The sequence below is a fragment of the Pseudomonas lundensis genome, assembly GCF_001042985.1.
Taxonomy (GTDB): Bacteria; Pseudomonadota; Gammaproteobacteria; order Pseudomonadales; family Pseudomonadaceae; genus Aquipseudomonas; species Aquipseudomonas lundensis.
Genome location: NZ_JYKY01000011.1, coordinates 1 through 115343 on the forward strand (window position 1 = coordinate 1; position 115343 = coordinate 115343).

The following is a 115343-nucleotide window of genomic DNA, read 5'->3' on the forward strand; positions in this document are numbered from 1 at the left end:
TGGCCACGGCCAGCGAGGTCAGGTCTTCGGCGGATTCGACGAGGATGGCGCGATCTGCACCCAGTGCCAGCGCGGTACGCAGCTGTTCCTGAGCCGTGGTCGGGCCGATGGAGACGACGACGATCTCCGTTGCCACGCCTTTCTCTTTCAGGCGTACGGCTTCTTCCACAGCGATCTCGCAGAAGGGGTTCATCGACATCTTGACGTTGGCGAGGTCAACGCCGGAGTTGTCCGCCTTGACGCGAACTTTAACGTTGTAATCGACCACTCGTTTGACAGCTACAAGAACCTTCATGGATTCCTCGTTACTCTCCGGTGAAAAGAAAGTCGCCTAGGCGAACCTGGCGGTTGATGCTCATCAGCACAAGGGCACCTCCAAAGATCGTTGCCCTGCTTATATAAAGAAAGACGAGTGCCCAAAACTTCCCTTGCGACCGCTTATCGGATGTGACTGGTAAGTCATTCACCGCAATGACGTGTAAACTTCGCTCAAAAAATGGCAGGCCCCATCAGGCTCATGCCTGTGCCCTGTCTTTAGAGGTGCTCTTGAAACCGACAATCAGCCTACGGCGAGCGCAAAACCGCCCGTATCTTGACCGGAACGCCTTTTGCGGTCAATACAGCAAATCGGCCACTTTAGAGCCGCGCGTCATTGATTTGTCTGGGTTACAGCGATTTCAAACAAACGTTTGTATTGGACCCCGCGGGTGGTGTAGATATAATGCCGCCCCTTAGAGAGAGCGGTGCGTCATCCATTGCGTCTTCAGCCTGCGCCGAGGAAATAATGGATGAAACGCCAAACCTCCAATTAGAAAAATACCGTTGAGCCTTGAGTAGGAGATAGCCTGTGGAACGCGAATACATGGAATTCGACGTGGTCATCGTCGGCGCCGGCCCTGCCGGTTTGTCCGCCGCCTGCCGTTTGAAGCAGAAGGCCGCCGAAGCCGGTAACGAAATCAGCGTCTGCGTGGTGGAAAAAGGCTCTGAAGTCGGTGCACACATCCTGTCTGGCGCCGTGTTTGAACCCCGCGCCCTGAATGAATTGTTCCCGGACTGGAAAGAACTGGGCGCTCCGCTCAATACCCCGGTCACCCGTGACGACATCTATGTACTGCGCAGTGAGACCACCTCGACCAAGGTGCCGGATCTGTTTGTGCCCAAGACCATGCACAACGAAGGCAACTACATCATCTCGCTGGGCAATTTGTGCCGCTGGCTGGCGCAACAGGCCGAGAATCTGGGCGTCGAAATCTATCCGGGCTTTGCCGCTCAGGAAGTCCTGTTCGATGAAAACAACGTGGTGCGCGGGATCATTACCGGCGACCTCGGTGTTGACCGCGAAGGCAATCCGAAAGAAGGCCTGTACACCCCCGGCATGGAACTGCGCGGCAAATACACTCTGTTCGCTGAAGGCTGCCGCGGCCACCTCGGCAAACAACTGATCGAACGCTTCAAACTGGACGCCGACGCGGACAGCCAGCATTACGGCATCGGCCTGAAAGAAATCTGGGAAATCGACCCGTCCAAGCATAAGCCCGGTCTTGTGGTTCACACCGCAGGCTGGCCACTGGACGTCATGAGCAGCGAAAACACCGGCGGCTCGTTCCTGTATCACCTGGAAAATAACCAGGTGGTGGTCGGCCTGATTGTTGACCTGTCCTACAGCAACACCTTCCTCTCGCCGTTCGATGAGTTCCAGCGCCTCAAGCATCACCCGGTGCTCAAGCAGTACCTCGAAGGCGGCAAGCGCATCAGTTACGGTGCCCGCGCCATTTGCAAAGGCGGCCTGAACTCGCTGCCGAAAATGGTGTTCAACGGCGGCGCACTGATCGGTTGCGATCTGGGCACGCTGAACTTCTCCAAAATCAAGGGCAGCCACACGGCCATGAAGTCCGGCATGCTCGCCGCGGATGCCGTGGCGGATTCGCTGCTCGCCGGTTCTGAAGGCGGTGATGCGCTCAATACCTACGTTGAAGCGTTCAAAAGCAGCTGGTTGTTCGACGAACTGTTCGCTAGCCGTAACTTCGGCCCGGCGCTGCACAAGTTCGGGCCTATCCTGGGCGGCGGTTTCAACTGGATGGATCAGAACATCTTCGGCGGCAAACTGCCGTTCACGCTGCACGACAACAAACCAGACTACGCGTGCCTGAAGCTGGCCAAAGACTGCAAGCAGATCGACTACCCGAAACCTGACGGCAAGCTCAGCTTCGACAAGCTCAGTTCCGTATTCCTCTCCAGCACCAACCATGAAGAAGAGCAGCCTTGCCACCTCAAGCTGCGCGACCCGAACATCCCGATCAGCGTCAACCTGCCGTTGTACGACGAACCGGCGCAGCGCTACTGCCCGGCGGGCGTGTATGAAGTCATCACTCAGGAAAGTGGCGAGAAGCGTTTCCAGATCAACGCGCAAAACTGCGTTCACTGCAAAACGTGCGACATCAAAGACCCGTCGCAGAACATCACTTGGGTGACCCCGGAAGGCGCAGGCGGTCCGACCTACCCGAACATGTAAGCCTGAAGCGGCCTGTCAGCCGCTGACGAGACGATGACAAGGAACGAGCGGCCCCGGCATCCGGGGCCACTCGTACCCTCGGCCAAAGCCTTGCGCTGCTCGTCAACGGCTACAGGCACACTCAAGCACTGCTGATTACGCCCCTCCTGCCCCTTCATGTCCGGGGCTGCGCTCGAAGTAGCGTTTGTACTCGCGACTGAACTGCGAAGTACTTTGATAGCCCACCCGCTCTGCCACCTGCGCAACACCCAACCCCTCATTCAACAGCAACTGCTGAGCCCGCAATAAACGCAAGCGCTTGAGGTACTGCACGGGCGACAACAGCGTGCTGCGTTTGAAGTGCTCATGAAAGGTCGACGCACTCATGTTCGCGCAACGCGCCAGCGTTTCGACATTCAATGGCTCGGCAAAGTGCGCGTGCAAATGGCTCAAAGACGCAGCCACCCGCGCAAACTGGCCTTGTTGCTCGACCAGCGCCCGCAACACCCCCGCCTGCGGACCTCGCAAGGCCGCAAACAGCACTTCGCGCAGCCGCGCCTTGCCCATGATCCGGCACTCCAAAGGGTCATGCAGACAGCGCAACAACCGCTCAACCGCCTGGCGCATTTCGTCATCCAGCACGGCAGAAGTCATGGACTCGGGGGTTTGAGCCACAGCGCTGCGATCAGGATCAAGCCCCATGGCCAGTACCAGCTCACCGAGTACGGCGCGGTCGATGCTGATGGCCACGCCCAGCAGAGGGACTTGCTCCGAAGCAAAGGTCTCGCACTCGAACGGGACGGACAGCGCCTGCACCAGATAATGGCCCGCGCCATACTCCAGAGTCCGCTGCCCGAGGTAGGCCAACTTACTGCCCTGCGCGATGACCATTAGGCTAGGCTCATAAATCTGCGGCATGCGCGCCACCGCCCGACAGGCCGAAACCACGCGCACTTCGGGCAACAAGGTCGATACAAAACCGATTGACGAGGCCAGCGGCTGGATCAATGAAACCAGCGTGGCATTCTCGTCGCGATGGCGAGTCAAAAACATGCAGACAACTTCACAGGAGGAATAGACAGGCGCATCTTCGCAGAATTAACCGTTAAAACCAGATCCACCCCGACACGCCGGAGGAATAGGCATAACAGGCGGAGGAATCGTCATAGTCCTCAAAGACAGGCGAGCGCAAAATCACCTCTTTGTTTACAGTCAACGTTTCGCGAGGTTCTCCATGTCCAACGTCACCTACAACGCCATCGGCTACGCCGCTCAAACCGCTTCTGCGCCCCTGGCGCCGATGCAGTTCAACCGCCGCGCTCCGCGCCCGGACGATGTCGCCATCGAGGTCATGTACTGCGGCGTGTGCCACTCCGATATTCACCAGGTGCACAACGATTGGGGCTTTGCCGTTTACCCGGTCATGCCGGGCCACGAAATCGTCGGCAAAGTGACCGCTGTTGGCAACGATGTGACCAAGTACAAGGTCGGCGATCTGGTCGGAGTGGGCTGCATGGTCGACTCCTGCCGCGAATGCTCCGCCTGCAAGGAAGACCTGGAGCAATACTGCCTTGAAGGTTTTACTCAAACATACGGCTCGCCGGACCGCATTGATGGCACCACCACCATGGGCGGCTACTCGGACAGCATCGTCGTACGCGAAGACTTCGTGGTGCGCATCCCGGAAAACTTAGACCCGGCCAGCGCTGCGCCACTGTTGTGCGCTGGCATCACCACCTACTCGCCGCTGCAACACTACGGGGTTGAACCGGGCGACAAGGTAGGCGTGCTGGGCATGGGCGGCCTGGGGCACATGGGCATCAAGTTCGCCAAGGCCATGGGCGCTGAAGTGACGCTGTTCACCCGTTCTGCCGCCAAGGCCGAAGAAGCCCGTCGTCAGGGCGCCGATCACGTGATCGTTTCCACCGATGCCGAGCAAATGAAAGCCGCTGCCGGGAGCTTCGATTTCTTGCTGGACACCATTCCGGTGCAACACGACCTCAACCCCTACCTCGAAACCCTGCGCTTTGACGGCGTGCACATTCTGGTGGGTCTGATCGAGCCTGTCGAACCTGCTGTGGATGCCTTCAATTTGGTGTTCAAGCGCCGCGTACTGGCCGGCTCGCTGATTGGCGGGATCGCTGAAACGCAAGAGATGCTGGACTTCAGCGCCGCCAACGGCATCACCTGCGACATCGAAATGCTCGACATCAAAAACATCAATCAGGCATTTGAACGCGTGCAGAAAGGCGACGTGAAATACCGCTTCGTGATTGATATGAAAACACTGAAAGCCTAAGGGTTTACGCACCCGGGTCCGGGGCGATGGGGAAAAACTCCCCGTCGCTCCAGACGCCGAGCCACAACTGGCCGTCAATCGGTCGCGACTGCTCCAGCTCAACCAACTGGTAGAACACATTGCGGTGGATCAGCGCGTCCAGGTTACGGCGCACCCGCAGATAGGGCGAAGGCTCCTGGGTCACCGGGTCGATCTCCACCCGCAACGGGTGTTCACGCCCCGCCTCAATCAGCTCGTCCACATTAGTGGTGAACCGCAACACCTGCTGCTCACCTTGCCCCTGCACATCCAGCGCCACCGCCACAAAGGGCGCGTCATCGACCTGTATGCCGACTTTTTCCACGGGCGTGATCAAAAAATAATCATCGCCATCACGACGAATGATGGTCGAGAACAATTTGACCATGGGTTTGCGGCCAATGGGCGTTCCCATGTAATACCAGCTGCCATCACGGGCAATGCGCATGTCGATGTCACCGCAAAAGGCGGTGTCCCACAAGTGAACCGGCGGCAGCCCCTTGTCGGCTTTAGGGATTTGCGCCAACAGATTACTGACGTCTACCGGCTCGCTCATGGTCATTGCCTCGCTTTATTGGTCGCTCAAGCCTATCAAGCTGCGCGCGTACTTAGCCAGCGGCGGGCCAATCAGGTCGGCCGGTTTGTTGTCATGGAAGGTCAGTAAGCCGCCACGGCTACGGATGGTTGCCGTGTCGATCAGGTATTGGGTGCTGGTTTCGATCAACATCACTTGAATCACACCGCTGTCGATGCCCAAACGACTGATTTCTTCCTGATCCAGCCACTCATCACTGTTGCCAATGCGGTCGTCGGCTCGGGCAAAACGCGTGTACAGCAAGTAATGAGCGCCGTAACCCCGCGCCTCGGTCATTGCATCATCCAGCCCGACAGGCGCTTTGGCGCGACGAACCATCGGAAAGTATTCGACAAAGCCGTTGAACGCTTCTTCTGCGACCACATTGGGCCGCACATAAGGATCGCCAATCGGCTTGAAGGGGCCCTGGGCAATGTAAATAAAGGAGTCAGGCTGAATGCGCAGTGAATTGCTGCGACGCGTGTTGCTGTGGTCCAGCAGACCGGCATCACTCATTTGATCACGCGCGCCTTCGCCCAGGTCGCTGACCTTCATGCACCCACCCAGCGCCAACAAAGCCAGCAAAACAAACAGACTACGCATCCTGATCTCCCGATGACCGGCGACAAAAAACCGGCGAATAGCCGCGTGATGCAGTTTGCGCGCCAGTTTAAGCCGCTGTTCGGATTTTGGGATCTCGCACGCTATCCGCCGATGATTTTCATCACGGTGGCGCCGCCCGAGAAGGCGACGTCCTGTTTGTCGCCCAAGGCTTTCATTAGCAGCCCCTGCAACGCCGGAAGGGCTTCATGACGGGGCTTGTTGAGCAAGTCGCCGACATAATGGCGATTGCTTGACGATAAACAGCCGTGCAGCCAACCGGTAGAGGAGAGTCGCAAACGCGAACAGGTTCGACAAAACGGTACGCTTTCGTTGGCAATAACCCCGAAATACCCACGCCCGGGGATCTGGTAGCGCACAGCAGTGGCATCCACCGGCGCATCGGCCTGCAAATACTCGTGACGCTCACCGATCAACGCGAGCAGTTGTTGCAGGCTGACGAATTGTTGCAGAAACCCGTTCCCGTCACTGGCCAGATGCCCCATGCGCATGAGTTCGATAAAGCGCAGCTCGTACCCTCGCGCCAGACAGTATTCGAGCAGTGGTATGACCTGATCGAGGTTCTGACCACGCAACGGCACCATATTGACCTTGATTTTCATGCCGGCATCGCTGGCTTGACGCAACCCGTCGAGCACCGTCGCCAGGTCGCCGCCGCGAGCAATCGTGCGAAAGGCGTCGGGGTTCAGCGTATCCAGGGAGACATTCAGGCGGCGGATACCCGCCTCTCTCAACAACGGCAATTTGCGCGCGAGCAGTTGGCCATTGGTGGTCAGACTGATCTCACTCAGGCCCAACTGCCCGACTTCGCGCATAAAGGTCTCAAGCTTGGGGCTTACCAGCGGCTCGCCCCCGGTAATGCGCAAACGCTCAATCCCCGCGGCTTCTATCAAGTAGGCCACTCCACGCGCCATGGCTTGGGCCGACAACTCGTCCTGCGCCGCCACCAGCCGCTTGCCGTTGGGCACGCAATAGGTGCAGGCATAGTTGCAAGCTGACGTCAGACTGATGCGCAAGTTGCGAAATTGTCTGCCTTGGCGGTCAACGATCATGGATGACTCCGGCACGCGAAAAAGGGGGTGCGCCAAAACCTGACTCAAGTATCAGATTTTGGCAAGACCCACGCCTGAGTATAGGCCGCAGGCCAAGGTGCCATGCAGGCTCAGGCAGCGGGATTATTCCACCGCCGGGCTGTCTGAATCGCGCTTGCGCTTGTTGCCCATGCGCACACCAATGTCCATCAGGAACTGGAAAAAACCTTCCTGGTCTTCCAGCACATTGCTCCAGAACGGCGAGTGATACAGCGCCACGGCGCCGTGCACCAACGCCCAGGCGGCGCAATAGTGGAAGTAAGGCGGCACATCTTCCAGCTTGCCTTCGCTGATACGGCCTTTGATCAGCAGGGTCAGGCGCTCAAAATTCGACGCACGAATCTTGTGTAACTCCTCCACCAGCTCAGGCACCTGATTGCCTTTGACGACCTTTTCTTCAAGGCGGTCAAACAGCCGATAACGCTGAGGATCGCGCATGCGGAATTCAAAGTAGGCACGCGACAGCGCTTCCTTATCCTTGTCCACATCAGCGGAATGCAGCAGCTCGTTCAAATCGCGCTCGTAATCGAGCATCAGGCGCAGGTAGATCTCGGCCTTGGATTTGAAGTGCTTGTAAATGGTGCCTTTGCCGATACCGACGGCATCCGCAATCATCTCGACGGTGACGCTGTCTTCACCCTGTTCGAGGAACAGCTTGAGCGCGGTATCGAGAATTTCTTGCTCACGGCGACGAAACTCACGGACCTTACGGGGTTCTTTGTGCATAAGAAAAGGTCTGTAGGGGTCAAAATCGAAGCCCGGTATTATGCCTAAGTCACGCTAAATTGCACGGATCATCCTGCAAATCGATGGGTGCAGGTAAATTGTGCGGCAGCTAATGCGTACTCAACCGAATCACGGGTATTCCAAATCTGTTTAAAAAATGTACAGCCAGGACTGGACGCCCGTTAAAGCTGACCAATACTAAAGGAGTCGGCGGTACATCCCCCCAAGTGCTTCGCCGATAAAGGCCGCCAGGGACTGTGTGCCTTTGTTTTACTCCTAATGGTCTTAACCCGGATTCCCCCAGAGCCCGGGTTTTTTTTGCCTGTGTGCCGCACGCTCCGATCAGCATTGGACCCGCGCTAACGGGAACAGGCGCTGGAAGTTTTCGGTGGTCTGCTCTGCAAAGCGTTCGTAGGACTCACCACGCAGCATGGCCAGGAACTCTGCCACTTCGCGCACGTATTGCGGAAGATTCGGCTTGCCACGGTAAGGAATGGGCGCGAGGTAAGGGGAATCGGTCTCCACCAGCAAGCGGTCGGCAGGCACCTGTCGCGCCACATCGCGCAGCGCATCGGCATTGCGGAAGGTCACGATGCCCGACAATGAAATATAAAACCCCAGATCCAGCGCAGCCTTGGCCATCTCCCAATCTTCGGTAAAGCAATGCAGCACGCCCGCCTGGGGCAAAGCCGCCTCACGCAGCAGCGTCAATGTATCGGCCCGGGCACCACGGGTATGAACGACCACAGGTTTGCCGGTCTTCTGCGCAGCCTCAAGGTGAACGCGAAATGACATTTGCTGCAATTGGGCCGCTTCAGGTTCGTAGTGATAATCCAGACCGGTTTCACCGATAGCCACGACGCGCGGATGGTTCAACTCGCTGAGCAACCAGTCCAGCGCCGGAGCCGCACCGGGCTGTACGTCCAGAGGATGGACGCCCACCGAGCAATCGACATCGTCGTAACGATCAGTCAGGGCTTTGACATCGGCCGCATTGTCGGCACTGACACCAATGCACAGAAAGTGCCCCACACCCCGTGCCCGCGCCGCTTGCAGCGCGGCATCCAGCGAGCCGTCGTGGGCGCTTAAATCGAGACGGTCGAGATGGCAATGGGAGTCGACGAGCATAGTAATCACCTGCGTGGAATTTGAATCAGATCAGCGCTGGCCGGGCAGGCTTGCCCATTGCACCAGTAACGCTTCGAGCAACAGCACACGATTGAGGTTGGCTTTGCCCAGCACTTTCTGACGCTGGGCAAGAATCCAGTCCTGAATGTTCAATACTTTTTCCTGCGGGGTTTTCTGTGCCAGGTATTGCAGCACTTTGCGCATGTCTTCCAGACCGAGGCCTGACTCATCCTGCGTCAATTGATAGCGCAGAATCAGGCTCGACCAGTCGCAGAACCAGTCAAACAGCAGCAACAAGGGAATCGCATTCCAGCTTTCCGCCAACTGTGTGGCCGACTGCTGATGCTTGAGCAGTTTTTTCACCCCCTCCACCACCGCTGCCCGCTGCTCGCGCACGCCTTGGGCCTGCAACTTGACCGCTGCCAAAGGCGAACCGGCCGCCAGGGTCAGCAACTCCACACGCTCCTGGGCACTGCAATCGGGCAAGGCCGTGGCCAACCAGTGCAGGCTCAGCGCCTCGCCCGGCAGTGGGCAGGCCTGCTGAACACAGCGGCTGCGGATGGTGGGCAGCAAACGGCTGGACTGGTGGCTGACCAACAGCAACACCGTATCGCCCGAGGGTTCTTCCAGACTTTTCAGCAAGGCATTGGCAGCATTGATGTTCATGGCCTCAACAGGCTCGACCAGCACCACCTTGCGCCCGCCCAACTGGGCCGTCTGCACGACAAAACTCACCAGCTCGCGCACCTGATCGACCTTGATCGCCTTGTCGGCCTCTTCGGGCTCAAGAATGTAGTTGTCGGGATGGCTACCCGCGGCCAGTAATAAACAGGATTTGCACGTGCCGCACGCTTCAAGTCCTGCGGGCTGCTTGCACAACAGACTGGCCATCAGACGCTCGGCAAGGGCCCGCTTGCCGATCCCCGCTGGCCCGTGTAGCAAGTAAGCATGCGCATGCTGAGCACGCCCGGCCATTTGCTGCCATAAATCGTCTTGCCACGGATACACCTCAGCCACGGTACATACCCAGTAGTTGTGGCAGCAGGGTATCCAGTTGACGCTGGACCTGCTCCAGGGTTTGAGCAGCGTCGATCAGCCGATAACGCTGTGGCGCGGCCTCGGCGCGTTGCAAATACGTGCTGCGAACGGCATCGAAGAAAGTACGGCCTTCCTGCTCAAAACGATCCAGACGCCCGCGCGCACTGGCACGAGCCATGCCGACTTCGATCGGCAAGTCGAATACCAGCGTCAAATCCGGACGCAGATCGCCTTGCACAAACGCTTCAAGCGCTGCGATACGGGCGTGCGACAAACCGCGACCGCCGCCCTGATACGCATAGGTGGCGTCGGTAAACCGGTCGCACAACACCACCGCACCGCGGGCCAGCGCCGGGCGGATGACCTCGGCCAAATGCTGGGCGCGTGCCGCGAACACCAGCAGCAGCTCGGTATCAGCGCACATGGCGTCTTCGCTCGGTGTGAGTAACAGCTCACGGATGCGCTCGGCCAAGGGAGTTCCACCCGGTTCGCGGGTCAACACCACGTCAATGCCCGCCTCGCGCAAGCGTGCAGCCAGGTACTCGCGGTTGGTGCTCTTGCCCGCACCTTCGGGGCCTTCCAGGGTAATAAACAAGCCAGTCACAGGCTGCGGTCCTTCATCAGTGTCATTGCTCGCCTTTCGGCTCGGTTTCAGCGGGTGACGGTTCAACCGCAGGCTCGGCCGGCGGCGTCGCGTCAGACGCGGGCGCGGGGCTTGAACGGTAGTCGGCACGGCGCTTGATCTGAAACTCGCGAACGGCGTTGTTGTGCGCGTCCAGATCGTCTGAGAACGTATGGCTGCCATCGCCCTTGGCCACAAAATACAGGCTGCTGCCGCTGACCGGGTGCAAGGCTGCGTGAATCGCCTCGCGCCCCACCATGGCAATCGGTGTCGGCGGCAGTCCGGGGATGGTGTAAGTGTTGTAGGGCGTCGGCTCGCGCAGGTGGGCGCGGGTCAACTTACCGTTGTACCGCTCCCCCAGACCATAAATGACGGTCGGATCGGTCTGCAAAGGCATGCCGATTTTCATGCGACGCACAAACACCCCTGCTATTTGCCCACGCTCGTGAGGCACACCGGTTTCTTTCTCGACCAGAGACGCCATGGTCAACGCCTGATAGGGATCGGTATAAGGCACCGCCGGGTCGCGCTGCTCCCACTCTTCGGCCAGCACTTTGTGCAGGCGGTCGTAGGCTTTTTCAAGGAGCTGCGCGTCACTCATGCCGCGTACAAAACGGTAGGTGTCGGGGAAAAAACGCCCTTCAGGGAATTCACCCGGATGACCGAGTTTCGCCATCACTTCGCTGTCGCTCAGGCCGTCGAGTGTCTGTTCGATTTTTTCATGACGGGCCAGCGCACTGCGCACCTGGCGGAAATTCCAGCCTTCGACCAGCGTCAGGCTGTATTGCACCACTTCGCCACGCTGCCACAGGCCAATAAGGTCACTCGCCGTCATGCCGGGCGTCATGCGGTACTCGCCGCTGTGCAGCGGCTGCCCCGCCAGGTTGAAGCGCCAATACAGACGCAGCCAAAATGCGTCGCTGAGTGTGTCGTCGGCTTCAAGGCGATTGAACGTCCCGGTCGGGGTTGCGCCAGCGGGCACATCAAGCAGTTGCTCTTGGGTCAGGTTCAGCGGTTGCTCAAGCGCAGCGTTGAGCTTCCAGGCACCAGCGCCCAGCATCAAGCCCGCCAGCACCAGACCTGTCTCCAGCAGCAGCAAGAATTTACGTTTCACGAATCAAACATCCAATAGGGTGCGGGCAATGCCTTGCAGTTTACGGGTGAGCGGCCCCACCGGCCAGCTCAGGTCGGCAAATGCGCGTACGGGCCAAACGCCATACACGCTGTTACAGACAAAGAGTTCATCGGCCTGTTGCAACTGCTCAAGGCTGATGTCGGTGATATGGCACGGGATCGCCAGGCGCGCGGCCTCGACGAGTAACGCTGCGCGCATGACGCCGGCCACGCCGCTGCGTTGCAAATCGGGCGTCAGCAACCTCCCGTCCTGCACCAGAAAAAGGTTACTGAAGACCCCTTCAACGACCCGCCCGGAGGTATCGCGCATCAACCCTTCGGCGTAGGCCGGGTCGTGCCATTCGGAACGGGCCAGCACTTGCTCCAGTCGATTGAGGTGCTTGAGCCCCGCCAGCAACGGCTGTTCGGACAAGCGTGTGGCACAGTCAAACAGAGCAACCCCGTCACGGGCATTGGCCTGTGGATAGGAAGCAGAGGGACTGGCTTGCAGAATTCTTCGAGGCTGGGCCCCGGGTGACGCGCCATACCCGCGCTGGCTGTCGCCGCGGGTCAGGATGAGCTTGAGAATGCCGTCGCCCATTTGCTGCGCGTAAGTCAGCAACTCACTGCGGATCAACACATGATCCGCAGCGATCGCCAACCGGGAACACCCCAGGGCCAGGCGCTGCAGGTGCAGCTCCAGCAACAAAGGGTGCCCTGCCTTGACGGCAATGGTTTCAAACAACCCATCACCGTAGGCGAGCCCACGGTCCTTGAGCGACGACAAACCGTCAACTGGCAGACCGTCGACCCAACTGTGCATCACTCGGCGTACCGGCGGAAAACCAGTGAGCCGTTGGTGCCACCAAACCCGAAGGAGTTGGACAGCACGACATCAATCGGCATTTCGCGCGGCGTATGCGGCACGAAATCCAGATCGCAGCCTTCATCGGGCTCGTCGAGGTTGATGGTCGGCGGCGCGATCTGGCTGTTGATGGCCAGTACGCTGAAAATTGCCTCCACTGCGCCTGCTGCGCCGAGCAAGTGACCGGTCATTGACTTGGTCGAGCTGACCGCCAACTGGTAGGCGTGGTCACCGAACACCGACTTGATCGCCGAGACTTCTGCCAGGTCACCGGCAGGCGTCGACGTGCCGTGTGCATTGATGTATTGCACTTGCTCAACGTTCACCTTCGCATCACGCAAGGCATTGGTGATGCAACGTGCCGCGCCTGCACCATCTGCCGGTGGCGAGGTCATGTGATAAGCGTCGCCGCTCATCCCGAAACCGATCAGCTCGGCATAGATGGTCGCGCCGCGGGCCTTGGCGTGCTCAAGTTCCTCAAGCACCAATGCACCGGCACCGTCCGACAGCACAAAGCCGTCACGGCCTTTGTCCCACGGGCGACTGGCGCGTGTCGGGTCATCGTTGCGCGTCGACAGCGCACGGGACGCGCCAAAGCCGCCCATACCCAGACCGCACGCCGCCATTTCGGCACCGCCGGCAATCATGACATCGGCTTCGCCGTAGGCAATATTGCGCGCCGCCATGCCGATGCAGTGCGTACCTGTGGTACACGCGGTCGAGATGGCATAGTTAGGCCCCTGTGTCCCCAAATGGATAGACAGGAACCCGGAAATCATATTGATGATCGAACCCGGCACAAAAAACGGAGAAATCCGTCGCGGGCCTTGTTCGTGCAAGGTACGGCTGGTTTCTTCGATATTGGTCAAACCGCCAATACCCGACCCCATCGCCACACCGATGCGCTCACGATTGGCGTCAGTGACTTCAAGGCCGGCATTACGCACTGCCTGAAAACCAGCTGCCAAACCGTATTGAATAAACAGGTCAAGTTTTCGGGCTTCTTTGACGGAGAGGTAATCCTCGACGTTAAAGCCCTGTACCGAGCCGCCAAAACGGGTGGAATAGGCAGAAAGATCCGTGTGTTCGATCAGACCAATGCCACTGCGGCCTGCCAGAATGCCTTGCCAGGTGCTCGGAACATCCGCACCCAGTGGCGACAACATCCCCATACCGGTGACTACGACGCGTCTACGCGACACAGCACTCTCCTTTATTCTATTGACGACACTTTGCATCACGCCTAAAGAAAAAACCGCACGCCTGAGCGGCAGTGCGGTTTTTCCATGACAGCGTGCAACGATTACAAACTATTACGCCTGGTGGGCAGTAACGTAATCGATAGCAGCTTGTACAGTAGTGATCTTCTCAGCTTCTTCGTCAGGAATTTCGGTCTCGAATTCCTCTTCCAGAGCCATCACAAGCTCAACGGTGTCAAGGGAGTCGGCACCCAGGTCTTCAACGAAGGAAGCGCTGTTGGTCACTTCTTCTTCTTTAACGCCCAGTTGCTCGGCAACGATTTTCTTGACGCGTTCTTCGATGGTGCTCATACCTTGTTTTCACTCCTAATGGACAAATTCAGGCAGCTGGCCAGTGGGCAAGTGTATCTAAAGGCTTTTCAATTTTTCAACTGAAAGCTTTGCACGTGCCCCGCAATGACCGGCTACCTATAAAAAGATGCAGCTTTATAACGGATTTTAGACAGCTCGTATGACATTTTTTTGAAGCAATCCGTCACATTTAACTCATGTACATCCCGCCGTTGACCGGGATTGTAGCCCCAGTCACGTAAGCTGCGCCGTCCGAAGCCAGGAAAGACACCACATTCGCGATCTCTTGAGCCTGACCCAGACGACCCAGTGGAATCTGTGTCAGCAACGCTTCACGCTGTGCTTCAGGCAATTCGCGCGTCATGTCGGTGTCGATAAAGCCGGGCGCTACCGAGTTGACCGTGATGGAGCGCGAGCCCACTTCACGCGCCAGAGCACGACTGAAACCTTCAAGGCCGGCTTTGGCCGCGGCATAGTTTACTTGGCCTGCGTTGCCCATGGCACCCACAACCGAGCCAATGTTGATAATTCGACCCCAACGAGCCTTGGTCATGCCACGCAAAACACCCTTGGACAGGCGGAACAGACTGTTCAGGTTGGTATCGACAACGTCATGCCACTCGTCGTCTTTCATGCGCATCATCAGGTTATCGCGGGTGATACCGGCATTATTGACCAGAATTGCCGGCGCACCGAATTGCTCCTGAATGCTGGCCAACACCGCGGCAACCGATTCGTCATTGGTGACGTTGAGTTCCATACCGGTGCCTTGAACACCGTTTTCTTTCAGCGTCGCGGCAATGCGCTCAGCGCCAGAGGCCGAGGTCGCAGTGCCGATGACGATGGCGCCCTGACGCCCCAACTCCAGTGCGATCGCCTGGCCAATGCCACGGCTAGCGCCTGTTACCAGTGCAACTTTACCTTGCAAGCTCATGCAGAATTCTCCTGATTCAGTCCAGTGCCGCACGCGCAGCGGCGAAGGCATCCGGGGTATTCAAATTGTGGGTGGTGACGCCTTCAGCACAACGCTTGCTGATGCCGACCAAAACCTTGCCCGGGCCGCATTCAACCAGATCAACCGGGCCATTGGCCGCCAGGCATTGAACCGACTCAACCCAACGCACAGGCTTGTACAGCTGCTCAAGCAAATCGCGCTTGAGGGTGTCCAGGTCACCGGCCACAGCGGCACTGACGTTTTGCACCAGCGAGATCTTCGGCATTTGCCAGTCAATGGCTTCAATCGACTCGGCAAAACGTTCTGCCGCCGGGCGCATCAGTTCGCAGTGCGACGGTACGCTCACTGGTAGCGGCAAGGCGCGTTTGGCGCCCGCCGCCTTGCACAGCTCCATGGCACGCTCAACCGCCGCCTTGGCACCGGCGATCACCACTTGGCCCGGCGAGTTGAAGTTCACTGCACTGACGACTTCGCCTTGCGCAGCCTCTGCACATGCCTGAATAACAACGGCATCATCAAGGCCCAGAATCGCCGCCATGGCGCCCTGACCGGCCGGTACGGCCTCCTGCATCAGACGCCCACGACGCTCTACCAGCTTGACCGCTTCAGCCAGGGTCAGGCATTCAGCAGCAACCAGTGCGCTGTATTCGCCCAAGCTATGGCCCGCGACATAATCAGGACGCTTGCCACCTTCGGCCAACCACAAGCGCCACAAGGCAATCGAGGCCGTCAGAATCGCAGGCTGGGTAATATCAGTTTGATTGAGCTTCTCGCCAGGGCCTTCCTGGGTCAACGCCCACAGGTCGTAACCCAGAGCGTCAGACGCTTCTTTAAATGTTTCCAGGACCAGCGGATGTGCCGCGCCCAGCTCGGCCAACATGCCGAGGGACTGCGAACCCTGCCCTGGAAAGACGAATGCGAGGGATGTAGACATGTAACAAGCCCCTAATAATCTGGTCGTCGGTGAATTGACGTTCCGCCATTGCGGACGCAAGAAACTGACAGTTGGATGGCTGTTTGGACCGAGCGGTCACATTTAAGCACTCGGCCGGCAAAACGCCTACGGTAACAACCCTTCAAGACGCCCATGTAAACGCTTTGGCAGGTCTTCATGGATTTCAATCAATGCGCGCTCTATCGCACTTTGAAAGCCCTGATCACCTGCCGAACCGTGACTCTTGATCACAATGCCCTGCAACCCTAGAAAACTCGCCCCGTTGTGCCGGGCAGGCGCCAGATCAGCCTGCAGGCGGCGCAACAAAGGCAAGGCCAGCACACCGACAAAACGACCCAAAAGCGTGCGCTTGAACAAGGCTTCAATGCGGCCACCAATCATGGTGGCCAGACCTTCGCTGGACTTGAGCAGGATATTGCCGACAAATCCGTCGCACACGACGACGTCCGCTTCACCCCGATACAGCCCATCACCCTCGACAAAACCGATGTAATTCAAACCCGGCGCAGCCTGAAGCAGACTGGCGGCCTCCTTGACCTGCTGATTGCCCTTGATGTCTTCCGTGCCAATATTGAGCAGCGCCACGCGCGGGCGTTGTGTACCCAGCGCCTGCGCAGCCACCGACCCCATCACGGCAAACTGAAACAACTGCTGCGCAGTGCAGTCAACATTGGCCCCGAGATCCAGCAACTGACAATAGCCTGCCTGCGTGGGCACTGCCGCAACCATTGCCGGACGATCAATACCCGGCAGGGTTTTAAGGACAAACCGCGACAGGGCCATTAATGCACCCGTATTGCCGGAACTCACACACGCTTGCACTTTGCCATCACGCAACAATTCCAGCGCCACACGCATGGAAGAATCCGGCTTACCACGCAAGGCATGGGACGGCCGTTCACTCATGGCAATGACTTCGGAGGCAGGAGTAATGGTCAGGCGCGAGCGATCCACAGCCGAGTGACTGGCGATCAAATCTTCAAGTACGGAGGGTTGACCTACGAGGGTCAGGTGAAGCGAGGGCGTAGCAGATAGGCAAGCGATACATGCCTGAACAATGCTGCGGGGACCGAAGTCCCCGCCCATTGCGTCGATCGCGATGACCTGAACGGACAAGTGATTACTCGTCAGCGCCCTTGTCGATCACTTTACGACCACGGTATACGCCTTCTGGCGATACGTGGTGACGCAGGTGAATTTCACCGGTGGTTTTTTCTACAGACAGCGTGCTAGCCGAAAGAGCATCGTGCGAACGACGCATGTCACGGGCAGAGCGGGATTTTTTGTTCTGCTGAACAGCCATAATTGATTAACTCCTAAACGTTTGGGTCACGCTTTAACTGCGCCAATACACTGAACGGGTTGGACCGCGTTACCTCGTCCTCGCCTGGATCGGGCTCATCGAGACCCGCCGGCTGCTGGCATTCTTCCGGATGATGAGCAGGCACAATGGGCAAGGCGAGCAAAAGCTCCTCCTCGATCAGTGCATGCAGATCCAATGGATCTTCGCCCAGTTCCAGCACGTCATAACCTTTCGGTAACGACTGGGTATTCGCACCCTCTTTCACCACGGCATAACTGCATTCGCTGTGGATCGGCAGGGTGACCAGCTCAAGACAACGCTGGCAAACCATCTTGACCTCGACGTCGATGGAGCTGTGTATTACCACAGATCTTCGCTCGTCGCGCTCAAAAACAAATTTAGCCTGCACCGTACCGACATCGTCGGAAAGCGGGTCGCAGAGTCTCTCCAAATCGGCCAGCAGCACTTCACCTTGAAGGGTAGTGCCACGATCAGCCAATTTGCGCGGGTCAACGTGAGGTGGAATCGGGTCATTCAACATAGGCGCAGCATTCTAGGGACGACCCCCTCACCTGTCAAAGGAAATTGTGCCTGTGCGACATCCCGTACGCCCGCTAGAATCGCCGCTCATCTTCAGGAGACGCGCATGCTGCCTTTATTACTCGCCTCAAGCTCGGTTTATCGCCGCCAATTGCTCGACCGCCTGCGCCTTCCTTTCACGTGCAGCTCACCCGATATTGACGAAGCCCACTCCCCTGACGAGAGCGCAACGGAACTGGTCCGGCGCCTATCCCTGCAAAAGGCGCAAGCCCTGGCTGGCAGCCACCCACAGCACCTGATCATCGGCTCCGACCAAGTAGCCGTCCTTGACGCAAAGATCCTTGGCAAGCCTCACACCTTTGACAATGCGCGCCAGCAACTGCTGGACGCCAGCGGCGCCAGCGTCAGCTTCCTGACCGGCCTGACGCTGCTCAACAGCCAGACCGGCAAGTACCAGACCGACTGCGTACCTTTTACCGTGCACATGCGACCGCTCACCACGCAGCAGATCGAACGCTACCTGCATGCCGAGCAACCCTACGACTGCGCTGGCAGCTTCAAAGCAGAAGGCCTCGGGGTCAGCCTGTTTGAGCGCACCGAGGGCGATGACGCCACCAGCCTGGTCGGGCTGCCGCTTATCAGCCTTGTGACCATGCTTATTAATGAAGGTATCAGCATCCCCTGACGCCTGGACCGGACACAAAAAAGCCGACCTTCTCAGGTCGGCTCTTCAAGCGACATTCCCTTAGCGAAGGGTCGGGCCCTGAAAGCCCATCCACAGGGCGATATGCTCCGCCACGCTGGCACCCAGCTTTTTAGAGAAACGATCGAACGCCGATTCTTGCACCGTAAAGTCGACCAGTTCTTTCTCACCGATCACATCACGTGCAACAGAACTGGCATTACCCAGCCCATCGATCAACCCCAAAGGCAGTGCCTGCTGCCCCGTCCAGACCAGCCCCGAAAACAGCTCGGAATGCTCCTTATCCTTCAGACGATCGCCGCGCCCTTGTTTGACGCTGGCAATGAACTGCTCATGGGTAATATTGAGTACGCCCTGCCAGAACTTGGTTTCATCCGGCTTTTCGGGCTCAAACGGATCCAGAAACGCCTTGTGCTCGCCCGAGGTGTAAGCGCGACGCTGCACGCCGAGCTTCTCCATGGCACCAACAAATCCAAAACCGGCCGCCGTGACACCAATCGAACCCACCAGACTGGCCTTGTCGGCATAAATCTCATCGGCCGCGCTGGCAATGTAATAAGCACCTGAAGCACCCAGATCGGAGATCACCGCATACACCTTGGTCTCGGGGTGCAACCCGCGCAGACGGCGTATTTCGTCGTACACGTAACCCGATTGCACAGGACTGCCGCCCGGACTATTGATGCGCAGCACCACGCCCTTAACCTTCGGATCGTCAAACGCCGCTTGCAGGCTGGTCACCAGATTGTCGGCGCTGGCCTGCTCTTTATCGGCGATCACACCCCGCACATCGATCAATGCACTGTAGTGCGTACCCGAAGCGACATTGCGCTCCATCTCCATCACCGGCGTGAAGGTCAACAGCACAGCCACCAGCAACAAGAATGAGAGCAGTTTGAAGAAAATCCCCCAGCGCCGCGCTCGGCGCTGCTCCTGAATACCGGCCAGCAAGGTTTTTTCCAGCAGCTTCCAGCTCTTGTCATCGCCCGCGGCGGGCTCAGCCTCGACAGGCGCCTTCCATTGATCAACCATGCGTTACCTCAGCAAAGACGTGAATGAGCGCGCGCCTCCAACCAGCCACGCAACTCGGGAAAATGATCAACCTCCAGCACCGGGTCAAAGTCGCGCAAACGCTCAATCGACTGAGCCCCGTAACTCACAGCAACCGAATCAATACCGGCATTGCGCGCCATTAGCAGATCGAAGGAGGCATCACCCACCATCAGCGCCTGCTCCGGCCGCATGTCGCAGTGCGCGAGAATCTGATTGAGCATCAAGGGATCTGGCTTACTGGCGGTTTCATCGGCGGCGCGGGTCACGTCGAAAAAACGCTCCCAGCCGTGAGCCTTGAGCACGCGATCCAGCCCCCGCCGAGCCTTACCTGTTGCAACAGCCAGACGATAGCCCTGCGCACGAAAAGCCTCAAGCGACTCGGCCACACCGGCAAACAAAGGGGAAGGCTCGGCATCCAGGGCAATATAGGTATTGGCATAGTGCTGACGGAAGGCAATCACCTGCTCTGCCGCCATATCGGGATAAAGCGTCAGAATTGCCTCAGGCAACCCCAGCCCGATAATGCCCTTGATCGCCTCATCATCACGCTCGGCACGCCCTGCGCGCCGCGCAGCTTCTTGCATCGAGGTCACGATACGGCCGATGGAATCCGCCAGCGTGCCATCCCAATCAAAAATCAGCAGCTTGTACTCAGACGACACTCAGTCGCTCCACGGTCTTGGCCCACATGTCGTCGACCGGCGCCTGAAATTTCATTTCGCCCCCATCCGGCATCGGCACCGTCAGCATGTAGGCGTGCAAGAACAAACGCTTGCCACCCAGATCGCGAATTTCTTTCGAGAAACCTTCTTCGCCGTACTTGGTATCGCCCGCAATGCAGTGCCCGGCATGCAACGTGTGCACGCGGATCTGGTGGGTACGACCGGTAATGGGCTTGGCCTCAATCAGGGTGGCAAAGTCGCCGAAGCGACGCAGCACCTTAAACACCGTGACTGATTCCTTGCCCTCTTCATTCACTTCCACCATGCGCTCGCCGGAACGCAAGTTGCTTTTCATCAGCGGCGCACGCACCTGCTTGATGGAAGACGCCCAATGACCACGCACCAGTGCCATGTAGCGCTTGTCGATACCGTCGCCACGCAACGCTTCATGCAAGTGACGCAACATGCTGCGTTTTTTGGCGATCATCAGCAGACCCGAGGTATCACGGTCGAGACGATGCACCAGCTCCAACTCTTTGACATCGGGACGCAACTGACGAAAGGCTTCAATAACGCCGAAATTAAGACCGCTGCCCCCATGCACCGCAATGCCCGCGGGCTTGTTCAGCACAATCAAGGCCTTGTCTTCGTAGACAATCGCCGCTTCAAGCCGCTGCAACAGCCCTTGCGCCAACGGCACAGGCTCATCGCGCTCAGGGACTCGCACAGGGGGCACGCGCACGATATCGCCCGCCTGAAGCTTGTACTCAGGCTTGATCCGGCCCTTGTTCACGCGCACTTCGCCTTTACGCAAAATGCGGTAAATCAAGGTCTTGGGAACACCTTTGAGGCGAGCAAGAAGAAAGTTATCAATGCGTTGGCCGGCATATTCCGGCGAGACCTCAAGCAGCTGGACGCTGGGGGTCGGGGGGGTAGTCGTCGTCATGGCGCGGATGATAACAATTTTTTATGGAATTGAAGCACTTAATCATTGCTGCTATAGTCGCGAACGCCGCCAAAAGCGGCCCGGACAGCGGATTAACGGTGTATCGCCGGCCCTGACCAACGCTCTTCACGAGGACGCGAGGCCGTCCTACGGGACTTTTGCTGCAACGGAATGCCTGGAGTTGTAACAAGCGCAGGTGACATGAGGCCTGAAGCGAGCCTGGAAAGCAGAGTGCAAACTCGCCTTTTACGCCGATATTCACGGCCAGTTCACAAAGTGCAGTCAGCCCCGGGGATGCCGAGCGAACGTTTCGGAAACTTCGCCTTTATTAGCCATGATGCGTGGCCTCCCCTTTTGGAGTTCACGGTAAATGCCAACCCGCTGCGGATTCTGCGCGCGGCAGCACCCGAATTATCAGGGATACGTGTAGGGTGGAGATGCACAACCGCCGGACTGTGTAGCAATAGGCTTTATCAAGACGCTTCATCTCGTCCACAGCCGCCGGTTGATTCCTCCTCCTGACCAGACTTTTGCTTAAGGCGGTGCATTAGCACCACAGCAAGCAGGACGCGTTAGTCGCGACTTCGGCCTCCGGGTTGAACCTCGCTGGACACTGGAGTGGCCAACTACTCCTGACGCACCTGACACCGACCATGAGAAGTCGTGTGTGCCGAACGCCGTTTCCGGCAGCCCGGAAACCGACGGTACAACATGAAAAGAATGCTGATTAACGCAACTCAACCTGAAGAGTTGCGCGTAGCACTGGTAGATGGCCAACGCCTCTATGACCTGGACATCGAGTCAGGTGCGCGCGAGCAAAAGAAAGCCAACATCTACAAAGGCCGTATTACTCGCATCGAACCCAGCCTTGAGGCTGCCTTTGTCGATTTCGGCTCTGAGCGCCACGGCTTCCTGCCCCTCAAAGAAATCTCCCGCGAATACTTCAAGAAAGCCCCTGAAGGCCGCGTCAATATCAAGGACGTCCTGAGCGAAGGCCAGGAAGTCATCGTTCAGGTCGAGAAAGAAGAGCGTGGCAACAAGGGCGCAGCCCTGACCACGTTCATCAGCCTGGCCGGTCGTTACCTGGTTCTGATGCCGAACAACCCGCGCGCTGGCGGCATCTCGCGCCGCATTGAAGGCGAAGAGCGCAACGAACTGCGTGAAGCGCTGAACGGCCTGATCGCCCCTGCCGACATGGGCCTGATCGTGCGCACTGCCGGCCTGGGCCGCAGCAGCGAAGAAATGCAGTGGGACCTCGACTACCTGCTGCAACTGTGGACCGCCATCAAAGAAGCCTCGCTGGACCGCGCTGCCCCGTTCCTGATCTACCAGGAAAGCAACGTCATCATCCGTGCCATCCGCGATTACCTGCGCCAGGACATCGGCGAAGTTCTGATCGACAGCGTTGAAGCCCAGGACGAAGCCCTGACATTCATTCGCCAGGTGATGCCGCAGTACGCCAGCAAAATCAAACTCTACGAAGACAGCGTTCCGCTGTTCAATCGTTTCCAGATCGAAAGCCAGATCGAGACCGCTTTCCAGCGCGTCGTTGAACTGCCTTCCGGCGGCTCCATCGTTATCGACCCGACCGAAGCCCTGGTGTCCATCGACATCAACTCGGCGCGCGCCACCAAAGGCAGCGATATCGAAGAAACTGCCCTGCAAACCAACCTTGAAGCGGCTGAAGAAATCGCTCGCCAGTTGCGCCTGCGCGACATCGGCGGCCTGATCGTCATCGACTTCATCGACATGACCCCTGCCAAAAACCAGCGCGCCGTGGAAGAGAAAGTCCGCGAATGCCTGGAAGCAGACCGTGCCCGCGTACAGGTCGGCCGCATCTCGCGCTTCGGCTTGCTGGAAATGTCCCGTCAGCGTCTGCGTCCTTCTCTGGGCGAAAGCAGCGGCATCGTATGCCCGCGCTGCAACGGCACCGGCATCATCCGCGACGTCGAGTCCCTGTCGCTGGCCATCCTGCGCCTGATCGAAGAAGAAGCCCTGAAAGACCGTACTGCCGAAGTTCGTGCCCAGGTGCCAATCCCGGTTGCTGCGTTCCTGCTTAACGAAAAACGCAACTCGATCACCAAGATCGAACTGCGGACTCGCGCACGCATCGTCATTCTGCCGAACGACCACCTCGAAACGCCTCACTTCGAAGTGCAGCGCCTGCGTGATGACAGCCCGGAAGCCCACACCAATCAGTCCAGCTATGAAATCGCCGCGGCTGCCGCTGAAGTGGAAGAAGTTCAGCCGGCTGCTGCCACCCGCACCCTGGTTCGTCAGGAAGCTGCCGTCAAGACAGCCCCGGCCCGCACCTCGGCGCCGGTCCCGACCGAAGCTGCTGCTGCCGCTGCACCGGCTCCCGCGCCAACCATCGCCGAGCCAAGCCTGTTCAAAGGCCTGGTGAAGTCACTGGTCAGCCTGTTTGCCTCCAAGGAAGAACCAGCACCGGCGCCGACCGTGGTTGAAAAACCGGCCACTGAACGTCCGCAGCGTAACGAAGAGCGTCGCAACGGCCGTCAGCAAAGCCGCAATCGCAACGGTCGCCGCGACGAAGAGCGCAAACCTCGCGAAGAGCGTGCACCGCGTGAAGAGCGTGCACCGCGTGAAGAGCGCGCCCCACGTGAGCCGCGTGAAGCCCGTGAACCTCGTGAAGAGACACCGGTTGTAGCCCGTGAAGAGCGTCAACCTCGTCCGCCTCGTGAAGAGCGCGCTCCACGCGCACCGCGTGAAGACCGCAAGCCGCGTGGCGAACGTGAAGAGCGCGTACGTGAATTGCGCGAACCTCTGGATGCCGCGCCGGCCATCACCCCTGAGCAAGAACGCCCGGCCCGCCCACCCCGTGAAGAGCGTCAACCTCGCCCGCCACGTGAAGAACGCGCCCCTCGCACAGAGCAAGCCGCGCCTGCTGTCGAAGACGAAGCCGCTCTGAGCAACGCTGAACAAATCCAGGATGATTCCCAGGACAACGCCGAGGGCGATCGCCCACGTCGCCGCTCACGCGGTCAGCGTCGTCGCAGCAATCGTCGCGAGCGCCAACGTGATGCCAACGGCAATGTGATCGAAGGCTCGGAAGAAGGCAGTGAAGAAGCCAAAGCTGAAAACGCGCCAGCCACCACAGCTGAACTGGCGGCCGGTCTGGCCGTGACAGAAGCCGTTGCCAGCACTGTAATCAGCGCCCCGGCTGAAGCCCAGGCCAATCAGCAAGCCGAACGGGCGACCGCGGCAACCCAGGAATCGGCTCCGGCTGAAACCGTAGTTGCAGAGCAAACCAAGGCCGTGGCGATTGTTGAGACGCCCGCTGCTTCGGCACCGGTTGTTGAAACGCCTGTTGTTGAAACACCGGTAGCGCAAGCGCCAGTCGTTGAAACTCCCGTGATTGAAGCCACAACACCGGTCGAAGCGGTTAAAGCGCCTGAAGTTGAAGTGGCTCCGGCCCAAGAGACTCAGCCTCAGATCAAGGCCGCTTCCGAGCCTGCGCCTGTGATTGAAGCACCCGTCGAACTGACAGCAGAGCCTGTTGCAGAGGCCCCAGCGGCAGAGACGCCGGTTGTACAAGCGCCAGTCGTTGAAAAGCCTGCTTTTGAAAAGCGTCCTGAGCCCGTCAAGGAAGCGCGTACCCTGCGCGAACCCGTTGCCGAGCCTGTGATGATTGAGGAAGCACCCGCTGCGCCGCAGCCTGCTGAACCTGAAGTAATCGCCCAACCAGAACCGGTTGAAGTGATTGTGAAGGCTGAGGTGGTTGAAGTGGCTGTCGTTGCAGCGCCTGTGGCAAGCGCCCTGACCAGCAACGGTCGCGCCCCTAACGACCCACGTGAAGTGCGTCGCCGCAAGCGTGAAGCCGCTGCTGCCGCAGCCGCTGCTCAAGCGCAAGCTACCGAGGCCGTTGCAGAGCACACGACGCCAACCGTCGACGAAAACCTGCGTTCCGTCGAAGACCTGGTCGAGCAAAACCCTAAAGCCCTGGAAGAAGAACACGAGCCTAAGCCCCTCGCCTGATTCCAGCCGCTGTTAAAAAGCCCCGCCTGAGCAATCAGGCGGGGCTTTTTAATGTCCGTCAAATCTTAGAAGAACCAGAATGAACGACGCTTGCTCTCTAACTCGCCGCGGCACTGGTTAAGCTGCGCACCGTAGGTTCTGGACTGCTGCTCAACTTTGCGCGCGACCTGCATCAGCCAGGGCTTGGCGCGGTAAGTCCCGCGACTGTAGCCCCCTCGACCTTCGTGATAGGCCAAATACTGGTTATAAGCATCCCACTTGGAAATCCCCAACTGCTGTTGCGTGCCCGCCGTATACCAGCCGATAAAGCGGATGGCGTCCGCAAAGTTGTCCCGCGACCCACTTTTGCCGGTGCTTCTTTCAAAGTCACTCCAGGCGGGAGGCTGAGCCTGAGCATATCCGTAGGAAGGACTCACACGCCCCCAGGGGATGACCCACAACAGATAAGCACGCGGTGGCAGCGCGTCGGCCACGAAACTGCTCTCCTGCTTCATGATTGCCATCGCCACCTGGGGCGGTGTGCCCCATTGACTCTGCATAGCAAGGGAATCTTCATACCAGCGCGGGTATTGCCGGTAGATGTTGCACAGGTTGTCCTGATCCCGCGGAGGTGCAGTGGTGCACCCCGACAGCGCCACCAGAGTCAACGCCAGGGCCCATGCAGGCTTATGTTTCATTGAATGTCCTCAGGGCACTGCCAATGACGCCGCGAAGGCGCTCATCAATACAGATTGGGTTCCATCTCAAGCTGCACATTGAACCGCCGGGCGATGTCTTCCTGAATGCGCTGCGCCAGCGATAACAATTGCAAACCAGTTGCCGCGCCATAGTTGACCAACACCAGCGACTGCAAGCGATGGACGCCTGCATCTTCTTCCCGGAAGCCTTTCCAGCCAGCCGTCTCGATCAACCACCCGGCCGCCAGCTTGACCTGGCCATCGGCTTGCGGATAGCCGACGAGGTTGGGGTGGGTCAATTTCAGCTCAGCCGCCAGTGCTGAGGACACCACAGGGTTTTTGAAGAAACTCCCGGCATTGCCAAGCACCGCTGGATCAGGCAGTTTTTCGCTGCGGATGCTGCTGATGGCGCGACTGACATCCGTGGCCGTCGGCTGATGGATACCTTGTTCGCTCAGTCTCTGGCGTACCGGGCCGTACTCCAGGTGCAAACGGGCAGCGCGGCTCAGGGCAAAACGGACTCGTAAAATCAACCAGCGCCCCGGATGCTGCTTGAACACGCTGTCGCGGTAACCAAAGTTGCATTCCTCGAGCGTGAAATCACGCAGCTGGCCCGTTTGACGATCCAGCGCCGTCAGCCCGGCAAACACATCCTTGATCTCCACCCCGTAGGCGCCAATGTTCTGCATCGGTGCAGCGCCGACCGTACCGGGGATCAGGCTCAGATTCTCAAGCCCGGCGAACCCCTGGGCCAGGGTCCACAAGACAAAGGCATGCCATACCTCGCCCGCCTCGGCCTCGACCACCACACGCTGCCCGCCATCCTCGATCACCCGAATGCCGCGGGTGGCCATGCGCAAGACCAGCGCCTGAACATCCTGAGTCAGCAGCACGTTGCTGCCACCGCCAATGACCAGCAAGGGTAATTCGCGCTCGGCGCAATATTGCAACGCTTCACGCACCTCGTCGTCGTTGTGCGCCTCGGCAAACAGCCGCGCACGCACATCGACACCGAAGCTGTTGAACGGTTTGAGCGACGCATCAACCTGCAACTGCAAACTCATACACGTCCCTTCAATTCGATCACCAGCCCATCACAGGCCGCTTCTATCAAGTCCAGCACTTCTTCGAACCCTTGTTCACCGTCGTAATAAGGGTCGGGAACTTCATGTTTCACGCCCTTATACCGACGCAGGAACAGATCCAGCTCAGCCTTGCCCTTGGCAGGCTGTAGGGCCTTGAGGTCCCGCAGGTTGCTGTTATCCATCGCCAGAATCAGGTCATAGCGCTCGAAATCCTGCGCACGAACCTGTTGCGCTCGTTGCTGCGACAGGTCATAGCCCCGCCGCAGAGCGGCCCGTTGCGTGCGCTTGTCCGGCGGCTCGCCAGCATGCCAGCCGCCAGTCCCGGCCGACGCCACTTCAATCTGCCCCTCCAGACCCGCCTGCTGAAGTCTGTGGCGCAGCACACCTTCGGCCGTTGGCGAACGGCAAATATTGCCCAGGCATACAAACAGGATGCGCATCACGCCTCCAACAAACGCCGAACGCGCTCAAGGTCTTCGGGGGTGTCGACTCCCGCAGGGGGGGCTTGCAGCACATCGGCCACATGAATCCGCACGCCATGCCACAACGCCCGCAGTTGCTCCAGGCGCTCGGTGTTTTCAAGCCAGCACGGCCCCCAGCTGACGAAGTCATGCAGGAAGCCCGCCCGATAGGCGTAGATCCCGATGTGTCGGCGGTAAGGCACGCCCTCAGGCAAACGCTCGGTGCTCAGGGCAAAATCGTCACGCGCCCACGGCAATGTGGCACGGCTAAACGTCAGGGCCAGCCCATTGACATCGCTGACCACTTTGACCACGTTCGGGTTGAACAGGGTCGCGACGTCTTCAATCGGCTCGGCCAGGGTGGCCATGCTGGCTTCACCATGGGCCGCGAGGTTGACAGCCACCTGGTCAATCACTTGCGGCGGGATCAGCGGCTCATCACCCTGAACGTTGACCACGATCGCATCACTGGCCAGGCCCAATTGCGTGGCCACTTCGGCCAGACGATCGGTGCCTGACTCATGGTCGGCCCGGGTCAACAGCACCTCGGCGCCAAACGCCTTGCAGGCTTCGACGATGCGCGCGTCATCGGTGGCGACCACCACACGCTGCGCACTGCTTTTGCACGCCTGCTCCCAAACATGCTGGACCATGGGTTTGCCCGCAATCATTTGCAACGGCTTGCCGGGCAAACGCGTCGAGGCAAAACGCGAGGGGATGACAACCGTAAAAACCGGAATCATTTATCCAGACGCTCATCATCGGTGAGGGTGCGGGCTTCGGTTTCCAGCATGACCGGAATGCCATCACGGATCGGGTACGCAAGACCGGCGCCCTTGCTGATCAGCTCCGTTTTGTCGGCGCTGAGCTTGAGCGGGCCTTTGCAAACCGGGCAGGCAAGGATGTCGAGCAATTTGGTGTCCATAAGGTTTCCCTGAATAAAGATGAGTTAGGGCAAAAAACGATCAGGCAAAAGACGCAATAACTGTTGATCCAACCAGAGCGCGAAGGCCTCTGAAGGTACAGCGTCTACCGCCAGATACCACCAGTTCGGCGCGGCAAAGTCGCGGCATTTCACCGCATCCTTCTCCGTCATGACCAGCGGCAAGTCCGGCTTGAAATTCAGAACTTCAGCACTGTAGGGCGCATGGTCGGCAAACGCGTGGGCAATTGGCCGCCAGTGTAGCGTTTCAAGGGTTTTGAAAAAACGCTGCGGGTTACCGATACCGGCCACCGCGTGCAGTGCTTGCTCAGGAGGAAAATAATCCAGTGCCTGACGCTCACCCGTGCGCACGTTGATGAGCGCTGTCGGCTGCAACTGAAAGGCAAAACCTAGGGCAGGGTCTGTTTGGGCGCCGTTGTACAGCACCGCATCGACACTGCTGAGGCGTTCGGCCGGTTCACGCAGTGGGCCGGCTGGCAGGCAGCGGCCGTTACCCAGGCCGCGCGCGTTATCGATCAGTACCAGTTCCAGATCGCGGGCCAGCCGGTAATGTTGCAGACCGTCATCAGACAGGATCACGTCCAGCGGCTCGGTGGCCAACAGCGTTTTCACCGCACGGCTGCGATCCGGATCGATCATTAACGGCACACCCGTGCGCTGCACAATCAACAACGGCTCATCCCCCGCCTCTGCGGCCGGTTGATCCGCCGTGACCCGCCAAGGGAACTGCCCCGGTCTGGCGCCGTATCCCCGGCTGACCACCCCGACCCGCAGCCCTTTACGTTGGCAATGCGCGATCAGCCACAGGATCAAAGGCGTTTTGCCTGTGCCTCCCACGGTGATATTGCCCACGACTACGACAGGCACCGGGGCTCGATAAATGTCGCCCTGCCCGGCCATAAAGCGCGCACGCTTGCCGTTCACCACACGCCGGTAGAGGCATTCGAGCGGTCTTAATAGTGTCAGCAAGGGGTGCCCGGTGTACCAGGCCCGCAACAAACGATCGGACATGGCCATCAGGGATTCGCCTGCGCCTCGACCGTGGTCATGCGCAACTGGCTGAACCCCAGCTTACCCGCTGCATCCATGGCGGTTACCACGGCCTGGTGCTGGGTTTTGCCATCCGCACTGATCGACAACGGCAATGACGTGTCCCCGCCGGATTCTTTCTGCAGGGCTTGCATCAGGCTGGCCAGATCATTTTTCGGCAATAACTGGTTATTCACCGAAAACACGCCGTCCGCGCTGATGGCGATATCCAGCTGTTTAACGGTTTGATCTTCGCTCGGGGAGCCACTCACCGCTTCAGGCAGGTCAACCCGCAGTTGGGTTTCACGGGTGAAGGTGGTGGTCACGACGAAAAACAGCAGCAGGATAAACACCACGTCGATCAGCGAAGCGAGGTTGATATCCACCGTTTCTCGTGGCTTGCGGCGAAATTTCACGCTGTGCTCCCGGCCATGTCGACTTCGCGGTCGCCTTGAACGACTTCAACCAGTTTGATGGCTTCCTGCTCCATGCCGACCACCAGCTCGTCGACGCGACGCTGCAGGAAACGATGGAAGAACACCGCCGGGATACCCACCATCAGGCCCGCTGCCGTGGTGATCAACGCTTTGGAGATACCGCCTGCCAGGATTGCAGCATTGGTGGTCATGCCCGAGCCCATGAACGAGCTGAAAATATCGATCATGCCCAGTACTGTGCCCAGCAGGCCCAGCAACGGGGCCATCGCGGCGATCGTGCCCAGCGCGTTGAGGTAGCGCTCCAGCTCGTGAATCACACGGGCAGCCGCCTCCTCAATGCACTCTTTCATGATCTCGCGGCCGTGACGGGAATTGGCCAGACCCGCCGCAAGGATTTCACCCAGCGGGGAATCAGCACGCAGTTGTTTGAGTTTCTCTTTGTCCAGCTGCTTGTCTTTGATCCACACCCAAACTTGCCCCAAGAGATGAGGCGGCGTCACGCGGCTGGCGCGTAATGTCCAAAGACGCTCGACAATAATGCCCAGCGCGGCAACAGAGCTCAGAATGATCGGCAGCATCATCCAGCCACCGGATTTGACCAGTTCCCACACAGTGACAATCCCCTCGAAAAAGTGCGCCACTCTACCATAGGATTGGCTCGCCGCTCAGGCACGCACAAAACCCCTGTCACCCGTCAAGGCGCCAGAACCTGCGTTGTTGACGCTCGCCCAGAGCCACCCCCTTCGCCCCCAGGCTCAAACGCACGGCGCCTTGTTCTGCACTGTCGAGCACCGTCATGCCCAACGCCCGGTAGCGAGCCAATACCTGAGGGTGCGGGTGACCAAAACTGTTGCCAGCCCCGCGTGAAATCAAGACATGCTGCGCAGACAGCGCGTTCAGAAACACCCGGGACGACGAGGTGCGGCTGCCGTGATGCGGAGCTTGCAACCACTGCACCGGGACCGCCAAAGGGCTGCGCAAAAAAGCACGCTCAGCCTGCGCGTCGATGTCTCCGGTCAGCAATAGCCGCTCATCGCCAGCCTGTACCAAGAGCACACAGGACTTTTGGTTGCCGTTGCTGGCGTCCGGCCATTGCCAAAGCGAGAAGCGCACACCGTCCCACTCCCAGCCGTCTTGCGCGGCGCAAGGTTGAGCCTGTAACTGAGCGGGCAAACCCGGTACGTCGCCGCTGATCACCTGCTTGACGTTCAGCGCTCGCCGGACCGCCAACGCACCCCCTGCGTGGTCTGAGTCGGCATGGCTGATCAGCATCAAATCCAGCTCATGGATGCCTTGCGAGCGCAGAAAAGGCACGACCACCCGCTCCCCCTGATCCAGATCCCGGAGCGTGGGGCCCGCGTCATAAAGCAGGGTGTGGTGGCGCGTGCGCAACAGCATGGCCAACCCTTGCCCGACGTCCAGTTGCCAGACCTCAACCTGACCGTGCGGGACCTGCTCGCGCGGCGCAAGAAACGCCAATGCCAGCAGCGGCCAACCCAATGGCCTCAGCGCAACGCCCGCCGGCAACAGCAGCATCACAACCCCTGCCGCCGTCAGCGCCCAAATGCCGATCGGTACGGCTGGCGGCAACCAGGCCGGGAACGTCCCCGCCAACCAGGTCAAACCGCGTATCAACACGTCCAGCAGCCCCCCGGACACCCAAAGCAACCCCTCTCCCAGCCAGGGCACGGGCAGCAAGAAGGTGCCCAGCAACGCTGAGGGCAACACCAGCAGGCTGATCCACGGCACCGCCACCAGGTTCGCCAGCGGGCCGGTCGCACTCACGGGTAACGCCAAGGCCCACATCACGGGAAACAGCCCCAGGGCAATCAGGCCGTGGGGCCTTGTCCAGGCAGACCACTGACTCCACGCCCCCAAACGCCCGCTGAACGTAAAAATCAGCACGGCAACCGCTGCAAATGAAAGCCAAAAACCAGGCATCAGGCTGGCTAACGGCTCCACCAGCAAGACCGCATTCAACGCCAGCAAAAATGGCAACCACACCCCTAAATGCCGAAAGCGCAGACGCCATAACAGCACCAGGCCCAGCATCACGCAGGCGCGCTGCACTGGCACTTCAAATCCGGCCAACAGGCCATAACTGACCGCCCCCACAAACGCCAGGCCACACGCCCAAGGCAGCCACGGCCAGCCTCGGGGCCATATGCCATAACGCGCGAACAGTGCGATCAGCCCGTAGAGCAAACCGGCAAACAAACCGATGTGCTGCCCCGAGATCACCAATAAATGTACGGTGCCTGTGGTTTGCAACAGCTTCCAGTCTTCGCGGTCCAGACCGGAGCCGTCCCCCATCACCAGCGCCGCCAGCCAGGGCGCCCGGCCATGGGCCTCGACACTCAACAAACGTTGACGCAACCCGTCACGCCACGCAGAAGAGGCTGTCGCCAGCCGCTGCCCATCCTTGACCGTTCCGGTTGCGCCTATCCGCTTGCTGAGCAACCACGCCTCGTAATCAAACCCCTGAGGATTAAGCAGACCCCGCGGCTTTTTCAGCTTCACGGCCAGGCGCCAGCGTTCGCCACTGTTAACCGGCGGACCACCTTGCCAGCTCAAGCGAAGCGTGCGCGGCAACTCAGCCCGACGAGAGACGGGCGTATCGATGTCAAACCCCACGTAGGACGCCGTGCGTTGCGGCAACCCAGTCACCCGCCCTTCAATCCAGAGGGTGCGACCGTCGAGGGCATCCGACAGGCGGTCATCCAGTGCCGACTGCCCCTGCACGCATGCCCACACCAACCCCAGCAGCCACAACCCGACCGGGTACGTTCGAAAAAACATCAGCCCTACTGCAAGGCCGCACAACCCCCCTAACCACCCTGCCGGGGGCAGTACCGGCAAATACCTTAACGCCATCAACCCCAGCGCCAGCCCTGTCATCCCTGTGTACATAGCCCGCCCCAAAAATCCCTTTCACACGGATTAGTCCATCAGGGCAAACGACGCTTTAATAATTGTCACAAAGTCTGAATAGGCATAAGGCCGAATTTGGGCATACTGGCCCATTCATCCCAGGGAGAGGCCCATGCCACGGCGTTTATTCAAACGTTACATGCCAGACCCGGCAAGCATCAGGGAACACAAATCCTTACGATTTATGGGCACCCTGCTGCATGACCCAAACCTGTGGCACCTGAATCGGCACTCCGTATCCCGCGCCATGGCCGTGGGCATATTCGCCGCGTTCATCCCCATGCCGTTTCAAATGCTGCTGGCCGCGTTCCTCGCAATCACCGTGCGCAGCAACATGCCCATTTCGGTCGGACTGGTGTGGCTGACCAACCCGATCACCATGCCACCGGTGTTTTATTGCACCTACAAACTCGGCGCGTGGCTAATGGACGTACCGGTACGTAAATTACCGGACGACCTGACCTGGGAGTGGATCAGCGGGCAGCTGTCTATGCTCTGGCAACCCTTCTTGCTCGGTTCGGTGGTGTGCGGCGTGGTGTTGGGTGCGCTGGCCTATTGCCTGACACAGCTGTATTGGCGCTGGTGGGTGAGCCGCCAATGGAAGCGCCGGCAAAACAATCGCCCATAAAAAAGACCCCGTTCGGGGTCTTATTGCAAAGCGCGGAACGTATTACTGACGCATGCCGCGACCGCTGACCAGCAAGCGGGCGCACAAGAAGTACAACACCACGGTCGCCACCACCATAAAGGTCAAGGCCACGCTGATTTTGATGTCAGACACCCCCAGAATGCCGTAGCGGAAGGCGTTCACCATGTGCAACACCGGGTTGGCCATCGACACCGTCTGCCAGAACGGCGGCAGCAACGAGATCGAATAGAACACCCCACCCAGATAAGTCAACGGCGTGAGCACAAACGTCGGAATGATCGAAATATCATCGAAATTGCGTGCAAACACGGCGTTAACGAAGCCCAACAGCGAAAATATGGTCGCCGTCAGCAATACCACGGCCACCGTCAACCCCAGGTGATGCACCTGCAAGTCGGTGAAAAAGAGCGACAGCAACGTCACGATCACGCCCACCATCAAGCCTCGCAGAATCCCGCCCACGGTGTAGCCGATCAAAATGGTGTGCGGCGATACCGGCGACACCATCAGCTCCTCGATGGAGCGCTGGAACTTGCTGCCAAAAAAGCTCGATACCACGTTGCCGTAGGCGTTGGTGATCACAGACATCATGATCAGGCCGGGCACGATGTACTCCATATAGGTGAAACCACCCATATCGCCGATTTGTCGGCCAATCAGGTTACCGAAGATCACAAAGTACAGAACCATGGTGATCGCTGGCGGCAGCAGGGTTTGCGGCCAGATGCGCATGAAACGGCGCACTTCGCGGTAAACAATGGTGTTCAACGCAATCAGATTGGGGCGCAGCTCCGAGCTCATATCGCCACCTTCGCCAGATTTTTCTCGACCAACGACACAAACAACTCCTCAAGGCGATTGGTTTTATTGCGCAAGCTCACCACTTCAATCTGCTGGGCAGCCAGTTGGGTGAACAAACCGGTAATGCCGACCTGTTTGTCCACCTGAACTTCCAGCGTCACGCTGTCGAGCAATTGGCTCGGGTAACCGATCAGCTGCGGCGCTGCCTGCAATGGGGTTTTCAGGTCCAGCAGGAAGGTTTCGACATGCAGCTGGCCCAACAACTGGCGCATGCTGGTGTTTTCAACGATGGTGCCGTGATCGATGATGCCGATGTTGCGGCACAGTTGCTCAGCCTCTTCCAGGTAGTGGGTGGTGAGGATGATGGTGGTGCCCTGCTCGTTCAGCTCGGTAAGGAACGTCCACATGGAGCGACGCAGCTCAATGTCCACCCCCGCCGTCGGCTCGTCGAGAATCAACAGGCGCGGCTCGTGCACCAGGGCGCGAGCAATCATCAGGCGGCGTTTCATGCCCCCTGACAATGAGCGCGAGGGCGTGTCGCGCTTGTCCCACAACCCGAGCTGGGTCAGGTATTTCTCAGCGCGTTCCTTGGCGACTTTGGGCGCAATGCCGTAATAACCCGCCTGGGTCACGACGATATCGAAGGTTTTTTCAAACTGGTTGAAGTTGAACTCCTGGGGCACCACACCGATGCAACGCTTCAAGGCGGCGGGTTCGCGGTCCAGGTCATGGCCGAACACATTCACCGTGCCGCTGGTTTTGTTCACCAGCGTCGAGAGAATGCCAATGGTTGTGGATTTGCCGGCGCCGTTGGGGCCAAGCAATGCGAAAAAATCACCTTCAGAAACATCCAGATCGATACCACTCAGGGCCTGGAAACCGTTGCCGTAGGTTTTGGTTAGCTGCCGTATGGACAGAGCGGAACTCATATCTGATTACGCACCAAGATGGGGGAATAGGAGGTGTAAGTAAGGGCGAGCCGTCTGTCATACAAGTCCGTCACGCAGGCAGCATGGTGCTTGGCCTCGACGCACAAGTACAGTCGCCCGTATTAATAGTGAGTATTAAGTCAACGCGGTCATGACCGCACCGCGGTAGCACGGGCGCAGTTTCAGGCGCTCATACCACGCTTCCAGGTTCGGCATTGAAGGGCGCTCAAGGGGCATTTCAAACCAGGCATAAATGAATGACCCCAGCGGAATGTCGCCCATGCCAATTTCATCACCCGACAAATAAGGTTTTTCCGACAAGGCCTGATCCACAATCGACAGCAACTCTGCGCACGTTTTACTCGCACCGTTGATCAACACCCAGTCTTGCTGCTCGGCTGGCGTACGCAACATGCCCCAGAACAGATCGCGGAAAGGCCCTGCAAATGTCGACGTAGTCCAGTCCATCCACTTGTCTGCCTGTGCGCGCACGCACACATCGCGCTGATACCAGGAGGTGTCTGAGCCATAACGGGCAGCCAGATACCGCACGATGGCGTTGGATTCCCACAGCACGAAATCGCCGTCTTCAATCATCGGCACCCGACCGTTGGGGTTTAACGCCCGGTACTGTGGGGTATCGACCACACCAAACGCACCACCGGCCTCTTCTCGCTCGTAAGGCAAGGCCAACTCTTCGGCACACCACAGGACTTTTCTGACATTGGATGAATTCTTGCGACCCCACACTTTCAGCATGACTCAACTCCTGATTGATAGACGCCGCAGGAGTCTAACCCCACAGGACGAACTCCGCCTCCCGGGTGAGGTCACTATCCATAGCACCCCGAACAAGACTTGCGACTAAGCTCTAGAAGGTTCCCGCCACTGGTTTCACGGAGGATTGAATATGCTGTTGTTGTGGATTGTGGTTTTAATCGTTGGCGTCGCCTGGCTGGCGCATCGCCGCGTTGCACCGCTGCCCGCCATGGGCGTGGTGGCTGTCTATCTCGTGGCCATGGCCATTTTCAGCCATGCACCGGGCTGGCTGCTGGGGATCTTCTGGATTCTGCTGGCGATACCGGCCGCGCTGTTGTTGCTGCCTGATCTGCGGCGCAAGGTGTTCACCGCCCCGCTGTTCAACTGGTTTCAAAAAACCCTGCCACCCATGTCGCAAACCGAGCGCGACGCCATCGACGCTGGCACGGTGTGGTGGGATGGCGAATTGTTCAGCGGTCGTCCCGACTGGAATCAGTTGCTGGCTTACCCCAAAGTCCAGTTGACCGATGAAGAACAGGCCTTTATTGACGGCCCCACCGAAGAACTGTGCGCCATGGTCTCGGACTGGGACATCGGCCAGCGCATGGACTTGCCCCCTGAAGCCTGGGCACACATCAAGCAACACGGTTTCTTTGCACTGATCATTCCCAAGGAGTTCGGCGGCAAGGGCTTTTCGGCGTATGCGCATTCACAGGTGGCCATGAAACTCGCCACCCGCAGTGGCGACCTGGCGTCCACGGTGATGGTGCCCAACTCCCTCGGCCCGGCTGAATTGCTGCTGCACTACGGCACGGATGAACAGCGCAACCACTACCTGCCCCGCTTGGCCCGGGGCGACGACATCCCGTGCTTCGCCCTCACCGGCCCGCTTGCCGGTTCTGACGCGGGCGCCATGCCCGACACCGGCATCATTTGCAAAGGCCAGTGGCAAGGCGAGGAAGTCATCGGTCTGCGTCTGAATTGGGAAAAGCGCTACATCACGCTCGGCCCGGTCGCCACCCTGCTGGGCCTGGCCTTCAAGGCCCATGACCCCGACCACTTGTTGGGTGAGGAAGAAGATCTGGGCATCAGTCTCGCGCTGATTCCGACCGACACTCCGGGGGTCGAGATTGGCCGACGCCATCTGCCACTGGGTGCAGCCTTCATGAATGGCCCCAACTCGGGCAAAGACGTGTTTATTCCGCTGGACTACCTGATTGGCGGGCAGGAGATGCTCGGCAAGGGCTGGATGATGCTGATGAACTGCCTGTCCGTGGGCCGTTCGATTTCACTCCCGGCCGTTGGCACCGGCGCGGCCAAGTTCACCAGCCTGGTCACCGGGCAATACGCTCAGGTGCGCGAACAGTTCAACGTGCCCCTCGCAGCGTTCGAAGGCATTCAGGAAGCGCTGGCCCGTATCGGCGGCAATGCCTGGTTGATGGACAGCGCCCGCATGCTGACGGCCAACGCCGTCGATCTGGGGGAAAAACCGTCCGTGTTGTCGGCCATCCTCAAATACCACCTCACCGAGCGTGGCCGCGAATGCATCAGCCACGCCATGGACGTGCACGGCGGCAAAGGCATCATCATGGGGCCCAACAACTATTTGGGTCGCAGCTGGCAAGGGGCGCCGATCTTCATCACCGTGGAAGGCGCGAACATTCTGTCGCGCAACCTGATGATCTTCGGCCAGGGTGCCATTCGCTGCCACCCGTTTGTACTCAAGGAAATGGCACTGGCCGGGCGTGAGGACCGCGAACAGGCCCTGCACGAGTTTGATGACCTGCTGCTCAAGCACATCGGTTTTGCTGTCAGCAACGCCGCCAGTACGCTGGTCTTGAACCTGGGGCTGGGTCGCTTCGAACACGCACCGGGCAACGCGTTGAGCCAAGGCTATTTCCGCGCCTTGAACCGTCAGGCTGCAGCGTTCGCGATGCTGGCAGACCTGAGCATGATGCTGCTGGGTGGCGAACTTAAACGTCGCGAACGCCTGTCGGCGCGTCTGGGCGATGTGCTCAGCCATATGTACCTGGCCAGCGCAGCCCTCAAGCGCTATCACGATCTGGATTCACCCGAGCATCTGAACCCGCTGTTCACCTGGGCCATGGAAGAAAGCCTGGGACAGGCTGAGCGGGCACTGGATCAATTGCTGAAAAACTTCCCGAGCCGCACCTTGGGCTGGCTGCTGCGCGGGGTTGTCTTCCCGTTTGGCCGACGTCACACCGGGCCGGACGATGCACTGGACGCCGAGGTGGCCGCCGTGTTGGGACGCGCCCAAGGCGATCCGACACTGGAGGCCGTACTAGCCGGGTGCTATCGCCCGCAATCGGCTGACGATCCGGTCGGCGCCCTGCAACATGCCAGTCAACTGCTTAGCGCCGCCCAACCGCTGTTCAAAAAACTGCATCAGGGGCTCAAAAGCGGTCAGGTTAAACCGGCCGCAGGGGAACATGCGATTGATGCGGCGCTCACTGCTGGCGTGCTGCAACCGGCCGAGGCGCAGACCCTGCGCGAGGCCGAGGCGGCACGTCGCAAGGTGATCGACGTCGACGATTTCTCGAAGGAAGCACTCACCCACAGCGAAGGAAAAGTTCGATAGCACGACAGCAGGCGCGCGGAGCTTTATACTCCCGCGCCCGTTTTGCTTTAGAGGACACCGCAATGGCCACCAACGATCTCAACCACAACCTCGTGTTGCTCGACATTCTGCGCAGCATTCTGGTTGCTGTCGGTGATGCCGAGCAGATCCCCGAAGAAAGCCACGCATTGTTTATGGAACGGTTCGACGAAATGCGCAGCGCATTGCCGGTCGATCCGATCGAGAGTCAGTACCTGGGCCAGGACATCATGTGCCAGGTGATCGAACGCTACCCGCAAATCGCTCACCTGGTGCCCCGCGACCTGCTGTGGTACTTCGGCGGTGCATGCTTCAACTTCCTGTCCGATGAAGAACTGGACATGTATGAGGCGCTTGAAGAGCGCCGTCATGAAGCCGAGGAAAACGGCGAACCGTTCGACTGGAATCAGGAAAAGCAGTTCATGGCGTTGCCGACAGGCGAAGACAGCCCGCAACACTGATCAGCGCCCAGCACCACATCAGGCCCGCCCGGTTACCCGGACGGGCCTTTTTTTTTCGCCCGGCTGTTTTAAGGTCCACTGTCACGGCGGGTGTGGCGCTTAGGCAGTGCTCGCGTCCGGACTAGAGGCTGACTGCGGCCGACTCGCTTCTTGCGCCAGCCGTTCAACCAGAAAGTCGATAAACACCCGCAATTTCGGCGGCAGATAACGGGTCGGCTCGTACAGCAGCCACACGCCACCGTGGTAAGACGCAATAAAGTCCCACTCGGGCAACACCTGAACGATGCGCCCTTGCTCCAGTGCCTGACGCGCCGTGAAGTACGGCAGGCTGCCAATTCCGATGTGCTGCAACACCGCATCCAGCCGAACGCCCGTGTGATTGGCGGCATACCGCCCCTTCACCCCCACCACAGCGGATACGCTGCCCTGCTTGAACTTCCACCGTGCATCGGCCGGAGTCTCGCCCAGGCAAATACAGCTGTGATGGCGCAGATCTTCGGGCTGTTGCGGGACGCCGTTCGAGGCCAGGTACTGAGGGGTTGCGCACAGCAGTTGCTCGATCACACACAATTGCCGCCCCGCCAAGCCCGGCGCGGGCTGGTCAGTGACGCGAATGCTCAAGTCGACGTTGCCATCAATCAAATCCACATAGCGGTCTTCAAGCACCAACTGCACATCCACGTGCGGGAAGCGGCGCAGGAACTCGGGCATATGCGGGTGGATGACGTAGCGGCCGATGGCCTTGGGGACGCTCACGCGCACCAGACCTTCAGCCTCTTGGGTAAACCGTCCACTGACTTCCATGACCGATTGCGCCGCGCCCACCACATCCCGGCAGCGCTTATACACCTCCTCCCCGCCATCGCTCAGACGCAGTTTGCGGGTGGTGCGCTGCAACAAACGGATGGCCAATGCCTTTTCCAGCCGGGCAATGCTGCGGCTCACCGCAGAGGGCGAGGTGCCCAGTTGCCGCGCCGCTTCAGAAAAATTCCCGGCCTCGACCACCTTCACGAAAATCGCCATTTCGGCCAATAAGGACAACGGTAGATTTATGCTCACAGCGCACAGGTCCATTGAAAGTTGAAGGGATTATCACGCCAAGGTGACGTCCTTATACTTTAAAAACTTGTTTCTCAGGAACCTCCCCATGACCCCACGCCTGTTTTTTACCGAAGATGGACTCACCGCTCAGGTCGATGTGCTCAGTTGTGCGCCGTGTGACGATGGATTTGCGGTGGTGTTGAGTCGCACCCCTTTTCACCCCCAGGGTGGCGGGCAGCCCAGCGACACGGGCTGGATTGGGGACAGCGAAGTGATCAAGGTCTTCCATGATGTCGAGCACTTGGTGCATGTGGTCAACGCCGCAGTGCAAACAGGTAAAAACCAGGCCCGAGTCGATGCGACGCGGCGCCTTTTGAATACCCGCCTGCATTCGGCCGGTCATTTGATCGGCGTCTGTGGCGAACGCGCAGGCTGGATCCCCAGCAAAGCGCATCATTGGCCCGGTGAATGCCGGGTCAGCTTCGTCCCGGGCAACGCCCCTCAGCCGCTGCAGGCGCAACAGGTCGAGGAGCAACTGCAGCGATGGATCGACGCAGACTTGCCGCGGATGACGCACATGGAAGGCGACCAGCGTTTCATCGGCTTCGGTGAACTGCCCACCCACCCATGCGCTGGCACCCATGTCAGCTCGTTGAAGCAATTGAAGACAGTGCCCATCCTGTCGATCAAAGAAAAGAAAGGCGTGCTCACCGTTCGCTACGACGTGCAATAAGAGCCCGCCATTAAGGGATCAACAGGAACAGCCGCTGGGCCAATGCCGTATCCAGTTTGGCGCGGTACACCTCAATCACTTCTTGCGAGGTCCCGGCCTTTGAATACAGCGCCTGTTCACTCAACCGCCGCTGGGCTGCCGTTTTGAGATGCGCCACATCGAACGCAGCCGTCGGGGTATCGAGCGCTTTGTAATGAAAGTGCGCGTACCACAGCGCTGCCCCCTGTTTGTCGTCGATGGCGTATTCCTGCAGGTAATCCTTGCGCTGGCCGCGGGACAAGAACTTGCGCTCACCCAGGCGCCGAATCCTGATTTCTCCCTGCGTATTCAAATACTCCACATTGGGGCCCGTCGGCGGGAGGCGCTTGATCATGCTGATTCGCAAACTTTTACCCAACGCGCGCAACTTGATGGCCTCTGCCTTCAATTGTTCGCTCAGTGCCCGGGCTGCCTGTTTGCGCGTTTCGCTCAGGGTTTCCGGTTCAGTGCTGACGCCCGTCACAATCCGGTCGATCTGCACCGCCACCTCATCAAGGCTCTTGCCTTTGAATTCCAGAATTTCTTCGATTTCGACGGGGATTTTTGAAGTCATGGCGCTGGAACGGCTGGTTTCAATCGCACTGTCGACCTTGGCCAGCAAGCGTCGACCGTCGGCTTCGAGCCGCGAGAGGTTTCTGGCCTGAGTGGCCAGTTGCACAGCCGGCCGCAGTTGAGTGATTTCCTCCCAGACACCACTCTCGACCTGCTTATAGGTGTGAACGGACAGCCTGCCAAAGCCTTCGGTCACATCCACCACGCCGCCAGATTGACCCGCGGATGATTCGCGCGGGGCGCCGACCAATACCTGATGGGTGGTGGTCTTAATCACCCGTTGTGGCGCTCCGGATGTCGCCTGCTTTTTACTGAGTGCCGCATACGCCAATCGGCTAGGCCCCGGTCGCGGCTCTTCGTATTCTGAAGATGAGCTCTCGGAGTCGCGAATAACTTTTTCTAGCTGGGATTCTGCAAACACTCTCAAGTGCCGGACTACCTGCATGATCGGCGCCAGGTACTCATTCCGAAAATGCTCGGACTCCAGATTGATCAAGTTCCCGCACACACTTTCTGCTGCATAGTACTGCTCGATAGCGCGGTCCAGCAGCGCAATGTGATCTTCGCTGTACAGTTGATTATCCATCCGCAAACTCAGTTGCGACCACGCCGTATCAATCAGCGCCGCACTGCCAAAGAAGTTGAACGCATGCTGTTCTTCCGGGGACAAGTTGACACCGCCCCGGCGGATCACCAGCTCACACAAGGTTTCCAGATACACAGCCGACCAATGACGATCAAAGTATTCCTGATCCTCCATATGCTTAAGCTCGCGCAGCGCACTGTCTTTGGGCAAAGGGCGTCCATGTACGTGTCTGAGGGCTTCAACTTCCAGCGCCGAGTTGTAAAACAGTTTGGCTTCGATATCGCGGGCTTTTTCCAGGTTCTCAATCCACGTTTCATACGTACTAACAGAGCCGGCTGTCAGCTGTTTGGCCACATCAAGCAACTTTTCCAGAAAGTCCTCTTGAGAGTTGAAGACCGGGAGGGCCTGGCGCTCCAGCTCATAGTAGTTCTGCAATTTGAAGTGCTGCAGGGTCAGCTTTACCCAGCATTCATGGAGTAGCTTTGCACGCGACTCCAACGGCGAGATCGCTTCGGCTTTGTCCAAGAGATTGATCAGGTCGTGCATCTTTAGCCGCCAGCTTTCAAACTCAACGCTGAAACGCTCAAGAAACGCTGCCCGACGGTCCACCGCAGTGTCCATGAGCCCCTGTGTGACGTGCAGGACGCGCTCACTGTCATTAATTTGGCCTTTGAGGACTTCAGCCTGCTGTAGCAGTTCGTTAACTTTCTTTTGTTTCTCATCACGCAGTTTCTTGATCCGCGCTTTAGGCCCGCCACCTTTCAAACCTAGCCGCAAATCCAGTTGCCAACGACCGGAAGGCTCTTTCATCAAGCGAGGCCCCCGACGGTTGGCGTGCTGTACATCTTGAATGTGCAAGCCTTCAGCATCACGCGCCACGCAATACGTTTTGTTAGCGATGCGCACGTAGGACACGCCTTGGTACGTCAGGATGCCGGCCAATTCGCCTACTTCAATCGGCGTGGCATCGGTCAGATCAACTGGCACTTCATAGGTTTCGAGTTCCAGACGTTGCGCGCCGGTCAAGCGCTGCGATGGACTGAACCAGGACACCGCCAGTGCCGAATAGTCCTGAACAGCCGAAGGGGTCAGATCCGGCCGTTTTTCAGGGGTTATCAGCGGCAACTTGTCCGGTTTTACACTGGGCGCATTGGGTTCTTCATAGCGGGAGAACAACGGCTCATCGACTGGCACTTTCAAACGCCGACGGTCATTGGCGAGCGTCCTGAAATTCAGACCTTCCTGCAATAACGCCAGGCTGATGTTGAGCAACAGGTCGATCACTGACTCCAACGCGGCCTCTTTGTCCCCCCTCAAACGCGCATGCAGCGTGCTATCAATGCTCAGCAAGGTCTGGAGCAACCAGGCAGCCTTCTGCAATGGCCCATTGACGAAAAACGTGAGGCCATTAAACAAGGCCCAACCGGCTTTTTTAACCAACAGCCAACGCCGCTCTGCAACGGTAACGGTCTGTTTGTCTGCCAATAAAAGCAATGCCTGGGCATTGGCCTCAAACAGCGCGTCAAAGTAATTACCCACTACAGCCTGTGTGCTCAACATCGCTGGACTGCGTGGTAACAGCGCCAGGAAGCCTTCCAGCAACACCCCTTCCAGATGCGGTCTGGCAAACCCGGCGTCAGCGTACACGTCGCGCGCATCATCGTTGAGCCATTGCAGCACGCTGTAATTCAGGTCTTCAGAGTCGCTGATCGCCGCAAATAGCGCCGCCCATGTTGCACACTCCTGCAACGGTTCGGGCGCGAAGGGTTGATAGAGGACAAACGGGCCTGTGTCGACCTGACGCGGGCCCAGTACAAACATGTTGGCGACATAATCCGTTGACGCCCCCTCATAGGCGATGAACCCCAACGGCCGCACACAGAGGTCACTTTTCTCCAGCGTGTCGTGTGCGTCGGGGCGCATCAGGCCGTTCACGATGTTCCAGCCCTGTTGCGTAAACCCGGCTTCACCCTTGATCAGTTTTTCCAGGGCGAATAGCGGCAGTTGCACGCTCAGCTGGGATTTGAACAACGTTTTACGACGTGCGACTTCATCTGGTTCATCAATCAGCAACCGTTTGATCAGCGCAATGTACTGCGAGCCGACATCCAGCTCGTCCACTAACTGTCGCGCATAATCTGCGGTGAACCAGTCTGGCAAAACGGTGGCGTCGCGCCCCTGAACCCCAATAAGCCCGACGGGCCAGCCGCCGCGATAGCTCAGGACAAACTCGGTCAGGGGCAGCGTGTCGTCGGTAAAAATCGGCAAGGTCAGCACTTCGACACCCAGGTCATGAATCTCGACCCTGGCGATGTCGATGTCTGCGCCGGGGTGATCCCTGTCCAGCCGTTGCCTGATTTGCTGCTCAGCAAATGTCGGCAAGGCATCGATCCCGTCCAGGAATGTTTTCCCCTGCGCTTGCTGCTGAAACAAGGCCTGGGCAATCATCAGCTTGCTGTAGGCCAACAGGTGCTGCGCTGATGCTTGCTTGAGCCATGCTGGCAATTTCGTCATGACATGGTCCAGCCACGGACGGTCTTGCTCATTGAACAAAGGGAACATGCCCACGGCAGCATCCAGTTTTTGTTCCAGACGCAATGCACTCCAGTGTTCGCGCCGGGCTGTTTGGCCAAGCGCCTGCACAACGCGCAGCTGCTGATCCAGCAGGGTGCAGGAAAGTGCGGTGAAAAAGTCACCTGACGGTTCGTGCAACGCCCATGCAAATACGGGTTGTTCGAGGGTGTCCTGAAGGCGGCTGGCCATTCGTGTGGCGTAATCATTCAGCGACTCAAATACTTCAATGCCTGATTCCAGCGAGTAACTGAGCACCAGCAGGCGCTGCTTCATCTGCCGCGTAACAAGCATCACACCGGGTAATTGGAAGCGCTCAACACCTTGCGCCTGCAAGGCCTGAATATTGACCAGACAGGCGTGTAAAGGCGTCTCTTGTGTCCCTTTTACGCGTGTGTCCTTGTCGGGAAAATTGGCCACCACCGCCATTGAAGCCGCCTGATCATTGCTCAGGGCAGGTACGTAAAGGTTGTCGGCCAACGTCGATTGCAGCCCCCATTGCTGCACATGGCTCAGCCATTGAAATGGCGATCTGCCCTCACCGTTGCCAACACTCCAAAACAGCGTCAGCGCGTGTTGCCAAATGTCGATCAGCAACGCAGCGCATTCATTGATGGCCGTTTGCACGTCATCCATGTGCACAGGCAATGGGTGGGGATCGCGCTCGCGGGTGTCGCCGGTCAAACGATGGAACCCCTGAATCAGGGTCACTGGCCGCGCATCAAGGTAACTCTGGATCAGCATGTCCACCGGGGAGATCAGCCGATAGTGCCGGGGCATGCCGTTCTCGGGGGTGATTAAGGCGGCCGCCACTGGCCAAGGCTCAGCGATATGCAAACCGGTCACATCAAGATCGAGGCTTGGGTACTTCTCGGCCAGCGCCTCATTGAGTTGGCGGGCCAGCACACTGAACAGCGTGGGACGCGGCGGAAAATGTTGGGCATTGAAGCTGCCCAGAACCTTGAAACGTGACAATAACCCGGGGGTCGTGGAGAGGGTTTTCATAGAGCATCCATTGCGGTGGCGTGAAAAGGCCAGTCCGCCCGGCGCTGTGCCCGGGGCCGGACTGTCTTTTCATTAAACGCAATGCACACCAGCCTACTGCGGTAGCGGGTTACTTGTCGTTTACACCTCTGTGCGCCGACGTTGCACAAAACGATCGACGTACTCATCCGCTGGCGCGTTGAGTATTTGCTGCGGCGTCCCGACCTGTATCAATTGCCCGTCCTTGAGAATCGCAATGCGGTTGCCAATACGCAGCGCCTCATCCAGATCGTGGGTAATGAAGACAATGGTTTTTTGCAGCGTGCGCTGAAGCTCGAGCAACTGGTCCTGCATTTCGGCGCGGATCAACGGATCGAGCGCGCTGAAGGCTTCGTCCATCAGGATGATGTCGGTATCGGTGGCCAAGGCCCTTGCCAGCCCCACGCGCTGACGCATGCCCCCCGACAATTGATGAATCATCGCCTGTTCATAACCCTGCAAGCCCACCACGCCAATCCAGTGCCGGGCGCGCTCATTGCACTGCGCTTTGTTTTCGCCACGCACCTTGAGCCCGTAAGCCACGTTTTCCAACACAGTGCGATGGGGCAACAGGCCAAAATTCTGAAACACCATGCTGATTTTATGGCGGCGCAGGTGACGCAAGGCTGACATGTCGTACTGAAGAATATCTTCACCATCGACCAGGATCTGACCGCTTGTAGGGTCGACCAAACGGTTCAGGTGGCGAACCAGCGTCGACTTGCCCGACCCGGACAGGCCCATGATGACGAAGACCTCCCCCGCCTGGATCGACAACGACAAATCATTGATACCCACGACGCAGCCGGTTTCGGCCAGGACTTGATCCTTGCTTTTGCCCGCCCGAATCAGCGCCAGCACCTCTTTTTCGCGGTTGCCAAAGACCTTGAACACATGACGGACTTCGATTTTGCTCTCGGTCACTGCGCTCATTTACGCTCTCCGTGCCGCGGCCGACCATAAGCCTGAGTAATGCGATCAATCACCACGGCGAGAATCACAATGGCCAATCCTGCTTCCAGTCCTTTGCCGACGTTGAGGGTTTGAATGCCCACCAGCACATCCTCGCCCAATCCCCTGGCCCCGATCATGGAAGCGATCACCACCATCGACAACGCCATCATGGTGGTCTGATTGATCCCGGCCATGATGCTCGGTAAGGCCAGTGGCAATTGCACGCCGAACAGTTGCTGCCACGGGGTGGCACCAAATGCGTTGATGGCCTCCATCACTTCGCGATCCACCTGGCGCAGGCCCAGATCGGTGAGGCGGATCAACGGAGGTACGGCATAAATGACCGTGGCGAAAATGGCCGGAACTTTGCCCAGACCGAACAGCATCAGCACCGGGATCAGGTAAACGAAACTGGGCATGGTTTGCATGATGTCGAGCAACGGCATCATCACCGCCCGCAGACGATTGCTGCGCGCCGCCAGAATGCCCAAGGGAATGCCGACGAGCACCGAAATCACGGTGGCCACCATCATCAGCGCCAGGGTCTGCATCAGCTTGTCCCAAAGCCCGACCGCACCGACCAGGAACAGCAAGCCAACGATTAACAGCGTACTGATGATCTTGCGGGTGGCATGCCAGGCAATGGCGCCGACGATGGCCAGCATCAGCCACCACGGCGTCAGACGCAGCAGGTTTTCAAGGTGGATAATGGCCCACAGCAACGTGTCCGAGATGTTGCGCAACACATCCCCATAATTGCTTACCAGCGCATCGACCCCATCGTTGACCCAACCGGCGATGGAGAACGTCAGATTTTCAGGAAACATGCACGGCTCTTGTTCTGAGAAATAAGCGGCTTATAACGCCGATTTAACTTTTTGGGCGGCCTCAGGGGTTACCCATTTCTCCCAAATCTGCGGCTGTTCACGCAGGAAGGCTTGCGCGGCCTTACGCGGTTCGGTTCGTTTTTCACTCATTTGCGCCAGCGTCTGATTCAGCAGGTCGATCGGGAAGTCGACCTTCTCATAAAACTGCACCAACTGCGGGTACTCGGATTTGAAGGGGGCAGAAACGCCAATCGCCAATTTCGCAGGCAACGAACGCGTGCCCTTGGGGTTCGGATCGTTCGCGTCGGTCAGGGTTTTCCAGGCCTGGGCATCAAATGGAGGCTCTTCCAGCTTGATCAACGGGTAGCGCCCGATCAGAGGTGTCGGGGACCAGTAATAGAACAGCACCGGCTTGCCGCGTTTGATCGAAGAACTGATCTCGGCATCCAGCGCAGCCCCGGAACCTGTCCGGAAATTCACAAAATCTTTATCCAGCCCGTAGGCTTTGAGCTTTTGACTGTTAACGGTTTCAGACGTCCAGCCGCTGGGACTGTTGAGAAAGCGCCCGCGGCTCGGGTCTTCCTGATCGCGGAATACATCCTTGTAACGGGCCAGATCGCTGACGGACTTCAGCTCGGGCGCCAAGGGCTCGATCCCTTTTTTCGGATCGCCTTTAATAACGTACTCCGGTACCCACCACCCTTCGCTGGCGTTTTTCACGATATCGCCCAGGCCGAAGACCTTGCCTTCTGCTTCAGCCTTGACCCACACCGGACTGCGCCCGGCCCACTCTTCGCCGATCACCTGAATATCGTTTTTAGCCAACGCCGCTTCAAGGCTGACAGTGCTGCCTGGCAATGTGTCGGTGCTGACGCCGTAGCCCTTTTCAGTGAGCTGGCGCAGCACCTCAGTGATAAAACTGCCGCTTTCCCACGTGAGATCTGCGAAATGAACCGGTGTTGCCTGGCTTTGTGCCCACACCGGTTGCGTAACGATCCCAAAGGCCAGAAGCGAGCCACTGAGCCACTTTTTAAGATTGTTCATACGGATTCTCTTGTTGTGTTGTGTCGGCGTGATTGGAGCATTAATGGTTTTGAACAACGAAGGTGACGCAAGGTTCAGGTCAGTACTGACTGAACAAGGGGATATGTCCAACCTTAGCAGTCATACCGTCCAGCGGGCGGTGACGCTTAATGGTAAGAACACGTATTTGGCTGTTGTTGAGGCGCAGGGAGTGATTGTGCAAAGCCGCACGGATTGAGCACGGCCTAAAAATCGCAGGCACAAAAAAAGCAGCCCGTAGGCTGCTTTTATGTGTTTTTTGAAACTGCGTTGCTCCAAAAAACAAAATTTGGAGCGGGAAACGAGACTCGAACTCGCGACCCCGACCTTGGCAAGGTCGTGCTCTACCAACTGAGCTATTCCCGCAAAATGGCGTCCCCTAGGGGACTCGAACCCCTGTTACCGCCGTGAAAGGGCGGTGTCCTAGGCCACTAGACGAAGGGGACGTTGCCCAAAACATACGTTGTATGTCTCAGTGCCAGCCGCATCAAACTCAATTGCTGCGCTGGCGTTTCACTCAACCTCACCCGAAGGCAAGGCTGCTGGTGACACAAAAAAAATCAGCCTCAGCTGATCTTTTTATGCTTCCTGAATGTTGCTTGACTTCAGAAAACAAAATTTGGAGCGGGAAACGAGACTCGAACTCGCGACCCCGACCTTGGCAAGGTCGTGCTCTACCAACTGAGCTATTCCCGCAATAATGGCGTCCCCTAGGGGACTCGAACCCCTGTTACCGCCGTGAAAGGGCGGTGTCCTAGGCCACTAGACGAAGGGGACGTTGCCCGAAACATACGCTGCATGTTTCAGTGCCAATCACATTGACCGAAGCTAATGTTTTGGCTTTCACTCAACCCCGCCCGAGAGCGAAGCTGCTTAAAAATGGAGCGGGAAACGAGACTCGAACTCGCGACCCCGACCTTGGCAAGGTCGTGCTCTACCAACTGAGCTATTCCCGCATTGGCGTCCCCTAGGGGACTCGAACCCCTGTTACCGCCGTGAAAGGGCGGTGTCCTAGGCCACTAGACGAAGGGGACACGCTACAACTTCACTGGTTACTGCGTTTCGCTGTGTGCTTTACGCTGCAATTGGCGCGCATTCTAGGGATGGTTTTAGAAGTCGTCAACCCCAATATGAAAATATATTGAAATCAATGACTTCCCCAATCTTAAGGCCATTTCCTACGCCGTCTAGCGCCCAAGTCCTGACGCCTATATTCCGACATCCTACAAGGAGTTATAGTTGGCAGCGCACAATAGTGGCACTCTGTACCACATCCAACACATCTGCCTCTTTATAGACGAGAGCTCTGACCTTCAAGATTGTTTGCGACACCAAAATAAAGCCCATTGACTATCCAAAGAGGTTTTCACGTTGACACCATCCATGATCACCCTGCTTGTAGTAGCCGGGATCGTCCTATTGATCGCCATCGGTTACATGAACCATGTGGTGGAAAACAACAAACTCGAAAAGGCGCGCCTGAAGGTCGAACTGACTGACCGCGTTCGTCGTTGCAGCGAAGTCAGCGAAACCTTCCCCGGCCAATTGATGTCGCCCGGCTTAAAGCACTTGCTGACACGCCTGGAGCTCAATGCCTGCCAGCGCCTGCTGCATCTGGATAAGAACAGTGCGCCAGTCAAGGCGCGTATTGCCGAGCTGAACGCACTGGTGGGCCAAGGCGAGTCGATCCCCGTCAATAACCCGCCCGGCCCGATCCTGACTGAAGCCAAGGCCAAGGATGTGCGTTTCTTGCTGGAAACATTGCACGGGCAAATCACCCGCGCGGTGCAAGATGGCTTTCTGCCTACTAACGAAGCCAAACGCTGGATCAAAGAGATCCGCCATTTGCTGGTCGTGCTGCACATCGAATTCTTCAACAACCTTGGGCAGTTGGCCTTCCAGCAAAATCAGCCGGGGCAGGCACGCCTTGCCTATGAGCGCGGCGCCCAGTACCTGCGCAAACAACCTGAACCCGCCATGTACAGCAGCGCGTTGAAGGAAATGGAAGAACAACTGGCGCGTGCAAATTCGCTGGTGCTTACCAAGCTTGAGCCGACAAAGGATGAGGTCAACGAACTGACCGAGGGCTTGAAAACTGACGAAGCTGACGCGGACTGGAAGAAAAAGGTCATCTACGACTGATGCCCTGATTGCCAATCGATAAAAGGACAAGCTCATCCCTTGTCCTTTTTTTTTGCATTCCCGAAAGCGTGATGGGTGAGACGGACACACCCATGCACGCAGACAGCCACGCGCTAAGCAGTCTCGCCCTCGACTACACGGCTAAAAAACGCACGCACGGGGGGGCAAGGAGCGCAGGCAAAAAATAATCAAGGAATGTGTATCGGTCGCCCGGACGGGCCAGAAGATCTTGCAGAACAGCCGCATGGAAGCAGCCAGACAGGCTGCCTCCATGCATCACATCAGGCTACCGGATTGATAGGCTTTTCCGGGTACCACACGTCGAGCAGCGGGCTCACTTCAACGCTGGTCAGCTCTGGACGAGCTTTCAGCCAGGCTTCAACAGCTGCGCGCTGCTCTTCGCTGACCGAACCGCGCTTCTGCAGGCACACCAGACCGTAGTCGTCGCCGCCAACATAACCAAGGCCGTTGGCTTCCATGGCTTCTTTCAAGAACGTTTCGAGGAAAGCGTCGATAGCTTCTTCCGACAGGTCTTCTTTGAAATCCAGGTTCAGCTCAAAACCCAACTCCTGAAATTCATCAACGCACAGCTTTTTGCGCAGACGCTGGGAACGATTAGTAGCCATTGAACAATCCTCTTAAGTAATAACGGCGGCACTTTACCAGTTTCGAGCTGTACGTGCCCGGTTCAGTGTGGACGGCTCATCGTTTTGTGCATTTAATCAATGCACGTGTGTATCACGGCAATGCACAAGACTGACCACCTTGGGGCATAATGCCGTCACTTTCATGACCATTGAGGGAATTTTTCATCATGCCCTCGTATTTTTTCCCCCTCGCCTGCAGGGTATTACTTTTTATGATCAAGTCTTTACGTCCACTGCTACTCGCCGGGTTGATGCTGCCATTCGCCTTTGGGGCCAACGCTGCCCCGGTCAACACCACTCTTTCGCCCAAGGTTCAGCAGGCGCTCAAAACCAACAAATTGCAAAACAACGCACTATCACTGGTGATGCTGCCGCTCAACGGCCCCGGCGTACCGACTGTGTTCAATGCTGATGTCTCAATGAACCCGGCCTCCACCATGAAGCTGGTCACCACCTACGCAGCCCTGGAAATGCTCGGCCCTACCCATCAGTGGAAAACCGAGTTTTACACTGATGGCACGCTGAGCAACGGCATCCTGCAAGGCAACCTCTATCTCAAAGGCGGCGGCGACCCCAAGCTGAACATGGAAAAGCTGTGGCTATTGATGCGCGACCTGCGTGCCAATGGCGTGCAACAAGTCACCGGGGATCTGGTGCTGGACCGCAGCTTCTTCGAGCAACCGCAATTGCCAGTATTTGATGACGACGGCAATGACAAGAACAAGCCTTTCCTGGTCAAGCCCGACGCGCTGATGGTCAACCTCAAGGCGCTGCGCTTTGTTGCACGCAACGACTCAGGCAAGGTCCTGATATCAGTTGAGCCGCCGATTGCCAGCATCCGCGTGGACAATCAGGTAAAAGCCGTCAACGCCAAGCAATGCACGGGCGACGTGCGTTACAACCCGGTGCCGCAGCCGGACGGCTCAGTCCTCGTTACCGTCACGGGTCAATTGGGCGATGGCTGCAACTCGCAGACCTACCTGTCGCTGCTTGACCACGCCACGTATACCGCAGGCGCCGTTCGCGCGATCTGGAAAGAGCTGGGCGGCAGTATTCTGGGGCAAGATCGCCAGGGTTCCGTCCCCAAAAGCGCCAAAGTCCTGGCCCGCGCCTTCTCGCCAGACCTCGCTGAAATCATTCGTGACATCAACAAGTACAGCAACAACACCATGGCTCAGCAGTTGTTTCTGAGCCTGGGTGCGCAGTTCCGCACGGATGCCGACGGCGATGACGCCAAAGCAGCCCAGCGTGTGGTTCGTCAGTGGCTGGCCAAGAAAGGCATCACGGCGCCGCACCTGGTGATGGAGAACGGCTCAGGCCTGTCTCGTGCCGAGCGGGTCAGCGCCCGTGAAATGGCTCAAATGCTCCAGGCCGCCTGGAAAAGCCCCTACGCCGCCGAGTTCATCAGCTCCATGCCCATTGCTGGCAAGGACGGCACGATGCGCAAGCGTCTGAAAACCACCGCCATGAACGGTCAGGCTCACATCAAGACCGGCACTCTCAACACTGTGCGTGCGATCTCGGGCTTTAGCCGTGATAGCAATGGCAACACCTGGGCCGTGGTGGCCATTCTCAATGACCCACGCCCATGGGGCGCCTCGGCCGTCCTCGACCAGGTCCTGCTGGATCTTTATCGTCAACCGCAACTGCCGAACAGTGCGATTTCAATCGCCCAATAAGGCTTTTACGAAGCCATAAAAAACGCCCCGACTCACTCGAGCCGGGGCGTTTTTGTGTATGGCCTCTGTCATCCCTGCCTGCAGCCCGGGATGACAGGAGCGCGATCAACGCGCCGTGATTTTCCAGGCGCGGTGAATCTTGCTGTTGCGGGCAAAATCCGGATCAATCGTACTGGCAGTGATTTCTTCGACGGCGTAACGCGCTTCCAGGTGCTCATCGAGGATGAACTTGCGGAAGTTGTTGGAGAAGTACAACACACCGCCGGGCGCCAGACGCGCCATCGCCAGGTCCAGCAATTGCACGTGGTCACGCTGGACATCGAAGATGCCTTCCATGCGCTTGGAATTGGAAAAGGTCGGCGGATCGATAAAGATCAGGTCGTACTCTTCCCGGCATGCATCGAGCCATACCATCACATCGCCCTGCTCCAGACGGTTCTTGTCTGAAAAACCGTTGAGCGACAAATTACGACGCGCCCAGTCCAGGTAAGTTTTGGACAAATCCACGCTCGTGGTGCTGCGCGCGCCCCCTTTAGCGGCGTGAACACTCGCGGTTGCGGTGTAGCAATACAGGTTCAGGAAACGCTTGCCGGCCGCCTCGCGCTGAATCCGCATGCGCATCGGGCGGTGGTCGAGGAACAGACCGGTATCCAGGTAGTCCGTCAGGTTGACCAGCAGCTTCACGCCGCCTTCATTGACCTCGGTGAACTTGCCTTGCGCGCTTTGGCGCTCGTATTGCTTGGTCCCGCTCTGGCGCTCGCGCCGCTTGACGATCACACGGCTTTTATCGACGTTCAATGCCTGAGGAATGGCCGCCAGCGCATCGAACATGCGCGCCGAGGCTTTTTCCGGGTCAATGGATTTGGGCGCTGCATACTCCTGAACGTGCACCCAGTCATGGTACAGATCAATCGCCATCGAGTATTCAGGCATGTCTGCATCGTAGACACGGTAGCAATCGATGCCTTCGCGCTTGACCCATTTGCCCAAGGCTTTGAGGTTCTTTTGCAGACGATTGGCGAACATTTGCCCGCCTTCGCTCAGACGCGGCTGCTCAACCACAACGGGAACCGGCTTGATCGGGTTACCGTTCTTGTTGAATTTTTCGTACTTACCCGGTGCTTCAATGTTGGACGGCAGATCGGACTCAGCCTGCTCGCGCTCAGCCTGACGCTGCTCAGGGGTACGACGCTCACCAGTCACGAATTGGTCCGGCACGACCTTGATCAGCAGCAACTTGCACGGCAAGGCGCCGTTCCAGAATGAATACTGTTTGTGGCTGCGAATACCCATGCGCTTGCCCAGGTCAGGCGCGCCCGTGAACACCGCCGCCTCCCAATTCAAACAGGCCTGACGCAGGCGCTCGCCCAGGTTCTGGTAGAGATAGAGCAGGCTCGCCTCATCGCCCAGGCGCTCGCCATATGGCGGGTTACAAATGACCAGGCCTTTCTGGTTCTGATCCGGGCGAGGTTCGAACGTCGCAACTTCACCCTGGTAAATTTTGATCCAGTGACTCAGACCGGCACGCTCGATGTTGTTGCGCGCAGGCTGGATCAGGCGCGGATCGGCTTCATAACCCCGAATCCACAATGGCGGTTTTGACATGCCCGCCTCAGCCCGCTCAGTGGCTTGCTGGTGAAGTTTTTTCCAGATCGCCGGTACGTGGCCGAGCCAGGCGTCAAACCCCCAATGAATGCGGTTGAGGTTAGGCGCCATGTCGGCGGCAATCATCGCGCCCTCGACCAAAAATGTGCCCACACCGCACATCGGGTCAGCCAGCGCAGCGCCTTCAGCTGCCATGCGCGGCCAGCCCGCACGAATCAGGATAGCTGCTGCAAGGTTTTCCTTGAGCGGCGCAGCGCCTTGCTGCAAGCGATAGCCGCGCTGGTGCAGGCTGCTGCCTGACAGATCCAGCGACAGAATGGCTTCACCCCGATCCAGGCGCAGGTGGATACGCAAATCAGGGCTGATTTTGTCGATCGACGGACGCTCGCCGGACGGCGTGCGCAATTTGTCGACAATGGCGTCTTTGACTTTCAACGCACCAAAATGGGTGTTGTCGATGCCGGAGCCGTGGCCGCTGAACTCCACCGCCAAGGTGCCGTCGGGCACCATGTGATCCTGCCAGTCAACCTCCAGCACGCCGTGATAGAGGTCCTCGGCGTCTTTCATCGGAAAGCGCTTAAGTACCAGTAATACGCGGTTAGCAAGACGCGACCAGAGACACAGACGGTAGGCAGTTTCCATATCTGCAGTACCACGAATGGCCGAGGTATGCTCGCGAGCGTCCTCAAGGCCAAGGCCTGTGGCCTCCTCAAGGAGCAAGCCTTCAAGGCCTTTCGGGCAGGTAAGGAAGAGTTCGTAACGATCCGACATGGGATTCCTGAGCTTTTAGCTATCTGTGAAGAGGCAACGCATTGCCTGCTCCGTTTTCAATCAAGCGCTTTTCTTGAAGAGCGCTCGCGTGGCACGAGACTGTGCCGGTCCATCCCCGCGCCCAACCTTGCCCGCAGGCATGAAGAGTTTAGACGCTGAGACAGGTCATTCATCTTGAAACAAAGGGACATATTCAGACCCTTCGTCGAATAGTACCCGAGCAAATAAGGCGGTCATTCGCAGCGGAGAATGAAACGCATCATCTTTGCAAACACTCGCAGGATCAGGCTTTGGTCGTAGAAAGGGGCAAAAGGCCTCCCTTTCTTATGGCCTGAACACCACTATCGTTACGTCCTTATGACAAAACGATCATTCACACACCCAACCACATTGGTTAGAACTGAACACAGGTTGTCACCGCGCAGGTGATAACAAAAATGCTCGCCACGCCGGCAGCGAGCCACCCACGGCAGAAGCACTCTGCCCCGACCTGAGTCAGGTCGACGCGATATAAACAGTCAACAAGTGAGGGCAATACCCTATGAGAAGACTTAAGCGTGATCCGTTGGAAAGAGCTTTCTTGCGCGGATACCAATATGGCGTTAACGGAAAGTCCCGTGAGCTTTGCCCTTTTACTCTACCGTCGGTGCGCCAGGCATGGATTAATGGCTGGCGCGAAGGACGCGGCGACAACTGGGACGGTATGACAGGCACTGCGGGCATCCACAGACTCAACGAACTTCACGCCGTCGGCTAACTCTGGGCACATTCCGACATCACCTCGAATACGCAACACGTTAACCATGTCGTCCCATCCGGGCGGCGGGCTGCGGCCCAAGGGCTCCTTCAAGGAGCCCTTTTTATTGGGTGTTTATCGACGGGTGATGGCCGAAATGGCATCCACTGATTCGCGAATCAGCGCTGGCCCTTTGTAAATGAAGCCGGAATAAATCTGCACCAAACTGGCACCTGCCTCGATTTTCTCAGCCGCATGCTTGCCTTCAGTGATACCGCCCGCCGCAATAATCGGCATCCGGCCAGCAAGTTCTTCAGCCAGGACCTTGACGGTATGGGTGCTTTTTTCACGTACGGGCGCACCCGACAGGCCGCCTGCCTCATCCCCATACTCCATGCCCTCCACACCCACGCGACTCAACGTCGTGTTGGTGGCGATCACCGCATCCATGCCGGTTTCCAGCAAGGCTCGCGCGACGAGCACGGTTTCTTCATCTGTCATGTCAGGTGCAATCTTGATCGCTAGCGGCACACGCTTGCCGTGACGCTGCGTAAGCTCGTTCTGACGCAGCTGTAAGGCCTCCAGAAGCTGCTTGAGTGAATCGCCGAACTGAAGCGTGCGCAGACCCGGAGTATTCGGAGAACTGACGTTGACCGTCACGTAGCTCGCGTGAGCGTAAACCTTGTCCAGGCAAATCAAATAGTCATCAACGGCCCGCTCAACCGGTGTATCGAAATTCTTGCCGATGTTGATACCCAGGATCCCGCTGTATTTGGCCGCCTGCACACGGGTCAACAAATGATCGACCCCCAGATTGTTGAAGCCCATGCGATTGATAATGGCCTGCGCTTCAGGCAAGCGAAAAATCCGCGGCTTGGGATTACCGGGCTGAGGGCGCGGCGTCACGGTGCCGATCTCCACAAACCCGAACCCCAATTGGGCGAATCCATCAATCGCCGCCCCGTTCTTATCCAGGCCTGCGGCCAACCCTACCGGATTAGGGAACTCAAGCCCCATGACGCTAACGGGCAGCTTGGCTGGCGCCTTGCACAGCAAACTGTTCAGCCCCAAACGGCCGCCCGCTCCGATCAAATCCAGAGACAGATCATGCGAGGTTTCAGGGGAAAGTTTGAAGAGCAACTGGCGGGCCAGGTTATACATGGGCTCGATGGTCTCGGAAGGCGGCTGAAAGTGAGCGCGATTATAGCCGTGCCGAGCGGTAAGACGCGAGGGAAGTGTGGGACGCCGTTTCAGGCCTGCTCGGCTTGAGACATCGGGACTAAATCGCAGACAAAGAAAAGCCCGGCCTGAGCCGGGCTTTTCTGAACAGGCTAGCTAAAAATTACTTAGCTTCTGCTTGAACGGTAGCTTCTACGCGACGGTTCAGAGCACGGCCTTCTTCAGTTGCGTTCGAAGCAACTGGGTTGGCTTCGCCGTAACCCACTGCGTTTACGCGACCGGATTCAACACCGTCGTTAACCAGAGCTGCACGAACGGCGTTAGCACGACGCTCGGACAGTTTTTGGTTGTAGGCGTCTGGACCTACGCTGTCAGTGTAACCAGCAACAGTAGTGGTGGTCGCAGGGTACTGCTTCATGAAATCAGCAACGTTGCGGATGTCAGGCATGTACTGCGATTTAACAACCGACTTGTCGAAGTCGAACTTAACGTCCAGCTCAACCTTAACCACTTCAGCGATTGGAGCTTCTGGTTCTGGCTCAGCGATTGGTGCTGGAGCTGGAACTGGAGCAGGCGCTACTTTACCGCCGTTGCCGCCGAAGTTTACACCCAGGCCAACAGTAGGCGCGTAGTCCCACTTGCCGTTGTCCAGTTTGTAGTCAGCTTCAACGCCTGCACGGGCAAACAGGTTGTCAGTGATGTACCACTTAACACCAGCGCCAGCAGTCAGGAAAGTCGACTGGTCACGACCGCTGTGGCCGTCAGCTTCTACGTTGGTCATGCTCTTGTGAGCAACACCACCGGAAACGTAAGGACGCAGAGCGTCACCAACGGTGCCGAAGTGGTACTGAGCGTTCAGACCAAAGTTGTCGCCTTTGATTTTCTGGTTGCCAGTGCCGTCGTTCGAACGGGTGTGGTTAGTCTTGTCGTAGGTCAGGTTCAACGAGACGTCGTCGGTCAGGAAGTAACCGATCGATGCGCCTGGGTTGTAACCGTCTTCTACGTGCTTGACGCTGTCGTTGTACTGTTTTTTGTAGAACAGTTCACCCTCGACCGCGCCTTGGCCTTGTGCCAGGGCACCGAACGAAGTTGCGGCTACAAAGGAACCAATGGCAATGCCCAAGGTGTTTTTCAGTTTCATCCGTTAAATCCCCATCTGGTGATTGTAAAGCAGTCCCACATACCGGGGGACAACTCGGCGGCAAGTCTATCAGAACTTACCTACACGTAGAGCTATTTGCGCTGAACTAAGTTTCAGCAATGCCTGCAAATTTCTCACGCAATTTATCAAGAGCACGCTTGTAGCGCATTTTCGTCGCACTCAAACCCATATGCATTATGTCCGCGATTTCCTGAAATTCCAGTTCTGCGACAAATCGCAGCACCAAAATCTCCCGGTCGATCGGGTTCACATGCACCAGCCAGCGATCGAGTCCGCCCTTTTCCTCAGGTTTCGGCGCCTTTTCTTCAGACGCTTCCTCAAGGGGGTCAATACTCAATGCGTCCATCAAGCGACGCTTTCGCCGTTCCTTCCGATACTGCGTAATGCATTCGTTGTAGGTGATGCTATATAGCCAGGTCTTGAATTTCGATTTGCCCTCAAAATTCTTCAAGCCATACAGCACCTTAAGCATTACCTCCTGACAGACATCGTCAGCATCACGATCGTTCCCTAAATACCTTGAACAAACGTTGAACAAAGTGCGTTGGTAACGCCGCATCAACTCTTCATAGGCGCGCGTGACGTGAAACAACTCATCATGCGAGCGCGCCACCAGCTCCTCATCAGAGAGTTCGCGGGGGTCATAGCGCATGGATAGCGATTGGGCTTTATTCAAAACGAGTCGTGCCGACAGTCAGGTCAATGTCCGCCACAGCCGAGAACACAGGCATATTTGCGGCGGCATACATTAGCAGGGTTTGCCGCATCAGCGGCTAGTCACGTGCTGCTCCAGCAAGATCCGATTGGAGATGGAGACTAGCTCACCCTCCTCGGTCAGCAACGTGGTTTTAACCGTGCCGATCTCTTCGATCTGCCCTTCTATCTCGCCAACACGTATGTCTTGCCCAACCTGATACAGCTCACGCACATAGATCCCGGCAAGGATCTGACCCGCAATTTCCCGACTTCCCAACCCCATTGCCAGCGCAACGGCCAGACCAACGGTAATCAAAACGATGACAATCACATGGTTCAGCAGGTCAGTTTTGACCTCAAGCTGACTGATCGCCACTGAAATACTGATGATGATGACCAGCCCCTGAGCCACCCGACCCAGCCCGCCAGCATAATCAAACCCGACGCTTTCGGCCGCGCCACGCACCAGACCGTTGAGCAATTGCGCAAGCAATACCCCCACCAGCAGCACCAGCAACGCACCAAAAACCTTGGGCAGGTAAAGCGTAAAAATGTCCAGCGTAGCTGAAACCCGCTCAAGTCCAAGGGACTGAGCCGCAGAAACGAGGAAAATCAGCAAAATAAACCAGTAGACGATCTTGCCGATCAAGGTGGAGATCGGCACCTGGATCCCCGCACGACCCAGGATTTTGGTCAGGCCGGTCCCGCCCATCAGGCGATCAAGGCCCAGCTTGGCCAGCAACTTCGACAGCAGGGTATCAAGCAGTTTTGCAACCACGAAACCCAGCAATACAACCACCAACGCCCCAAACAGGTTTGGAATGAAGTTGGCAATTTTGGTCCAAAGGGCGGTCATTGCCGTGACCAGGCTCTGGGTCCAGAGATCAAGTTCCATGTTCAATCAGCCTTATCAGCAGGGCGAGCAGCGGGTTTGCGTCGCGAAACGGGCGCAATATGAACCGAACCGCTGTTCAAAGCAATCATCAGTGCCTGCACCCAACGGCCCAGAAGACTGAAAAGATCACCTGCACCCACCTGGCGGTTTGCAGTTTTCAGTACTCGGCCCAGGCATGCATCGTCGTCACGGGTCGACGGCTCAGCCTTGAGCATTTCACGTAAAGACTGTTCAAACGGATCGTGCATAAGCACCTCTCGGTATGTCAGTGAAAGACGCGGGCCACATCAACGGGGTCACATGCCCACCCTTCACAACCATTGCAACCGGCGATAAAACCACCACTGGCCCACGCCAATAACCAGCATGACGAGGCACGTAACAGCAAAGCCGTAAGGGTCATTGGAGAAGGGAACGCCCCCCACATTGATACCGAGTAATCCGGTAATAAAGGTGATGGGTAAAAAGATTCCGGTCAGTACGCCAAAGCGATACATGATGCGGCTCATGCGCACATTCAGACGCCGGTCTTCAGCCTCAAGCACCAGTCCCACGCGCTCGCGGGTCAATTCCAGCTCTTCCAGGTAGCGGGTCAGACTGTTATTCAATTCGTTCCAGTAGTCGGCATCGTCCGCCGTAAACCACGGCAATTTGGTGCGCGTCAGCTGTCCGAAAATATCGCGCTGCGGTGCAAGAAAACGACGCAGTGCCGCTGCCCGGCGACGGATCTGCAAAATCGAGCCATGCTCAGGGGTGTACCGTTCGTCGGCATCTATCTTGTCCTCCTCGTCATCGACGATTTCAGACAGCTCACCGATCAAATCCTGCACCTTTAATGTCAGGTGCTGAGCCAGATAGAGGATCAATTCAGCGGGATTTTTAGGCCCTTCGCCCTGATCGAACTCAGTCAGCAGCTCATCGGTTGCACGCAAAGGGCGCATGCGCAGCGAAATTACCCGCTGCGCACTGCCGAAAATGCGCAGTGACACCATGTCTTCCGGCTCTGCCCCCGGATTGAGGTTCACGCCGCGCAAGAACAGCAGCAGTTCATTGTTGGGCAAAGGCAGCAGACGTGGACGGGTGTTCTCTTCGAGCAGCAAATCACAGCTGAATTCGCTCAGGCCGCTGGCGTTACGCAACCAGCTCTGGGTTTGAGGATGACTGCGATCCCAATGCAACCAGAGGCTTTCATGACTGTGCAACTCAAGGTCATTGAGCTCGGTGCGGGCAATCGGGCGGGCACCGCCCTCGCCGTCCAGCACCAACGCGTGCACCAGGCCCCATTGAGCGTTGTCTTCCTCGAACATCCGTGATCCTTAGCGGTTGCGCCGTTATTCCGGCATTTTCAAAGCAGTGGGCGACACAATGACGCCGTTATTGTCGGCGTAAATGTACTCACCCGGTCGAAACGTCACGCCCGCAAAGGTCACGGCAACATTGAGGTCGCCCAACCCGCGCTTGTCGGTTTTCATCGGATGACTGGCCAGGGCCTGTACGCCCAGATCCGTTTGCGCAATGACGTCGACGTCACGGATGCAGCCGTAAATAACCAGGCCTTCCCAGCCGTTTTTCGCCGCCTTTTCAGCGATCATGTCGCCCAGCAAAGCACGGCGTAGCGAACCGCCGCCGTCGACGACAAGCACTTTGCCTTTACCGTCTGCCTCTGCCTGCTCTTTCACCAGTGAGTTGTCCTCAAAACACTTGATGGTCACGATTTGGCCACCAAATGAATCGCGCCCCCCAAAATTGCTGAACATCGGCTCTAGCACTTGAACCTGGTCAGGGTAGGCATCGCACAAATCAGGCGTGATGTAGTGGTTCATGGAAACTCCTTGGGAGAAGACGCTACAGGAAGAAACAAAGGGTTCTAGTGTTATAGACGCCAGCACGCAGCCAAGCTTTAAATGTTGCCCTACAGGTCAGAACACACGCTGGCCCCAGCCACACAATATGACCAAAACCACAAATCGCGTCACATAGTAGCTTCAACCTCGACCTGTCGGAACCCCAACTGGGTATCGTCGCTTTGTTTCCCAGTGCCGGAGAGCTGTAGCGCTGTGTGGCCGTGTAACCATTCAAGCACCAAAGGCCAAACCTCGGCTTGAGCGGCGTCACTGACCAGCATTTCAGCGTGCCCGAAATCAGAACTAAAACCGTGCGCATGCCCCAACGTAATGAATTTTCGCGCCTCTGAGCCCATTTGGTCATACAACGTGCGGCAAGCCCGCTCCGGCGTTTTCAGGTCACCCGCCGCCGCGACTGCCATGATCGGCAAGCGGACTTCAGCCAGCCCCGCCCACCAGTCACGCTCGGCATCCTTAAAGCGCCCGAGAAAACCGTTCCAGCGCAAGGATTCCAGCGCAATGCCAATCGGTTCATCCTCCGGCCCGCGCTTAAGGCGCGTTCCGGACAGTTGCGCGCAGCGTTTTAGTAATAAATGAGCGCCCCACTCCACCGGCGGTATTTTCAATGGCCAGTAACAGCGATTGACCTGAGTGCCAAAAAACGCAGCGGAGGCTACGGCCGGCTCACCCAAATACTGGCCGCCGAGTGCCGCGGCCAATGTGATGCCGCCTTGTGAATGCCCGATCCAGTGCGGGACCTGCCCGCTCTGCTCACGGACAAACGCAGCAATGGCCGGCAAATCGTAACGTGCGTAATCGGCCACGCGATTGTTGCGCCATTGTTGATTACGCACAGAGAGGCCATGGCCGCGCATTTCCGGCAACCACACATCAAAGCCTGCCCGGGCCAAAAACGCCCCAAGCCCGACACCTTTCGGGGAGTACCAGAAACGCCGATTAGAAAAACTGCCGTGCAACAAAATCACGGGCACGCCCCGCGTCAGCCCGGCATCTGCCAGGCCCAGGCGGGTGACCGCCAACTCCACGGACACATCCGGGCTATTAGCGGGTTTCAAGCGATACACGTCTTCGCTCAGATCGCCCCGACGCTCGGCGCTGATCAGGGCAACGGGAAATAGATGACTGCTGCTTTGCATAATGCTCTTGCACAAAAAAGGGCGACCCCATACAGGAACTCGCCCTACCACTGCTTATATAAGGACAGGGCAATCACTGGACTGCCCTGCCCCTCATTTAACGACTCAAGCCTTGGCTTGACCTTCAGCCAGGAAGAACCAGGTTTCCAGCACGGTATCCGGGTTCAACGAGACACTTTCAATGCCTTGCTCCATCAGCCAGCGCGCCAGATCCGGGTGATCGGACGGGCCCTGACCACAAATACCGATGTATTTGCCGGCCTTGTTACACGCCTGGATGGCGTTGGACAACAGCTTCTTGACCGCCGGGTTACGCTCGTCGAACAAATGCGCGATAACACCCGAGTCACGGTCAAGCCCCAGCGTCAGCTGAGTCAGGTCGTTGGAACCAATGGAGAAACCATCGAAGTACTCCAGGAACTCATCCGCCAGAATCGCGTTGGACGGCAGCTCGCACATCATGATGACGCGCAGGCCGTTTTCGCCACGCGTGAGGCCGTTCTCGGCCAGCAAGTCGATCACCTGACTGGCTTCGCCCAAGGTACGCACGAATGGCACCATGATTTCGACGTTGGTCAGGCCCATCTCATTGCGCACACGCTTCAGGGCACGGCATTCGAGTTCGAAGCAGTCACGGAAGTTTTCGCTGATGTAACGCGAAGCACCGCGGAACCCCAGCATCGGGTTTTCTTCTTCCGGCTCGTACAGCTTGCCGCCGATCAGGTTGGCGTATTCGTTGGACTTGAAGTCCGACAGGCGCACGATCACTTTCTTCGGCGCAAAAGCCGCAGCCAGCGTGCTGATGCCTTCGACCAGTTTCTCAACATAGAAGCCCACCGGGTCGTTGTAACCGGCGATGCGTTTGTCGACGCTTTCCTTGATGTCCTGCGGCAGACCGTCGTAGTTCAACAGGGCTTTAGGGTGCACGCCAATCATGCGGTTGATGATGAACTCCAGGCGGGCCAGGCCCACACCGGCATTCGGCAACTGCGCGAAGTCGAAGGCGCGATCCGGGTTACCGACGTTCATCATGATTTTGAACGGCAGCTCCGGCATGGCATCCACGGAGTTTTTCTTGATGTCGAAGCCCAGCTCGCCTTCAAAAATAAAACCGGTATCGCCCTCGGCACATGAAACAGTGACGCCCTGGCCGTCTTTCAACAGCTGGGTGGCATTGCCGCAACCCACCACGGCCGGGATGCCCAGTTCACGGGCAATGATCGCCGCGTGGCAGGTACGGCCGCCGCGGTTGGTCACAATAGCGCTTGCACGCTTCATGACCGGTTCCCAGTCCGGGTCGGTCATGTCGGACACCAGTACGTCGCCCGGCTGCACTTTGTCCATTTCGGACACGTCTTTAATGATGCGGACCTTGCCAGCGCCGATGCGCTGGCCGATCGCACGGCCTTCTACCAGCACAGTGCCGGTTTCCTTGAGCAGGTAGCGCTCCATGACATTGGCCTGAGAGCGGCTTTTCACGGTTTCAGGACGTGCCTGAACGATGTACAGCTTGCCGTCATCGCCATCTTTGGCCCATTCAATGTCCATCGGGCACTTGTAGTGCTTTTCGATGATCATCGCTTGCTTGGCCAATTCGCAGACCTCAGCGTCACTCAGGCAAAAACGTGCGCGATCAGCGGGTTCGACGTCGATGACCTTGACCGACTTACCGGCCTTGGCTTCGTCGCCGTAGATCATCTTGATGGCTTTGCTGCCCAGGTTACGGCGCAGGATCGCAGGACGGCCTGCGTCCAGCGTCGGTTTGTGAACGTAGAACTCGTCCGGGTTAACCGCGCCTTGTACGACGGTTTCGCCCAGGCCGTAGGCGCCGGTGATGAAGACCACATCACGGAAACCCGACTCGGTGTCCAGCGTAAACATCACGCCAGCGGTCCCGGTTTCGGAACGCACCATGCGCTGTACGCCCGCAGACAGGGCGACCAGTTTGTGATCAAAGCCCTGGTGCACGCGGTAGGAAATCGCACGGTCGTTGAACAGGGAAGCGAACACTTCCTTGGTCGCACGAATCACGTTTTCTACGCCACGGATGTTAAGGAAGGTTTCTTGCTGACCGGCAAAGGATGCGTCAGGCAGGTCTTCGGCGGTGGCTGAAGAACGCACGGCCACTGCCATGTCGGGGTTGCCCTGCGACAAGCTGGCAAATGCCGTGCGAATTGCTTCGTTGAGCTTCTCCGGGAACTCGGCTTCCATGATCCATTGACGGATCTGGGCGCCGGTTTTGGCCAGTGCGTTCACGTCATCAACATCCAGCGCGTCGAGTGCCGCGTGGATCTGATCGTTCAAACCGCTGAGTTCAAGAAAATCGCGATAGGCCGCAGACGTGGTGGCGAAACCACCGGGTACCGAAACACCGGCGCCTGCAAGATTACTGATCATCTCGCCGAGGGATGCGTTCTTGCCCCCCACATGCTCTACATCATGGACGCCGAGCTTATCGAGGGAAACTACGTACTCTACCAAGGTGATCTCTCCACTAACTGTGTTGGAAAAGCTCAGGGCGCTGGACGCTCTACAGGGCGGCATCTCAGCGAATGTGGCCTGGACCTGGAAAATAAGTGACACTGCCTGACACTGAGGCCGACAAAATCGCGCCTATCATATCCAAGAATCGTCACCAGCTTAAGGCCCAAGGCGCAAATGAAACGATCTGCTTTCTTTATCTCCGATGGCACCGGCATCACCGCCGAAACCCTCGGCCAGAGTTTGTTGGCCCAATTCGAAAATGTGACCTTCAGCAAGTTCACGCGGCCTTATATAGACAGCGCAGAAAAAGCGCGGGCAATGGTACAACAAATCGATAACGCCGCCGAAAAAGACGGCGTTCGTCCCATCATCTTCGACACCATCGTCAATCAGGACATTCGTGAAATCCTCGCGACCTCCAATGGCTTCATGATCGACATTTTCTCCAGCTTCCTCGCCCCGCTGGAGCAAGAGCTGGCCGAACATTCCTCCTACTCGGTAGGCAAGTCGCACTCCATCGGCCACAACTCCAACTACATGGAGCGTATCGAGGCGGTGAACTTCGCCCTCGACAACGACGACGGCGCCCGCACCCACAAATACGATAAGGCCGACTTGATTCTGGTCGGCGTCTCGCGCTGCGGTAAAACCCCGACCTGCCTGTACATGGCCATGCAGTTCGGCATCCGCGCGGCCAACTACCCGCTGACCGAAGACGACATGGAAAGCCTGAAACTGCCCGCCGCCTTGCGCGAGCACAAACACAAGCTGTTTGGCCTGACCATCGACCCTGACCGCCTGACCGCCATCCGCAACGAGCGCAAGCCCAACAGCCGCTACTCCAGCTTTGCCCAATGCGAATTCGAAGTGCGCGAAGTCGAAAACCTGTTCAAGCGCGAAAACATCCCGCACATCAACTCCACCCATTTTTCCGTGGAGGAAATCTCGGCCAAGATCCTGGTCGAGAAAGGCGTGGAACGCCGCTTCAAATAAATCTCGCCTGTCGCACTGCCACCGGCTGCACTACGCACGCGGATTAACCCCGTGTGCAGCCTGCAGCAGTGATGACAAAGGCGGGTTCAGAGCACCCACTTGTCGACAAACTCATCGACCGGCGTCGACTCAAGCCGTGCCTGGTCGTTGCACAGTTCAACAATCTGCGCGCAACGCTGCCCTGTAAAACGCGTCGCCAGGTTATGCCTGAACTTCTCTTCCAGCAGCACAATGCCTTGCGCCCGGCGCCGACGATGGCCTATCGGGTACTCCACGACCACTTGTTGCGTGCTGGAACCATCGGTGAAAAAGACCTGTATGGCGTTGGCAATCGACCGCTTGTCGGCCTCCAGATACTCCCGGGTAAAACGTGGGTCTTCGACGATGTGCATCTTCTCCCGCAGCTCATCAATGATCGGATGCGCCGCATGGAAATCGTCCTCGTACTGTTCAGCCACCAGATTGCCAAACGCCAAGGGCACGGCGGTCATGTATTGCAGGCAATGATCGCGATCTGCCGCATTGGCGAGTTTGCCCTGCTTGGAAATGATCCGGATCGCCGATTCGTGGGTGGTAATGACGATTTTCTCGATCTCATGCAGCCGATCCCTGACCTGCGGATGCAAGGTGACGGCAGCTTCGCAGGCGGTTTGCGCATGAAATTCCGCCGGAAAACTGACCTTGAACAGCACGTTTTCCATCACATAAGTGCCATACGGCTGCGCCAGCGTGAACGCGCGCTGACCTTCAGGTTTGAGGGCCAGATCCTTATTGGTATGGCTGAAGAGCACATCATAAAAGCCCCATTGCGGCGCTGTGAGAGCCCCGGGAATGCCCATTTCTCCCCGTAGCGCGATGTCGGCCAGACGCACTCCACGGCTGGTGGCATCCCCCGCCGCCCACGATTTGCGCGAGCCTGCATTGGGCGCATGGCGATAGGTGCGCAAGGCCTGACCGTCCACAAATGCGTGCGACAGCGCTGACAACAGCTGTTCGCGACCCGCCCCCATCAGCTTGGCGCACACGGCCGTCGAGGCGACTTTCACCAATAACACATGGTCGAGGCCGACTCGGTTGAACGAGTTTTCCAGCGCGATCACGCCCTGAATCTCATGCGCCATGATCATTGCGTCGAGCACGTCGCGCACCGTCAGGGGCGTTTGCCCCTTGGCCACGCGCTGCTGTGAGAGGTGATCGGCCACCGCCAGAATCCCGCCGAGATTGTCCGAAGGATGCCCCCACTCCGCAGCCAGCCAAGTGTCGTTGTAATCCAGCCAACGCACGCAGCAACCGATGTCCCACGCCGCTTTTACGGGATCGAGCCGGTAGGACGTACCGGGCACCCGCGCACCGAACGGCACCACGGTGCCTTCGACCAGCGGCCCGAGGTGCTTGGTGCACTCCGGAAAACGCAGGGCCAGCAAACCGCATCCCAACGTATCCATCAGGCAATAACGGGCAGTGTTCAGGGCTTCGGGCGACGTGATGCGGTAATTAAGGACGTAATCGGCAATGTCCTGCAAAACCTGGTCATAGTCAGGACGGTTGTTGAGGTCGACGTTGGCGCTCATGGGGTGTCTCCAGAACAGTCAGTGAGTGGTGTGTTCCATCCTCAGGTTTATCGTGATGGTGCAGGTCTCAAGTGCCCGTTCAATAGTGCCTTTGCACCTTGGCCCGTCACCCCGCCCTTCACCTGACGGAAAAGGGCGGGATGAGGGAAAAGGGTTCACGCGTTCAAAACGAATCACCCGGCATTCGTACCCAGCCTTCCATCAGCACCCGCGCGCTGCGGCTCATGATGGCTTTGGTGACGGTCCATTCGCCGTTGATCTGCTGCGCCTGTGCGCCGACGCGCAACGTCCCTGAAGGGTGGCCAAATCGCACGGCATCACGGGTTTCGCCGCCAGCCGCCAGGTTCACCAACGTGCCGGGAATGGCGGCCGCGGTGCCAATCGCAACGGCTGCCGTGCCCATCATGGCGTGGTGCAATTTACCCATCGACAGCGCCCGCACCAGCAGATCCACATCCTGCACCTTGACCGCTTTGCCGCTGGACGACACGTAATCCGCAGGTGCCGCTACAAAGGCGACTTTCGGGGTGTGCTGGCGTTTGGCGGCCTCTTCCACAGAGCCGATCAGCCCCATGCGCAGCGCCCCGTAGGCCCGGATGGTTTCAAACATGGCCAGGGCCTTGGCATCACTGTTGATGTCGCTTTGCAGTTCCGTGCCGCTGTAACCAATGTCGCGGGCATTGACGAAAATAGTGGGAATGCCAGCATTGATCATAGTCACGTTCAGGGTGCCGACGCCGGGTACGTCCAGCTCATCGACCACATGCCCGGTGGGGAACATGGAACCACCGGCGCCGTCTTCATCCGCCGCCGGATCAAGGAACTCCAACTGCACTTCGGCGGCCGGAAACGTAACGCCATCCAGCTCAAAATCGCCCGTTTCCTGCACGGCTGAGTCCGTGATGGGGACATGGGCAATGATGGTTTTCCCGATATTGGCTTGCCAGATTCGCACCACGGCAGTGCCGTTCTGCGGAATGCGTGACGCGTCCACCAGGCCGCTGCTGATGGCAAAGGAGCCGACGGCGGCCGACAGGTTCCCGCAGTTGCCACTCCAGTCCACGAATGGCTTGTCGATGGCGACCTGACCAAACAAATAGTCGACGTCGTGATCCGGTCGCAGGCTCTTGCTCACAATCACCGTTTTGCTGGTACTGGACGTCGCGGCGCCCATGCCGTCGATTTGTTTTTCGTAAGGGTCCGGGCTGCCAATGACCCGCAGCAACAAGGCATCACGGGCCGCGCCCGGCACCTGCGCGATCGCGGGCAAGTCGAGCAGACTGAAAAACACACCTTTACTGGTACCGCCCCGCATATACGTCGCCGGGATTTTTATTTGCGCTGCATAAACCATGACACAGTCCTGTTTAGGCCGGGGCGAGGCGCCCCGGCGCTGTGATTACGCGGTGGCCGATTCCAGGAAGTCTTGTGCGAAACGCTGCAACACGCCGCCCGCTTCATAGATCGAGACTTCTTCAGCCGTGTCCAGACGGCACGTCACAGGCACTTCGATGCGCTCGCCGTTCTTGCGCGTGATGACCAGCGTCAGCGTGGCACGCGGGGTCCGTTCACCGATCACGTCGTAGATCTCGCTGCCGTCCAGCGCCAGGGTTTTGCGGTTGGTGCCCGGCAGGAACTCAAGCGGCAGAACGCCCATGCCCACCAGGTTAGTGCGGTGAATGCGCTCGAAACCCTCGGCGACGATGGCTTCCACGCCCGCCAGCCGCACGCCCTTGGCCGCCCAGTCGCGTGAAGAACCCTGGCCGTAATCGGCACCGGCGACAATGATCAGCGGCTGCTTGCGCTCCATGTACGTTTCAATGGCTTCCCACATGCGCATCACCTTGCCTTCAGGCTCCAGCCGCGTCAGTGAGCCCTGTTTGACCTTGCCGTCCTCGATCACCATTTCATTGAACAGTTTCGGGTTGGCAAAGGTGGCACGCTGCGCAGTCAGGTGGTCACCGCGGTGGGTCGCGTAGGAGTTGAAGTCAACTTCCGGCAGGCCCATTTTCGCCAGGTACTCACCGGCCGCGCTGTCGAGCATGATCGCGTTGGACGGCGACAAGTGGTCAGTGGTGATGTTGTCGGGCAGCACCGCCAGCGGGCGCATGCCCTTGAGTGGACGCGCGCCGGCCAGTGCGCCTTCCCAGTAAGGCGGGCGGCGAATGTAGGTGCTTTGCGGGCGCCAGTCATACAGTGGCTCGACTTTCGGGCCGGTGTCTTCGTGTATCGCGAACATCGGGATGTAGACCTGACGGAACTGCTCCGGCTTGACCGCCGACTTGACCACCGCGTCGATTTCTTCGTCGCTCGGCCAGATGTCTTTGAGGCGGATTTCAGTGCCGTTGGCGTCCCGTCCCAACACATCTTTCTCGATGTCAAAACGGATGGTGCCCGCTATCGCGTAGGCAACCACCAAGGGTGGTGAGGCGAGAAACGCTTGCTTGGCGTAAGGATGAATACGCCCGTCGAAGTTACGGTTACCCGACAGCACGGCCGTGGCGTACAGGTCACGGTCGATGATCTCTTGCTGGATGTGCGGATCCAGCGCACCCGACATGCCGTTGCACGTGGTGCAGGCAAACGCCACGACACCAAAGCCCAACTGCTCCAGTTCATCGGTCAGCCCGGCTTCGTCCAGGTACAAGGCGACGGTTTTCGAGCCCGGCGCCAGCGACGATTTGACCCACGGTTTACGGGTCAGCCCCAGGCGGTTGGCGTTACGGGCAATCAGGCCTGCCGCGATCACGTTGCGCGGGTTGCTGGTATTGGTGCAACTGGTAATGGCCGCGATGATGACCGCGCCATCCGGCATTTGCCCCGGCAGGTCGTCCCATTGGCCGGCGATGCCTTTGGCGGCCAGATCGGTGGTGGCCACCCGAGCGTGCGGGTTGCTCGGGCCTGCCATGTTGCGCACGACGCTGGACAGGTCAAAGCTCAAGCGGCGCTCGTATTGCGCGTCTTTGAGGCTGTCAGCCCACAGGCCGCTGACCTTGGCGTAGGTCTCGACCAACTGCACCTGTTGGTCCTCGCGCCCGGTCAGCTTGAGGTAGTCGATGGTTTGCCGGTCGATATAGAACATCGCCGCCGTGGCGCCATATTCCGGGGCCATGTTGGAAATCGTTGCGCGGTCGCCCAAGGTTAGTGCCGCGGCCCCTTCACCGAAGAACTCCAGCCAGGCGCCGACCACTTTTTGCTTGCGCAGGAACTCAGTGAGGGCCAGCACCATGTCCGTCGCCGTGATGCCCGGCTGTAATTTACCGGTCAGCTCAACGCCAACGATCTCGGGCAACCGCATCCAGGACGCACGGCCCAGCATCACGCTTTCGGCTTCCAGCCCGCCAACGCCAATCGCAATCACCCCCAGCGAGTCGACGTGGGGCGTGTGGCTGTCGGTGCCGACGCAGGTATCGGGGAACGCCACGCCGTCACGCACCTGAATCACCGGCGACATTTTCTCCAGGTTGATCTGGTGCATGATGCCGTTGCCCGGCGGGATCACGTCGACGTTTTTGAAGGCTTTTTTGGTCCATTCAATGAAGTGGAAACGGTCTTCGTTACGGCGGTCTTCGATGGCGCGGTTCTTTTCGAACGCCTCAGGGTCGTAACCGCCGCATTCCACTGCCAGCGAATGGTCAACGATCAGTTGGGTCGGCACCACCGGGTTAACTTGCGCCGGGTCGCCGCCTTGTTGGGCGATGGCATCACGCAGGCCAGCCAGGTCAACCAGCGCGGTCTGTCCGAGAATGTCATGGCACACCACCCGGGCCGGGAACCACGGGAAGTCGAGGTCACGCTTGCGTTCGATCAACTGGCTCAGCGAAGCATTGAGGGTCGCCGGATCGCAGCGACGCACCAGGTTTTCGGCCAGTACGCGGGAAGTGTACGGCAGCGTGTCATAAGCGCCGGGCTTGATCGCATCGACTGCCGCGCGGGTGTCGAAATAATCCAGCCGGGTGCCCGGAAGTGTTTTGCGAAATTCAGTGTTCATTGGCATGGGACTCGATCACGGTTAGGTCGGGGCCGCCACACGCGGCGCCGTCAGGCGCAAGTCACGCGCCTGCGGGCGGGCATGGGCGGCCTTGCGGTCAGCGACGTTCGATTGGCACGAACTTGCGCTGTTCGACGCCGATGTACTCGGCGCTCGGGCGAATGATGCGATTGTTGGCGCGCTGCTCGAACACGTGCGCGGCCCAGCCGGTCAGGCGGGAGCAGACGAAGATCGGGGTGAACAGCTTGGTTGGAATGCCCATGAAGTGGTACGCCGAGGCATGGTAGAAGTCAGCATTGGGGAACAGCTTCTTTTGCTCCCACATGGTCTTGTCGATGGCTTCGGACACCGGGAACAGCACGGTGTCCCCCACTTCGTCCGCCAGCTTTTTCGCCCAGCCCTTGATCACTTCATTGCGCGGGTCGCTGTCTTTATAGATAGCGTGACCAAAGCCCATGATCTTGTCTTTGCGTTCGAGCATGCCGAGGGTGCCTTTGATGGCTTGGTCGGCCGAGCTGAAGCGCTCGATCATTTCCATCGCTGCTTCGTTGGCCCCACCGTGCAACGGGCCACGCAACGAACCGATGGCTGCCGTGATGCACGAAAACAGATCGGACAGCGTGGAAGCGCAGACGCGGGCAGTGAAGGTCGAGGCGTTGAATTCGTGCTCGGCGTACAGAATCAGCGACACGTTCATGACCTTGACGTGCAAGTCGCTTGGCTTTTTGTCATGCAACAGGTGCAGGAAATGGCCGCCAATCGACGCTTCGTCCGTCACGCAATCGATGCGCACACCGTCGTGGCTGAAGCGATACCAGTAGCACATGATCGCCGGGAAGGCCGCCAGCAGGCGGTCAGTCTTGTCGCGCTGCTCGCTGAAGTCCTGTTCCGGCTCAAGGTTGCCCAGGAACGAGCATCCCGTGCGCATCACGTCCATCGGGTGGGCATCGGCCGGGATACGCTCCAGAACTTCCTTCAGCGCTTGCGGCAAATCGCGCAGGGTTTTGAGCTTGCCTGTGTAGGCCTCCAGCTCGACCTGGGTCGGCAACTCGCCGTACAACAACAGATAAGCCACTTCTTCAAAGCGCGCCTGGGCGGCCAGCTCACGCACGTCATAACCACGATAGGTGAGCCCGGCGCCTTCCTGGCCTACGGTCGACAGCGCCGTTTGCCCGGCCACCTGGCCGCGTAATCCGGCACCACTCAATACTTTTGCTTCGGCCATTGCGCTTCTCCAATCTTGAATTTGTTAGGGATTCGGCAAGAACTTATAAATTTTTTTACACCTGTCTTGCGTGTCGAGCCCCGCGAGGCTCGACAACCATCACAGGCGTCAGGTCAATCCGGTTTCAAGCGGCATTACTTTTTGCTGGCAAACAGCGCATCGAGCTTCTGTTCGAACACGTGGTAATCGATGGCGTCGTACAGCTCCATACGGGTTTGCATGGTGTCGATGACGTTCTGCTGGGTGCCGTCGCGACGAATCGCGCCATAGACGTTTTCCGCCGCCTTGTTCATGGCGCGGAAGGCCGACAGCGGGTACAGCACCAGCGACACATCGGCCTCACGCAGTTGATCCACGGTGTACAGCGGGGTGGCGCCGAATTCAGTGATGTTGGCCAGAATCGGCGCTTTGACGCGGCTGGCGAACAGCTTGTACATCTCAAGCTCGGTGATGGCTTCCGGGAACACCATGTCGGCGCCAGCTTCGACGCAGGCAGCGGCACGCTCCAGCGCGGACTCCAGCCCCTCAACCGCCAGCGCATCGGTACGCGCCATGATCACAAAGCTGTCATCGGTGCGCGCATCCACGGCGGCCTTGATGCGATCAACCATCTCTTGTTGCGAGACGATTTCCTTGTTTGGACGATGGCCGCACCGCTTGGCACCCACCTGATCTTCAATGTGAATGGCGGCAGCGCCAAACTTGATCATCGACTTGACGGTACGCGCCACGTTGAACGCCGAAGAACCGAAGCCCGTGTCGACATCCACCAGCAGTGGCAGGTCGCAGACGTCCGTGATGCGGCGCACATCGGTCAGTACGTCATCCAGGCCGGTGATGCCCAGGTCTGGCACGCCGAGCGAACCCGCCGCCACCCCGCCACCGGACAAGTAGATCGCCTTGAACCCGGCGCGCTTGGCCAGCAAGGCGTGGTTGGCGTTAATGGCGCCCACCACTTGCAGTGGGTGTTCATTGGCGACTGCATCACGGAAACGTTGGCCTGGACTGTTTTTATTGCTCATGACTCACCTCGTGGAGTGGCTGTCTGCTGGGCGCTGTCTTGGTAGTGACGCGCAATATTGCGTTTGGACGCGCCGATGTGGCGACGCATCAATAACTCGGCCAGTTCGCCGTCGCGATCGGCAATGGCATCGAGAATCCGGTGGTGCTCGGCGAATGCCTGGTGCGGGCGATTCGGGGTGGTGGAGAACTGGATACGGTACATGCGCACCAGCTGATACAACTCACCGCAGAGCATCTGGGTCAGGGTGCGATTGCCGCTGCCCTGAATAATTTTGTAATGAAAATCGAAGTCGCCTTCCTGCTGGTAATAGCCCACGCCCGCCTGGAACGCGGCATCGCGCTCGTGGGTTTCGAGCACCCGACGCAGCTCCGCGATGTCCTCATCGCTCATGCGTTCAGCCGCCAGACGGCAGGCCATGCCTTCAAGGGACTCGCGAATTTCGTAGAGCTCAATCAGCTCGGCATGGCTCAAGGACACGACCCGCGCCCCGACATGCGGCACCCGCACCAGCAGGCGCTGGCCTTCAAGGCGGTGGATCGCCTCGCGCAGCGGCCCGCGGCTGATGCCGTAGGTGCGCGCCAGTTCCGGCTCAGAGATTTTGCTGCCCGGCGCGATATCGCCTTTGACGATGGCGGCTTGAATACGCCTGAAGACGTTCTCGGACAGGGTTTCCGAGTCATCTTGAGCCAGCACGGCACCTTCGAGCGAATCCAGCATATTGTCGACACCTTGAAAATCAATAGTGCCAAAAATAGTCATTTCAGGCCTTACAGTCAAAGGATAAATAGGGATTGTCGACAATCACCGGATACGACCTTGGTTGAATCGACAGACGCAGGCCATGATCGGAACGGTCTGGGCGCTGGCGTCATAAAACCATCATGCTAGAATGCCGACCGCATCAGCCTTGCCCAATTAACAGGGCAGCCGCACGAGGACGCTTGCGCTGTATTGCCAGTCGCCTTGAACTGAAGATTGCAAGAGACTGCCCCCGGATTTATGAAATTTCCCTCCTTCTTTATATGTCTTTGCCTGCTGGCCTTGCCGGGCCTGAGCCTGGGTGCCGAAAAAACCGTTTACGGCCTTAATGAGTACGCTGAGCTGGCAGGTATCAACCTGCAAGTGGCCGCCAAACTCGACACCGGCGCCAAAACCGCCTCGCTGAGTGCCCGCGATATCAAACGCTTCAAGCGCGACGGCGAGAGCTGGGTACGCTTTTATCTGGCTATTGACGATGCCCACTCGCACCCCATCGAGCGTCCGCTGGCACGGGTCAGCAAGATCAAGCGCCGCTCCGGGGATTACGACCCCGAGTCGGACAAGAACTACACATTGCGCCCGGTTATTTCCCTGGAAATCTGTATGGGTAAAGCTTTACGCACCATCGAAGTGAACTTGACCGACCGAAGTGCGTTCCAATACCCGCTGTTGATTGGCTCCGAAGCGCTCAAGCGTTTCGATGCGCTGGTCGACCCAAGCCTTAAATACGCTGCTGGCAAACCTGCCTGCGCCGCCATCGCTCAAACCGCAGAGTAATTGAAATGCGCGCTCTTACCTTTCACCTGAAAGTCTTGATTACCATCCTTGTGGTGCTGGGCATTTCGATTACGGCCTACCAGATTTTCGTCATCGGTATCCCGGTGACCGAAGACGCAACGGATGACCTGTGGAACATCGACGCAAAAGTCGAATTCGTCGCCAGCTCCAAGGATCCGGTCAAGATCCAGATGTTCGTACCGCCATTGAACCGCGACTACGTCAGCCTCAATGAAAGCTTCATCTCCAACAATTACGGGGTGAGCGTCAACCGGGTAGACGGCAACCGTAAAGTCACCTGGTCAGCCCGTCGCGTCAGCGGCAAGCAAACCCTTTACTACCGTCTGGTCTTGACCAAGCGCTACACCGGCGACAAAACCAAGGCCAAAGGCCCGGTTTTCCGTGACAGCATCGCGGTCGAAGGGCCCGAAAAAATCGCCGCCGAAGCCTTGCTGGCCCCGATTCGCCAGCACTCGGCCGACGTTGAAACCTTCATCAGCGAAACCATCAAGCGGGTGAACAACCCTAACGATGACAACGTCAAACTGCTGCTGGCAGGCGATCCGTCGACGCCGCACAAGGCACAAATCATCGAGCTTTTGCTGTCGATTGCCCACGTGCCGCTGGAAAAAGTCCACACCATCCGCCTGGTGGCCGACCTGCCACAAACCCCGGAGCTGTGGTTGCGCAGCTTCAACGGTAACGACTGGCTGTACTTCAACCCCGAAACCGGCGAACAGGGCCTGCCGTCCGACCGTCTGCTGTGGTGGACCGGCGACGAGCCGATGATCAGCGTCGATGGCGGTAAAAAAGCCAACGTCACGTTCAGCCTGAACAACAGCGAAATGAACGCCATTCGTCTGGCCAAACTGACCGACGAAAACACTGACGCCAACTTCCTCGAATACTCGCTGTACGGCCTGCCGCTGCAAACCCAGCAAACCTTCATGATCATGGTGATGATCCCGATTGGCGTGCTGGTGATTCTGGTGTTGCGCAACCTGATCGGCCTGCAAACACTGGGCACGTTCACCCCGGTACTGATTGCACTGGCGTTCCGTGAAACACAATTGGGGTTCGGCATCATCCTGTTCACGGTGATAACGGCGCTCGGGCTGATGTTGCGCTCGTATTTAGAGCACCTGAAGCTGCAGATGCTGCCGCGCCTGTCCGTGGTACTGACGTTCGTGGTGATACTGATTGCCGCCATCAGCCTGTTCAGCCACAAGCTGGGCCTTGAACGCGGACTCTCGGTGGCCCTGTTCCCGATGGTCATTCTGACCATGACCATCGAACGCCTGTCGATCACTTGGGAGGAGCGAGGCGCCGGGCATGCGATGAAGGTCGCCATCGGCACCCTGTTCGCGGCGACCCTGGCGTACTTGGTGATGAGCATTCCGGAGCTGGTGTACTTCGTGTTCACTTTCCCGGCAGTCCTGCTGATTCTCGTGGGCTTCATGCTGGCCATGGGTCGCTATCGCGGCTATCGCCTGACTGAACTGGTCCGTTTCAAAGCCTTTTTGAAGGCAGATTCCTGATGTTTGGCTTCTGGAAGACCTGGAAGGCCCTGGAAGCCAGGGGCATCATGGGCATCAATCGGCGTAATGCGGACTACGTACTCAAGTACAACAAACGCAGCCTGTATCCGATCGTGGATGACAAGATCATCACCAAGGAACGCGCCATCAAGGCCGGCATTCACGTGCCGGAGATGTATGGCGTGATTTCCACCGAGAAAGAAATCGAAAAGCTCGACGAGATCATCGGCGGGCGCAGCGACTTCGTGATCAAGCCCGCGCAAGGCGCGGGCGGTGATGGCATTCTGGTGATCGCCGACCGCTTCGAAGACCGCTTTCGCACCGTTTCGGGCAAGATCATCAGCCATGAAGAAATCGAGCATCAGATCTCCAGCATTCTGACCGGCCTGTATTCCCTCGGCGGGCACCGCGACCGTGCCCTGATCGAATACCGCGTCACCCCCGACCAGATCTTCAAAAGCATCAGCTACGAAGGCGTGCCGGACATCCGCATCATTGTGCTGATGGGCTACCCGGTGATGGCGATGCTGCGTTTGCCGACCCGTCAATCCGGCGGCAAGGCCAACCTTCACCAGGGCGCTATCGGCGTCGGTGTCGACCTGGCAACCGGCCTGACCTTGCGCGGCACCTGGCTGAACAACATCATCAGCAAACACCCCGACACCACCAACGCGGTGGACGGGGTGCAACTGCCCTACTGGGACGGTTTCATGAAGCTCGCCGCGGGCTGCTATGAATTGTGCGGCCTGGGGTATATCGGCGTGGACATGGTGCTGGACCAGGACAAGGGCCCCTTGATCCTGGAGCTGAACGCCCGTCCGGGCCTGAACATCCAGATCGCCAACGACTGCGGCCTGACCCTGCGCACCCACGCCGTCGAAGCGCACGTTGAAGCGCTGGCCGCAAAAGGCATCAAGGAAACCGTTGAAGAGCGGGTCCGTTTTGCTCAGGAAATGTTCGGGCACATCCCCCTTAACGCCTGACCCGCAGGAGCGAGTTGGCCACCCAAGGCCTGCTCGCTCCTGAACGGTTTCATGGATTTACCCGCCGACACAGGCCTACAATCCCCTCCCCGCTTCGATGGCTGATTTGCTGCGCATGTTGACCTGCTCCGTTCATCCACTGCCTTACCTCGCCAACCCGGCCGATTACTTTGCCGCCTTGCGCCACGCTCCCGGCGCAGTACTGCTGGACAGCGGCCGACCCGACGCTGACCGTGGCCGTTACGACATCATGAGCGCCTGGCCCTTGCACACATTGCAACGCCAGCCAGAAGAACCGGGGCGCGCGTTTTTGCAGCGTTTGCGCAAACAGCTTCAGGCGCTGGGCCAGGCGCAGCTGCCAGCGCAGTACGAGCTGCCGTTTGCCGGCGGACTGATCGGTTACTTGAGCTACGACTTCGGCCGCCAGCTCGAACAGCTCCCCGCGCAGGCGCAGGACGACTTGCATCTGCCAGATGCACGCCTGGGCCTGTACCCATGGGCGCTGATCAGCGATCACCAACGCGCAACCAGTCAATTGGTGTTTCATCCCACCCTGGAAACCCGCGAACGCATGCGCCTGATTGAGCTGTTCAGTGCGCTTGAGCCCGCAACCGCGGCACCTTTCAGCCTGAAACAACCGATGCAGCCGGATATCAGCGCCCAGCAGTACGCGCAGGCCCTGGCGCAGGTGCAGCAGTACATTCAGGCTGGCGACTGCTATCAGGTCAATTACACTCAGCGCTTCAGCGCCCACTGCCACGGCGATGCATGGACTGCGTACTGCGCGCTGCGTGCGGCTTGCCCGACCCCGTTTTCAGGTTTCATGACACTGCCCGCAGAGGGCGCGATTGTCAGCCTCTCGCCAGAGCGCTTTGTGCGGGTCAGCAAGCGCCAGGTCGAAACCCGTCCGATCAAAGGCACCCGTCCACGGGGCAAAGACAACGCAGAAGATGCCGCCAACGCCGCCCAATTGCTTGCCAGCCCAAAAGATCGCGCTGAGAACCTGATGATTGTCGACCTGCTGCGCAACGACCTCGGCCGCACCTGCCGCACAGGTTCGGTCCGCGTACCGGAGCTGTTCAGCCTCGAAAGCTACCCCAACGTGCATCACCTGGTGAGCAGTGTCACGGGCGAGCTGGCGGCGGATAAAGACGCGCTGGACCTGATCGGCGACAGTTTTCCGGGCGGCTCGATCACCGGCGCACCGAAGATCCGCGCCATGCAAATCATCGACGAGCTGGAACCCACCCGCCGCAGCATTTACTGCGGTTCGCTGCTGTACCTCGACGTTCGCGGCGAGATGGACAGCTCTATCGCCATTCGCAGCCTGTTAATCAAAGACGGGCGGGTCAGTTGCTGGGGCGGAGGCGGCATTGTCGCGGACTCGGACTGGGAAGCCGAATACCAGGAATCCATCACGAAAGTGAAGGTGCTGCTCGATACGCTGCAAACCCTGTAGCGCGCGGTATTTGCTAACATCGCGCCACTAGAGAGCGCCCAGCGCCATTTACTGTAGGAAGCCGCCTGATGAGCCATCCGTTCGACGTCGCTGAACTCGCCGCGACATACGCCAGCAAATCCCCGCAGGACATTCTCAAACTCGCGTTTCAGCACTTTGGCGACGAGCTCTGGATTTCATTCAGCGGCGCCGAAGATGTGGTGCTGGTAGACATGGCCTGGAAGCTCAATAAAAACGTCAAGGTGTTCAGCCTCGACACCGGGCGCCTGCACCCGGAAACCTATCGTTTCATCGAGCAGGTGCGCGAGCACTACAACATCCCGATCGAGCTGATTTCACCAGACCAGCACCAACTTGAGCCCTTCGTCAAAGAAAAAGGCTTGTTCAGCTTTTACAAAGACGGCCATGGCGAATGCTGCGGTGTGCGCAAAATCCAACCGTTGCGCCGCAAACTGGCGACCGTCACCGCCTGGGCCACGGGCCAGCGTCGCGACCAAAGCCCGGGCACCCGCAGCCAGGTTGCCGCGTTGGAAATCGACGGCGCCTTCTCGACCCCGGAACGAACGCTGTACAAATTCAACCCGCTGGCGCAAATGACCAGCGAGGAAGTCTGGGGTTACATCCGCATGCTGGAGTTGCCCTATAACAGCCTGCACGAACGCGGCTTTATCAGCATCGGTTGCGAGCCCTGCACCCGTCCCGTGCTGCCTAACCAGCACGAGCGTGAAGGTCGCTGGTGGTGGGAAGAAGCCACGCAAAAAGAATGCGGCCTGCATGCTGGCAACTTGATCGCCAAGACCTGATCCGGCGCTGCCCCGCCTCGCCTGCGATGAATAAGGGGAACGAGGCTGCAAGCACGCAGCCTCGCGCCGTGTCTCAGCGTATGAGGCCTGCCTTGCGTTTACCGAAGACTTGAGCACAGAATTAGCAATTATTCTCAATAGCGTTTGAGCCTAGTTCTATGTCTTCGGGTGAACCTCCGTTTCAATCCGCGATTACAGACCTGTACTGCGAACATCACGGCTGGCTACTTGGCTGGCTGCGCAGAAAGCTGGGGTGTGCGCAGAATGCTGCCGACCTGACTCAGGACACCTTTGCCCGAATCCTTAATGCACGCGAATCGGTCGCCAGCCTGCGCGAGCCGCGAGCGTTTCTGAGCACCACGGCCCGGCGCCTGATCATCGATCAGGCACGGCGCAAGAAGATCGAACAGGCTTATTTGCAAGAACGTGCGCTGACCGCCCAAGCACTGGAAGGCCACCACTCACCCGAGGCCATCCTGACCACCCTTGAAGCCCTTGAACACATCGCCTTTATGCTCGAAGGGCTGCCTGAAAAGACCCGCCAGGCGTTTGTGCTGTATTACCTCGACGGCCTCAACCAGGCCGACATCGGTCGCCAACTCGGCTTGGCTGATCGCACCGTTCGCAAGTATTTGATTCAGGCGCTGCTGCATTGCAGTCATAGCCTCACACCATGAGCAAGCCGATGCACAGCACGCCCCAGCAGATCGATGAACAAGCGGCCGAATGGATGATTCGCTTGCATGAAGGGGATTTGTCTGACGAGTTGAGGCTCGCCTTTGAGCACTGGAAGCGTCAAAGCCCGCAACACGGCGCAGCGGCCGAGCGCATGCAGGAGGTCATTTCACAGCTGCAGTCATTACGCACTCAGGCTGCGCCAGCCAAAGCGGCGCTGAACGCAGCATTCCCCTCGCCGCGCAAAACATCCACACGCAAACCGATCGTTCGGGCCTTGGTCCTGGCGGGTTGCCTGATTATTCCGGCCACTGTGTTACTGCGCAGCCAGTACCCCGCGCGCTGGCTGGCCGATACCCACACAGCGCCCGCCGAATGGAAAACACTGCACCTGCCGGACGAGTCATCCCTGACCCTCAGCGGCGCCAGCGCCGTGAATGTGTATTTCGATAAGCAGCAGCGACGAATCGAACTGCTGCAAGGCGAGATACTGGTGGACGTGGCCCATGACGCCACACGCCCGTTTGTGGTGCAGACCGCCCAGGGCACCCTGCGCGCACTGGGGACACGCTTCGTGGTCAAGCGCACGGGGGACACGACGATCCTGACCATGTTGCAATCGCGCGTCGCGGCGCACAGTGAAAACCGGCAACACGCGCTGGAGGTGGATGCGGGTGAACAGGCACTGATTGAGACTGACGCCATCCGCAGGCTGGGCCACATTGATCCGCAGCGAATCGATCATGCCTGGAAACGCCATCAGCTGGTGGTTCAGGACCTGCCGTTGAGTGACGTGCTTGAAGAGATTGCCCGCCAGCGATACGGCCTTTTGACATTCGACCGCGCGGCGCTGGCGGACCTGCGGGTGTCGGCCGTTTTACCGATGGACGATCCGGAGCGCGCATTGAACCTGATAGCTGAAACACTGCCGATCAGCGTCCGTCACTTCACGGCATGGCTGATACGCGTGGACCGTGACACGCAGACTAAAAAATAATGATTCGCATTGCTTCCGCTTTTTAAAGGTCGCTCGTCAAGGTAGGTACATAGACTCTAAAGGACTGCGCCTACCATGCTGACTTCACCCAAAACCCGCGACCGCTTGCGTGCGAAGGCTTATGCACCGCTGTCACTGGCCATCCATTTGGTGGTGGCCTGTACCGCCGCAATGCTGGTCAGCACCGCTGCGCAGGCGCAAAGCAGTGCCTCGGTGCAGGTCTACAACATTCCTGCCGGGCCGCTGGGCGATGCATTGAACCGCTTCGCTCAACAAGCCGGGGTCGCGATTGCGTTCCAGCCCCGTGACGTTGACGGCGCGACAACTCAAGGCTTACAGGGCAGCTACAGCGAGATGGACGGTTTCGACACGCTGCTGCGCGGCAGCGGGTTCAGCGTGGTCAAAGGCCAGAACGGCTATTTGCTGCAAGCCACTCCCCAACCAGGCGGCGCTCTGGAACTGGGCGCCACCGAGGTCAGCGCCAACCAGCTCGGCACCATCACCGAAGGGACTGGCTCCTACACGCCCGGAAGCATCGCCACAGCCACACGCATGGTGCTCACACCCCGCCAACCCCCACAGTCGATCTCCGTCGTGACCCGACAGGCGATGGATGATTTCGGTCTGAACTCGATCGACGACGTCATGCGCCACACGCCCGGCATCACCGTGGCCACCTATGACAGCGACCGCACCAGTTACTACTCGCGCGGCTTTGCCATTAAAAACTTCCAGTACGACGGCATTCCCATCTTGCAGGACCCGCAGTACTCGGCGGGTCACACACTCACCGATACGGCGATCTATGACCGCGTCGAGATACTCAAAGGCGCCACCGGGCTGCTCACTGGCGCTGGCGGGCCGGGCGGGACCATCAACATGGTGCGCAAAAAGCCTACCCGTGACTTCAAGGCCCACATCGATCTGGGCGCCGGATCATGGGACAACTACCGCTCGGAAGTGGACGTCAGCGGCCCCCTGAGCGACAGCGGCCATGTACGAGGCCGGGCGGTCGCGGCTTATCAGGACAAGCACTCATTCATGGACCATTACAAGCGCGACAGCGAGGTGTACTACGGCATTCTTGAGGTCGACTTAACCCCGGACACCTTGCTCACCCTGGGGGCCGACTATCAGGACAACCACCCCACCGGCTCGAGCTGGTCGGGCAGTGCATCGCTGTTCAACTCTGCGGGCGATCGGATCGATAACCCACGTTCGTTCAACAATGGCGCGAAATGGAGCAGTTGGGAGCAATACACCCGGACTGTCTTCGCCACGCTGGAGCATGACTTCGCCAATGGCTGGGTGACCAAAGGTCAGTACAACCATCAGATCAATGGCTACGACGCCCCGCTGGGAGCACTGCTTGATCCGGATGTGAACACCGGCAAGGCAAAAATCCTGGCGCGCAAATACACCGGCGAGTACGTCAGTGATAGCGCAGACCTTTACGCTACGGGGCCTTTCAGCCTGCTGGGCCGCGAACATCAACTGGTCGTCGGCGGCTCGGTTTCTCGCTCTCACTGGACGGGCAAGGACTACACGAACGCGCTCATGGTCAATAACGCCTATGACTATTACCACTGGGACGGCGACGCACCGGAACCCGACTGGGGCAATGTCACCTCCAAAAACGATGAAATCACACGCCAGACCGGCACTTATGTGACGGGGCGTTTCAGCCTGACCGATGACTTGACCCTCATGTTGGGCACCCGCGTTGCCAACTACTCGCTAACAGGCACCAGCCAGGCCAAGGACACCGGCAAAGTACTGCCTTACGCAGGCCTGATCTACGACATCAACGACTCTGTTTCGGCCTATGCCAGCTACACCGAAATATTCTTGCCCCAGTCTTACTACCGCAATCGCGACAACAAAATGCTTGAGCCAGACGAAGGCAGCAACTATGAGATCGGCCTGAAAGGCGAATTCTTCGACGGGCAATTGAACTCAAGCCTGGCGTACTTTGAAGTGCATCAAGATAACCGGCCCGAAGCGGACACCGCCTACAACGCCCACCCGACCAACCCTGACATTGACTACGCCTACAAAGGCATCAAGGCCACCACAAAAGGCTACGAGGCGGAAATATCGGGTGAAGTGATGCCAGGTTGGCAGTTACAGGCAGGCTACACGCACAAAGTCAGCCGCGATCAGAGCGGAAAGAAAGTGTCGACCTGGGAACCGGAAGATCAAATCAACCTGTACACCCGCTATAAATTGAGTGGCAACCTCGACAAATTGACCGTGGGCGGCGGCGTTCGCTGGCAAGGCACAGGCTGGCAAGTGCTGACCAACTACAACAAAGGCGGCGCGCAGGAGAAGTTTTCGCAAGACGCGTACTGGCTTGTCGATGTGATGGCCAAGTATCAGCTGACGGAGCATGTGTCAGCCACGGTGAACCTGAACAACGTCTTCGACAAATCGTATTACACCAACATCGGGTTTTATAACTCATCGTATTACGGCGATCCGCGCAATGTCATGGTGACAACGCGCTGGGACTTTTAACGTCACAATCGTCGCCTGTGGCCACTTATCGGGACGCGAGCGCCTGCCAAGCTTTTATTGGTTTGAGTTTGCGGCGCAAGGATGAGGGTGGTCACAGACCTGGCGACGGCTTCACCGCCGCACCCGGCCTCGACTGCTGCCGTTGCCGTAGCCCTAGCCGGGAAAACCTTACACAAAACACACGCGCACAAAAAAGCCTGAACGTGGCAGGCTTCTTGTGGATCACAAGCATTCAAGGGGCTTGTGTTCCGAATATGGCGCAGCGGACGGGACTCGAACCCGCGACCCCCGGCGTGACAGGCCGGTATTCTAACCGACTGAACTACCGCTGCGCGTAACATTGAAAGCGAATGGTGGGTGATGACGGGATCGAACCGCCGACCCTCTGCTTGTAAGGCAGATGCTCTCCCAGCTGAGCTAATCACCCTTGCTTCACTCTCGTTGCGGGGCGCATTCTCTCACACTTATTGTGTAATTGGTTGTTTTTATTCAGTTTTTTTTAAAAACTGTCAAAAACGACCTTTTCCAGCGCCCTGCTCTTGGATTCCTCAGCAAGCTGTTGAATCTAAGCCTTTCAAGAAAAACCCCGCGTTGAGCGGGGCTTCCCCAGATCACAAGCGTTCAAGGGGCTTGTGATCAAAATATGGCGCAGCGGACGGGACTCGAACCCGCGACCCCCGGCGTGACAGGCCGGTATTCTAACCGACTGAACTACCGCTGCGCGTAACACTGCAAGTGAATGGTGGGTGATGACGGGATCGAACCGCCGACCCTCTGCTTGTAAGGCAGATGCTCTCCCAGCTGAGCTAATCACCCTTTCACTCTCGGTGTGGCGCGCATTCTACGGAGCGACCTGACGTCTGGCAAGCACTTTTTAAAATAATTTTCTTATGCACGACAAAGGCTTAGCGCAGGGTTGGCCTATGCGCCCATGAGGCGAATAATGCCGTCTTTGTATAAAGGAGTGATTCACCCCATGTGGTTCAAAAACCTGCTTATCTATCGCCTGACCCAAGATCTGCCTTTTGATGCGCAGGTGCTGGAAACTGCACTGGCCACCAAACTGGCCCGCGCCTGTTCAAGTCAGGAATTAGCCACTTACGGTTTCGTCGCCCCTTTCGGCAAAGGCGAAGACGCTCCCCTGGTTCACGTCAGCCAGGACTTCCTGCTGATCGCCGCCCGCAAAGAAGAACGCATCCTGCCCGGCAGCGTGGTGCGTGACGCACTCAAGGAAAAGGTCGAAGAGATCGAAGCCGAGCAAATGCGCAAGGTCTACAAAAAGGAACGCGACCAGCTCAAGGATGAAATCATCCAGGCCTTCTTGCCCCGTGCCTTTATTCGTCGCTCGGCCACCTTCGCCGCCCTCGCACCTAAACAGGGTCTGATTCTGGTTAACGCCTCCAGCCCGAAACGCGCTGAAGACCTGCTCTCCACCTTGCGTGAAGTGGTGGGTTCGCTGCCGGTGCGTCCATTGGCTGTCAAAGTGGCGCCAAGCGCAACCATGACCGAATGGGTCAAGACTCAAAAAGCCGCCGAGAACTTCTTTGTCCTCGACGAATGCGAGCTGCGCGACACCCATGAAGACGGTGGCATCATTCGCTGCAAGCGTCAGGATCTGACCAGCGACGAAATCCAGTTGCACCTGAGCACCGGCAAAGTCGTGACTCAGCTGTCACTGGCCTGGCAGGACAAACTGTCGTTCGTGCTGGACGACAAACTGGTGGTCAAACGCTTGAAGTTTGAAGACCTGCTGCAAGACGAAGCCGAACAGAACGGCGGTGATGACGATCTGGGCCAACAGGACGCCAGCTTTACCCTGATGATGCTGACGTTCGGCGAATTCTTGCCGCAGTTGTTTGAAGCGCTGGGCGGTGAAGAAATCCCTCAAGGCATCGAATAACGCCTGTTCAGGAAGCACGCCTGACCGGTGATGCACGATCACCGGTCGGCTGCATCCTATATAGAAAGCGCGTTAATAAAACTACGCTTCTGAAAATTCAGAGTTGCCTGTCAGATTATTCATGGGCAATATACTGCGCACAGCGAGGACGACCTCGCGACTCATCGAGTGATTTTCTGGGGACGACCCCATCAATTGATGGAGGTAAGCATGTCCTGGATTATTCTGTTTTTCGCCGGCCTGTTTGAAGTCGGCTGGGCTGTAGGCCTGAAATACACTGACGGCTTCAGCCGCCCCCTCCCCACCGCATTGACCATCGCCGCCATGGCGGTAAGCCTCGGCTTGCTGGGCCTTGCGATGAAGGAACTGCCATTGGGCACGGCCTACGCCATCTGGACAGGCGTGGGGGCAGTGGGCACGGTCATCGCCGGGATCATCCTGTTTGGCGAATCCATGGCCTTGTTCCGCTTGGCCAGCGTGGCGCTGATCATTGCCGGCCTGGTTGGCCTGAAAATCAGCGCCTGAACCCTCACTCGCCAGCGACTACAGCCCCACCCACTCTGTAGTCGCTGGCCAGGCCGCGCCACCCCCGTGCCAACAATGGCTCTAGAGTGTCTGCCCGCGTAGCGCCGTCACCTGCTCGCGCAGCCTTTTTTGCGTCGCTTCACTCGCCGCTATCGGCTCGCCAGCTACCAGCGTTACTCGCGACCACAGCCTGCGCAAGAACCCCTTATTGGGATCGCGACTAAAGAAGCTCCCCCATAGCCCTTGCAACGCCATCGGAATGACCGGCACCGGCGTTTGTTCCAGAATCCGTGTGACGCCTGCCTTGAACTCATTGATCTGGCCATCGGTGGTGAGCTTACCCTCCGGAAAGATGCACACCAGCTCGCCGTCGTTCAGGTATTCGGCAATTTTCTTGAACGCCCGCTCGTAGATCGCTTCATCTTCAGCGCGCCCGGCGATAGGAATCGTCCCTGCTGTGCGAAAGATGAAGTTGAGCACCGGCAAATTGTAGATTTTGTAATACATCACAAACCGAATCGGCCGACGCACTGCTCCACCAATCAGCAATGCATCCACAAAAGACACGTGATTGCACACCAGCAAAGCCGCGCCCTCATCCGGGATCGCTTGCAGGTTTTTATGTTGCACCCGATACATGGAATGGCTCAGCAGCCAGATCATGAAGCGCATGCTGAATTCGGGAACAATCTTGAAGATGTAGGTATTGACCGCGATGTTCAGCAGTGAAACCACGAGGAACAGCTCAGGAATCGTCAGATTCGCCACGCTGAGCAACAGGATGGTGACGAGGGCCGAGACCACCATAAACAGCGCATTCAAGATGTTGTTGGCCGCAATCACCCGCGCACGCTCGTTTTCTGCGGTGCGCGACTGGATCAAGGCATACAGCGGCACAATGTAAAAACCGCCAAACACGCCCAGACCAAGAATATCGAACAGCACCCACCACGCCTGGCTGAACCCCAATACGGCCAGCCAGTCGTTAGGTTGAAGGGTCGACGGCATCTGCCCGGAATGCCACCACAGCAACAGGCCGAACACGGTCAAGCCGAATGAGCCAAAGGGTACCAGGCCGATTTCGACTTTGTGACCCGACAGCTTTTCGCACAGCATCGACCCCAACGCGATGCCCACCGAAAACACTGTCAGGATCAACGTCACCACGGTCTCATCGCCATACAGCCACTCTTTGGCGTAGGCCGGAATTTGTGTCAGGTAAATCGCACCGACAAACCAGAACCACGAATTGCCCACGACGGAACGCGACACTGCTGGCGTCTGGTTCAGGCCCATTTTCAAGGTGGCCCAGGACTCGCTGAAGATGTTCCAGTTCAGCCGTAATTCAGGCGTATCGGCCGGTGCGCTGGGGATCGCCCGGCTGGCCAGATACCCCAGGGCCGCCACGGAAACGATCACCACCGACACCACCCCTGCGTAATTGCTCGAAGACAGCATGATTCCCGCGCCGATCGTACCGGCCAGAATCGACAGGAAAGTCCCCATTTCTACCAGACCGTTACCCCCGACCAGCTCATCCTCATGCAATGTTTGCGGCAGGATTGAGTATTTGACCGGTCCGAACAACGCCGAATGGGTGCCCATCGCAAACAGCGCGACCAGCATCAACGCCAAGTGATCGAACGCAAACCCCGCCGCTCCGACCAGCATGATCGCGATTTCACCGAGCTTGATCAGACGGATCAGGCGATCCTTGTCGTACTTCTCGCCAAACTGGCCCGCCAGGGCTGAAAACAGAAAGAACGGCACGATAAACAGCAGCGCACACAGATTGACCCAAATCCCTCGGTCCCCCTCGATGGCGAGCTTATAAAGGATGGCAAGAATCAACGATTGTTTGAACAGGTTGTCGTTTAGCGCGCCCAGCGACTGGGTCACAAAGAAGGGCAGGAAGCGGCGCTTCCTTAGCAAGCTGAACTGCGAGGGGTGACTCATCATCCATGTTCTCAAGTTGCGCCAGAGGCTTTCTCATTGGAGGGCTGTTGTAACACCCGAGACACAACCTTGCCTCAGGTTATGTAACGGATGCCACCAGTCTCAGCGCATTCGTACAAAACCCGAGGCAAACTCTTACTTCTTCAAACCCGCGATGCAGGGCGAAACAAACAACTCGCCCCGGTAAGCGCCGATCAGGGTTTTACGCCCCACGATCAGCCACATCATCGCCAGCAAAGCCACCAGCGCACAGCCCGCAATCTCGAAGAACGCCAGGTGCAGCACGCTACCCAGACGCAAGGTGGCCAGCGAATACACACCCAGCGGGAACGTGAACCCCCACCACCCCAAATTGAACGGGATACCGTCGCGGTAGTAGCGATGGGTAATCAGTATCGCCATCACAATCCACCACAACCCGAAGCCCCACAGGGCAACCCCTGCAATCAGGCCCATGCCGTTGGCCACGTCACCGATACCGGCAAATCCATTGGCGGCAAAGATCGCAGGCGAGTTCGCGCCCAACAGCAACAAGCCGAGCGCTCCCGTACCAATCGGCCCCAAGGCCAGCCAGCTCGAGGCCGCCATGCTTTCGTGAGGCAATTTATGCAGCGCCATGCGCAGCATCAGGATGGTCAGGATGCTGAACGCCAGCGGCACCGAAAAGGCCCACAGGACGTAGCTGGTGATCAGTACGTGGAACTGCGCCAGCGAATCCGACAGGTGCGGCGCCAACTGGCCACCGCTGGCAGCCGCCACTTCAGCCGCCACCACTGGCAACAACCAGACAGCGGTCATTTGATCAATGCTGTGCTCCTGACGGGTGAACATCATGTAAGGAATCAGCACACCGAACGCCAGCGACATCGCCACGTCCAGCCACCACAGCACCTCGGCCACCTGCACCATGCCGCTGCCCCAACGGGCGACGCCAAACAGGAGAAAACCATTGATGATGGTCGCCAGCCCCATGGGGATCGTGCCGAAGAACATCGAGACAGTTGAGTGGCCAAAAATCCGCCGTGCCTCATCGAAATACAGCACCCAGCGGGCGCCGTAGAGCACGCTGAATAAAATGAACAATCCGATATTGAACAGCCATAGCCCTTCAGCGACAGCGTGCAGGCCAGGAATGTTCACCGGCAACGAAGCCAGTGCCAATGCCAGCACGCCGGTGCCCATGGTGACGGCAAACCAGTTCGGGGTGAATTGACGAATCACCTCACGCGGGTGCTGCAAGGCGCTCAAGGGCCGTAAAGTGGTGTTGGTCGTGTTAGGGCAAATCATGGGTTCCTCCTGATCCTCGTGCGAGGTAGTGCAAGAGTAGAACTGAATCGAATATCTATATAACGGGTAATTTCTCTAACTGTTATCGACTTTACAGATATGTGCGATATGCGCGCCTTTCAAGTGCTGCGACACCTGGCCGCGCTGCGACCATCGTCGACACTGACGGCGCCTGAACATCATGCGAGACTAGCCCGCAGCAGCCGGATTGCTGCGACCTTATACCTCCAGGAGTCACCATGTCGTTGTCCAGCGGGCTGATCGCCGCCGTTGCCCTGGCCTATATGGCCGTCATGTTTGCCATTGCCTTTTATGGTGACCGGCGCAGCACCCCGCTGCCGCCACGGGTTCGCGCATGGGTCTATAGTTTGTCGCTGGCGGTGTACTGCACCAGCTGGACGTTCTTTGGCGCCGTCGGCCAGGCCGCCGAGCAGCTGTGGTCTTTTTTACCCATCTACCTGGGCCCGGTGCTGTTGTTGGTGTTTGCACCTTGGGTGCTGCAAAAAATGGTGATGATCAGCAAACAGGAGAACATCACCTCCATTGCCGACTTCATCGCCGCGCGGTATGGCAAATCCCAGTCGCTGGCCATTGTCGTGGCCCTGATCTGCCTGGTGGGCGTATTGCCTTATATCGCCTTGCAACTCAAAGGCATCGTGCTCGGCGTGAATCTGTTGATCGGTGCTGGCGCCGACGCCACGGGCACCCGCGCACAAGACACGGCCCTGATTGTGTCGCTGGTACTGGCGCTATTTACCATCGTCTTCGGCACCCGCAACCTCGACTCCACCGAACACCACCGGGGCATGGTGCTGGCCATTGCGTTCGAGTCGCTGGTCAAGCTGTTCGCGTTTCTCGCCGTTGGCGCGTTCGTGACCTTCGGCCTGTATGACGGCTTCGACGATTTGTTCAATCAGGCCATGCTCGCACCGCGCCTGGAGCAATACTGGAAAGAGACCGTCAATTGGCCTTCGATGGTGGTGCAAACCGGCGTGGCCATGATGGCCATCATTTGTTTGCCTCGCCAATTCCACGTCACGGTGGTGGAAAACATCGAGCCGCAGGATTTGCGACTGGCCAAATGGGTGTTCCCGGCCTATTTGATCCTCGCCGCCCTGTTCGTCGTCCCGATCGCGCTGGCCGGGCAAATGATGTTGCCCAGCTCCGTCTTGCCCGACTCTTTCGTCATCAGCCTGCCATTGGCCCAGGCCCACCCGGCACTGGCGTTGCTGGCCTTTATCGGCGGCGCATCGGCGGCCACCGGCATGGTGATCGTGGCCAGCGTCGCCCTGTCGACCATGGTTTCCAACGACATGCTGTTGCCGTGGCTGTTACGGCACAAAAACGCCGAGCGCCCCTTCGAAGTATTCCGCTACTGGATGCTGTCGGTGCGCCGCGTATCGATTGTGGTCATCCTGCTGCTGGCTTACGTCAGCTATCGCCTGCTGGGCTCGACGGCCAGTCTGGCCACCATCGGGCAGATTTCTTTCGCCGCCGTGACGCAACTGGCGCCCGCCATGATCGGCGCGCTGTACTGGAAACAAGCCAACCGTCGCGGCGTCTTCGCCGGTTTGGCGACCGGCACCTTTATCTGGTTTTACACGCTGGTGCTGCCCCTGATTGCTCACAGCCTCGGCTGGCAATTAAGCCACTTCCCCGGCTTGGCCTGGCTGCACGGCAACCCGCTGGGGCTGCCGATTACACCGCTGACACAAGGCGTTGTGCTGTCACTGGCCGGCAACTTCACCGTCTTTGCGTGGGTCTCGGTGTTGTCGCGCACCCGCGTCTCGGAACACTGGCAAGCCGGGCGCTTCATCGGCCAGGAAATCAGCCACCCGAATGGCCGCTCCATGCTGGCGGTACAGATCAATGACCTGTTGACGCTGGCCGCACGTTTTGTCGGCGAAGAACGCGCGCGCCAGAGCTTTATCCGTTTCGCTTACCGGCAGGGCAAAGGCTTCAACCCAAACCAGAATGCCGATGGCGAATGGATTGCCCATACCGAACGCCTGCTGGCAGGCGTACTGGGTGCTTCTTCGACGCGGGCGGTGGTGAAAGCGGCCATCGAAGGCCGGGAAATGCAGCTCGAAGACGTCGTGCGCATTGCCGACGAAGCGTCAGAAGTCTTGCAGTTCAACCGCGCCCTGCTGCAAGGCGCCATTGAGAACATCACCCAAGGCATCAGCGTGGTCGATCAGTCCTTGCGGCTGGTGGCCTGGAACCGCCGTTACCTTGAGCTGTTCGACTACCCCGAAGGCCTGATCAGCGTGGGCAGACCGATAGCAGACATCATCCGCCACAATGCCGAACGCGGCCTGTGCGGCCCCGGCGAAGCCGAAGTGCATGTGGCCCGCCGCCTGCACTGGATGCGGCAGGGTCGCGCCCACACCTCTGAACGGTTATTCCCCAATGGCCGGGTGATTGAGCTGATCGGCAACCCGATGCCGGGCGGCGGGTTCGTCATGAGTTTTACCGACATTACGGCCTTCCGCGAAGCAGAGCAGGCGCTGACAGAAGCCAATGAGGGCCTGGAACAACGAGTGGCCGAGCGGACCCGCGAACTGTCCGAGCTGAACAAGGCGCTGATCGAAGCCAAGGGCGTCGCGGAAGCCGCCAACCAATCGAAAACCCGTTTTCTGGCTGCCGTCAGCCATGACTTGATGCAACCCATGAACGCCGCGCGGCTGTTCTCCTCTGCCCTTTCCCACCAGGAGGAAGGACTTAGCCCGGAAGCCCAGAAACTGGTGCAGCATCTGGACAGCTCCTTACGTTCTGCCGAAGACCTGATCAGCGATTTGCTGGATATTTCCCGGCTCGAAAACGGAAAATTCACCCCCGATATCAAACCGTTTGCCCTCAATGACCTGTTCGACACGCTGGGCAATGAGTTCAAGGCGCAGGCCCAGGAACAAGGACTGACTTTCCGTGTGCGTGGCAGTCGATTGCGGGTGAGCAGTGATATCAAACTGCTGCGCCGGATTTTGCAGAACTTTCTGACCAACGCCTTTCGCTATGCCAAAGGCCCGGTCCTGCTAGGCGTGCGGCGTCGTGGCAATGCGTTGTGCCTTGAAGTGTGGGACCGCGGCCCGGGCATTCCGGAAGACAAGTTGCAGGTCATTTTTGAAGAGTTCAAACGCCTGGACAGTCATCAGACCCGCGCCGAAAAAGGCCTCGGGCTGGGCCTGGCGATTGCTGACGGGTTGTGCCGCGTGCTGGGGCACACCTTGCAAGTCCGTTCATGGCCGGGCAAAGGCAGCGTATTCAGCGTCAGCGTGCCGCTGGCTCAGAGTCAGGTTGCCCCGCAACCGGTCGTCGCAGAGCAAAATGGCCAACCCGTGACCGGCGCCCAAGTACTGTGCATCGACAACGAAGACAGCATTCTGATCGGCATGCAAAGTTTGTTGACCCGCTGGGGATGTCGCGTCTGGACAGCGCGCAATCGCGAAGAATGTGCGGCCCTGCTCAATGAAGGGGTACGCCCACAACTGGTGCTGGTGGATTACCACCTCGATAACGGCGAAGTCGGCACTGAGCTGATGCGCTGGTTACGGGCCGAACTGGGCGAGCCAGTGCCGGGCGTGGTCATCAGTGCGGACGGTCGCCCGGAGATGATTGCGCAGGTGCATGCGGCGGGCCTGGAATATCTGGCCAAGCCGGTAAAGCCCGCCGTGCTGCGGGCACTGGTTAGTCGGCACGTCCCGCTTTAACCGTGCGGCAGAGCGATTCACTCCGCCGCACACATGTCACTCTGCGGGGTGCGCCACACCGTTCACGTCGGTCATGGCGCGCTCCAGCAGATCCGGCGACAAGCTTTTACTGGCGCGCGCGCCCAGCAGCTTGAGTTGCTCGCTGCGGCTCACCAGGTTGCCACGCCCCTCGCTCAACTTGTTGCGCGCCGCGGCATACGCTTTGTCCAACTGCTGCAAGCGATTGCCCACCTCATCCAGGTCTTGAATAAAGAGCACGAACTTGTCGTACAGCCACCCGGCGCGCTCAGCAATTTCCCGGGCGTTCTGGCTTTGGCGCTCTTGTTTCCACAAACTGTCGATCACCCGCAACGTGGCCAACAAGGTCGTTGGGCTGACAATCACAATGTTGCGGTCGAACGCTTCTTGAAACAGATTGGGCTCGGCCTGCAATGCTGCGGAAAAAGCCGCCTCAATGGGCACGAACAACAAAACGAAGTCCAGGCTGTGCAAGCCTTCCAGCCGCTTATAGTCCTTGCCTGCCAAGCCTTTGACGTGATTACGCAACGACAGCACGTGCTGCTTGAGCGCCGCCTGCCCGATGACCTGATCATCCGCGGCCACAAACTGCTGATAAGCGGTCAGGCTGACCTTGGAATCGACCACCACCTGCTTGTCGCCAGGCAGCATGATCAGGACGTCCGGCTGGAAGCGTTCGCCATCCGGCCCTTTGAGACTGACTTGGGTCTGGTATTCGCGGCCCTTCTCCAGCCCCGCATGCTCCAGCACCCGCTCCAGAATCAGCTCCCCCCAGTTGCCTTGGGTTTTCTGCCCCTTGAGGGCCCGGGTAAGGTTAGTGGCCTCGTCACTCAAACGCAGGTTGAGCTGCTGGAGGCGCTCCAGTTCTTTGCCAAGGGAGAAACGCTCGCGGGCTTCTTGCTGATAGGTTTCCTCGACGCGCTTTTCAAACGACTGAATGCGCTCTTTGAGCGGGTCCAGCAACTGTCCCAGCCGTTCATTGCTGGTCTGCGCAAACCGTTGCTCGCGTTCGTCGAATATTTTGCCGGCCAACTCTGCAAACTGCGCCCGCAACTCATCGCGCGAACCCTGCAGGTCGTTGAGTCGTTGCTGATGGTTTTCCTGCTGTTCGCGCAATTCAGCGGCCTGAGCGGCGGACTGAGCGTCCAGCCTGCGCAATTCAGTTTCTTTCTGGGCGCGTTCCAGACTCCAGGCATGGGCGGCATCCCGGGCGTTGTCACGTTCCACCTGCAATAACTCCACTTCACGGCTCAGGGCCGCCAGCTCTGCCTGCTTGGCGGCATTGGCCTGCCCCAGATCGCTGATCTCGTCACGGCTGGCATCGAGTTGCGCATTAAGACCTTCCTGCGCCAATTGCGCCATGTTCAGGCGCTCTTCGAGCAAGGCCAGCTCAGCGTGATGCGCGCTGGCCCGGCGCTGCAGTTGCCAGATAAAAGCCAGCAGCGGCACGCCCGCCACCGCCAGGCCCAGCAGAATGCTGTTCAAGTCCAGGGCCATAACCCCTCCGCACACGGTAAAAGAGCAAGGTTAACCAAGCTGCGGAGTCGAAGACAGCTCAGTCTTCGATCTTGTTGAGTTCCTGCTGGGCTGACTCATCGCCCGCACGCGCAGCATTGCGCAATAAGGCCTGACCAATGCGCTGGTCGCGCTTGCTCCCGCAATCGCGGCACATCAGTTGACCCAGACGACTTTGCGCCAGCACCACGCCCTGGCGGGCAGGCTGCTTGAGCAGATGGCCCGCAACATGTTTGATGCTCGGATTGGTCCCCAGCCGCGGGTTGTCCAACAGCCAGATCGCTACGCGCAAAGAAAACCGTTTTTTGGGTGCTTCGGCAGGTGATCCGGAGGGCGTAACAGAGGAAGAGTTTGTACGAAACTTCATAGAACACTGTGGGGCAGAACAGAAGGCGCGCCACTCTACTCCTTTTTTCGTTTGGGTAAAGTCGAAAAAGGTCTACAACCCCGATCTAGAGCAACGGCGCGGGACAATCCACAGATCCTGTGGATAAGTCAGTGGACAACCCCCTTTTGCCCCCGCCAAACCCCCACAGGACGGGGGCCGAGGTCAAACTGACGATTTTTTCACCAATTCAAAAAAACGATGTTTTTCATTGACTTAAATTTGCGAAACAGGCTAAGCGGCTGTGTGGCTTGCGCCCTGCCATGCGTTTATATGACGCACTGCAAATGTGCACAAGTTCATACTCATCAGCAGGAATCGGCCCAAAACGTAATGAAATCTGTAGGACTGTGCGCTCCCAAGGGGCGTGTAATCAGAGCCGGCGTTTGCCCTCGCCCCCTGCCCAATCGACTGGCGTTTTAGCAAAAACCGACTAACGGTTTGCTGCCATCTTTCGCCCCGTACAGAAAGTATTTTTGCTAGCACAGTTGCGTTTATTTTTTCAAGCCGTTAGTATCCGCAGCGTTAGTACCAAGCTGAAAGTCAATTGGGCCGAACAAATCCCCCAGCCACCTTCCCTAAAGAGAAGTCACGCTGATACACACGGGATCGACCCCCTCGATGGTTTCCAGGTAAATCTTGCGACGATACGGCCTTTGAACAAACACAAAGGGTATCACCAAGCACTCTTACTCTGACCGAACCAACCTGCAAATTGATCAGGAACTTCACCCCGAGCACGGAACCTTAGCTCTTGTTGTGATTGCCTGCCCTCCTAAGTACCTACCTGCCAGCCCAAGCGCCACATACTTAAATGCGCTCCAACTGGCGGCTTTGTTCCAGTCAGGTTCTTCGTCACGCCAAAGATGGCTCGACGTCACTGGAACGTTTTAACGTTGCACGGATCATATCCGTGTCATTTGTAGGAACACCTAATAACTATGTCTACTCAAATCCATACTCAGGATGCCATTCGCACCCTAACCAACGCCTTCGCTCCTATGAACTGCCTGATTATGGCCGCTCGCAAAGGCTGCTTTAGCTTCACACTGGTCAACGAACACGGTATCGCACGTCACAGCGAACGCCTGTATCCCGATCAATACTCCAGCGCAGAACCCCTGCAAGCTGTGATTGACCGGACACGTCAGGCCTTGATCGCCTGACAACGCGCCCAGCGTCTATACAACAAGCCCTGCTCCAATAGCAGGGCTTTTTGTTGTCCTGAATTTAAGAAATATGCCGCATCGTTTAATTACTTGCGGGTATATAGCCACAACCTAGATGCTGCAAATGTTTTTAAAACAGTCCGTTACAGCATAGATATGACACTACACTTCAACTCAAGCGGTTCATTCCGCTTCCGGCGAACCCTACCGACTCACAGCTGCCAAGCGCCTGGGTGTAGCCGGCCAATTTCAGGCGTCGAGGTTGCCATGGGTATTGCTGCCAGGGAGTTGAGACTTTACGTAATCCGCCCGACGCTTCTGTATTTAGGCATGAACAATCCTGATGCAGAGGCGTTGTTGCTGGGCATTGCTGCAAGTCAGTCAAATCTGGGCTCAGCACTCCACGACCGACGCGGACATGGTCTTTACAGTATTCGCGAACCTCGACACGCCGCACTGTGGGATGACTACCTCGCCCATGACCCGGATCTGGCAAGCCTTGTAAGGGGGCTCGCCAGCCAGCACGCGTTTTTATGCAGCCCTCATCTGGAGCTAACTGTAAATTTGCGTTACGCCACGGCAATTGCGTGGATGTTGATTGAAGAGCAAAAAGCCATCATCCCGAAAACTAACGATGTCGTGGGCATGGCCAAAGTTTGGCGCCAAGTCTTTGAGCCACAAGGACGTTTACGTGACTTCGCTCAGGCTTGGCGCATCTGCGTTACACCTCTCAACCAGGTGGCCTAAGATTTTCAACCACCTCAACAATCAGAAAAAGATCCAAAACCGGTAGGATTGTCCTACAAAACATCGCTATCTCCTGCGATTTGGCCTATAGCGCTTAAACAAAAATGTTGGTAGCTTTCCTCCCGGTGATCAAAAGGAGTTCTAATAATGAAAAAAGTAATGCTCAAGACCACACTTAGCCTCGCCGTCACTTTGGCTTCCAGCCAGATTTTCGCCAGTGGCTTCGCCCTCAACGAACAAAGCGTTAGCGGTATGGGGACCGGTTTCGCAGGTCGTTCGTCTCAAGCTGATGATGCAAGTACCGTATTTGGTAACCCTGCCGGTATGTCCCGCCTACAAGGTCAACAAGTGACCGGTGGCGTTGCAGTCATTGACGCTAAAACCGATATCAAAGATGCAAGGGGCAACGCCAAAGGCACCAACAAAGGTGACATGGTCCCATTCACCGGCGTGCCAATGGGTTTTTATACCAACAGAATCAATGATCAATGGGCTGTAGGCTTCGGTGTTTATGCACCTTTTGGCCTCGCCACTGAATACGAAAAAAGTTTCCAGGGTCGCGCATTCGGCAGCACCAGCGACGTTGCTGTTGTCACCTTCCAGCCGACCGTCAGCTATGCGTTCAACGACAAGGTATCGATCGGTTTTGGTCCAACCATCAACCGTATTGTTGGCAAGCTGGAGTCCGATCTTGCACTGGTGCCCGGAACACCGGAAGCCCACGTGAAGATCAAAGGTGATGACACCGCTTTGGGCTTCAACGCTGGTATTTTGGTACAAGCCACTGACACTACCCGCGTTGGCCTGACCTACCACTCAAAAGTCAGCTACAAGCTCAAGGGCCACACTGATGTGGAAGCTGGTCCAGGCACTCCGCCCCAATTGCTGAAAAGCAATCGCTATGACGCTTCGCTGTCGATCGACACCCCCGAATCCTGGGACCTGTCCGTCACACAAGATATCTCTGATGCCTGGAAAGTCTACGCGGGTTCTACCTGGACTCGCTGGAGCCGCCTGAAGGACATTACCGTCAAGAACGAAGGCGTTACTGTAGCTAACGCAGGCCCAGGGGGCGCACAGGCCTTCACCACCATCAAAGAAGAACAAAACTGGCATGACACCTGGGCTTACGCCATCGGTACCTCATACCAATTGAACAAACAGTGGATACTGCGCACCGGTCTAACATGGGATCAATCGCCTACCAACAATACTAACCGCTCGCCACGTATTCCTACCGGCGACCGGACCATCTTCAGCATGGGTGCTGGTTATGCTGTGACTGACGATCTGACTATCGACGTGGCGTACTCTTACCTGAAAGAAGAGGCAGTCAAAGTGAACGATGCCAAAGGCATCAACCGTTACAGCGCCAAGTATGAAAACAGCGCGAACGGCTTCGCAGTGGGTGCAACCTACAAGTTCTAATTCGCGACGAACCTCAGGGTTTATCTGCTGAATTAAAAAATCCCCGCCTCGGTGACGAGCGCGGGGATTTTTATTGACCGTCAATCAGGGTTTTGAAGCGATCGCCTTTTCGATCGCCTCAATCAGCTCCGGGCTGTCAGGTTTGGTCAGGCTGGAAAAGTTGGCAATCACATTGCCCTGACGGTCCACCACGTACTTATAAAAATTCCACTTCGGCGCACTGCTTTGCTCAGCCAGCACTTTGAACAGATGAACCGCGTCGGCCCCGCGAACCTTTTGCGGGTTGGTCATGGTGAACGTCACGCCGTAGTTCACGTAACACACCTTCGCGGTCTCTTCGCCATCCTTGGCCTCTTGTTTGAAGTCATCCGATGGCACGCCGATCAGCTCAAGCCCCTGATCCTTGTAACGTTGATTCAACGCTTCAAGCCCTTTAAATTGAGGCGCGAACCCGCAAAAACTCGCGGTATTGACAATCACCAGCGGTTTTCCGGCAAAACGCTGGCACAAGTCGATGGACTCTTTTGAGCGCAACTTGGGCAGCGAACCTTCCAGCAGCGGCGGGCATTGAGCCGCCCAAACAGGTCCAGCACACGCCAACAACAGTACGGGCATCGCCATCCAGCGCTTGAGCATCATCGGTGTCCTTTTAAAAAATGCAGACCCTGAACTTACGCGCCAAGGCCATCAACTAGCAAGTCGCCATACCCAGTTGCAGCAAGGCCAGTCCACTCTGATGCCAACCCCACCACGCCAGCGCAATAAGGGCCAGTCCGGCCCCCACGCCGCCCAACCAGATCAAGGTCGAATTCACAACGCACCCTCCTGCAACTGCAAGCGCGCAACAGGCCGCTCGCGTACCGGCACGTTAAGGGCAGCCGCTAACAGGCTCAAGCCAATCGAAACGTGCCAAATCAGGTCATAGCTACCGGTTTTATCGTAGACCACGCCACCGAGCCATCCACCCAGAAAGGCCCCCAATTGGTGGAACAGAAAGACGATACCGCCCAGCATCGACAGGTTACGCACACCAAACAGCGTCGCCACCGTTCCGTTGGTCAGAGGCACTGTCGAGAGCCACAAGAAACCCATGGCCATGCCGAACACGTAGGCGCTGAACGTCGTGACCGGCGCCCACAAGAACAGCGCGATGACCACCGCCCGCGCCAGATAGAGGCCGGTCAACAGGCGCGGTTTGGACATCCGCCCGCCCAGCCATCCCGCCGTGTAGGTGCCAAAGATATTGAACAACCCGATCAGCGCCAGCACCGACGTACCGACCGTCGCCGGCAGATGCTGATCCACCAGGTAGGCCGGCAAATGAATGCCGATAAAGACCACCTGAAAACCGCAGACAAAAAAACCAAAGGCCAATAGCCAGAACCCGGAGTGGCTGCACGCCTCTTGCAACGCTTGCTTGAGAGTCTGTTCGCCGCCCAGCGCTGGCATGGGCCGATCCTTGAGCATGCTCACCAGCGGGACGATTAGCGCGACCAACAGGCCCAACACCAACAAGGCGCTTGACCAACCGAGCCAACCGATCAGCCCCAGCGTGCCCGGCAGCATGGCGAACTGCCCGAAGGAACCTGCTGCGCTGGCGATCCCCATGCCCAGGCTGCGCTTTTCGGGCGGCAAGGCACGCCCTACAACACCGAGAATCACTGAAAACGAAGTGCCCGACAGGCCAACCCCGATCAGCAGCCCTGCGCTCAACGACAGCGACAGCGGCGAATCGGACATCCCCATCATGACCAGGCCCACCGCGTACAACACGCCGCCGACGATCACCACCCGGGCCGCGCCAAAGCGGTCTGCCAGCGCCCCGGTAAAGGGCTGCGCCAGCCCCCACATCAAGTTTTGTAGGGCGATAGCAAAAGCAAACACTTCGCGCCCCCAGCCGAACTGCGCACTCATGGGCGGCAGAAACAACCCGAAACCATGCCTCACCCCCAAGGACAGCGCCAAGATCAGCGCACTGCCCAACAAGACCCAACCGCTGTTACGCCACACCGTTGTCATTGTTATTCTCCGGGAGCGGGTAAAAACCCTTTTGTAGAGACGCGGCCGACGCTCAGTCAGGTCCTGCCAGTTCATTCAACAGTTCTAAAAGTTGGGCACGTCGTGCCTCACCCAACCGGTCCATCAAGCGTTGCTGGGCCTTCTCCCAGGCGGGCAAGGCTGCCGCAAGACGCTCGTTACCCGCCTCGGTCAGGCACACCAGACGGTTACGCTGATCAGCGCCTTCCGACAGTTTCACCAGCCCCATGCCCTCAAGCACCCGCAAATTGCGGCCCAGCGTGCTGCGGTCCAGCCCCATCGCTTCAGCGAGGCTGGAGATGCTCGGCCGATCGAGACGCTTGAGATTGCTGAGCAGCGAATACTGGGCAACGTTGATGCCGAAGCCATCCAGGGCGCCGTCGTAATGCCTGCTGACGCCACGGGCGGCGCGCCGCAGGTTGGTGCATAAACACTGGGTCGGTAACATTTTGTATGTATATACCCGTAATAAAAGAGTGACAAGAATAAAACCGTAGCGGCTGCCAACGCCTGAGCTGATTTGAAGCACACAGTGGCTGACCCCATTGCTCGGGCCCGCTCAACACGAGGGCTAGCCGATCAGGGCCAGCCCCACCAACACCCCCACCTCAAGCAACTCCAGCAGCGCGCCAGCGGTATCGCCGGTGGTGCCGCCCAATCGACGCATCATGATTCGGCGCAACCAGGCAAACCCGATGACGCCCAACACCAGCGACCACACGCCACCCATGCCCGCCACCAGTACACATCCCAGCCCACTGAAACCCAACACCCACCAGCCTGCGGTGCGCGGCACATGATCGGCCAGCGCCTGCCCCAGCCCTCCTGCACGCACATAAGGTGTGGTCAGAAAAACAGCCAGCAACGCACTGCGCCCGATCAGCGGCACGATCAACAACGCCGCGAACTGTTGCTGCTCGATCACCGCCAACAAGGCACAGAACTTGAGCAGCAGCACCAGCACTAACACCACCACGGCAATCGGCCCACTGCGCGGGTCTTTCATGATGGTCAGCGTGCGCTCGCGATCACCAAACCCGCCCAGCCACGCATCAGCGCTGTCCGCCAGGCCGTCCAGGTGCAACCCGCCACTGAACAGCACCCACACCGTTAGCAGCAAAGCGGCATGCAGCATAAGCGGCGCACCCGACAACACCGCGGTGGCGCCGTACAAAACTACGCCCAACACCAGGCCCACCAGCGGGTAATACAGCAGCGAACGGCCTGTTTCCCCCGGCGACGGCATGCCGGGTAACCGCACCGGCAAACTGCTCAGAAATTGCAGGGCAATCCAGAACGGTCCCTTCACGCACTCACCTCCCGCAACTCACCCTCAGCGCTGACCTGCACGTGCAACAAGGCGCCGTGGGGCACCGCGACGCTCAGCAGCTGTTCACGGGGCAAGCCGCGCGCCTGTGCCAATAACCGTTTGATCACACCGCCGTGGCAAACCACCAGCACTTTTTGACCCGCGTAACGCTGTTGCAGGCGCAAAACCGCCGCTAACACGCGTTCGGCAAAGTCCAGTACCGGCTCCCCTTCGGGCGGCGTAAAGGCATAGGGGTCAGACCAGAACAAGCCCAAAGCCTCGGCATCGGTTTGCATCAAGGCCGCCGCGCTTTGCCCTTCCCACACGCCGAAGTGCAGCTCTTGCAAATCCGCGTCGAGGGTCAACGGCACCTCCAGCGACGCAGCCAGCGCTTGCGCAAACAGGCGGCAGCGCTGCAAGGGCGAGCTGACAATCCGGTCCCACGGCCCCTGCCCCTCAACCGCCTCGTGCATTTGCGCCCAGCCCAGTTCAGTCAGTGCATCGTCCAGACTGCCGCGCAAGCCGCCGCCCAGTTCGGTTTCGCCGTGGCGCAGCAGGTCCAGGCGCACACTCATGCCGGACGATCCGCCACGGCCGCTTCGGCAAACGTTGCCATTTGCCCGTGCAGGTCGCAGGCCAGGCGCAGCAACGGCACGGCCAGCGCCGCCCCGCTGCCTTCGCCCAGTCGCAGGCCGAGGTCAAGCAAGGGCGCGGCCTCGAGGCTTTCGAGCACATGGCGGTGCCCGTGTTCGGCACCCCGATGGCTGAACACCAGCCATGGACGGCACTCGGGGTTCAACCGCACCGCGACCATCGCCGCGACCGTGCAGATAAAGCCATCCACCAACGCCGCCATGCCCTCTTGAGCACAGGCCACATACGCACCCGCCAGCGCGGCAATCTCAAAACCACCCAGTCGGAATAACGTTTGCAACGGGTCGTCCAGCAGGCCCGCATGGAAGTCCAGCGCTTGCTCAATCACCCGCGCTTTATGGCTGACGCCCGCTGCGTCCAGGCCAGTGCCGGGGCCGGTCAGCAAGGCCGCAGGGCATTCAAGCAACGCGCTGGCCACGGCACTGGCCGACGCCGTGTTACCGATGCCCATTTCACCACCAATGAACAGCTCGCTGCCCTGTTCGCGAGCGCGCAAGACACTGTCGCGCCCTGCTTGCAACGCCTTCAAACCTTGGGCATCCGTCATGGCCGGGCCTGTGGCGAAGTTCGCCGTGCCGGCGCCCAGTTGCAGGTGACGAACACCCGCCAGATTGAGCATCGGCGTGACCGTGCCCAGGTCCACCACATCCAGTTGCGCGCCCAGTTGCCGGGCAAGCACGCTGATGGCTGCGCCGCCACTGACAAAGTTGTGCAGCATTTGACCGGTAACGGCTTGCGGATAAGCCGAAACACCTTCGGCGACCACGCCATGATCCCCGGCGAAGAGGGCAATCCATAATTGATCGACACGCGGCTTGACCCGCCCTTGCAACCCGGCCAGTTGAATCGCCAGTGTTTCGAGCTGCCCCAGCGAACCTGCGGGCTTGGTCAGTTGCTGTTGACGCTCGGCCGCAGCCTTTTGCGCGTCACGGTCCGGGGATTTACACGGACGCAGCCACCACGGCGTATTCATAAGACAGTTCCTTTCAACGTCAGGGGCAGGCCTGCCACGGTCAACACAACACGCTGACAGCACTCGGCCAAGGCTTGATGCAGCCAACCGGCTTCATCGACATAGCGGCGAGTCAATTCGCCCAGCGGCACGACACCCATCCCGGTTTCGTTGCTGACAAACAGAATTTCACCCGGCAACCCTGCCAGGCACGCCAACAGGGCGTCGCGTTCAGCCGTCAGGCGTTGCGCGTCGTCCAGCATCAACAGGTTGGTCATCCACAGCGTCAGGCAGTCCACCAGCAGGCAGGTATCGGCGCGGGCGTTTTCGCGCAGCACGCGGGCCAGCGCCAACGGCTCTTCAATCAGCCCCCATTGCGCAGGCCGACGCTCGCGATGATGCCGTACCCGCTCGCTCATCTCGCCGTCCTGCGGCTGGCTGGTTGCAATGTACGTCACTGTGTAACCGGACTCGGCTGCCAGCTTTTCGGCCAGACGGCTTTTACCCGAGCGGGCACCGCCCAAAATCAGTTGCAGCATGTTCATGCACCTCTCAAGACAAAACAGCCCGTGGCATCGATCACACCGCTATTGCAGCCCACACAGTTGCCGCAGACGAGCCGTGTCCAAATGGTTTTCCACCAGATCGGCCAAGCGCTCAATGTCCCGCTCGCGCAGCGCGTGGTAGTCCACTGCCTGAACGCTAGGCAACCCGGCCCAGCGCAACAGGGCGCTGCAGGCTGCCGGCGACTCGAACAGACCATGCAGGTAAGTCCCGATAATCTGCCCGTCGGCGCTGCAAGCACCCTCGCAACGGCCGTCTTCAAGCTGCACGGCAGGCCGCTCAAGGGCGCTGCCGCGGGTTACACCGGCGTGAATTTCATAACCGCTGACCTCGGCGTTTTCCAGCGCCAAGCGCCCGCGCACATTACGCAGTTGTTTTTCAGCCTCAAGCTGCGTGGTGAATGCCAGCAGGCCCAGCCCGTCACTGGAGCCCGGCGCGCCTTCCAGCCCCAGCGGGTCGTGGACCTGCTCGCCCAGCATCTGCAAGCCGCCGCAAATCCCCAACACCCGGCCGCCGTAGCGCAAATGCCGCTCAATGGCCGTGTCCCAGCCATTGGCGCGCAGGTAGGCCAAGTCGCTGCGAACGCTTTTGGAGCCCGGCAGGATAATCAGGTCGGCGGGGGGAATCGGCTGACCCGGCCCTACAAATTGCACATTCACCTGAGGGTGCAGGCGCAGCGGATCGAAATCGGTGTGGTTGCTGATGCGCGGCAGCACCGGCACCACGACGTTAAGCACCCGGTCGGCCTTGTTGATCTGGCGCTGGTCGATGCCGTCCTCAGCTTCCAGGTGCAGGTCCATGACATACGGGAGCACGCCGATCACCGGTTTGCCGGTCCGCTGCTCCAGCCAGTCGAGCCCCGGTTGCAGCAGGGCAATATCGCCACGAAAACGGTTGATGATAAAACCCTGAACCCGCGCCTGTTCGCTCTCGGACAGCAGTTCCAGAGTGCCGACCAAGTGCGCGAAGACGCCACCGCGATTGATGTCGGCAATCAGAATCACCGGGCAGTCCACGGCCTCGGCAAAGCCCATGTTGGCAATGTCGCCGGCGCGCAGGTTGATCTCGGCCGGAGACCCGGCTCCTTCGACCATCACCACCGGGTAGGCCGCGCTCAGGCGGTCATGGGAGGCCAGTACGGCCTGCATCGCGATGGCTTTGTAATCGTGATAGGCCACGGCGTTCATGCTGGTCACGGCTCGCCCGTGAATGATCACTTGCGAGCCGGTGTCGCTGTTGGGCTTGAGCAACACCGGGTTCATATCGGTGTGCGGCGCTAACCCGGCAGCCTGCGCCTGCACAGCCTGCGCGCGACCGATTTCGCCGCCCTCGGCCGTCACCGCGCTGTTGAGCGCCATGTTCTGCGGCTTGAACGGCACCACGCGCACGCCCTGACGGGTCAACCAGCGGCACAACGCTGTCACCAATGTACTTTTGCCCGCATCGGACGTGGTGCCTTGCACCATCAACGTGCTCATGGGATTTCCTTGGTGTAAGCCTGCAATGCCTGCTCAAGCTTGAGCCAGTGCGCCTCATCGGCGGGAAGGCCGACACGCACGCTGCTGTTATGGGTAAACAGGCGCAGGAGAATGCCGCGCCGGGCCATGAAGTCGTACAGGTACTCGGCGTGCGGGGTCATCAGCCACTGAAACAGCGCGCAGCCCCCCTGAGCGGGCAACCCGTACTGGCCGAGCATCGCCACCAGCCGCTGGCTGGCCTGTTCGCTGCGCTGGCGTTGCCGGGCGTGCGCCTCGGTGTCGAGCAGGCACGCCTGTCCCAACACCCGCGTCGGCCCGCTGACCGCCCACGGGCCGACTTGCTCAGCGAGCAACTTGAGCAGCTTGAGTTCCGCCAGTACAAAGCCCAGGCGCACACCCGCCAGCCCGAAAAACTTGCCGAACGAGCGCAGGACGATCAGGCCGGTGCGCTGGCTTTGCGGCGCCAGGCTCATCGTCGGCGTGTTGTCCATGAACGCTTCGTCGACCACCAGCCAGCCCCCGCGCTGCACCAGACGCGCATGCCAGTCCAGCAAGCGCTCGGGCGACAGGCTCAGGCCCGTCGGGTTGTTGGGATTGACCACCACCAGCACGTCCAGCTTATCGAGGTAGAAATCGACTTCCTGCTCCATGATTTCGCGCACGATGTGCCCGTTGCGGCGCCAGGCTTCGGCGTGTTCGGCATAGCACGGTGACAATACCCCGACCTTGCCACTGCGGCGCAGACGCGGCAGCAACTGGATGGCGCATTGCGACCCCGGCACAGGTAGCACGTTCGGGGCGCCGTAATAGCTGCACGCGGCCTGTTCAAGGCCGTCATCGGTCTCGGGCAATCGGGCCCAGGCGCGCTCGGGTATGTGCCCGATTGCAAAGGGCCAGGGCGCCAGACCGCTGGACAGGTCCAGCCAGTCAGCTTCGGCAATCCCGTAGCGCAGGGCGGCCTGACGCAAACGTCCACCGTGCTCAAGCATAGAATTCACTCCCGACACACAAAATCAGCAGCCACAGCCACACGCCACGCTGCACCAGTTGCCAGCCGCGACCGATGGAATCGGCGTCGGCAGGCAGGCCTTCCCCCAACTGCGGGCGCTCGTGCAACTCACCGTGGTAAATCGCCGGACCTCCCAACGCTACACCCAGTGCGCCTGCACCGGCAGCCATGACCGGGCCTGCGTTGGGGCTGTCCCAGTGTGGCGCCTGTTGTCGCCAGCAGCGCAGCGCAGCTCGGGTTTTACCCAACACTGCGTAGGTCAGGGCCACCAGACGCGCGGGAATATAGTTAAGTACATCGTCGATACGGGCAGCGGCCCAGCCGAAACGCTCGAACCGCTCATTGCGATAGCCCCACATCGCGTCGAGGGTATTGCTCAGACGATAGAGCACCACGCCGGGAGCTCCGGCCACGGCAAACCAGAAAATCGCCGCGAACACAGCATCGCTACCGTTTTCCAGCACCGACTCAGTGGCGGCTCGCGCCACGTCGGTCGCGTCCAGTTCGTTGGTTTGTCGACTGACCAGATAACCGACACGGGTGCGGGCCTCATCCAGGTCCTGACGGCGCAACGCATCAGCCACCGGTTGCACGTGTTCGCCCAAGCTGCGCATGCCCAGCGCGCAATACAAGGCCAGAATGTCCACCAGCCAACCGATGTAAGGCAGCCATGACAACGCCGTGGCCAGAATCGTCAACGGAATGACCGCCAGCACCCAGGCCGTGACCCCGTGACTACGCCAGCCGCGTCCACCGGAATTGAAACGCTGTTCGATACGGTCCGCCATACGGCCAAACGCGACCAGCGGATGCCAGCGCCTGGGCTCGCCCAACAGTGCGTCCAGCGCCACCCCGGCGACGCACAGCAACGCCACACTCATGGGCTCACTCCCCAATAGTTCTCGTACACCAATTCATTGAGCGGACGCGCCTGCGCCCACCCTTCCAGCACCAGCATAGGCGCCGGGTAAAACGCTTCGACCGGCCCCAGGCACAGCACCGCCAGCGGCTTGGCCCCGACGGGCAAGCCCAGCAGGTCCGCCAGCGCTTGCGGCTCGAACAACGACACCCAGCCCATGCCCAGGCCTTCAACCCGGGCGGCCAGCCACAGGTTCTGAATGGCGCAAGACAATGACGCCATGTCCATTTCCGGCAGCGTGCGCCGACCGAAAATATGCTTCTCGCGATCGTCCATCAACGCGGCCACCAGCACTTCGGCGCAGTCCTGGATGCCTTCGACCTTAAGGGTCATGAATTCATCGGAACGCTCGCCCAGCGCCTCGGCGGTGCGCACCCGTTCCTCCTCCACCAACGCTTGAATCTTGCCGCGCAGCTCACGGCAGGTGATGCGGATAAACCGCCACGGTTGCATCAAACCCACGCTAGGGGCCTGATGCGCCGCTTCGAGCAGGCGCGCTAACAGTTCGGGCGCAACGGCGCCGCCGCTGAAATGGCGCATATCGCGGCGCTCGGCGATGGCGCGGTACACCGCTGCGCGCTCTTGGGGACTGAATGCGTTGTCGCTCATGGCACCTTCACAGCACACGGCGCGAACAGCGCAGCCACGGCCTTGGGATTGGACGGAAAGTAAAAGTGCACATAGGACGCTGTCAGGCGGCCTTCGCGATACACCGCTTCGGCACCGCGTCCACCATTGGGGCTCAGGCCCCGGGCAATGGGTTGCAGCTCGGTACGGGTCAGTGAATGGTGATAGGTATGACCGCGCAGTTGGCCTTCAGGCAAGTCCACGGTTTGCAACGCCAAGGCCGCCAGACGCTTTTGCATGGTTGCCTCACCCGCCAGCACCCCCACCAGCTCGGCGCGCTGGCCGTCGACATCGGTCAAGGCATCGAGCAGGTACAACATGCCGCCACACTCCGCCAGCAACGGTTTGCCTGCGGCATGATGAGCACGGATCGCATCAAGCATCGCGTGGTTACGCGACAGCGCAAGGTGATGCAGTTCGGGGTAGCCACCCGGTAAATACAGGCTGTGCGCAACGGGAAGCTGCGTGTCACGGATCGGTGAAAAGAACGCCAGCTCCGCGCCCATGTCCCGCAGCAAGGCCAGGCTCGCGCCGTAGGTAAAGGCGAACGCTTCATCCCGGGCCACGGCAATCCGTACACCCGCCAGCAACGGCTCGACCGCCACCGGCGTCGGCGCGGCGAATTCAACAGCGGGTGGCAGCGCTACCTCGCAGGTGCTGGCCAGCGCGTCGGCTGCGGCATCCAGGCGGGCGTCCAGGTCATTCAACTCGCTGGCTTGCACTAGCCCCAAGTGACGGCTCGGCAACTCGATGCCGGTTTCCCGGGACAACGCGCCATACCAGCGCAAGCCTTCGGTCAGGCTGCCTTCCAGCAATTGCGCGTGACGCACCGTGCCCACCCGGTTGGCCAGCACCCCGGCAAAGGGCAAGTCCGGCTGGTACCGCGCAAGCCCCAGGGCCAGGGCACCAAAGGTCTGGGCCATGGCCGTGCCATCGATGACACCCAGCACCGGCACCCCGAAATGACGGGCCAGATCTGCGCTGGACGGCGTGCCATCAAACAGCCCCATGACCCCTTCAATCAGGATCAGGTCAGCTTCGCCAGCCGCCTCCCACAGCAAGCGCCTGCTTTCCTCTGCGCCCACCATCCACAAATCGACCTGATACACCGGCGCACCGCTGGCGCGCTCCAGAATCATCGGGTCGAGGAAATCCGGACCACATTTAAACACCCGCACCTTGCGCCCCTGATTGCGATGCAAACGGGCCAACGCGGCGGTAACGGTGGTCTTGCCCTGACCGGAAGCCGGCGCGGCGATCAACACCGCCGGGCAATGACGCGACTCTCTCATGCTTGAACACTCACAATTCGATGCCTTTCTGGGCTTTGATACCGGCCTGGAAGGCGTGTTTGACCACGCTCATTTCCGTCACGGTGTCGGCCAGGTCAATCAGTTCAGGTTTTGCACCGCGCCCGGTGACCAGCACATGCTGCATCGGCGGGCGGGCTTGCAGGTCTGTCAGCACCTGATCCAGGTCGAGGTAGCCGTGCTTGAGCGCAATGTTCAGCTCATCGAGCACCACCAGCCCGATGGACGGATCGCGCAGCATGTCGCGGGACACTTCCCAGGCAGCCTCGGCCGCCGCGATGTCGCGCTGGCGGTCCTGGGTTTCCCAGGTGAAGCCCTCGCCCATCACGTGATAGCGCACTTGCTCCGGAAAGCGGCGGAAGAAGCGCTCTTCACCGGTGCTGTTGCGGCCCTTGATGAACTGCACCACGCCGCACTGCATGCCGTGGCCCATGGCGCGGGCCAGCATGCCGAAAGCCGAGCTGCTCTTGCCTTTGCCATTGCCGGTCAAGACCAGCAGCAGACCACATTCATTGGGTGCGCTGGCGATGCGCTCGTCCATGACGGCTTTTTTGCGCAGCATGCGCGCCTGATGACGTTCGTCGCGTTCGGGGGATTCATTCATGGCAGCTCTCCGTTGGGGCTGAAAAAAGCAAACGGGAGGCGGGGGGAGATTTCACAACAGCGACACACCGTCGCCCGCCGCGAGGTGCTGGATGGATCAGGCCGGTCTCCGGGCTCATGAGCGGGCCGCCTGCCTGGCAGCAACCCTGACCGCGCGCCTTCCCGTGTGCAGACACAGTGGCACTCAGCGCGGTGTTGACTCATTTACCGTTGCGGGGGCAGCGCCGGAATCGTGAACCTGGCGCACTGCGCCCTGCCCCTCACCGGCTTCCCTGTTTCACCCTGCCAGCCCATGGCTGCAGAGCACCTGAAACAAGCGGCGAAGGTTAGAGGGTTGGGGGTGGAGCGTCAATTAAAGGAAGCGCTGACCTCCACTTCAAAACGGCATTGCCCTGAACCTTTGCACGACTAGGCTTCTCTATCACTTACACCCCACTCATGGAGATTCACATGCTTAAGCGCCAGCACGCTGTTGTCATCGCACTTGCAGCAGGGTTAGCCGCCTGTGGTGAGAGTTCGACCTTGCAAGTGGCGGATGGCACCGGCCCCTCGCCCAAGCTGCCTGAGCCCAACAAGACGCTGATTCCGACGGTCAATATCGCACCCGCCGTGGGATGGTCTCAGGGCGCCAAGCCGATTGCCGCCGAAGGGTTGCAGGTCAGCGCCTTCGCCGAGGACCTCGACCACCCGCGCTGGCTGTATGTGCTGCCCAACGGTGATGTGCTGGTGGCAGAAACCAATGCCCCGCCCAAACCGGACGACAGCAAGGGGGTTCGCGGCTGGGTGATGGAAAAGGTCATGGGCAAAGCGGGCGCGGGCGTGCCGAGCGCAAACCGGATCACCCTGCTGCGCGATGCCAATCACGACGGCATCGCTGAAACCCGCAGCGTGTTTTTGCAGAACCTGAATTCGCCGTTCGGCATGGCACTGGTCGGCAACGATCTGTACGTGGCCGACTCGGACAAGCTGCTGCGCTTTCCCTATCAGGCCGGTGCCGACAGCATCAGCGCCCAGCCGACCAAAGTGGTCGACCTGCCGGGCGGCCCACTGAACCATCACTGGACCAAAAACGTGATTGCCAGCCCCGATGGCAAAAAGCTCTACGTGACCGTTGGCTCCAACAGCAACGTGGGCGAGAACGGCATGGATAAAGAAGAAGGCCGCGCGGCGATCTGGGAAGTGGACCCGGCCACCGGCAGCCACCGGATTTTCGCGTCGGGCTTGCGTAACCCCAATGGCATGGACTGGGAACCGGCCACCGGCAAGCTCTGGACCGCCGTCAATGAACGCGACGAGATCGGCAGCGACCTTGTACCGGACTACATCACTTCGGTTAAAGACGGCGGTTTCTATGGCTGGCCCTACAGCTATTACGGCCAACACGTCGACGTCAGGGTCGACCCGCAAAACCCAGAATTGGTGGCCAAGGCCATTGCCCCTGACTTTGCCGTCGGCCCGCACACAGCGTCATTGGGGTTGAGCTTTGCCGATGGCAGCAAGTTGCCAAACTTCACCGAAGGGGCGTTTATCGGCCAGCATGGCTCTTGGAATCGCAAACCCCACAGCGGTTACAAAGTGATTTTCGTGCCGTTCGCCGATGGCAAACCAACCGGCATGCCGATGGATGTCTTGACCGGGTTCCTCAACGCGGATGAAAAAGCGATGGGCCGGCCGGTGGGCGTGGTGATCGACAAACAGGGTGATCTGCTGGTGGCCGATGATGTCGGCAACACAGTCTGGCGCGTGTCTGCCAAGTAAGGGGCTGTCTGGCTGCCCCGATAAAAAAAAGAGAGGCTGTGCAATCACAGCCTCTCTTTTATTCAACAGTGCCGCTTATGGATTGCGGGCCAGGTGCTGCTCGGTAGGCAGTACACGCTTGGCATTCAGATAGGCTTTTTGCCAGTAGGCTTTGGACAGGCTGTCGAGCTTGACCGTACCGCCCGTGGCCGGCGCATGAACGAAGCGCCCTTCTCCCACGTAAATCCCCGCATGACTGACCTGCGTCCCACCACTGGTGGCGAAGAACAGCAGGTCGCCGGTTTGCAGCTTGTCTTTGCCCACATTCGGCGCACTCATCACGATCATCTCGCGGGTCGAGCGCGGCAACGAAATGCCAGCGGCATCGTTATAGACGTACTTGATCAGACCACTGCAATCAAAGCCCGAGTCCGGAGTATTACCGCCCCACCGATAAGGCGTGCCCACCAGCCCTAGCGCACGGAACAACACATCGGCGGCGACGGGCGAGAAGTCATCAGAGGGGTTGGCAAATACCACCGGCTTTTTGGCCACGGGGGCGGGCGGCGGGTTGCTGGCGCAAGCACTGAGCAGGGCTGCTAGAGTCAAAACTGAGAGACGGGCCATGATTGACATAAACAGAACGTTCCTGATTCTGGATACGGCAACTCGGCCGCGAAACCTGAAACCGCGACAGGCACTACCTTCGCGGCTCAGGAATTTAACAATGCGACTGAATTCTAGCCCTTAGAGGCCAAACTTCAAGTGAAGCTTTAACTTTACTTGCGGGCTATGACGCTCGTTGGCGCCATGGCCAGTGCGCGCTTGGCTTCAATGAAGGTTTTGCTCCAGTAGGTATCGCCCAACTTGTCGATACGCACCCCGCCACTGCGACGGCTGCTGGAGTGGATGAACTGGTCGTCCCCAAGGTAGATCCCGGCATGGCTGACACGCCCGCGACCGTTGGTGCTGAAGAACAGCAGGTCACCCGGCTTGAGCTTGTTACGCGCCACCAGCGGCGCATCAACGTTGATCATTTCGCGCGTGGAACGCGGCAATTGCATGCCAGCTTCTTCGCGGAACAGATAACCGATGAAACCGCTGCAGTCGAAGCCTGCTTCCGAGGTGCCGCCAAAACGGTAACGGGTACCGATCAAGGACATGCCGCGCTCAAGAATGCTGTCCGCCAATGCTGGCAGCTCATAAGGCTTGCTGTTTTCGGAGAATTGAGCCAGTTCTTTTTCGGTCGCCAGTTCTTCCTGATAAAGAGCGGAATCCTGGGACACAGATGACTTTTGAACCTGCTGGTCGACTACTTGCTGAGACACTGGCGAGTGCGCAGCGCAACCAAATAACAGGGTAACGAGTGCGAGGGGCACGAGGGGTGCGAAGCGATTTAGCATGGGCACGACCGTGGCTTGTAGGAAAAGTAGCCGCGACTATGCCAACTATGATCCTCATTTGCAAATTCAATCGATCTAAATGTGACTCGGCAGTTTTCTCATGACATCTAAGGTTTTACACCCCTGACGATAGAATCTGCGTTCGCCACCCTGCTGGCGCGCGGTTTTTCTGGCGCCTGCCATTTGCCATACCGGCTATAAAACGAGGGATTACCAGCCCAAGGTTTCTTTCAGAAAAGGGATGGTCAGCTTGCGCTGGGCTTGCAAAGACGCCTGATCGAGCTGCTCCAGCAGATCAAACAGCGCGCTCATGCTGCGGGTACCACGGGTGAGGATGAAGTGCCCGACTTCGTCGGTCAGGTGCAGGCCACGGCGCGAGGCGCGCAACTGCAAGGCTCGCAGCTTGTCTTCGTCAGACAGCGGTCGCATCTGGAAGATCAACGCGAGTGTCAGGCGGGATTTGAGGTCAGCCAGCTTGATCGGCAACTCTCGCGGTGATGCCGAGGCCGCGATCAACAGCCGTCGCCCGCTGTCGCGCAAACGGTTGAACAGGTGGAACAGCGCTTCTTCCCAGTCCGCGCGTCCGGCGACGGCCTGAAGATCATCCAGACACACCAGCTCGTACTGTTCGAGGTTATCGAGGATTTCGATGCCGCGATCCATCAGCTCGCCCAACGGCAGGTACACAGCGGGCTCGCCCATCTGTTCAAAACGCAGGCAGGCTGCCTGCAACAGGTGCGTACGCCCGACGCCATGCTTGCCCCAAAGGTAGATCAGACTTTCTGTCCAGCCGGCGTCGGCTTCGCATAGACGCTCGACATAGCCGAGTGCAGCGGCATTGGCGCCTGGATAGTAGTTTATGAAGGTAGCGTCATCACGCAGACGCACACCTAGGGGCAGCTGAATCGGTTTCATGCTGACTGAACAGTTCAAACGAACCGTTAGTGGCCTCTGTGTAAAGTTTGCAAAGTTTATACCCGTTGTAGCCGGGCGCACAATGTAACAGACCACGAGCAAAATCAAAGGTTTGCGTTAAGACCTTGGATTATTTGAGTTTTTGCCAACGCTCAAGCTCCAGCCGCGCCATAAAAAAGGCAGGCCCGCGAAACCAGCGGCCTGCCTTTTTCAACATGAGGAGACCTACAGCTCGGGGTCTTCTTCACCTTTATACACGTGCGACTCCTTGTACATGTCCTGCACATGGCGAATCAGCACCATGATCACGGCGGCCACCGGCAAGGCCAGCAGCACCCCGGTAAAACCGAACAGTTCACCCCCGGCCAAAATCGCAAAGATCACCGCTACCGGGTGCATGCCGATTTTGTCACCTACCAGCAATGGCGTAAGCACCGTACCTTCCAGCGCCTGCCCCACCATAA

At 58.6% G+C, this 115343-nt stretch carries 104 protein-coding genes, 10 tRNA genes and 1 riboswitch (1 of these 115 running past the window's edge); of the genes, 27 read left to right on the plus strand and 87 right to left on the minus strand.

The genetic code is table 11. From position 1 onward, the window contains the following. On the minus strand, positions 1-295 hold a 295-nt coding region (locus TU74_RS10815; RefSeq protein ID WP_048376445.1), incomplete at its 3' end, for an electron transfer flavoprotein subunit beta/FixA family protein. Positions 296-847: 552 nt separating this feature from the next. Here TU74_RS10815 and TU74_RS10820 point away from each other — a divergent pair. After that, a complete protein-coding gene (locus TU74_RS10820; RefSeq protein WP_048376447.1) occupies positions 848-2512 on the plus strand; it encodes an electron transfer flavoprotein-ubiquinone oxidoreductase in 1665 nt (554 codons plus the stop codon). A 135-nt stretch (positions 2513-2647) separates the two neighbouring features. Here TU74_RS10820 and TU74_RS10825 read toward each other — a convergent pair whose 3' ends face one another. After that, on the minus strand, positions 2648-3544 hold the full coding sequence (locus TU74_RS10825; protein WP_047276212.1) for an AraC family transcriptional regulator: 897 nt from the start codon (positions 3542-3544) through the stop codon (positions 2648-2650). A gap of 181 nt (positions 3545-3725) precedes the next feature. On the opposite strand from TU74_RS10825, the gene TU74_RS10830 reads away from it, so the two are divergent. Continuing rightward, on the plus strand, positions 3726-4790 hold the full coding sequence (locus tag TU74_RS10830) for an NAD(P)-dependent alcohol dehydrogenase (protein ID WP_047276215.1): 1065 nt from the start codon (positions 3726-3728) through the stop codon (positions 4788-4790). Between the two features lie 4 nt (positions 4791-4794). On the opposite strand, the gene TU74_RS10835 is transcribed toward TU74_RS10830, so the two are convergent. The 16 genes from TU74_RS10835 to TU74_RS10910 form a co-directional block, all read right to left on the minus strand. Further along, positions 4795-5364 carry a DUF1285 domain-containing protein gene (locus TU74_RS10835; protein WP_048376569.1) on the minus strand — a complete coding sequence of 190 codons (570 nt, stop codon included), beginning with the start codon at positions 5362-5364 and terminating at the stop codon, positions 4795-4797. Positions 5365-5379: 15 nt separating this feature from the next. Next, complete coding sequence (locus TU74_RS10840) at positions 5380-5985, minus strand: DUF4823 domain-containing protein (RefSeq protein ID WP_047276217.1); 606 nt, start codon at positions 5983-5985, stop codon at positions 5380-5382. 101 nt (positions 5986-6086) lie between these two features. Next, positions 6087-7055, minus strand: a complete 969-nt coding sequence (locus TU74_RS10845; protein ID WP_047276218.1) for a GTP 3',8-cyclase MoaA — start codon at positions 7053-7055, stop codon at positions 6087-6089. 123 nt (positions 7056-7178) lie between these two features. Beyond that, positions 7179-7820 (minus strand): TetR/AcrR family transcriptional regulator, encoded by a 642-nt coding sequence (locus TU74_RS10850; RefSeq protein ID WP_047276220.1) that lies wholly within the window; start codon positions 7818-7820, stop codon positions 7179-7181. 342 nt (positions 7821-8162) lie between these two features. After that, a complete protein-coding gene (locus tag TU74_RS10855) occupies positions 8163-8948 on the minus strand; it encodes a TatD family hydrolase (RefSeq protein WP_048376449.1) in 786 nt (261 codons plus the stop codon). A 30-nt stretch (positions 8949-8978) separates the two neighbouring features. Further along, on the minus strand, positions 8979-9965 hold the full coding sequence (locus TU74_RS10860; RefSeq protein ID WP_047276224.1) for a DNA polymerase III subunit delta': 987 nt from the start codon (positions 9963-9965) through the stop codon (positions 8979-8981). Further along, the gene (gene tmk, locus TU74_RS10865; RefSeq protein WP_047294743.1) at positions 9958-10590 is read right to left on the minus strand and encodes a dTMP kinase; all 633 of its coding nucleotides are present in this window, start codon (positions 10588-10590) and stop codon (positions 9958-9960) included. Before tmk ends, TU74_RS10860 begins: the two co-directional genes overlap by 8 nt. Before the next feature lie 22 nt (positions 10591-10612). After that, complete coding sequence (gene mltG, locus TU74_RS10870) at positions 10613-11722, minus strand: endolytic transglycosylase MltG (RefSeq protein ID WP_047277305.1); 1110 nt, start codon at positions 11720-11722, stop codon at positions 10613-10615. 3 nt (positions 11723-11725) lie between these two features. Beyond that, positions 11726-12544 carry an aminodeoxychorismate lyase gene (pabC, locus tag TU74_RS10875; RefSeq protein WP_048376452.1) on the minus strand — a complete coding sequence of 273 codons (819 nt, stop codon included), beginning with the start codon at positions 12542-12544 and terminating at the stop codon, positions 11726-11728. Then, on the minus strand, positions 12544-13788 hold the full coding sequence (fabF, locus tag TU74_RS10880) for a beta-ketoacyl-ACP synthase II (RefSeq protein ID WP_047276233.1): 1245 nt from the start codon (positions 13786-13788) through the stop codon (positions 12544-12546). Before fabF ends, pabC begins: the two co-directional genes overlap by 1 nt. A gap of 111 nt (positions 13789-13899) precedes the next feature. Continuing rightward, positions 13900-14136, minus strand: coding sequence for an acyl carrier protein (gene acpP / locus TU74_RS10885; RefSeq protein ID WP_016973676.1), 237 nt, complete (start codon positions 14134-14136; stop codon positions 13900-13902). 190 nt (positions 14137-14326) lie between these two features. Next, positions 14327-15070 (minus strand): 3-oxoacyl-ACP reductase FabG, encoded by a 744-nt coding sequence (fabG, locus tag TU74_RS10890; RefSeq protein WP_047276236.1) that lies wholly within the window; start codon positions 15068-15070, stop codon positions 14327-14329. A 16-nt stretch (positions 15071-15086) separates the two neighbouring features. Next, the gene (gene fabD / locus TU74_RS10895) at positions 15087-16025 is read right to left on the minus strand and encodes an ACP S-malonyltransferase (RefSeq protein WP_047294748.1); all 939 of its coding nucleotides are present in this window, start codon (positions 16023-16025) and stop codon (positions 15087-15089) included. Between the two features lie 126 nt (positions 16026-16151). Further along, the gene (plsX, locus tag TU74_RS10900) at positions 16152-17162 is read right to left on the minus strand and encodes a phosphate acyltransferase PlsX (RefSeq protein WP_082149864.1); all 1011 of its coding nucleotides are present in this window, start codon (positions 17160-17162) and stop codon (positions 16152-16154) included. A 4-nt stretch (positions 17163-17166) separates the two neighbouring features. Further along, entirely contained in the window at positions 17167-17349 is a 183-nt protein-coding gene (gene rpmF, locus TU74_RS10905) for a 50S ribosomal protein L32 (RefSeq protein ID WP_003442519.1), read from the minus strand. A gap of 13 nt (positions 17350-17362) precedes the next feature. Beyond that, complete coding sequence (locus TU74_RS10910) at positions 17363-17890, minus strand: YceD family protein (protein WP_047276241.1); 528 nt, start codon at positions 17888-17890, stop codon at positions 17363-17365. A gap of 105 nt (positions 17891-17995) precedes the next feature. On the opposite strand from TU74_RS10910, the gene TU74_RS10915 reads away from it, so the two are divergent. Further along, a complete protein-coding gene (locus TU74_RS10915; protein ID WP_047280945.1) occupies positions 17996-18574 on the plus strand; it encodes a Maf family protein in 579 nt (192 codons plus the stop codon). A gap of 60 nt (positions 18575-18634) precedes the next feature. On the opposite strand, the gene sppA is transcribed toward TU74_RS10915, so the two are convergent. Genes sppA through rluC form a run of 3 tightly spaced genes read right to left on the minus strand, consistent with a single transcriptional unit; the run spans position 18635 to position 21253 of the window. Further along, positions 18635-19624 (minus strand): signal peptide peptidase SppA, encoded by a 990-nt coding sequence (gene sppA / locus TU74_RS10920; RefSeq protein ID WP_048376456.1) that lies wholly within the window; start codon positions 19622-19624, stop codon positions 18635-18637. A gap of 8 nt (positions 19625-19632) precedes the next feature. Beyond that, positions 19633-20307, minus strand: coding sequence for an HAD-IA family hydrolase (locus TU74_RS10925; protein WP_048376458.1), 675 nt, complete (start codon positions 20305-20307; stop codon positions 19633-19635). Continuing rightward, positions 20297-21253: a 23S rRNA pseudouridine(955/2504/2580) synthase RluC gene (gene rluC / locus TU74_RS10930; protein WP_047276249.1), complete on the minus strand. Its 957-nt coding sequence runs from the start codon at positions 21251-21253 to the stop codon at positions 20297-20299. Before rluC ends, TU74_RS10925 begins: the two co-directional genes overlap by 11 nt. A gap of 711 nt (positions 21254-21964) precedes the next feature. Between rluC and rne the strand changes: the two genes are divergently transcribed. Next, positions 21965-25249 (plus strand): ribonuclease E, encoded by a 3285-nt coding sequence (gene rne / locus TU74_RS10935; protein ID WP_479556637.1) that lies wholly within the window; start codon positions 21965-21967, stop codon positions 25247-25249. A 65-nt stretch (positions 25250-25314) separates the two neighbouring features. Here rne and TU74_RS10940 read toward each other — a convergent pair whose 3' ends face one another. The 9 genes from TU74_RS10940 to TU74_RS10980 form a co-directional block, all read right to left on the minus strand. Then, entirely contained in the window at positions 25315-25926 is a 612-nt protein-coding gene (locus TU74_RS10940) for a transglycosylase SLT domain-containing protein (protein WP_169895009.1), read from the minus strand. Positions 25927-25970: 44 nt separating this feature from the next. Beyond that, on the minus strand, positions 25971-26990 hold the full coding sequence (murB, locus tag TU74_RS10945) for a UDP-N-acetylmuramate dehydrogenase (RefSeq protein WP_048376462.1): 1020 nt from the start codon (positions 26988-26990) through the stop codon (positions 25971-25973). Continuing rightward, the gene (locus TU74_RS10950) at positions 26987-27451 is read right to left on the minus strand and encodes a low molecular weight protein-tyrosine-phosphatase (protein ID WP_047276258.1); all 465 of its coding nucleotides are present in this window, start codon (positions 27449-27451) and stop codon (positions 26987-26989) included. Before TU74_RS10950 ends, murB begins: the two co-directional genes overlap by 4 nt. Continuing rightward, complete coding sequence (kdsB, locus tag TU74_RS10955) at positions 27451-28215, minus strand: 3-deoxy-manno-octulosonate cytidylyltransferase (protein WP_047277323.1); 765 nt, start codon at positions 28213-28215, stop codon at positions 27451-27453. Before kdsB ends, TU74_RS10950 begins: the two co-directional genes overlap by 1 nt. After that, positions 28212-28397: a Trm112 family protein gene (locus tag TU74_RS10960; RefSeq protein ID WP_047276262.1), complete on the minus strand. Its 186-nt coding sequence runs from the start codon at positions 28395-28397 to the stop codon at positions 28212-28214. The genes kdsB and TU74_RS10960 overlap by 4 nt, the downstream gene beginning before the upstream one ends. A 24-nt stretch (positions 28398-28421) precedes the next feature. After that, entirely contained in the window at positions 28422-29432 is a 1011-nt protein-coding gene (lpxK, locus tag TU74_RS10965) for a tetraacyldisaccharide 4'-kinase (protein WP_047280948.1), read from the minus strand. Continuing rightward, on the minus strand, positions 29432-29860 hold the full coding sequence (locus tag TU74_RS10970) for an ExbD/TolR family protein (protein WP_048376464.1): 429 nt from the start codon (positions 29858-29860) through the stop codon (positions 29432-29434). The genes lpxK and TU74_RS10970 overlap by 1 nt, the downstream gene beginning before the upstream one ends. Next, on the minus strand, positions 29857-30492 hold the full coding sequence (locus TU74_RS10975; protein ID WP_047276443.1) for a MotA/TolQ/ExbB proton channel family protein: 636 nt from the start codon (positions 30490-30492) through the stop codon (positions 29857-29859). The genes TU74_RS10970 and TU74_RS10975 overlap by 4 nt, the downstream gene beginning before the upstream one ends. A 76-nt stretch (positions 30493-30568) precedes the next feature. Beyond that, on the minus strand, positions 30569-32791 hold the full coding sequence (locus TU74_RS10980; RefSeq protein ID WP_164488089.1) for a DNA internalization-related competence protein ComEC/Rec2: 2223 nt from the start codon (positions 32789-32791) through the stop codon (positions 30569-30571). A 133-nt stretch (positions 32792-32924) separates the two neighbouring features. Here TU74_RS10980 and TU74_RS10985 point away from each other — a divergent pair, with 133 nt between their 5' ends. Beyond that, a complete protein-coding gene (locus TU74_RS10985; protein ID WP_048376468.1) occupies positions 32925-33440 on the plus strand; it encodes a DUF2062 domain-containing protein in 516 nt (171 codons plus the stop codon). Positions 33441-33482: 42 nt separating this feature from the next. Here TU74_RS10985 and TU74_RS10990 read toward each other — a convergent pair whose 3' ends face one another. From TU74_RS10990 to TU74_RS11000, 3 genes are all read right to left on the minus strand, one after another. Further along, the gene (locus TU74_RS10990; protein WP_048376470.1) at positions 33483-34262 is read right to left on the minus strand and encodes an ABC transporter permease; all 780 of its coding nucleotides are present in this window, start codon (positions 34260-34262) and stop codon (positions 33483-33485) included. After that, positions 34259-35191, minus strand: coding sequence for an ABC transporter ATP-binding protein (locus tag TU74_RS10995; protein ID WP_047276274.1), 933 nt, complete (start codon positions 35189-35191; stop codon positions 34259-34261). Before TU74_RS10995 ends, TU74_RS10990 begins: the two co-directional genes overlap by 4 nt. 135 nt (positions 35192-35326) lie before the next feature. Then, the gene (locus TU74_RS11000; RefSeq protein WP_047294766.1) at positions 35327-35950 is read right to left on the minus strand and encodes a glutathione S-transferase family protein; all 624 of its coding nucleotides are present in this window, start codon (positions 35948-35950) and stop codon (positions 35327-35329) included. Between the two features lie 151 nt (positions 35951-36101). Between TU74_RS11000 and TU74_RS11005 the strand changes: the two genes are divergently transcribed. Together TU74_RS11005 and TU74_RS11010 are read left to right on the plus strand one after the other, a co-directional pair. Further along, a complete protein-coding gene (locus tag TU74_RS11005; protein WP_048376472.1) occupies positions 36102-38549 on the plus strand; it encodes an acyl-CoA dehydrogenase in 2448 nt (815 codons plus the stop codon). Positions 38550-38611: 62 nt separating this feature from the next. Beyond that, positions 38612-39028, plus strand: coding sequence for a PA2817 family protein (locus TU74_RS11010; RefSeq protein WP_047294770.1), 417 nt, complete (start codon positions 38612-38614; stop codon positions 39026-39028). A 99-nt stretch (positions 39029-39127) separates the two neighbouring features. On the opposite strand, the gene TU74_RS11015 is transcribed toward TU74_RS11010, so the two are convergent. After that, positions 39128-40087, minus strand: coding sequence for a LysR family transcriptional regulator (locus tag TU74_RS11015; protein WP_047294880.1), 960 nt, complete (start codon positions 40085-40087; stop codon positions 39128-39130). 88 nt (positions 40088-40175) lie between these two features. Between TU74_RS11015 and TU74_RS11020 the strand changes: the two genes are divergently transcribed. After that, the gene (locus TU74_RS11020; RefSeq protein ID WP_048376474.1) at positions 40176-40802 is read left to right on the plus strand and encodes a serine-tRNA(Ala) deacylase AlaX; all 627 of its coding nucleotides are present in this window, start codon (positions 40176-40178) and stop codon (positions 40800-40802) included. Between the two features lie 10 nt (positions 40803-40812). Here the strand turns inward: TU74_RS11020 and TU74_RS11025 are convergent, their stop codons facing one another. The 10 genes from TU74_RS11025 to TU74_RS11070 all read right to left on the minus strand — a co-directional run bounded on the left by TU74_RS11025 (position 40813) and on the right by TU74_RS11070 (position 49450). Further along, the gene (locus tag TU74_RS11025; protein WP_048376476.1) at positions 40813-45555 is read right to left on the minus strand and encodes a dermonecrotic toxin domain-containing protein; all 4743 of its coding nucleotides are present in this window, start codon (positions 45553-45555) and stop codon (positions 40813-40815) included. 120 nt (positions 45556-45675) lie between these two features. Beyond that, on the minus strand, positions 45676-46506 hold the full coding sequence (locus tag TU74_RS11030; protein WP_052959414.1) for a quaternary amine ABC transporter ATP-binding protein: 831 nt from the start codon (positions 46504-46506) through the stop codon (positions 45676-45678). Further along, on the minus strand, positions 46503-47354 hold the full coding sequence (locus TU74_RS11035; protein ID WP_047276285.1) for an ABC transporter permease: 852 nt from the start codon (positions 47352-47354) through the stop codon (positions 46503-46505). The genes TU74_RS11030 and TU74_RS11035 overlap by 4 nt, the downstream gene beginning before the upstream one ends. A 30-nt stretch (positions 47355-47384) precedes the next feature. Then, complete coding sequence (locus TU74_RS11040; RefSeq protein WP_048376477.1) at positions 47385-48398, minus strand: ABC transporter substrate-binding protein; 1014 nt, start codon at positions 48396-48398, stop codon at positions 47385-47387. A 308-nt stretch (positions 48399-48706) separates the two neighbouring features. Beyond that, positions 48707-48782 (minus strand) — tRNA-Gly (locus TU74_RS11045). 4 nt (positions 48783-48786) lie between these two features. Then, positions 48787-48862, minus strand: a tRNA-Glu gene (locus TU74_RS11050). A 174-nt stretch (positions 48863-49036) separates the two neighbouring features. Next, positions 49037-49112: transfer RNA gene (locus TU74_RS11055), tRNA-Gly, on the minus strand. Positions 49113-49117: 5 nt separating this feature from the next. Continuing rightward, positions 49118-49193, minus strand: a tRNA-Glu gene (locus TU74_RS11060). Between the two features lie 103 nt (positions 49194-49296). Beyond that, positions 49297-49372, minus strand: a tRNA-Gly gene (locus tag TU74_RS11065). A gap of 2 nt (positions 49373-49374) precedes the next feature. Next, positions 49375-49450, minus strand: a tRNA-Glu gene (locus TU74_RS11070). A 349-nt stretch (positions 49451-49799) separates the two neighbouring features. Here TU74_RS11070 and TU74_RS11075 point away from each other — a divergent pair. Next, positions 49800-50558 carry a hypothetical protein gene (locus TU74_RS11075; RefSeq protein ID WP_047276289.1) on the plus strand — a complete coding sequence of 253 codons (759 nt, stop codon included), beginning with the start codon at positions 49800-49802 and terminating at the stop codon, positions 50556-50558. A gap of 281 nt (positions 50559-50839) precedes the next feature. On the opposite strand, the gene TU74_RS11080 is transcribed toward TU74_RS11075, so the two are convergent. Further along, a complete protein-coding gene (locus TU74_RS11080; RefSeq protein ID WP_048376479.1) occupies positions 50840-51184 on the minus strand; it encodes a YggL family protein in 345 nt (114 codons plus the stop codon). A gap of 233 nt (positions 51185-51417) precedes the next feature. Here TU74_RS11080 and dacB point away from each other — a divergent pair, with 233 nt between their 5' ends. Continuing rightward, positions 51418-52884 (plus strand): D-alanyl-D-alanine carboxypeptidase/D-alanyl-D-alanine endopeptidase, encoded by a 1467-nt coding sequence (gene dacB, locus TU74_RS11085; RefSeq protein WP_047276292.1) that lies wholly within the window; start codon positions 51418-51420, stop codon positions 52882-52884. Positions 52885-52989: 105 nt separating this feature from the next. On the opposite strand, the gene rlmKL is transcribed toward dacB, so the two are convergent. Further along, positions 52990-55260, minus strand: a complete 2271-nt coding sequence (gene rlmKL, locus TU74_RS11090; RefSeq protein ID WP_047282857.1) for a bifunctional 23S rRNA (guanine(2069)-N(7))-methyltransferase RlmK/23S rRNA (guanine(2445)-N(2))-methyltransferase RlmL — start codon at positions 55258-55260, stop codon at positions 52990-52992. A 541-nt stretch (positions 55261-55801) separates the two neighbouring features. Between rlmKL and rmf the strand changes: the two genes are divergently transcribed. Beyond that, positions 55802-56017: a ribosome modulation factor gene (gene rmf, locus TU74_RS23445; RefSeq protein ID WP_010448881.1), complete on the plus strand. Its 216-nt coding sequence runs from the start codon at positions 55802-55804 to the stop codon at positions 56015-56017. 114 nt (positions 56018-56131) lie between these two features. Here the strand turns inward: rmf and TU74_RS11100 are convergent, their stop codons facing one another. From TU74_RS11100 to ppsA, 9 genes are all read right to left on the minus strand, one after another. Then, entirely contained in the window at positions 56132-57157 is a 1026-nt protein-coding gene (locus TU74_RS11100) for a quinone-dependent dihydroorotate dehydrogenase (RefSeq protein ID WP_048376481.1), read from the minus strand. A gap of 181 nt (positions 57158-57338) precedes the next feature. After that, positions 57339-58316: an OmpA family protein gene (locus TU74_RS11105; RefSeq protein WP_047294782.1), complete on the minus strand. Its 978-nt coding sequence runs from the start codon at positions 58314-58316 to the stop codon at positions 57339-57341. Between the two features lie 106 nt (positions 58317-58422). After that, positions 58423-59013 carry an RNA polymerase sigma factor SigX gene (gene sigX / locus TU74_RS11110; protein ID WP_029611289.1) on the minus strand — a complete coding sequence of 197 codons (591 nt, stop codon included), beginning with the start codon at positions 59011-59013 and terminating at the stop codon, positions 58423-58425. 90 nt (positions 59014-59103) lie between these two features. Next, positions 59104-59928 (minus strand): mechanosensitive ion channel family protein, encoded by an 825-nt coding sequence (locus TU74_RS11115; RefSeq protein WP_048376484.1) that lies wholly within the window; start codon positions 59926-59928, stop codon positions 59104-59106. Positions 59929-59930: 2 nt separating this feature from the next. Next, on the minus strand, positions 59931-60176 hold the full coding sequence (locus tag TU74_RS11120; RefSeq protein WP_048376486.1) for a hypothetical protein: 246 nt from the start codon (positions 60174-60176) through the stop codon (positions 59931-59933). Between the two features lie 63 nt (positions 60177-60239). Beyond that, positions 60240-61235 carry a CorA family divalent cation transporter gene (locus TU74_RS11125; RefSeq protein ID WP_047294784.1) on the minus strand — a complete coding sequence of 332 codons (996 nt, stop codon included), beginning with the start codon at positions 61233-61235 and terminating at the stop codon, positions 60240-60242. Positions 61236-61259: 24 nt separating this feature from the next. Further along, complete coding sequence (rraA, locus tag TU74_RS11130) at positions 61260-61751, minus strand: ribonuclease E activity regulator RraA (protein ID WP_047276306.1); 492 nt, start codon at positions 61749-61751, stop codon at positions 61260-61262. Positions 61752-61900: 149 nt separating this feature from the next. Further along, positions 61901-62929, minus strand: coding sequence for an alpha/beta fold hydrolase (locus tag TU74_RS11135; RefSeq protein WP_082149865.1), 1029 nt, complete (start codon positions 62927-62929; stop codon positions 61901-61903). Between the two features lie 105 nt (positions 62930-63034). Further along, positions 63035-65410 (minus strand): phosphoenolpyruvate synthase, encoded by a 2376-nt coding sequence (gene ppsA / locus TU74_RS11140; protein ID WP_047276308.1) that lies wholly within the window; start codon positions 65408-65410, stop codon positions 63035-63037. 177 nt (positions 65411-65587) lie between these two features. Between ppsA and ppsR the strand changes: the two genes are divergently transcribed. Further along, entirely contained in the window at positions 65588-66406 is an 819-nt protein-coding gene (gene ppsR, locus TU74_RS11145) for a posphoenolpyruvate synthetase regulatory kinase/phosphorylase PpsR (RefSeq protein WP_047276310.1), read from the plus strand. A gap of 86 nt (positions 66407-66492) precedes the next feature. Here ppsR and prpD read toward each other — a convergent pair whose 3' ends face one another. The 6 genes from prpD to TU74_RS11175 all read right to left on the minus strand — a co-directional run bounded on the left by prpD (position 66493) and on the right by TU74_RS11175 (position 74934). Next, a complete protein-coding gene (gene prpD, locus TU74_RS11150; RefSeq protein ID WP_048376488.1) occupies positions 66493-67977 on the minus strand; it encodes a 2-methylcitrate dehydratase in 1485 nt (494 codons plus the stop codon). 163 nt (positions 67978-68140) lie between these two features. Continuing rightward, positions 68141-69331: a 2-methylaconitate cis-trans isomerase PrpF gene (gene prpF / locus TU74_RS11155; protein WP_048376490.1), complete on the minus strand. Its 1191-nt coding sequence runs from the start codon at positions 69329-69331 to the stop codon at positions 68141-68143. 45 nt (positions 69332-69376) lie between these two features. Continuing rightward, the gene (acnD, locus tag TU74_RS11160) at positions 69377-71968 is read right to left on the minus strand and encodes a Fe/S-dependent 2-methylisocitrate dehydratase AcnD (protein ID WP_048376492.1); all 2592 of its coding nucleotides are present in this window, start codon (positions 71966-71968) and stop codon (positions 69377-69379) included. A 97-nt stretch (positions 71969-72065) separates the two neighbouring features. Continuing rightward, positions 72066-73193 (minus strand): bifunctional 2-methylcitrate synthase/citrate synthase, encoded by a 1128-nt coding sequence (gene prpC, locus TU74_RS11165; protein ID WP_048376494.1) that lies wholly within the window; start codon positions 73191-73193, stop codon positions 72066-72068. A 134-nt stretch (positions 73194-73327) separates the two neighbouring features. Continuing rightward, positions 73328-74215, minus strand: coding sequence for a methylisocitrate lyase (prpB, locus tag TU74_RS11170; RefSeq protein WP_047276320.1), 888 nt, complete (start codon positions 74213-74215; stop codon positions 73328-73330). Further along, a complete protein-coding gene (locus TU74_RS11175) occupies positions 74212-74934 on the minus strand; it encodes a GntR family transcriptional regulator (RefSeq protein ID WP_047276322.1) in 723 nt (240 codons plus the stop codon). Before TU74_RS11175 ends, prpB begins: the two co-directional genes overlap by 4 nt. A gap of 282 nt (positions 74935-75216) precedes the next feature. Here TU74_RS11175 and rloA point away from each other — a divergent pair, with 282 nt between their 5' ends. The 8 genes from rloA (at position 75217) to TU74_RS11215 (ending at position 84725) form a co-directional block, all read left to right on the plus strand. Further along, positions 75217-75753 (plus strand): retropepsin-like aspartic peptidase RloA, encoded by a 537-nt coding sequence (rloA, locus tag TU74_RS11180; protein WP_047277367.1) that lies wholly within the window; start codon positions 75217-75219, stop codon positions 75751-75753. Positions 75754-75758: 5 nt separating this feature from the next. Then, the gene (rloB, locus tag TU74_RS11185; protein WP_048376497.1) at positions 75759-77291 is read left to right on the plus strand and encodes an osmotic stress tolerance membrane protein RloB; all 1533 of its coding nucleotides are present in this window, start codon (positions 75759-75761) and stop codon (positions 77289-77291) included. Further along, the gene (locus TU74_RS11190; protein WP_047276327.1) at positions 77291-78274 is read left to right on the plus strand and encodes an alpha-L-glutamate ligase-like protein; all 984 of its coding nucleotides are present in this window, start codon (positions 77291-77293) and stop codon (positions 78272-78274) included. The genes rloB and TU74_RS11190 overlap by 1 nt, the downstream gene beginning before the upstream one ends. A 115-nt stretch (positions 78275-78389) precedes the next feature. Next, positions 78390-79733, plus strand: coding sequence for an aminodeoxychorismate synthase component I (pabB, locus tag TU74_RS11195; protein ID WP_047294886.1), 1344 nt, complete (start codon positions 78390-78392; stop codon positions 79731-79733). Between the two features lie 68 nt (positions 79734-79801). Further along, positions 79802-80536: a phosphoadenylyl-sulfate reductase gene (locus tag TU74_RS11200; protein WP_047277369.1), complete on the plus strand. Its 735-nt coding sequence runs from the start codon at positions 79802-79804 to the stop codon at positions 80534-80536. 158 nt (positions 80537-80694) lie between these two features. Beyond that, entirely contained in the window at positions 80695-81213 is a 519-nt protein-coding gene (locus TU74_RS11205) for a sigma-70 family RNA polymerase sigma factor (protein ID WP_048376499.1), read from the plus strand. Positions 81214-81221: 8 nt separating this feature from the next. Then, positions 81222-82208, plus strand: a complete 987-nt coding sequence (locus tag TU74_RS11210; protein ID WP_193790967.1) for a FecR family protein — start codon at positions 81222-81224, stop codon at positions 82206-82208. 75 nt (positions 82209-82283) lie between these two features. After that, positions 82284-84725, plus strand: coding sequence for a TonB-dependent siderophore receptor (locus TU74_RS11215; RefSeq protein WP_048376503.1), 2442 nt, complete (start codon positions 82284-82286; stop codon positions 84723-84725). A gap of 255 nt (positions 84726-84980) precedes the next feature. Here the strand turns inward: TU74_RS11215 and TU74_RS11220 are convergent. The 4 genes from TU74_RS11220 to TU74_RS11235 form a co-directional block, all read right to left on the minus strand. Continuing rightward, positions 84981-85057, minus strand: a tRNA-Asp gene (locus tag TU74_RS11220). Between the two features lie 19 nt (positions 85058-85076). Continuing rightward, positions 85077-85152, minus strand: a tRNA-Val gene (locus TU74_RS11225). 217 nt (positions 85153-85369) lie between these two features. After that, positions 85370-85446: transfer RNA gene (locus TU74_RS11230), tRNA-Asp, on the minus strand. Positions 85447-85465: 19 nt separating this feature from the next. Beyond that, positions 85466-85541 (minus strand) — tRNA-Val (locus TU74_RS11235). Between the two features lie 160 nt (positions 85542-85701). Between TU74_RS11235 and rdgC the strand changes: the two genes are divergently transcribed. Further along, positions 85702-86625: a recombination-associated protein RdgC gene (gene rdgC, locus TU74_RS11240; protein ID WP_048376505.1), complete on the plus strand. Its 924-nt coding sequence runs from the start codon at positions 85702-85704 to the stop codon at positions 86623-86625. 210 nt (positions 86626-86835) lie between these two features. Continuing rightward, positions 86836-87150, plus strand: a complete 315-nt coding sequence (gene sugE, locus TU74_RS11245; RefSeq protein WP_047276339.1) for a quaternary ammonium compound efflux SMR transporter SugE — start codon at positions 86836-86838, stop codon at positions 87148-87150. 81 nt (positions 87151-87231) lie between these two features. On the opposite strand, the gene TU74_RS11250 is transcribed toward sugE, so the two are convergent. Next, positions 87232-89106, minus strand: a complete 1875-nt coding sequence (locus tag TU74_RS11250) for an MFS transporter (RefSeq protein WP_048376576.1) — start codon at positions 89104-89106, stop codon at positions 87232-87234. A 135-nt stretch (positions 89107-89241) separates the two neighbouring features. Continuing rightward, positions 89242-90393: a TDT family transporter gene (locus TU74_RS11255; RefSeq protein ID WP_048376507.1), complete on the minus strand. Its 1152-nt coding sequence runs from the start codon at positions 90391-90393 to the stop codon at positions 89242-89244. A gap of 239 nt (positions 90394-90632) precedes the next feature. Here TU74_RS11255 and TU74_RS11260 point away from each other — a divergent pair, with 239 nt between their 5' ends. Then, a complete protein-coding gene (locus tag TU74_RS11260) occupies positions 90633-94100 on the plus strand; it encodes a hybrid sensor histidine kinase/response regulator (protein WP_047276343.1) in 3468 nt (1155 codons plus the stop codon). A 36-nt stretch (positions 94101-94136) separates the two neighbouring features. Here the strand turns inward: TU74_RS11260 and TU74_RS11265 are convergent, their stop codons facing one another. Continuing rightward, positions 94137-95501, minus strand: coding sequence for a DNA recombination protein RmuC (locus tag TU74_RS11265; protein WP_164488090.1), 1365 nt, complete (start codon positions 95499-95501; stop codon positions 94137-94139). A gap of 172 nt (positions 95502-95673) precedes the next feature. After that, positions 95674-96000, minus strand: coding sequence for an SEL1-like repeat protein (locus TU74_RS11270; protein ID WP_047276347.1), 327 nt, complete (start codon positions 95998-96000; stop codon positions 95674-95676). A 959-nt stretch (positions 96001-96959) separates the two neighbouring features. Between TU74_RS11270 and TU74_RS11275 the strand changes: the two genes are divergently transcribed. The 3 genes from TU74_RS11275 (at position 96960) to TU74_RS11285 (ending at position 99362) form a co-directional block, all read left to right on the plus strand. Then, positions 96960-97184 carry a hypothetical protein gene (locus tag TU74_RS11275; protein WP_034156218.1) on the plus strand — a complete coding sequence of 75 codons (225 nt, stop codon included), beginning with the start codon at positions 96960-96962 and terminating at the stop codon, positions 97182-97184. Positions 97185-97454: 270 nt separating this feature from the next. After that, positions 97455-97934 carry a hypothetical protein gene (locus TU74_RS11280; protein ID WP_047294812.1) on the plus strand — a complete coding sequence of 160 codons (480 nt, stop codon included), beginning with the start codon at positions 97455-97457 and terminating at the stop codon, positions 97932-97934. A 147-nt stretch (positions 97935-98081) separates the two neighbouring features. Next, positions 98082-99362 carry an OmpP1/FadL family transporter gene (locus TU74_RS11285; RefSeq protein WP_048376514.1) on the plus strand — a complete coding sequence of 427 codons (1281 nt, stop codon included), beginning with the start codon at positions 98082-98084 and terminating at the stop codon, positions 99360-99362. Between the two features lie 84 nt (positions 99363-99446). On the opposite strand, the gene TU74_RS11290 is transcribed toward TU74_RS11285, so the two are convergent. The 14 genes from TU74_RS11290 to cobO all read right to left on the minus strand — a co-directional run bounded on the left by TU74_RS11290 (position 99447) and on the right by cobO (position 110825). Then, on the minus strand, positions 99447-99998 hold the full coding sequence (locus TU74_RS11290; RefSeq protein WP_047276354.1) for a glutathione peroxidase: 552 nt from the start codon (positions 99996-99998) through the stop codon (positions 99447-99449). Positions 99999-100053: 55 nt separating this feature from the next. Beyond that, on the minus strand, positions 100054-100176 hold the full coding sequence (locus TU74_RS24915) for a hypothetical protein (RefSeq protein WP_255164190.1): 123 nt from the start codon (positions 100174-100176) through the stop codon (positions 100054-100056). Continuing rightward, positions 100173-101381, minus strand: a complete 1209-nt coding sequence (locus TU74_RS11295) for an MFS transporter (RefSeq protein ID WP_047276356.1) — start codon at positions 101379-101381, stop codon at positions 100173-100175. Before TU74_RS11295 ends, TU74_RS24915 begins: the two co-directional genes overlap by 4 nt. Positions 101382-101433: 52 nt before the next feature. Then, positions 101434-101847: a MarR family winged helix-turn-helix transcriptional regulator gene (locus tag TU74_RS11300; protein WP_047277388.1), complete on the minus strand. Its 414-nt coding sequence runs from the start codon at positions 101845-101847 to the stop codon at positions 101434-101436. Between the two features lie 123 nt (positions 101848-101970). Further along, positions 101971-102708 carry an adenosylcobinamide-GDP ribazoletransferase gene (locus tag TU74_RS11305; RefSeq protein ID WP_082149866.1) on the minus strand — a complete coding sequence of 246 codons (738 nt, stop codon included), beginning with the start codon at positions 102706-102708 and terminating at the stop codon, positions 101971-101973. Then, the gene (gene cobC / locus TU74_RS11310; protein WP_048376516.1) at positions 102705-103283 is read right to left on the minus strand and encodes an alpha-ribazole phosphatase family protein; all 579 of its coding nucleotides are present in this window, start codon (positions 103281-103283) and stop codon (positions 102705-102707) included. The genes TU74_RS11305 and cobC overlap by 4 nt, the downstream gene beginning before the upstream one ends. Next, positions 103280-104335 (minus strand): nicotinate-nucleotide--dimethylbenzimidazole phosphoribosyltransferase, encoded by a 1056-nt coding sequence (cobT, locus tag TU74_RS11315; RefSeq protein ID WP_048376518.1) that lies wholly within the window; start codon positions 104333-104335, stop codon positions 103280-103282. Before cobT ends, cobC begins: the two co-directional genes overlap by 4 nt. Continuing rightward, on the minus strand, positions 104332-104853 hold the full coding sequence (gene cobU, locus TU74_RS11320) for a bifunctional adenosylcobinamide kinase/adenosylcobinamide-phosphate guanylyltransferase (protein ID WP_048376580.1): 522 nt from the start codon (positions 104851-104853) through the stop codon (positions 104332-104334). Before cobU ends, cobT begins: the two co-directional genes overlap by 4 nt. 48 nt (positions 104854-104901) lie before the next feature. Then, positions 104902-106356, minus strand: coding sequence for a cobyric acid synthase (locus TU74_RS11325; RefSeq protein ID WP_048376520.1), 1455 nt, complete (start codon positions 106354-106356; stop codon positions 104902-104904). Beyond that, the gene (gene cobD, locus TU74_RS11330) at positions 106353-107345 is read right to left on the minus strand and encodes a threonine-phosphate decarboxylase CobD (protein WP_048376522.1); all 993 of its coding nucleotides are present in this window, start codon (positions 107343-107345) and stop codon (positions 106353-106355) included. Before cobD ends, TU74_RS11325 begins: the two co-directional genes overlap by 4 nt. After that, complete coding sequence (gene cbiB, locus TU74_RS11335) at positions 107338-108246, minus strand: adenosylcobinamide-phosphate synthase CbiB (RefSeq protein WP_048376524.1); 909 nt, start codon at positions 108244-108246, stop codon at positions 107338-107340. The genes cobD and cbiB overlap by 8 nt, the downstream gene beginning before the upstream one ends. Continuing rightward, the gene (gene bluB / locus TU74_RS11340) at positions 108243-108893 is read right to left on the minus strand and encodes a 5,6-dimethylbenzimidazole synthase (protein WP_048376526.1); all 651 of its coding nucleotides are present in this window, start codon (positions 108891-108893) and stop codon (positions 108243-108245) included. The genes cbiB and bluB overlap by 4 nt, the downstream gene beginning before the upstream one ends. Beyond that, a complete protein-coding gene (locus TU74_RS11345; RefSeq protein WP_047294829.1) occupies positions 108890-110203 on the minus strand; it encodes a cobyrinic acid a,c-diamide synthase CobB in 1314 nt (437 codons plus the stop codon). The genes bluB and TU74_RS11345 overlap by 4 nt, the downstream gene beginning before the upstream one ends. Positions 110204-110213: 10 nt before the next feature. Continuing rightward, positions 110214-110825: a cob(I)yrinic acid a,c-diamide adenosyltransferase gene (gene cobO / locus TU74_RS11350; protein WP_047294831.1), complete on the minus strand. Its 612-nt coding sequence runs from the start codon at positions 110823-110825 to the stop codon at positions 110214-110216. Between the two features lie 82 nt (positions 110826-110907). After that, positions 110908-111150, minus strand: a riboswitch (cobalamin riboswitch). A 124-nt stretch (positions 111151-111274) separates the two neighbouring features. Here cobO and TU74_RS11355 point away from each other — a divergent pair. Continuing rightward, positions 111275-112582 (plus strand): PQQ-dependent sugar dehydrogenase, encoded by a 1308-nt coding sequence (locus TU74_RS11355; RefSeq protein ID WP_048376528.1) that lies wholly within the window; start codon positions 111275-111277, stop codon positions 112580-112582. Between the two features lie 75 nt (positions 112583-112657). Here TU74_RS11355 and TU74_RS11360 read toward each other — a convergent pair whose 3' ends face one another. From TU74_RS11360 to TU74_RS11375, 4 genes are all read right to left on the minus strand, one after another. Then, positions 112658-113197 (minus strand): C40 family peptidase, encoded by a 540-nt coding sequence (locus TU74_RS11360; protein WP_047276378.1) that lies wholly within the window; start codon positions 113195-113197, stop codon positions 112658-112660. Positions 113198-113340: 143 nt separating this feature from the next. Next, a complete protein-coding gene (locus TU74_RS11365) occupies positions 113341-113964 on the minus strand; it encodes a C40 family peptidase (RefSeq protein ID WP_047277405.1) in 624 nt (207 codons plus the stop codon). A 210-nt stretch (positions 113965-114174) separates the two neighbouring features. Beyond that, positions 114175-114879: a DnaA regulatory inactivator Hda gene (gene hda, locus TU74_RS11370; RefSeq protein WP_047276383.1), complete on the minus strand. Its 705-nt coding sequence runs from the start codon at positions 114877-114879 to the stop codon at positions 114175-114177. 225 nt (positions 114880-115104) lie between these two features. Continuing rightward, positions 115105-115343, minus strand: partial view of an AI-2E family transporter gene (locus tag TU74_RS11375; RefSeq protein WP_047294835.1) — the 3' portion only. Its footprint extends 835 nt past the window's final position; 239 of the gene's 1074 nt are visible here — the last part of the coding sequence; its start codon lies beyond the right edge, outside the window; the stop codon is at positions 115105-115107.

Excerpts from the sequence above, each read along its gene's own strand:
- TU74_RS10825 (WP_047276212.1), bottom strand. The coding sequence starts at position 3,544 with ATGTTTTTGACTCGCCATCGCGACGAGAATGCCACGCTGGTTTCATTG.
- TU74_RS10830 (WP_047276215.1), top strand. The coding sequence starts at position 3,726 with ATGTCCAACGTCACCTACAACGCCATCGGCTACGCCGCTCAAACCGCT.
- TU74_RS10835 (WP_048376569.1), bottom strand. The coding sequence starts at position 5,364 with ATGAGCGAGCCGGTAGACGTCAGTAATCTGTTGGCGCAAATCCCTAAA.
- TU74_RS10840 (WP_047276217.1), bottom strand. The coding sequence starts at position 5,985 with ATGCGTAGTCTGTTTGTTTTGCTGGCTTTGTTGGCGCTGGGTGGGTGC.
- TU74_RS10845 (WP_047276218.1), bottom strand. The coding sequence starts at position 7,055 with ATGATCGTTGACCGCCAAGGCAGACAATTTCGCAACTTGCGCATCAGT.
- TU74_RS10850 (WP_047276220.1), bottom strand. The coding sequence starts at position 7,820 with ATGCACAAAGAACCCCGTAAGGTCCGTGAGTTTCGTCGCCGTGAGCAA.
- TU74_RS10855 (WP_048376449.1), bottom strand. The coding sequence starts at position 8,948 with ATGCTCGTCGACTCCCATTGCCATCTCGACCGTCTCGATTTAAGCGCC.
- pabC (WP_048376452.1), bottom strand. The coding sequence starts at position 12,544 with ATGCACAGTTGGGTCGACGGTCTGCCAGTTGACGGTTTGTCGTCGCTC.
- acpP (WP_016973676.1), bottom strand. The coding sequence starts at position 14,136 with ATGAGCACCATCGAAGAACGCGTCAAGAAAATCGTTGCCGAGCAACTG.
- fabG (WP_047276236.1), bottom strand. The coding sequence starts at position 15,070 with ATGAGCTTGCAAGGTAAAGTTGCACTGGTAACAGGCGCTAGCCGTGGC.
- fabD (WP_047294748.1), bottom strand. The coding sequence starts at position 16,025 with ATGTCTACATCCCTCGCATTCGTCTTTCCAGGGCAGGGTTCGCAGTCC.
- rpmF (WP_003442519.1), bottom strand. The coding sequence starts at position 17,349 with ATGGCTGTTCAGCAGAACAAAAAATCCCGCTCTGCCCGTGACATGCGT.
- TU74_RS10910 (WP_047276241.1), bottom strand. The coding sequence starts at position 17,890 with ATGTTGAATGACCCGATTCCACCTCACGTTGACCCGCGCAAATTGGCT.
- TU74_RS10915 (WP_047280945.1), top strand. The coding sequence starts at position 17,996 with ATGCTGCCTTTATTACTCGCCTCAAGCTCGGTTTATCGCCGCCAATTG.
- sppA (WP_048376456.1), bottom strand. The coding sequence starts at position 19,624 with ATGGTTGATCAATGGAAGGCGCCTGTCGAGGCTGAGCCCGCCGCGGGC.
- rluC (WP_047276249.1), bottom strand. The coding sequence starts at position 21,253 with ATGACGACGACTACCCCCCCGACCCCCAGCGTCCAGCTGCTTGAGGTC.
- rne (WP_479556637.1), top strand. The coding sequence starts at position 21,965 with ATGAAAAGAATGCTGATTAACGCAACTCAACCTGAAGAGTTGCGCGTA.
- TU74_RS10940 (WP_169895009.1), bottom strand. The coding sequence starts at position 25,926 with ATGAAACATAAGCCTGCATGGGCCCTGGCGTTGACTCTGGTGGCGCTG.
- murB (WP_048376462.1), bottom strand. The coding sequence starts at position 26,990 with ATGAGTTTGCAGTTGCAGGTTGATGCGTCGCTCAAACCGTTCAACAGC.
- TU74_RS10950 (WP_047276258.1), bottom strand. The coding sequence starts at position 27,451 with ATGCGCATCCTGTTTGTATGCCTGGGCAATATTTGCCGTTCGCCAACG.
- kdsB (WP_047277323.1), bottom strand. The coding sequence starts at position 28,215 with ATGATTCCGGTTTTTACGGTTGTCATCCCCTCGCGTTTTGCCTCGACG.
- TU74_RS10960 (WP_047276262.1), bottom strand. The coding sequence starts at position 28,397 with ATGGACACCAAATTGCTCGACATCCTTGCCTGCCCGGTTTGCAAAGGC.
- lpxK (WP_047280948.1), bottom strand. The coding sequence starts at position 29,432 with ATGGCCATGTCCGATCGTTTGTTGCGGGCCTGGTACACCGGGCACCCC.
- TU74_RS10980 (WP_164488089.1), bottom strand. The coding sequence starts at position 32,791 with ATGTACACAGGGATGACAGGGCTGGCGCTGGGGTTGATGGCGTTAAGG.
- TU74_RS10985 (WP_048376468.1), top strand. The coding sequence starts at position 32,925 with ATGCCACGGCGTTTATTCAAACGTTACATGCCAGACCCGGCAAGCATC.
- TU74_RS10990 (WP_048376470.1), bottom strand. The coding sequence starts at position 34,262 with ATGAGCTCGGAGCTGCGCCCCAATCTGATTGCGTTGAACACCATTGTT.
- TU74_RS10995 (WP_047276274.1), bottom strand. The coding sequence starts at position 35,191 with ATGAGTTCCGCTCTGTCCATACGGCAGCTAACCAAAACCTACGGCAAC.
- TU74_RS11000 (WP_047294766.1), bottom strand. The coding sequence starts at position 35,950 with ATGCTGAAAGTGTGGGGTCGCAAGAATTCATCCAATGTCAGAAAAGTC.
- TU74_RS11005 (WP_048376472.1), top strand. The coding sequence starts at position 36,102 with ATGCTGTTGTTGTGGATTGTGGTTTTAATCGTTGGCGTCGCCTGGCTG.
- TU74_RS11010 (WP_047294770.1), top strand. The coding sequence starts at position 38,612 with ATGGCCACCAACGATCTCAACCACAACCTCGTGTTGCTCGACATTCTG.
- TU74_RS11020 (WP_048376474.1), top strand. The coding sequence starts at position 40,176 with ATGACCCCACGCCTGTTTTTTACCGAAGATGGACTCACCGCTCAGGTC.
- TU74_RS11025 (WP_048376476.1), bottom strand. The coding sequence starts at position 45,555 with ATGAAAACCCTCTCCACGACCCCCGGGTTATTGTCACGTTTCAAGGTT.
- TU74_RS11030 (WP_052959414.1), bottom strand. The coding sequence starts at position 46,506 with ATGAGCGCAGTGACCGAGAGCAAAATCGAAGTCCGTCATGTGTTCAAG.
- TU74_RS11035 (WP_047276285.1), bottom strand. The coding sequence starts at position 47,354 with ATGTTTCCTGAAAATCTGACGTTCTCCATCGCCGGTTGGGTCAACGAT.
- TU74_RS11040 (WP_048376477.1), bottom strand. The coding sequence starts at position 48,398 with ATGAACAATCTTAAAAAGTGGCTCAGTGGCTCGCTTCTGGCCTTTGGG.
- TU74_RS11075 (WP_047276289.1), top strand. The coding sequence starts at position 49,800 with ATGATCACCCTGCTTGTAGTAGCCGGGATCGTCCTATTGATCGCCATC.
- TU74_RS11080 (WP_048376479.1), bottom strand. The coding sequence starts at position 51,184 with ATGGCTACTAATCGTTCCCAGCGTCTGCGCAAAAAGCTGTGCGTTGAT.
- dacB (WP_047276292.1), top strand. The coding sequence starts at position 51,418 with ATGATCAAGTCTTTACGTCCACTGCTACTCGCCGGGTTGATGCTGCCA.
- rlmKL (WP_047282857.1), bottom strand. The coding sequence starts at position 55,260 with ATGTCGGATCGTTACGAACTCTTCCTTACCTGCCCGAAAGGCCTTGAA.
- rmf (WP_010448881.1), top strand. The coding sequence starts at position 55,802 with ATGAGAAGACTTAAGCGTGATCCGTTGGAAAGAGCTTTCTTGCGCGGA.
- TU74_RS11100 (WP_048376481.1), bottom strand. The coding sequence starts at position 57,157 with ATGTATAACCTGGCCCGCCAGTTGCTCTTCAAACTTTCCCCTGAAACC.
- TU74_RS11105 (WP_047294782.1), bottom strand. The coding sequence starts at position 58,316 with ATGAAACTGAAAAACACCTTGGGCATTGCCATTGGTTCCTTTGTAGCC.
- TU74_RS11115 (WP_048376484.1), bottom strand. The coding sequence starts at position 59,928 with ATGGAACTTGATCTCTGGACCCAGAGCCTGGTCACGGCAATGACCGCC.
- TU74_RS11120 (WP_048376486.1), bottom strand. The coding sequence starts at position 60,176 with ATGCACGATCCGTTTGAACAGTCTTTACGTGAAATGCTCAAGGCTGAG.
- TU74_RS11125 (WP_047294784.1), bottom strand. The coding sequence starts at position 61,235 with ATGTTCGAGGAAGACAACGCTCAATGGGGCCTGGTGCACGCGTTGGTG.
- rraA (WP_047276306.1), bottom strand. The coding sequence starts at position 61,751 with ATGAACCACTACATCACGCCTGATTTGTGCGATGCCTACCCTGACCAG.
- TU74_RS11135 (WP_082149865.1), bottom strand. The coding sequence starts at position 62,929 with ATGCAAAGCAGCAGTCATCTATTTCCCGTTGCCCTGATCAGCGCCGAG.
- ppsR (WP_047276310.1), top strand. The coding sequence starts at position 65,588 with ATGAAACGATCTGCTTTCTTTATCTCCGATGGCACCGGCATCACCGCC.
- prpD (WP_048376488.1), bottom strand. The coding sequence starts at position 67,977 with ATGAGCGCCAACGTCGACCTCAACAACCGTCCTGACTATGACCAGGTT.
- prpF (WP_048376490.1), bottom strand. The coding sequence starts at position 69,331 with ATGGTTTATGCAGCGCAAATAAAAATCCCGGCGACGTATATGCGGGGC.
- acnD (WP_048376492.1), bottom strand. The coding sequence starts at position 71,968 with ATGAACACTGAATTTCGCAAAACACTTCCGGGCACCCGGCTGGATTAT.
- prpC (WP_048376494.1), bottom strand. The coding sequence starts at position 73,193 with ATGGCCGAAGCAAAAGTATTGAGTGGTGCCGGATTACGCGGCCAGGTG.
- prpB (WP_047276320.1), bottom strand. The coding sequence starts at position 74,215 with ATGAGCAATAAAAACAGTCCAGGCCAACGTTTCCGTGATGCAGTCGCC.
- TU74_RS11175 (WP_047276322.1), bottom strand. The coding sequence starts at position 74,934 with ATGCTGGATTCGCTCGAAGGTGCCGTGCTGGCTCAAGATGACTCGGAA.
- rloA (WP_047277367.1), top strand. The coding sequence starts at position 75,217 with ATGAAATTTCCCTCCTTCTTTATATGTCTTTGCCTGCTGGCCTTGCCG.
- rloB (WP_048376497.1), top strand. The coding sequence starts at position 75,759 with ATGCGCGCTCTTACCTTTCACCTGAAAGTCTTGATTACCATCCTTGTG.
- TU74_RS11190 (WP_047276327.1), top strand. The coding sequence starts at position 77,291 with ATGTTTGGCTTCTGGAAGACCTGGAAGGCCCTGGAAGCCAGGGGCATC.
- pabB (WP_047294886.1), top strand. The coding sequence starts at position 78,390 with ATGTTGACCTGCTCCGTTCATCCACTGCCTTACCTCGCCAACCCGGCC.
- TU74_RS11200 (WP_047277369.1), top strand. The coding sequence starts at position 79,802 with ATGAGCCATCCGTTCGACGTCGCTGAACTCGCCGCGACATACGCCAGC.
- TU74_RS11205 (WP_048376499.1), top strand. The coding sequence starts at position 80,695 with ATGTCTTCGGGTGAACCTCCGTTTCAATCCGCGATTACAGACCTGTAC.
- TU74_RS11210 (WP_193790967.1), top strand. The coding sequence starts at position 81,222 with ATGCACAGCACGCCCCAGCAGATCGATGAACAAGCGGCCGAATGGATG.
- TU74_RS11215 (WP_048376503.1), top strand. The coding sequence starts at position 82,284 with ATGCTGACTTCACCCAAAACCCGCGACCGCTTGCGTGCGAAGGCTTAT.
- rdgC (WP_048376505.1), top strand. The coding sequence starts at position 85,702 with ATGTGGTTCAAAAACCTGCTTATCTATCGCCTGACCCAAGATCTGCCT.
- sugE (WP_047276339.1), top strand. The coding sequence starts at position 86,836 with ATGTCCTGGATTATTCTGTTTTTCGCCGGCCTGTTTGAAGTCGGCTGG.
- TU74_RS11250 (WP_048376576.1), bottom strand. The coding sequence starts at position 89,106 with ATGAGTCACCCCTCGCAGTTCAGCTTGCTAAGGAAGCGCCGCTTCCTG.
- TU74_RS11255 (WP_048376507.1), bottom strand. The coding sequence starts at position 90,393 with ATGATTTGCCCTAACACGACCAACACCACTTTACGGCCCTTGAGCGCC.
- TU74_RS11260 (WP_047276343.1), top strand. The coding sequence starts at position 90,633 with ATGTCGTTGTCCAGCGGGCTGATCGCCGCCGTTGCCCTGGCCTATATG.
- TU74_RS11270 (WP_047276347.1), bottom strand. The coding sequence starts at position 96,000 with ATGAAGTTTCGTACAAACTCTTCCTCTGTTACGCCCTCCGGATCACCT.
- TU74_RS11275 (WP_034156218.1), top strand. The coding sequence starts at position 96,960 with ATGTCTACTCAAATCCATACTCAGGATGCCATTCGCACCCTAACCAAC.
- TU74_RS11280 (WP_047294812.1), top strand. The coding sequence starts at position 97,455 with ATGGGTATTGCTGCCAGGGAGTTGAGACTTTACGTAATCCGCCCGACG.
- TU74_RS11285 (WP_048376514.1), top strand. The coding sequence starts at position 98,082 with ATGAAAAAAGTAATGCTCAAGACCACACTTAGCCTCGCCGTCACTTTG.
- TU74_RS11290 (WP_047276354.1), bottom strand. The coding sequence starts at position 99,998 with ATGCTCAAGCGCTGGATGGCGATGCCCGTACTGTTGTTGGCGTGTGCT.
- TU74_RS11295 (WP_047276356.1), bottom strand. The coding sequence starts at position 101,381 with ATGACAACGGTGTGGCGTAACAGCGGTTGGGTCTTGTTGGGCAGTGCG.
- TU74_RS11300 (WP_047277388.1), bottom strand. The coding sequence starts at position 101,847 with ATGTTACCGACCCAGTGTTTATGCACCAACCTGCGGCGCGCCGCCCGT.
- cobC (WP_048376516.1), bottom strand. The coding sequence starts at position 103,283 with ATGAGTGTGCGCCTGGACCTGCTGCGCCACGGCGAAACCGAACTGGGC.
- cobT (WP_048376518.1), bottom strand. The coding sequence starts at position 104,335 with ATGAATACGCCGTGGTGGCTGCGTCCGTGTAAATCCCCGGACCGTGAC.
- cobU (WP_048376580.1), bottom strand. The coding sequence starts at position 104,853 with ATGCTGCAACTGATTTTGGGCGGTGCCCGCTCGGGTAAAAGCCGTCTG.
- TU74_RS11325 (WP_048376520.1), bottom strand. The coding sequence starts at position 106,356 with ATGAGCACGTTGATGGTGCAAGGCACCACGTCCGATGCGGGCAAAAGT.
- cobD (WP_048376522.1), bottom strand. The coding sequence starts at position 107,345 with ATGCTTGAGCACGGTGGACGTTTGCGTCAGGCCGCCCTGCGCTACGGG.
- cbiB (WP_048376524.1), bottom strand. The coding sequence starts at position 108,246 with ATGAGTGTGGCGTTGCTGTGCGTCGCCGGGGTGGCGCTGGACGCACTG.
- bluB (WP_048376526.1), bottom strand. The coding sequence starts at position 108,893 with ATGAGCGACAACGCATTCAGTCCCCAAGAGCGCGCAGCGGTGTACCGC.
- TU74_RS11345 (WP_047294829.1), bottom strand. The coding sequence starts at position 110,203 with ATGAGAGAGTCGCGTCATTGCCCGGCGGTGTTGATCGCCGCGCCGGCT.
- cobO (WP_047294831.1), bottom strand. The coding sequence starts at position 110,825 with ATGAATGAATCCCCCGAACGCGACGAACGTCATCAGGCGCGCATGCTG.
- TU74_RS11355 (WP_048376528.1), top strand. The coding sequence starts at position 111,275 with ATGCTTAAGCGCCAGCACGCTGTTGTCATCGCACTTGCAGCAGGGTTA.
- TU74_RS11360 (WP_047276378.1), bottom strand. The coding sequence starts at position 113,197 with ATGTCAATCATGGCCCGTCTCTCAGTTTTGACTCTAGCAGCCCTGCTC.
- TU74_RS11365 (WP_047277405.1), bottom strand. The coding sequence starts at position 113,964 with ATGCTAAATCGCTTCGCACCCCTCGTGCCCCTCGCACTCGTTACCCTG.
- hda (WP_047276383.1), bottom strand. The coding sequence starts at position 114,879 with ATGAAACCGATTCAGCTGCCCCTAGGTGTGCGTCTGCGTGATGACGCT.